This is a genomic window from Streptomyces sp. NPDC048191, from assembly GCF_040652655.1.
Taxonomy (GTDB): Bacteria; Actinomycetota; Actinomycetes; order Streptomycetales; family Streptomycetaceae; genus Streptomyces.
In genome coordinates this window covers 281,979-394,901 of the sequence record NZ_JBEZMO010000003.1, presented here as the reverse complement: position 1 = coordinate 394,901, position 112,923 = coordinate 281,979, and the positions used below count along the sequence as shown (strand labels likewise).

The 112,923-nt window shown below is 72.7% G+C and carries 102 protein-coding genes and 1 pseudogene (2 of these 103 running past the window's edge); 64 read left to right on the top strand and 39 right to left on the bottom strand.

The features are described 5' to 3' along the window. Positions 1–448, top strand: the 3' portion of a protein-coding gene (gene thpR / locus AB0D93_RS07595; protein WP_362114545.1) for an RNA 2',3'-cyclic phosphodiesterase. It extends 125 nt beyond the left edge of the window; only the last 448 of its 573 coding nucleotides appear in the window; its start codon lies off the left edge, out of view; the stop codon is at positions 446–448. Positions 449–630: 182 nt separating this feature from the next. On the opposite strand, the gene AB0D93_RS07590 is transcribed toward thpR, so the two are convergent. The 3 genes from AB0D93_RS07590 to AB0D93_RS07580 form a co-directional block, all read right to left on the bottom strand. Then, the gene (locus tag AB0D93_RS07590) at positions 631–1,620 is read right to left on the bottom strand and encodes an aldo/keto reductase (RefSeq protein WP_362114542.1); all 990 of its coding nucleotides are present in this window, start codon (positions 1,618–1,620) and stop codon (positions 631–633) included. 61 nt (positions 1,621–1,681) lie between these two features. Continuing rightward, on the bottom strand, positions 1,682–2,275 hold the full coding sequence (locus tag AB0D93_RS07585; protein ID WP_362114539.1) for a Uma2 family endonuclease: 594 nt from the start codon (positions 2,273–2,275) through the stop codon (positions 1,682–1,684). 88 nt (positions 2,276–2,363) lie between these two features. After that, positions 2,364–3,047, bottom strand: coding sequence for a GDSL-type esterase/lipase family protein (locus tag AB0D93_RS07580; RefSeq protein ID WP_362114536.1), 684 nt, complete (start codon positions 3,045–3,047; stop codon positions 2,364–2,366). 98 nt (positions 3,048–3,145) lie between these two features. On the opposite strand from AB0D93_RS07580, the gene AB0D93_RS07575 reads away from it, so the two are divergent. Further along, entirely contained in the window at positions 3,146–4,111 is a 966-nt protein-coding gene (locus AB0D93_RS07575) for a WD40 repeat domain-containing protein (RefSeq protein ID WP_362114533.1), read from the top strand. Between the two features lie 69 nt (positions 4,112–4,180). Here the strand turns inward: AB0D93_RS07575 and AB0D93_RS07570 are convergent, their stop codons facing one another. Together AB0D93_RS07570 and serC are read right to left on the bottom strand one after the other, a co-directional pair. Beyond that, positions 4,181–4,900 (bottom strand): hypothetical protein, encoded by a 720-nt coding sequence (locus AB0D93_RS07570; protein WP_362114530.1) that lies wholly within the window; start codon positions 4,898–4,900, stop codon positions 4,181–4,183. Positions 4,901–5,012: 112 nt separating this feature from the next. Beyond that, positions 5,013–6,131 carry a phosphoserine transaminase gene (serC, locus tag AB0D93_RS07565; RefSeq protein WP_362114527.1) on the bottom strand — a complete coding sequence of 373 codons (1,119 nt, stop codon included), beginning with the start codon at positions 6,129–6,131 and terminating at the stop codon, positions 5,013–5,015. 157 nt (positions 6,132–6,288) lie between these two features. Between serC and AB0D93_RS07560 the strand changes: the two genes are divergently transcribed. The 14 genes from AB0D93_RS07560 to AB0D93_RS07495 all read left to right on the top strand — a co-directional run bounded on the left by AB0D93_RS07560 (position 6,289) and on the right by AB0D93_RS07495 (position 26,276). Then, positions 6,289–9,174 (top strand): FAD-binding and (Fe-S)-binding domain-containing protein, encoded by a 2,886-nt coding sequence (locus tag AB0D93_RS07560; protein WP_362114524.1) that lies wholly within the window; start codon positions 6,289–6,291, stop codon positions 9,172–9,174. 184 nt (positions 9,175–9,358) lie between these two features. Next, positions 9,359–9,490, top strand: a complete 132-nt coding sequence (locus AB0D93_RS07555) for a hypothetical protein (RefSeq protein ID WP_362114521.1) — start codon at positions 9,359–9,361, stop codon at positions 9,488–9,490. Between the two features lie 86 nt (positions 9,491–9,576). Beyond that, complete coding sequence (locus AB0D93_RS07550) at positions 9,577–11,565, top strand: ABC transporter ATP-binding protein (RefSeq protein WP_362114518.1); 1,989 nt, start codon at positions 9,577–9,579, stop codon at positions 11,563–11,565. A gap of 123 nt (positions 11,566–11,688) precedes the next feature. After that, positions 11,689–12,621 (top strand): EamA family transporter, encoded by a 933-nt coding sequence (locus AB0D93_RS07545; protein WP_362114515.1) that lies wholly within the window; start codon positions 11,689–11,691, stop codon positions 12,619–12,621. 87 nt (positions 12,622–12,708) lie between these two features. Beyond that, positions 12,709–14,427, top strand: coding sequence for an NAD-dependent malic enzyme (locus AB0D93_RS07540; RefSeq protein WP_362114512.1), 1,719 nt, complete (start codon positions 12,709–12,711; stop codon positions 14,425–14,427). A gap of 91 nt (positions 14,428–14,518) precedes the next feature. Then, a complete protein-coding gene (locus tag AB0D93_RS07535; protein ID WP_362114509.1) occupies positions 14,519–15,313 on the top strand; it encodes a TIGR03084 family metal-binding protein in 795 nt (264 codons plus the stop codon). Further along, a complete protein-coding gene (locus AB0D93_RS07530) occupies positions 15,310–16,986 on the top strand; it encodes an acyclic terpene utilization AtuA family protein (protein WP_362114506.1) in 1,677 nt (558 codons plus the stop codon). Before AB0D93_RS07535 ends, AB0D93_RS07530 begins: the two co-directional genes overlap by 4 nt. Continuing rightward, positions 16,983–18,581, top strand: a complete 1,599-nt coding sequence (locus tag AB0D93_RS07525; protein WP_362114503.1) for a carboxyl transferase domain-containing protein — start codon at positions 16,983–16,985, stop codon at positions 18,579–18,581. The genes AB0D93_RS07530 and AB0D93_RS07525 overlap by 4 nt, the downstream gene beginning before the upstream one ends. Positions 18,582–18,607: 26 nt before the next feature. Beyond that, positions 18,608–20,461 carry a biotin carboxylase N-terminal domain-containing protein gene (locus tag AB0D93_RS07520; RefSeq protein ID WP_362114500.1) on the top strand — a complete coding sequence of 618 codons (1,854 nt, stop codon included), beginning with the start codon at positions 18,608–18,610 and terminating at the stop codon, positions 20,459–20,461. A gap of 7 nt (positions 20,462–20,468) precedes the next feature. Continuing rightward, entirely contained in the window at positions 20,469–21,629 is a 1,161-nt protein-coding gene (locus AB0D93_RS07515) for an acyl-CoA dehydrogenase (RefSeq protein WP_362114497.1), read from the top strand. A 20-nt stretch (positions 21,630–21,649) separates the two neighbouring features. After that, entirely contained in the window at positions 21,650–23,221 is a 1,572-nt protein-coding gene (locus AB0D93_RS07510) for a 4-coumarate--CoA ligase family protein (protein ID WP_362114494.1), read from the top strand. Beyond that, entirely contained in the window at positions 23,218–23,952 is a 735-nt protein-coding gene (locus AB0D93_RS07505; RefSeq protein WP_362114491.1) for an enoyl-CoA hydratase family protein, read from the top strand. Before AB0D93_RS07510 ends, AB0D93_RS07505 begins: the two co-directional genes overlap by 4 nt. Further along, positions 23,940–24,545: a TetR/AcrR family transcriptional regulator gene (locus tag AB0D93_RS07500; protein ID WP_362114488.1), complete on the top strand. Its 606-nt coding sequence runs from the start codon at positions 23,940–23,942 to the stop codon at positions 24,543–24,545. Before AB0D93_RS07505 ends, AB0D93_RS07500 begins: the two co-directional genes overlap by 13 nt. A 696-nt stretch (positions 24,546–25,241) precedes the next feature. Further along, complete coding sequence (locus tag AB0D93_RS07495) at positions 25,242–26,276, top strand: 2-oxoglutarate and iron-dependent oxygenase domain-containing protein (RefSeq protein ID WP_362114485.1); 1,035 nt, start codon at positions 25,242–25,244, stop codon at positions 26,274–26,276. A gap of 100 nt (positions 26,277–26,376) precedes the next feature. On the opposite strand, the gene AB0D93_RS07490 is transcribed toward AB0D93_RS07495, so the two are convergent. Further along, positions 26,377–27,477, bottom strand: coding sequence for a citrate synthase 2 (locus tag AB0D93_RS07490; protein WP_362114482.1), 1,101 nt, complete (start codon positions 27,475–27,477; stop codon positions 26,377–26,379). A 178-nt stretch (positions 27,478–27,655) separates the two neighbouring features. Here AB0D93_RS07490 and pdxH point away from each other — a divergent pair, with 178 nt between their 5' ends. Both pdxH and AB0D93_RS07480 read left to right on the top strand, forming a co-directional pair. After that, positions 27,656–28,342: a pyridoxamine 5'-phosphate oxidase gene (pdxH, locus tag AB0D93_RS07485; protein WP_362114479.1), complete on the top strand. Its 687-nt coding sequence runs from the start codon at positions 27,656–27,658 to the stop codon at positions 28,340–28,342. A gap of 380 nt (positions 28,343–28,722) precedes the next feature. Then, a complete protein-coding gene (locus AB0D93_RS07480) occupies positions 28,723–29,478 on the top strand; it encodes an SIS domain-containing protein (RefSeq protein WP_362114476.1) in 756 nt (251 codons plus the stop codon). Positions 29,479–29,501: 23 nt separating this feature from the next. Here AB0D93_RS07480 and AB0D93_RS07475 read toward each other — a convergent pair whose 3' ends face one another. Then, positions 29,502–30,899: a PAS domain-containing protein gene (locus tag AB0D93_RS07475; RefSeq protein WP_362114473.1), complete on the bottom strand. Its 1,398-nt coding sequence runs from the start codon at positions 30,897–30,899 to the stop codon at positions 29,502–29,504. A gap of 297 nt (positions 30,900–31,196) precedes the next feature. Here AB0D93_RS07475 and AB0D93_RS07470 point away from each other — a divergent pair, with 297 nt between their 5' ends. Further along, complete coding sequence (locus AB0D93_RS07470) at positions 31,197–31,889, top strand: metal-dependent transcriptional regulator (RefSeq protein WP_362114470.1); 693 nt, start codon at positions 31,197–31,199, stop codon at positions 31,887–31,889. Positions 31,890–32,212: 323 nt separating this feature from the next. Continuing rightward, a complete protein-coding gene (locus tag AB0D93_RS07465) occupies positions 32,213–33,100 on the top strand; it encodes an alpha/beta hydrolase (protein WP_362114467.1) in 888 nt (295 codons plus the stop codon). 31 nt (positions 33,101–33,131) lie between these two features. Here the strand turns inward: AB0D93_RS07465 and AB0D93_RS07460 are convergent, their stop codons facing one another. The 3 genes from AB0D93_RS07460 to AB0D93_RS07450 form a co-directional block, all read right to left on the bottom strand. Beyond that, complete coding sequence (locus AB0D93_RS07460; protein ID WP_362114464.1) at positions 33,132–34,718, bottom strand: transporter; 1,587 nt, start codon at positions 34,716–34,718, stop codon at positions 33,132–33,134. Beyond that, entirely contained in the window at positions 34,715–35,491 is a 777-nt protein-coding gene (locus AB0D93_RS07455; protein WP_362114461.1) for an ABC transporter ATP-binding protein, read from the bottom strand. The genes AB0D93_RS07460 and AB0D93_RS07455 overlap by 4 nt, the downstream gene beginning before the upstream one ends. A gap of 62 nt (positions 35,492–35,553) precedes the next feature. Further along, positions 35,554–36,219 carry a bifunctional DNA primase/polymerase gene (locus AB0D93_RS07450; protein WP_362114458.1) on the bottom strand — a complete coding sequence of 222 codons (666 nt, stop codon included), beginning with the start codon at positions 36,217–36,219 and terminating at the stop codon, positions 35,554–35,556. A gap of 266 nt (positions 36,220–36,485) precedes the next feature. Here AB0D93_RS07450 and AB0D93_RS07445 point away from each other — a divergent pair, with 266 nt between their 5' ends. Together AB0D93_RS07445 and AB0D93_RS07440 are read left to right on the top strand one after the other, a co-directional pair. After that, the gene (locus AB0D93_RS07445) at positions 36,486–37,871 is read left to right on the top strand and encodes a transcriptional regulator (protein WP_362114455.1); all 1,386 of its coding nucleotides are present in this window, start codon (positions 36,486–36,488) and stop codon (positions 37,869–37,871) included. A gap of 146 nt (positions 37,872–38,017) precedes the next feature. After that, positions 38,018–39,589, top strand: a complete 1,572-nt coding sequence (locus AB0D93_RS07440; RefSeq protein ID WP_362114452.1) for a hypothetical protein — start codon at positions 38,018–38,020, stop codon at positions 39,587–39,589. Positions 39,590–39,607: 18 nt separating this feature from the next. Here AB0D93_RS07440 and AB0D93_RS07435 read toward each other — a convergent pair whose 3' ends face one another. Further along, positions 39,608–40,930 carry an ABC transporter substrate-binding protein gene (locus AB0D93_RS07435; RefSeq protein ID WP_362115101.1) on the bottom strand — a complete coding sequence of 441 codons (1,323 nt, stop codon included), beginning with the start codon at positions 40,928–40,930 and terminating at the stop codon, positions 39,608–39,610. A 117-nt stretch (positions 40,931–41,047) separates the two neighbouring features. Here AB0D93_RS07435 and AB0D93_RS07430 point away from each other — a divergent pair, with 117 nt between their 5' ends. Both AB0D93_RS07430 and purU read left to right on the top strand, forming a co-directional pair. Further along, positions 41,048–41,548 carry a hypothetical protein gene (locus AB0D93_RS07430; protein WP_362114449.1) on the top strand — a complete coding sequence of 167 codons (501 nt, stop codon included), beginning with the start codon at positions 41,048–41,050 and terminating at the stop codon, positions 41,546–41,548. A 58-nt stretch (positions 41,549–41,606) separates the two neighbouring features. Then, on the top strand, positions 41,607–42,488 hold the full coding sequence (purU, locus tag AB0D93_RS07425) for a formyltetrahydrofolate deformylase (RefSeq protein ID WP_362114446.1): 882 nt from the start codon (positions 41,607–41,609) through the stop codon (positions 42,486–42,488). 150 nt (positions 42,489–42,638) lie between these two features. Here the strand turns inward: purU and AB0D93_RS07420 are convergent, their stop codons facing one another. Together AB0D93_RS07420 and AB0D93_RS07415 are read right to left on the bottom strand one after the other, a co-directional pair. Continuing rightward, complete coding sequence (locus AB0D93_RS07420; protein ID WP_362114443.1) at positions 42,639–44,009, bottom strand: zf-HC2 domain-containing protein; 1,371 nt, start codon at positions 44,007–44,009, stop codon at positions 42,639–42,641. Further along, entirely contained in the window at positions 44,006–44,575 is a 570-nt protein-coding gene (locus tag AB0D93_RS07415) for a sigma-70 family RNA polymerase sigma factor (protein ID WP_362114440.1), read from the bottom strand. The genes AB0D93_RS07420 and AB0D93_RS07415 overlap by 4 nt, the downstream gene beginning before the upstream one ends. Positions 44,576–44,911: 336 nt before the next feature. On the opposite strand from AB0D93_RS07415, the gene AB0D93_RS07410 reads away from it, so the two are divergent. From AB0D93_RS07410 to AB0D93_RS07400, 3 genes are all read left to right on the top strand, one after another. Next, positions 44,912–45,292, top strand: a complete 381-nt coding sequence (locus tag AB0D93_RS07410; RefSeq protein ID WP_362114437.1) for an STAS domain-containing protein — start codon at positions 44,912–44,914, stop codon at positions 45,290–45,292. Positions 45,293–45,459: 167 nt separating this feature from the next. Then, complete coding sequence (locus AB0D93_RS07405; protein ID WP_362114434.1) at positions 45,460–45,972, top strand: EF-hand domain-containing protein; 513 nt, start codon at positions 45,460–45,462, stop codon at positions 45,970–45,972. A 33-nt stretch (positions 45,973–46,005) separates the two neighbouring features. Further along, a complete protein-coding gene (locus tag AB0D93_RS07400; protein WP_362114431.1) occupies positions 46,006–46,482 on the top strand; it encodes a hypothetical protein in 477 nt (158 codons plus the stop codon). Between the two features lie 14 nt (positions 46,483–46,496). Here AB0D93_RS07400 and AB0D93_RS07395 read toward each other — a convergent pair whose 3' ends face one another. After that, a complete protein-coding gene (locus AB0D93_RS07395; protein WP_362114428.1) occupies positions 46,497–48,002 on the bottom strand; it encodes an AMP-binding protein in 1,506 nt (501 codons plus the stop codon). A gap of 119 nt (positions 48,003–48,121) precedes the next feature. On the opposite strand from AB0D93_RS07395, the gene AB0D93_RS07390 reads away from it, so the two are divergent. The 4 genes from AB0D93_RS07390 (at position 48,122) to AB0D93_RS07375 (ending at position 52,425) form a co-directional block, all read left to right on the top strand. Next, positions 48,122–49,315, top strand: a complete 1,194-nt coding sequence (locus AB0D93_RS07390; protein ID WP_362114425.1) for an amidohydrolase family protein — start codon at positions 48,122–48,124, stop codon at positions 49,313–49,315. Beyond that, positions 49,315–50,448 carry an acyl-CoA dehydrogenase gene (locus AB0D93_RS07385; protein ID WP_362114422.1) on the top strand — a complete coding sequence of 378 codons (1,134 nt, stop codon included), beginning with the start codon at positions 49,315–49,317 and terminating at the stop codon, positions 50,446–50,448. Before AB0D93_RS07390 ends, AB0D93_RS07385 begins: the two co-directional genes overlap by 1 nt. A 65-nt stretch (positions 50,449–50,513) precedes the next feature. Then, a complete protein-coding gene (locus AB0D93_RS07380; protein ID WP_362114419.1) occupies positions 50,514–51,380 on the top strand; it encodes an acyl-CoA dehydrogenase family protein in 867 nt (288 codons plus the stop codon). A 553-nt stretch (positions 51,381–51,933) separates the two neighbouring features. Further along, on the top strand, positions 51,934–52,425 hold the full coding sequence (locus AB0D93_RS07375; protein WP_362115098.1) for an ATP-binding protein: 492 nt from the start codon (positions 51,934–51,936) through the stop codon (positions 52,423–52,425). A gap of 253 nt (positions 52,426–52,678) precedes the next feature. On the opposite strand, the gene AB0D93_RS07370 is transcribed toward AB0D93_RS07375, so the two are convergent. After that, entirely contained in the window at positions 52,679–53,605 is a 927-nt protein-coding gene (locus tag AB0D93_RS07370; protein ID WP_362114416.1) for a cyclase family protein, read from the bottom strand. Positions 53,606–53,691: 86 nt separating this feature from the next. Here AB0D93_RS07370 and AB0D93_RS07365 point away from each other — a divergent pair, with 86 nt between their 5' ends. The 3 genes from AB0D93_RS07365 to AB0D93_RS07355 all read left to right on the top strand — a co-directional run bounded on the left by AB0D93_RS07365 (position 53,692) and on the right by AB0D93_RS07355 (position 56,882). Continuing rightward, entirely contained in the window at positions 53,692–54,603 is a 912-nt protein-coding gene (locus AB0D93_RS07365; RefSeq protein ID WP_362114413.1) for an SDR family NAD(P)-dependent oxidoreductase, read from the top strand. A gap of 81 nt (positions 54,604–54,684) precedes the next feature. Beyond that, the gene (locus AB0D93_RS07360; protein WP_362114410.1) at positions 54,685–55,833 is read left to right on the top strand and encodes an acyl-CoA dehydrogenase family protein; all 1,149 of its coding nucleotides are present in this window, start codon (positions 54,685–54,687) and stop codon (positions 55,831–55,833) included. Beyond that, a complete protein-coding gene (locus AB0D93_RS07355) occupies positions 55,833–56,882 on the top strand; it encodes a Zn-dependent alcohol dehydrogenase (RefSeq protein WP_362114407.1) in 1,050 nt (349 codons plus the stop codon). Before AB0D93_RS07360 ends, AB0D93_RS07355 begins: the two co-directional genes overlap by 1 nt. Here the strand turns inward: AB0D93_RS07355 and AB0D93_RS07350 are convergent. After that, the gene (locus AB0D93_RS07350; protein WP_362114404.1) at positions 56,872–57,867 is read right to left on the bottom strand and encodes a helix-turn-helix domain-containing protein; all 996 of its coding nucleotides are present in this window, start codon (positions 57,865–57,867) and stop codon (positions 56,872–56,874) included. The two genes, AB0D93_RS07355 and AB0D93_RS07350, sit on opposite strands and share 11 nt — an antisense overlap. 70 nt (positions 57,868–57,937) lie before the next feature. Between AB0D93_RS07350 and AB0D93_RS07345 the strand changes: the two genes are divergently transcribed. Beyond that, on the top strand, positions 57,938–59,245 hold the full coding sequence (locus AB0D93_RS07345) for an MFS transporter (RefSeq protein WP_362114401.1): 1,308 nt from the start codon (positions 57,938–57,940) through the stop codon (positions 59,243–59,245). A gap of 84 nt (positions 59,246–59,329) precedes the next feature. Next, positions 59,330–59,554 (top strand): hypothetical protein, encoded by a 225-nt coding sequence (locus AB0D93_RS07340; RefSeq protein ID WP_362114398.1) that lies wholly within the window; start codon positions 59,330–59,332, stop codon positions 59,552–59,554. Positions 59,555–59,572: 18 nt separating this feature from the next. On the opposite strand, the gene AB0D93_RS07335 is transcribed toward AB0D93_RS07340, so the two are convergent. After that, positions 59,573–60,169 (bottom strand): flavin reductase family protein, encoded by a 597-nt coding sequence (locus AB0D93_RS07335; RefSeq protein ID WP_362114395.1) that lies wholly within the window; start codon positions 60,167–60,169, stop codon positions 59,573–59,575. Positions 60,170–60,336: 167 nt separating this feature from the next. Here AB0D93_RS07335 and AB0D93_RS07330 point away from each other — a divergent pair, with 167 nt between their 5' ends. Beyond that, positions 60,337–61,188, top strand: coding sequence for a hypothetical protein (locus AB0D93_RS07330; protein WP_362114392.1), 852 nt, complete (start codon positions 60,337–60,339; stop codon positions 61,186–61,188). Between the two features lie 3 nt (positions 61,189–61,191). Here the strand turns inward: AB0D93_RS07330 and AB0D93_RS07325 are convergent, their stop codons facing one another. The 3 genes from AB0D93_RS07325 to AB0D93_RS07315 all read right to left on the bottom strand — a co-directional run bounded on the left by AB0D93_RS07325 (position 61,192) and on the right by AB0D93_RS07315 (position 65,473). Beyond that, a complete protein-coding gene (locus AB0D93_RS07325) occupies positions 61,192–61,974 on the bottom strand; it encodes an enoyl-CoA hydratase-related protein (RefSeq protein ID WP_362114389.1) in 783 nt (260 codons plus the stop codon). Next, positions 61,971–64,190, bottom strand: a complete 2,220-nt coding sequence (locus AB0D93_RS07320; protein WP_362114386.1) for an acetate--CoA ligase family protein — start codon at positions 64,188–64,190, stop codon at positions 61,971–61,973. The genes AB0D93_RS07325 and AB0D93_RS07320 overlap by 4 nt, the downstream gene beginning before the upstream one ends. A gap of 95 nt (positions 64,191–64,285) precedes the next feature. Continuing rightward, positions 64,286–65,473, bottom strand: a complete 1,188-nt coding sequence (locus tag AB0D93_RS07315; protein WP_362114383.1) for an NAD(P)/FAD-dependent oxidoreductase — start codon at positions 65,471–65,473, stop codon at positions 64,286–64,288. 200 nt (positions 65,474–65,673) lie between these two features. Between AB0D93_RS07315 and AB0D93_RS07310 the strand changes: the two genes are divergently transcribed. The 4 genes from AB0D93_RS07310 (at position 65,674) to AB0D93_RS07295 (ending at position 68,409) form a co-directional block, all read left to right on the top strand. After that, positions 65,674–66,123, top strand: coding sequence for a DoxX family protein (locus tag AB0D93_RS07310; RefSeq protein ID WP_362114380.1), 450 nt, complete (start codon positions 65,674–65,676; stop codon positions 66,121–66,123). After that, positions 66,123–66,542: a Zn-ribbon domain-containing OB-fold protein gene (locus AB0D93_RS07305; RefSeq protein ID WP_362115095.1), complete on the top strand. Its 420-nt coding sequence runs from the start codon at positions 66,123–66,125 to the stop codon at positions 66,540–66,542. The genes AB0D93_RS07310 and AB0D93_RS07305 overlap by 1 nt, the downstream gene beginning before the upstream one ends. Positions 66,543–66,635: 93 nt before the next feature. Continuing rightward, positions 66,636–67,502 carry a GNAT family N-acetyltransferase gene (locus tag AB0D93_RS07300; protein ID WP_362114377.1) on the top strand — a complete coding sequence of 289 codons (867 nt, stop codon included), beginning with the start codon at positions 66,636–66,638 and terminating at the stop codon, positions 67,500–67,502. A 61-nt stretch (positions 67,503–67,563) separates the two neighbouring features. Then, the gene (locus AB0D93_RS07295; RefSeq protein WP_362114374.1) at positions 67,564–68,409 is read left to right on the top strand and encodes an NAD(P)H-binding protein; all 846 of its coding nucleotides are present in this window, start codon (positions 67,564–67,566) and stop codon (positions 68,407–68,409) included. Positions 68,410–68,437: 28 nt separating this feature from the next. Here AB0D93_RS07295 and AB0D93_RS07290 read toward each other — a convergent pair whose 3' ends face one another. The 3 genes from AB0D93_RS07290 to AB0D93_RS07280 form a co-directional block, all read right to left on the bottom strand. Continuing rightward, the gene (locus AB0D93_RS07290) at positions 68,438–69,103 is read right to left on the bottom strand and encodes a pyridoxal 5'-phosphate synthase (protein WP_362114371.1); all 666 of its coding nucleotides are present in this window, start codon (positions 69,101–69,103) and stop codon (positions 68,438–68,440) included. Positions 69,104–69,113: 10 nt separating this feature from the next. Then, a complete protein-coding gene (locus AB0D93_RS07285) occupies positions 69,114–69,539 on the bottom strand; it encodes a pyridoxamine 5'-phosphate oxidase family protein (protein ID WP_362114368.1) in 426 nt (141 codons plus the stop codon). An 83-nt stretch (positions 69,540–69,622) separates the two neighbouring features. After that, complete coding sequence (locus tag AB0D93_RS07280) at positions 69,623–70,795, bottom strand: acetyl-CoA acetyltransferase (protein ID WP_362114365.1); 1,173 nt, start codon at positions 70,793–70,795, stop codon at positions 69,623–69,625. Between the two features lie 84 nt (positions 70,796–70,879). On the opposite strand from AB0D93_RS07280, the gene AB0D93_RS07275 reads away from it, so the two are divergent. Both AB0D93_RS07275 and AB0D93_RS07270 read left to right on the top strand, forming a co-directional pair. Continuing rightward, complete coding sequence (locus AB0D93_RS07275) at positions 70,880–72,094, top strand: acyl-CoA dehydrogenase family protein (RefSeq protein ID WP_362114362.1); 1,215 nt, start codon at positions 70,880–70,882, stop codon at positions 72,092–72,094. Further along, positions 72,094–72,585, top strand: coding sequence for a nitroreductase family deazaflavin-dependent oxidoreductase (locus AB0D93_RS07270; RefSeq protein ID WP_362114359.1), 492 nt, complete (start codon positions 72,094–72,096; stop codon positions 72,583–72,585). Before AB0D93_RS07275 ends, AB0D93_RS07270 begins: the two co-directional genes overlap by 1 nt. Here the strand turns inward: AB0D93_RS07270 and AB0D93_RS07265 are convergent. After that, positions 72,582–73,199 (bottom strand): LysE family translocator, encoded by a 618-nt coding sequence (locus AB0D93_RS07265; protein ID WP_362114356.1) that lies wholly within the window; start codon positions 73,197–73,199, stop codon positions 72,582–72,584. The two genes, AB0D93_RS07270 and AB0D93_RS07265, sit on opposite strands and share 4 nt — an antisense overlap. An 82-nt stretch (positions 73,200–73,281) precedes the next feature. Here AB0D93_RS07265 and AB0D93_RS07260 point away from each other — a divergent pair, with 82 nt between their 5' ends. Further along, positions 73,282–73,734 (top strand): Lrp/AsnC family transcriptional regulator, encoded by a 453-nt coding sequence (locus tag AB0D93_RS07260; RefSeq protein ID WP_362114353.1) that lies wholly within the window; start codon positions 73,282–73,284, stop codon positions 73,732–73,734. Between the two features lie 87 nt (positions 73,735–73,821). Here the strand turns inward: AB0D93_RS07260 and AB0D93_RS07255 are convergent, their stop codons facing one another. Continuing rightward, positions 73,822–74,457 carry a TetR family transcriptional regulator gene (locus AB0D93_RS07255; protein WP_362115092.1) on the bottom strand — a complete coding sequence of 212 codons (636 nt, stop codon included), beginning with the start codon at positions 74,455–74,457 and terminating at the stop codon, positions 73,822–73,824. Positions 74,458–74,702: 245 nt separating this feature from the next. On the opposite strand from AB0D93_RS07255, the gene AB0D93_RS07250 reads away from it, so the two are divergent. Both AB0D93_RS07250 and AB0D93_RS07245 read left to right on the top strand, forming a co-directional pair. After that, positions 74,703–75,377 carry a VOC family protein gene (locus AB0D93_RS07250; RefSeq protein WP_362115089.1) on the top strand — a complete coding sequence of 225 codons (675 nt, stop codon included), beginning with the start codon at positions 74,703–74,705 and terminating at the stop codon, positions 75,375–75,377. A 178-nt stretch (positions 75,378–75,555) separates the two neighbouring features. Then, a complete protein-coding gene (locus tag AB0D93_RS07245) occupies positions 75,556–77,889 on the top strand; it encodes a PQQ-binding-like beta-propeller repeat protein (RefSeq protein WP_362114350.1) in 2,334 nt (777 codons plus the stop codon). 216 nt (positions 77,890–78,105) lie between these two features. Here AB0D93_RS07245 and AB0D93_RS07240 read toward each other — a convergent pair whose 3' ends face one another. Genes AB0D93_RS07240 through AB0D93_RS07230 form a run of 3 tightly spaced genes read right to left on the bottom strand, consistent with a single transcriptional unit; the run spans position 78,106 to position 80,470 of the window. Beyond that, positions 78,106–78,882, bottom strand: coding sequence for an enoyl-CoA hydratase/isomerase family protein (locus tag AB0D93_RS07240; RefSeq protein WP_362114347.1), 777 nt, complete (start codon positions 78,880–78,882; stop codon positions 78,106–78,108). After that, positions 78,879–79,289, bottom strand: coding sequence for an OB-fold domain-containing protein (locus AB0D93_RS07235; RefSeq protein ID WP_362114344.1), 411 nt, complete (start codon positions 79,287–79,289; stop codon positions 78,879–78,881). Before AB0D93_RS07235 ends, AB0D93_RS07240 begins: the two co-directional genes overlap by 4 nt. Before the next feature lie 26 nt (positions 79,290–79,315). Further along, on the bottom strand, positions 79,316–80,470 hold the full coding sequence (locus tag AB0D93_RS07230) for a lipid-transfer protein (protein WP_362114341.1): 1,155 nt from the start codon (positions 80,468–80,470) through the stop codon (positions 79,316–79,318). An 85-nt stretch (positions 80,471–80,555) separates the two neighbouring features. Between AB0D93_RS07230 and AB0D93_RS07225 the strand changes: the two genes are divergently transcribed. Next, positions 80,556–82,157, top strand: a complete 1,602-nt coding sequence (locus tag AB0D93_RS07225; protein ID WP_362114338.1) for a FadD3 family acyl-CoA ligase — start codon at positions 80,556–80,558, stop codon at positions 82,155–82,157. A gap of 1,195 nt (positions 82,158–83,352) precedes the next feature. Here AB0D93_RS07225 and AB0D93_RS07220 read toward each other — a convergent pair. The 3 genes from AB0D93_RS07220 to AB0D93_RS07210 all read right to left on the bottom strand — a co-directional run bounded on the left by AB0D93_RS07220 (position 83,353) and on the right by AB0D93_RS07210 (position 87,821). Beyond that, positions 83,353–84,294 carry a hypothetical protein gene (locus AB0D93_RS07220; protein ID WP_362114335.1) on the bottom strand — a complete coding sequence of 314 codons (942 nt, stop codon included), beginning with the start codon at positions 84,292–84,294 and terminating at the stop codon, positions 83,353–83,355. A 181-nt stretch (positions 84,295–84,475) separates the two neighbouring features. After that, positions 84,476–84,643, bottom strand: coding sequence for a hypothetical protein (locus AB0D93_RS07215; protein ID WP_362114332.1), 168 nt, complete (start codon positions 84,641–84,643; stop codon positions 84,476–84,478). Between the two features lie 205 nt (positions 84,644–84,848). Then, entirely contained in the window at positions 84,849–87,821 is a 2,973-nt protein-coding gene (locus AB0D93_RS07210; protein ID WP_362114328.1) for a BTAD domain-containing putative transcriptional regulator, read from the bottom strand. 181 nt (positions 87,822–88,002) lie between these two features. On the opposite strand from AB0D93_RS07210, the gene AB0D93_RS07205 reads away from it, so the two are divergent. From AB0D93_RS07205 to AB0D93_RS07180, 6 genes are all read left to right on the top strand, one after another. Continuing rightward, positions 88,003–89,235, top strand: coding sequence for an amidohydrolase family protein (locus AB0D93_RS07205; RefSeq protein ID WP_362114325.1), 1,233 nt, complete (start codon positions 88,003–88,005; stop codon positions 89,233–89,235). A 5-nt stretch (positions 89,236–89,240) separates the two neighbouring features. After that, a complete protein-coding gene (locus tag AB0D93_RS07200; RefSeq protein WP_362115086.1) occupies positions 89,241–90,158 on the top strand; it encodes an LLM class F420-dependent oxidoreductase in 918 nt (305 codons plus the stop codon). A 15-nt stretch (positions 90,159–90,173) separates the two neighbouring features. Next, positions 90,174–90,944 (top strand): SDR family oxidoreductase, encoded by a 771-nt coding sequence (locus AB0D93_RS07195; protein ID WP_362114322.1) that lies wholly within the window; start codon positions 90,174–90,176, stop codon positions 90,942–90,944. A gap of 97 nt (positions 90,945–91,041) precedes the next feature. Continuing rightward, positions 91,042–92,160 carry an LLM class flavin-dependent oxidoreductase gene (locus tag AB0D93_RS07190; RefSeq protein WP_362114319.1) on the top strand — a complete coding sequence of 373 codons (1,119 nt, stop codon included), beginning with the start codon at positions 91,042–91,044 and terminating at the stop codon, positions 92,158–92,160. A gap of 13 nt (positions 92,161–92,173) precedes the next feature. Beyond that, on the top strand, positions 92,174–93,904 hold the full coding sequence (locus tag AB0D93_RS07185; protein WP_362114316.1) for a D-aminoacylase: 1,731 nt from the start codon (positions 92,174–92,176) through the stop codon (positions 93,902–93,904). Next, positions 93,901–95,361, top strand: a complete 1,461-nt coding sequence (locus tag AB0D93_RS07180; protein ID WP_362114313.1) for an aldehyde dehydrogenase family protein — start codon at positions 93,901–93,903, stop codon at positions 95,359–95,361. The genes AB0D93_RS07185 and AB0D93_RS07180 overlap by 4 nt, the downstream gene beginning before the upstream one ends. A 3-nt stretch (positions 95,362–95,364) precedes the next feature. On the opposite strand, the gene AB0D93_RS07175 is transcribed toward AB0D93_RS07180, so the two are convergent. Then, a complete protein-coding gene (locus tag AB0D93_RS07175) occupies positions 95,365–96,255 on the bottom strand; it encodes a hypothetical protein (protein WP_362114310.1) in 891 nt (296 codons plus the stop codon). A 57-nt stretch (positions 96,256–96,312) separates the two neighbouring features. Beyond that, positions 96,313–96,708 carry a nitroreductase family deazaflavin-dependent oxidoreductase gene (locus tag AB0D93_RS07170; RefSeq protein ID WP_362114307.1) on the bottom strand — a complete coding sequence of 132 codons (396 nt, stop codon included), beginning with the start codon at positions 96,706–96,708 and terminating at the stop codon, positions 96,313–96,315. A 146-nt stretch (positions 96,709–96,854) separates the two neighbouring features. Between AB0D93_RS07170 and AB0D93_RS07165 the strand changes: the two genes are divergently transcribed. Genes AB0D93_RS07165 through AB0D93_RS07150 form a run of 4 tightly spaced genes read left to right on the top strand, consistent with a single transcriptional unit; the run spans position 96,855 to position 99,762 of the window. Then, positions 96,855–97,265, top strand: a complete 411-nt coding sequence (locus tag AB0D93_RS07165) for a hypothetical protein (protein ID WP_362114304.1) — start codon at positions 96,855–96,857, stop codon at positions 97,263–97,265. A gap of 10 nt (positions 97,266–97,275) precedes the next feature. Beyond that, entirely contained in the window at positions 97,276–98,841 is a 1,566-nt protein-coding gene (locus AB0D93_RS07160) for a peptidoglycan-binding protein (protein ID WP_362114301.1), read from the top strand. After that, positions 98,795–99,319 carry a protease inhibitor I42 family protein gene (locus AB0D93_RS07155; protein ID WP_362114298.1) on the top strand — a complete coding sequence of 175 codons (525 nt, stop codon included), beginning with the start codon at positions 98,795–98,797 and terminating at the stop codon, positions 99,317–99,319. Before AB0D93_RS07160 ends, AB0D93_RS07155 begins: the two co-directional genes overlap by 47 nt. 26 nt (positions 99,320–99,345) lie before the next feature. Next, the gene (locus AB0D93_RS07150; RefSeq protein WP_362114295.1) at positions 99,346–99,762 is read left to right on the top strand and encodes a hypothetical protein; all 417 of its coding nucleotides are present in this window, start codon (positions 99,346–99,348) and stop codon (positions 99,760–99,762) included. Positions 99,763–99,768: 6 nt separating this feature from the next. Here AB0D93_RS07150 and AB0D93_RS07145 read toward each other — a convergent pair whose 3' ends face one another. Further along, positions 99,769–101,082: a carotenoid oxygenase family protein gene (locus AB0D93_RS07145; RefSeq protein ID WP_362114292.1), complete on the bottom strand. Its 1,314-nt coding sequence runs from the start codon at positions 101,080–101,082 to the stop codon at positions 99,769–99,771. After that, the gene (locus tag AB0D93_RS07140; protein ID WP_362114289.1) at positions 101,079–101,648 is read right to left on the bottom strand and encodes a hypothetical protein; all 570 of its coding nucleotides are present in this window, start codon (positions 101,646–101,648) and stop codon (positions 101,079–101,081) included. The genes AB0D93_RS07145 and AB0D93_RS07140 overlap by 4 nt, the downstream gene beginning before the upstream one ends. Before the next feature lie 118 nt (positions 101,649–101,766). On the opposite strand from AB0D93_RS07140, the gene AB0D93_RS07135 reads away from it, so the two are divergent. Continuing rightward, positions 101,767–102,279: a PadR family transcriptional regulator gene (locus tag AB0D93_RS07135; protein WP_362114286.1), complete on the top strand. Its 513-nt coding sequence runs from the start codon at positions 101,767–101,769 to the stop codon at positions 102,277–102,279. Here the strand turns inward: AB0D93_RS07135 and AB0D93_RS07130 are convergent. Then, positions 102,272–103,789: a CehA/McbA family metallohydrolase gene (locus AB0D93_RS07130; RefSeq protein ID WP_362114283.1), complete on the bottom strand. Its 1,518-nt coding sequence runs from the start codon at positions 103,787–103,789 to the stop codon at positions 102,272–102,274. The two genes, AB0D93_RS07135 and AB0D93_RS07130, sit on opposite strands and share 8 nt — an antisense overlap. 160 nt (positions 103,790–103,949) lie before the next feature. Here AB0D93_RS07130 and AB0D93_RS07125 point away from each other — a divergent pair, with 160 nt between their 5' ends. The 3 genes from AB0D93_RS07125 (at position 103,950) to AB0D93_RS07115 (ending at position 108,070) form a co-directional block, all read left to right on the top strand. After that, complete coding sequence (locus tag AB0D93_RS07125; protein WP_362114280.1) at positions 103,950–104,795, top strand: LLM class F420-dependent oxidoreductase; 846 nt, start codon at positions 103,950–103,952, stop codon at positions 104,793–104,795. Between the two features lie 64 nt (positions 104,796–104,859). After that, a complete protein-coding gene (locus AB0D93_RS07120; RefSeq protein ID WP_362114277.1) occupies positions 104,860–107,445 on the top strand; it encodes a bifunctional FO biosynthesis protein CofGH in 2,586 nt (861 codons plus the stop codon). Positions 107,446–107,506: 61 nt separating this feature from the next. After that, positions 107,507–108,070 (top strand): hypothetical protein, encoded by a 564-nt coding sequence (locus tag AB0D93_RS07115; RefSeq protein ID WP_362114274.1) that lies wholly within the window; start codon positions 107,507–107,509, stop codon positions 108,068–108,070. Here the strand turns inward: AB0D93_RS07115 and AB0D93_RS07110 are convergent. Next, on the bottom strand, positions 108,067–108,573 hold the full coding sequence (locus AB0D93_RS07110) for a DUF2165 domain-containing protein (RefSeq protein ID WP_362114271.1): 507 nt from the start codon (positions 108,571–108,573) through the stop codon (positions 108,067–108,069). The two genes, AB0D93_RS07115 and AB0D93_RS07110, sit on opposite strands and share 4 nt — an antisense overlap. A gap of 87 nt (positions 108,574–108,660) precedes the next feature. Between AB0D93_RS07110 and AB0D93_RS07105 the strand changes: the two are divergent. Next, positions 108,661–108,912 (top strand): annotated as a pseudogene (locus tag AB0D93_RS07105) (ATP-binding protein); the annotation flags it as partial. Between the two features lie 266 nt (positions 108,913–109,178). On the opposite strand, the gene AB0D93_RS07100 reads toward AB0D93_RS07105, so the two are convergent. After that, complete coding sequence (locus AB0D93_RS07100; RefSeq protein ID WP_362114268.1) at positions 109,179–110,201, bottom strand: alpha/beta hydrolase; 1,023 nt, start codon at positions 110,199–110,201, stop codon at positions 109,179–109,181. A 112-nt stretch (positions 110,202–110,313) separates the two neighbouring features. On the opposite strand from AB0D93_RS07100, the gene AB0D93_RS07095 reads away from it, so the two are divergent. Both AB0D93_RS07095 and AB0D93_RS07090 read left to right on the top strand, forming a co-directional pair. Continuing rightward, positions 110,314–111,045 carry a TetR/AcrR family transcriptional regulator gene (locus AB0D93_RS07095; RefSeq protein WP_362114265.1) on the top strand — a complete coding sequence of 244 codons (732 nt, stop codon included), beginning with the start codon at positions 110,314–110,316 and terminating at the stop codon, positions 111,043–111,045. Positions 111,046–111,141: 96 nt separating this feature from the next. Continuing rightward, the gene (locus AB0D93_RS07090) at positions 111,142–112,257 is read left to right on the top strand and encodes an ADP-ribosylglycohydrolase family protein (RefSeq protein ID WP_362114262.1); all 1,116 of its coding nucleotides are present in this window, start codon (positions 111,142–111,144) and stop codon (positions 112,255–112,257) included. A 30-nt stretch (positions 112,258–112,287) separates the two neighbouring features. On the opposite strand, the gene AB0D93_RS07085 is transcribed toward AB0D93_RS07090, so the two are convergent. Beyond that, on the bottom strand, positions 112,288–112,923 hold the final stretch of the coding sequence (locus AB0D93_RS07085; protein ID WP_362114259.1) for a sodium:solute symporter family protein. It continues 924 nt past the right edge of the window; the window shows 636 of its 1,560 coding nt (coding positions 925–1,560); its start codon lies beyond the right edge, outside the window; the stop codon is at positions 112,288–112,290.

Below are 112,923 nucleotides of genomic sequence, written 5' to 3'. Positions count from 1 at the left end.
CTTCACCCTCGCGTTCTACGGCGAGGTCGCCGACGACCTCGTACCCGGGCTGTCGGACCGCCTGGCCCGCGCGGCCCGGCGCACCGCCCCCTTCGACCTGGCCCTGTCCGGCGGCGGGCAGTTCGGGCACGGAAGGGCCCTGTGGACGGGTGCCCACGGTGAGGTGGAGGCGCTGCGGCTGCTGGCCGACCGGGCGGAGTCGGCGGCGCGGAAGGCGGGCGTGTCCATGGGGGAGCACCGGCGCTACAAGGCCCACCTGACGGTGGCGCGCAGCCGGGACTCGGTGGACGTACGGCCGTATGTCGAGCTGCTCCACGGGTTCGCCGGCAGCACCTGGACGGTGGACGAGCTGGTGCTGGTGCGGAGCAATCTGCCGCGGTCCGGGGTGCCGGGGGAGCAGCCGCGGTACGAGGCGGTCGCCCGCTGGGAGCTCGCCGGGGTTGGTTAGGCTCGGTCGCGTGGACCCGAAAACCCGGAACCGGATCATGGCCGGTGTGCTTGTTCTGATGTTCGTTGTGGTCGCCGCGGCTGCGGCGGTCAGGTAGCCCCTGGATTCGGGGGACCGCGGCCGGTTCGCCGGCTGCGACGCCGTCGTGCCCGGCCGCGCCCCTGGTACGGCTGCCCCCGGTCCTACCAGGCGAAGGCTTCCGGCGACGGGCCCGGGCCCGGGAAGATATCGTCCAGTCCGGCCAGCAGCTCCTCGCTCAGCTCCAGCTCGACGGACCTGATCGCCGACTCCAGCTGCTCGGCCGTCCGCGGGCCGACGATGGGTCCGGTCACGCCCGGGCGGCTGAGCAGCCAGGCCAGGGCCACCTCGCCGGGCTCCAGGCCGTGCTTGTCGAGCAGGTCCTCGTACGCCTGGACCTGGGCGCGGGCCGTGGCGTCCTTGAGGGTGTCGGCGGCCCGGCCGGTGGCACGGCGGCCGCCCTGGACCTCCTTCTTGATGATCCCGCCGAGCAGGCCGCCGTGCAGCGGCGACCAGGGGATGACCCCGAGGCCGTAGTCCTGCGCGGCCGGGATGACCTCCATCTCGGCGCGCCGCTCGGCGAGGTTGTACAGGCACTGCTCGCTGACCAGCCCGAGGGTGCCGCGGCGGGCGGCGGTCTCGTTGGCCTGGGCGATCTTGTAGCCCGGGAAGTTGCTGGAGCCCGCGTAGAGGATCTTCCCCTGCTGGACCAGGGTGTCGATCGCCTGCCAGATCTCCTCGAACGGGGTGTTCCGGTCGATGTGGTGGAACTGGTAGAGGTCGATGTGGTCGGTCCGCAGCCGCTTCAGGCTGGCGTCCACGGCCCGGCGGATGTTCAGCGCGGAGAGCTTGTCGTGGTTGGGCCAGGCCTGGCCGTCGGCGCCCATGTTGCCGTAGACCTTGGTGGCGAGGACGACCTTGTCCCGGCGATCGCCGCCCTGGGCGAACCAGTTGCCGATGATGCTCTCGGTCCGCCCCTTGTTCTCACCCCACCCGTACACGTTGGCGGTGTCGAAGAAGTTGATGCCGGCGTCCAGCGCCGCGTCCATGATGGCGTGGCTGTCGGATTCGTCGGTCTGGGGCCCGAAGTTCATCGTCCCGAGGACGAGCCGACTGACCTTGAGTCCCGTGCGTCCAAGCTGCGTGTACTCCATGGTCCTCCAGCCAACGGCTTGGAGTGCGCTCGAAGCAAGGGCTTTCGGGGCGAACGGGGGGTCAGTCGCGGGGGAATTCGTCGGTTTTGAGGGTTAGGTCGACGACGGTGCCGGTCAGGTCGATGTCGGTACCGAAGTCGACCGGGGTCCTGGTCTCGTAGTCCCCGTCCTTGGGGTCGGTGTAGACGTAGCAGCGACCCTGGTACGGGTCAGCGACGATGTAGAGCGGAACCTCGGCAACCGCGTACGCGGTCTTCTTGGGCCCGTAGTCGTTCTGGGCCGTTCCCTCGGAGATGACCTCGGCGACGAACACGACGTCCTGGTAACGCCAGTGGCCCGTGTCGTCCGTCTTCGCCGAGTCCTTGAGCAAGGCGATGTCCGGGCAGAAGCCGTTCTCGTGGCCCGGGAAGTCGATCCGGACGTCCGAGAACACCTTGATCTTCCTCCCGAACCTGTCCTCGAGAGCCCAAAGGAACTCGCGGATGAGCAGCCAATGACTGTCCCGCTGCGGCGTCATATGGACGTTGCCCCCGACGATCTCGACCCTGTATCCCTCGGGGACGGGCATACGCTCAAGCCGCTCGAACCACTCGTCCAGACTCCTGGTGTTGGCGTCGGCGTCGGCCATTTCGATCCTGTCTTCAAGGACGGTCATCGTGGCGCTCCTCCCCGGCTGCCCCACGCACGAGTGCAGCCGCGCGGTTCAACGATACGCACGGTGACGAGGAGACGCCGGAAATAGGTCAACCTGTTCCGGCCGCGTACGCCTGTCCGACCCCCCACGCCTCCCACATCGCCCCCGCGAACGCCCCCGCGATCCGGTGCTCTCCACTGGCGTTGGGATGCGTGCCGTCGTAGGTGTCGGTGTGGATGTCGTACGACTCCGGCGGCGAGGCCAGCAGGATCGGCGACCGGGGTTCGTCCAGGTCGGCCGCGCACTTCGCCAGCAGGACGTTGAAGAGGTCCACCTGCTCGGCGAACGGGGCGTCGCGCTCGGCGCGGATGTTCGGGATCACCGGCAGCAGGACCATGCGGACGCGCGGGTCGGCCTCCCGGGCCGCCGCGACGAAGGCGCGCACGTTGTCCGCCGTCTGTTCGGCGTTGGTGTAGAAGCCCAGGTCGATCAGGCCGAGGGAGACCAGGAGCACGTCCGCCCGGTGCTCCCGTACCGCGTCGCCGATCAGGGGGGCCATGTGCAGCCAGCCCTCGCCCCAGCCGGCCAGGTGGTGGCGCGGGAAGCGGGGGTCGGCGTACGCGTACGACGTCGGGGCGTCGGCGGACTTGTCGTACAGCTCCTCACGAGGGCCGACGAAGGTGAACGGGCCGTCGTGCGTGTCGCACAGATGCCGCCACAGCCGGTAACGCCATGTGTGTTCGCCCGCGCTTCCGATCGTCATGGAGTCGCCTACGGGCATGAACCTGAGCATCCGCTCATGATGGACGATCACGGGTTGCGGTGGGATGTGAGGCCCACCACGTCCGGGCGGGGCCGGGGAACTCCCGGAGACAGTGGCAGGCTTGGGCCATGCGTCGATCGTTCGCCGTCCTCGCCGGGGCCCTGCTCGTGGGCGCGCTCGCCGTGCCCGCGTCGGCCGCCGAGGGTGACCAGGGCTTCACCTTCAAGGACCCGCGGATCGCCGAGTCCAGCGGGCTCGCGGCCTCCCGCCTCCATCCCGGCATCTACTGGACGCACAACGACAGCGGTGACGGGCCGTACATCTACGCCGTGGACGGCCGGACCGGGAAGACCGTCGCCCGGATCACCCTGCGCGGCATCGGCTCCCCGCGGGACGTCGAGGCCATCTCCATCGGGCCGCACAACGAGATCTACCTGGGCGACATCGGCGACAACCTCGGCGGCAAGTGGCCGTACGTGTGGATCTACCGGCTGCCCGAGCCGAAGGAGCTGCGGGACCGGACGGTCACCGCCACGCAGTACGTCGTGAAGTACGCGAACGGGCCGCGGGACGCCGAGTCGCTGATCGTCCACCCCAGGACGGGGCGGGTCTACATCATCGACAAGAAGGAGGACGGGGGGCACCTGTACGAGGGCCCGGCCACCCTGTCCACATCCGGCGCGAACGTCTTCGAGCCGGTCGCCCCCGTCGACCTGTGGGCCACGGACGCGGCCTTCTCGCCCGACGGGCGGCAGCTCGCCGTGCGCGGCTACTTCGGCGGGATCTACTACGACTGGAACGGCGGCCGCATCAAGCGCGAGGGCCGGCTCGACGTGCCCCTGCAGGGGCAGGGCGAGGGTGTCACCTACTCCGCCGACGGGACCAGGCTGCTGTACAGCAGCGAGGGGGCGGACAGCGAGGTCGTGGCGAAGGACGCGCCGGGGCGGCCGGCGTCCAAGTCGCCCTCGGCGGGCGGTGCTTCGGGCACGGCCGGGGGCGGGAGCGGCGACAGCGGCCTGAAGGTCGGCGCGGCCGTCGTCGCCGTCGGGCTGGTCGCGCTGTTCGGATTGCGGCTGGTGCGGCGGCGGGGCTGAGGCACCGGCTGCGACGCGGAGGCCCGCGGAGCGGTTCGGCGTGTGGCCCGCGACTTCGGGCCCACCGCGTCACTTCACACAGCCGGGCGCCGGGAAGTCCGTCGTGCCCGCGGGGTGGCCACCGCCCTCCATGGTGGTGAGGAGCTCGGGGTTGGGCCCGTAGGGGTTCACGATGCGGGCGACGAAGCCGGCGCTCTCCGGCAGCGCGGGGTGCGCCCGGTCGACGACACCGGCGACGCGCGTGCCGTCCCCCGCGTTCTTGAAGAACGCCTCGGGGCCACGGGGACCGTTGCTCAGCACGGCGACGGTGCCCGCGCCGATGGACGACTCCTGGACGAGCGTGCAGCCCCGCGCGTCGGGGGTGCCGGCCCTGGGGAGCGGGAAGGTGTGCGTGCCGCCCTCGGCGGAGGTCACCCGGAGCACCGGAGCGGAGCCGCCGGCACCCACCAGGCTCAGCGAGAGGCCACGTTCCCGGGCCGTGCCGTGGGCCTGGTCGAGCCTGGTCAGGACGCGGTACATGTAGGCGTCGCCCTGCCGCCAGTGCGCCGGCACGGCGCGGATCCATGCCTCGGGGCCGCCGGCGCGGGGGTCGTCGCGCAGGACGGCGACCATGTCCTGGCCGATGGCGACGGCCTCGCCCGCGTAGCGTGCGGACGGGCCCGCGGCGGCACCGGCGGTGGGGGTGGCCGAGGCGGTCGCCGGCGGCAGGAGGGCGGTGGCGCCCAGGGTGCCCAGGAGTGCCGAGGCGGTCAGCAGAGAGCGGCGGTGACGTACGAAGTCGGCTGACATACCAGAAGTATCTGGAAAACCGGCGGAAAGCGGAACTTGATCTCCGGGGACGAAGGGCGCCCGGCGGAAGGTGATCCGCCGGGCGCCCTTCGTCCCCGTGGGCGAGAAGCGGCTACAGCTTCTCGATCACGTAGTCGACGCAGTGCGTCAGCGCCTCGACGTCCGCCGGGTCGATCGCCGGGAACATCGCGATGCGCAGCTGGTTGCGGCCGAGCTTGCGGTACGGCTCGGTGTCCACGACGCCGTTGGCGCGCAGCACCTTGGCGACCGCGGCCGCGTCGATCTCGTCGGAGAAGTCGATCGTGCCGATGACCTGCGAGCGCTTGGCCGGGTCGGCGACGAACGGGGTGGCGTACTTGGACTCCTCCGCCCAGGAGTACAGCCGGGTCGAGGAGTCCTTGGTGCGGGCCGTGGACCAGGCCAGACCGCCCTGGCCGTTGAGCCACTCCAGCTGCTGGTTCAGCAGGAACAGGGTGGCGAGGGCCGGGGTGTTGTACGTCTGGTTCTTGCGGGAGTTGTCGATCGCCGTGGGCAGCGAGAAGAACTCCGGAACGTGGCGGCCGGAGGCGTGGACGCGCTCGGCGCGTTCGATCGCGGCCGGGGAGAAGACGCCGATCCACAGGCCGCCGTCGGAGGCGAAGGACTTCTGCGGGGCGAAGTAGTAGATGTCGGTCTCGGCGATGTCGACCGGGAGGCCGCCCGCGCCGGAGGTGGCGTCCACGAGGACCAGGGAACCGGGGTCCGCGCCTTCGACACGCTTGATGGGCATCGCGACGCCCGTCGAGGTCTCGTTGTGGGTGAAGGCGTACACGTCGACGCCGGCCTCGGCCCGCGCCTCGGGGTGGGTGCCGGGGTCGGCGGAGACGACGGTGGGCTCGGCCAGCCAGGGGGCGAGCTTGGCGGCCTTGGCGAACTTGGAGGAGAACTCGCCGAAGCTGAGGTGCTGGGACTTGTTCTCGATCACTCCGTGGGTGGCGATGTCCCAGAAGGCGGTCGAGCCGCCGTTGCCGAGGATCACCTCGTAGCCCTCGGGCAGGGAGAACAGTTCGGAGATGCCCTCGCGGACCTTGCCGACCAGGTTCTTGACGGGCGCCTGGCGGTGGGAGGTGCCCATCAGGGACGTACCGGTGGCGGCGAGGGCGTCCAACGCCTCGGTGCGCACCTTGGAGGGGCCCGCGCCGAATCGTCCGTCGGCGGGCTTGATGTCAGCGGGAATCTGGATGTCGGCCACGAGTCGGAGGGTATCCGGTGGGCGAAACCGGACGTAACCGTGTCCGTCCGATGAGACAAGCTCATCGAGGGGGTGGACTTGTGAATTGGTACGACGATATGCGCGGTGCTGTGGAAAACTTCCGGTGACTGTGCGTGAGCGGATGCATCCTGGACGCATGACAGATCTTGCCGGTGAACTGCGCGGGGTCGTCCGGGGCGAGGTGGGTTTCGACGTCACCTCCCGGGCGCTGGTCACCATGGACGCGTCCAACTACCGGCGCGTCCCGGCGGGCGTCGTCGCCCCCAGAGACGCCGACGACGTGGCCGCCGTGCTGGAGGTCTGCCGGGCCCGCGGGGTGCCGGTGGTGGCGCGCGGCGGGGGCACGTCGATCGCCGGGCAAGCGACCGGCGCGGGCGTGGTGCTGGACTTCACCCGGCACATGAACGGCCTGCTGGAGCTGGATCCCGCCACCCGTACGGCCGTCGTCCAGCCGGGTCTCGTCCTGGACCGGCTGCAGGAGGCCGCCGCGCCGCACGGCCTGCGCTTCGGCCCGGACCCCTCCACGCACAGCCGGTGCACGCTCGGCGGGATGATCGGCAACAACTCCTGCGGCTCGCACTCGGTGGCCTGGGGGACGACCGCGGACAGCGTGCGCGAGCTGTCCGTCGTCACCGCGCGCGGGAGCCGGCTGCGGCTCGGCCGCGACTGGGCGGGGGCCCCGGACGGGCTGCGCGAGCTGGTGCAGGGGGAGCTGGCGCGGCTGCGCACCGGCTTCCCGGACCTGCCCCGCCGCATCTCCGGGTACGCGCTGGACGCGCTGCTGCCCGAGAAGGGCGCCGACGTCGCCCGCTCCTTCTGCGGTTCCGAGGGCACGCTGGGCGTGCTGACCGAGGCGGTCGTCCAGCTGGTGGAGGCCCCCCGCGCGCGTGCCCTGGCGGTGCTGGCGTACGGCGACGAGAGCGCGGCGGCCGAGTCCGCCGCGGGCCTGTTGCGGTACGGCCCGCTGACGGTGGAGGGCATGGCGGCCGACCTGGTGCGCTCGCCGGCCGGGCTGCCCGAGGGGGGTGCCTGGCTGTTCGTGGAGACCGGCGGGGAGTCGGCGGGCGAGGCACGCGCGCGTGCGCAGGCGGTCGTCCGCGCGGCCGGCGTCGCCGGATCCCTGGTGGTGACGGACCCGGCGGCCCAGCGGGCCCTGTGGCGCATCCGCGAGGACGCGAGCGGTACGGCCACCCGTATGCCCGACGGCAGTGAGGCCTGGCCCGGCTGGGAGGACTGCGCGGTGCCGCCCGCCCGGCTCGGCGCCTATCTGCGCGACTTCCGGGCGCTGCTGTCGGCGCACGGCCTGCGCGGCACGCCCTACGGCCACTTCGGCGACGGCTGCATCCACGTCCGTATCGACTTCGACCTGCTCACCGAGGCGGGCGTCGGCCGCTTCCGCCGCTTCTCCGAGGAACTGGCCGACCTGGTGGTGGCCCACGGCGGCTCGCTGTCCGGGGAGCACGGCGACGGACAGGCCCGCGCGGAGCTGCTGCCGCGCATGTACGGCGCGGAGACGGTCCGGCTCTTCGAGCGGGCCAAGGCGGTCTGGGACCCGGACGACCTGCTGAACCCGGGGATGCTGGTCCGCCCGGCGCGGCTGGACGAGAACCTCCGCTTCTCGGTGCTGCCCCGCGGCCCGGTCGACGTGGCCTTCGGCTACCCGGCCGACGACGGCGACTTCCGCGCGGCCGTCCGCCGCTGCGTGGGCGTCGCCAAGTGCCGTACGGCCACGGCGGCCGGCCCCGCCGTGATGTGCCCCTCCTTCCGGGCGACCGGCGAGGAGGAGCACTCCACACGCGGCCGGGCCCGCCTGCTGCACGAGATGCTGGCCGGCGAACTGGTCACCGACGGCTGGCGGTCCACGGAGGTCCGCGACGCCCTGGACCTGTGCCTGTCCTGCAAGGGCTGCCGCTCCGACTGCCCCGTCGGCGTCGACATGGCCACGTACAAGGCGGAGTTCCTGCACCACCACTACGCCGGCCGCCGCCGCCCCGCCGCCCACCTCAGCATGGGCCGGCTGCCGCAGTGGCTGCGCCGGGTCGAGCTCACCCGCACGGCCCCGCTGCTCAACGCCCTTGCCCGAGTGGGGCCGTTGGCCCGGATCGGCAAACGCCTGGGCGGGATCGCGGCGGAGCGGGACATCCCCCGGCTGGCGACGCGGACCTTCACCCGCTGGTGGCGCGGCAGGAAGCCCGTCCACGGCACCGGCCAGACGGTCGTGCTGTGGCCGGACACCTTCACCGAGCATCTGTCCCCGTCCGTCGGCCGGGCCGCCGTCCGGGTGCTGGAGGCCGCCGGGCTGCGGGTGGTCCTGCCGCCGACGCTGCGGGTGCGCGGAGGAGGGATCGGCGACGGCCGGACCAGGTCGGCCGCCGCGCTGCTCACCGCCCGCCGCGCCCGGGTCTGCTGCGGACTGACCTATGTCTCCACCGGCCAACTCGACCGCGCCCGAAGGGTCCTGCGCCGCACGCTGGACCTGATGGAGCCGGTGCTGGGGGCCGGGCTCCCGGTCGTCGTCCTGGAACCGAGCTGCGCCGCGGCCCTGCGCTCCGACCTCCCCGAGCTGCTGCACGACGACCCGCGCGCGGCCCGGCTCTCCTCGGCCGTCCTCACCTTCGCCGAGGTCCTGGAGCGGCACGCCCCGCACTGGACCCCGCCCGCCGTGGACCGCCCGGTCGCCGGACAGACCCACTGCCACCAGCACGCGGTGCTCGGCGACACCGCCGACCGCCGGCTCCGTGAGGCCGCGGGCCTCACCGGCGAGCTGAGCGGGGGCTGCTGCGGACTCGCGGGCAACTTCGGCTTCGAGAAAGGCCACTTCGAGGTGTCGGAGGCCTGCGCGCAGGAGGAGCTCCTCCCCTCGGTCCGTGAGGCCCCGGCGGAGACGGTGATCCTGGCGGACGGCTTCTCCTGCCGCACCCAGCTGCACCAGCTGGCCGGGGTGCGGGGGCGGCATCTGGCTCAGGTGCTGGCGCAGGCGCTGGAGGAGGCGGAGGGGGTCCCTCCGGCACCCGGCTCATAAGGCCACTCTCAGGTTCGCAAGAGAACTCTCAGTTTCGCGCGGGTCTCTCAGGAAGTGCCAAGGTATTCACAGCGCCCCTTTGCCAACTTTGCCGTTCGGGCTCCTGAGTGGCGTGTAGGTTCTTCGATGTCGGGTTCCGGACGCGGAATTCAACACCACACGTAAAGCGACATTAGGAGTCGGAATGAGCTTCAAGAAGCTTGCCCCGCTGCCCCCCAAGCCCAAGGCGAAGCACCTCCCCCCGCCGCCGAAGCCGAAGCCGAAGAAGCACGCGCCGAAGCCGCTGCCCAAGCCGTTCCCGGGCCGGGATCAGTGATCCGACGCTGAATCGAAAGGGGTCGATGGTGCACCGTCGGCCCCTTTTCTTTTCGTTCGCGACGGTGATTTCGGAAGGGGAATTCAATGGTTCACGAGAGTGCCGAGGCGGACGAGTTCGAGTATGAAACACCCACCATTCCCGCCCGGCTGGCATTCCGCCGTTTCTGGCCGCTGACCCATGGGCTCAGAAAGTGGCTGCTCGTCGTCTGGCTGTGCACGGTGCTCGCCGCGCTAGCCGAGACCGAGGCGATCCTCCTGTTCGGCGACCTCACCGACCACGCCCTGCAGAAGGGCTCGTTGGCCGCGTTCTGGAGCCCGGCGGGCACCTGGCTGGCGATCGCCGTGGCCGGTGCCCTCGTCGCGTACGCCGGCAACTCCCTTGCCACCTGGGTGACCGAGCGGTTCGTGATGCGGTTGCGGGAGCACGTCTTCGACCATGTCCAGCGGTTGCCGCCGCACTTCTTCCAGCGCCACCGCCAGGGCGACCTGCTCTCCCGGCTGACCGGTGACGTCGAGGCGATCGAGACGATGGTCGTCTCCGGTCTGGTCGGCGCCGCCTCGGCCGCCTTCTCCGCCCTCTTCTACGCGGCCGCCGCGTTCTGGCTGCGCTGGGACCTGGCCGCCGCCACCTTCGTGCTGGCGCCCCTGTTCTGGCTGGCCGCCCGCCGCTTCTCGGGCTCCATCAAGGACGTCTCCCGGGAGGGCCGGGTCGCCGACGGCGCGATCACCTCCGTGGTGGAGGAGTCCCTCGGCAACATCGTGCTCACCCAGGCGTACGACCGCCGGGACGCCGAGCGCCGCCGGCTGCGCGAGGAGGCGAACGCCTGGTTCCGCGCCTCGGTCCGCTCCACCCGCCTGAACGAGGCCTACGAGCAGCTCGTCCAGGTCATCGAGACGGTGTGCGTGCTCGCCGTGATCGGCATCGGCGCCTGGGAGATCTCCACCGGCCGGATGACCCTCGGCCGGCTCCTCGCCTTCGCGGCCTTCCTCGGCTACCTGTATCCGCCGGTGCGCGGCCTCGCCCAGCTCGGCCTCACCGCCACCGCCGCCACGGCCGGCGCCGAGCGGCTCATCGAGGTCCTGGACGTCCGCCCGTCGGTGACCGACCCACGGCGCCCCTCGGACACCGGCCGCCCGGACGGCACGATCGAGGTCCGGGGCGTCTCCTTCCACTACCCCGGCGTCGAGAAGGCCGCCCTGGAAGAGCTCTCCTTCACCGTCAGCCCCGGCGAACTCGTGATCGTCACCGGCCCGAGCGGTGCGGGCAAGTCCACGGTGGCCAAGCTGCTGCTGCGCTTCTACGACCCGGACGCCGGCGACGTCCTCCTGGACGGCACGCCGCTCCGGGACTTCCCGCTGGCCCGCCTGCGTGAGTACGTCACACTGCTTCCCCAGGAGACCCTGGTGCTGCACGACACGGTGCGCGCCAACATCGCCTGCGGCCGGCCCGGTGCCAGTGACCAGGCGATCGAGGAGGCGGCGAAGGCGGCCGACGCGCACGACTTCGTCGTCCGGCTGCCCGACGGCTACGACACCCGGGTCGACCCCCACTCGGCCCGTCTGTCCGGCGGCCAGCTCCAGCGTCTGGCCATCGCCCGCGCCCTCCTGCGCGACGCGCCCGTCCTGGTCCTGGACGAGCCGACGACGGGTCTGGACGCGATGGCCGCGCGCCGCGTGGTCAAGCCGCTGCGCCGCCTGATGACCGGCCGTACGACCATCATGATCACCCACGATCTCAACCTCGCCCCCGACGCCGACCGCATCCTCGTGGTCGACCGGGGCCGGATCGTGGAGACCGGCCGCCATGACGAGCTCCTCGCCCGCGGCGGGGCGTACTCCCGGCTGCACCGCTCGCAGAACAACGCGGTGATGGACACCGGCGAGCTGCGCATGCCGCTGTGGCAGGAGCCGCAGCCGCCGGCTCCCGCCCACCAGTACGGCCAGGGGCAGGAGGCGTACGCGCCCTCGGGCACCTGGGCCCGGTCCGGCCACGAGGCGTACGGGAACGTGCCCCCGTACCTGCCGGACGGCCGTCCCCTGTTCCGCGAGGAGGGCGCCTGGCCGGGAGTCTGACGGGCGCCGCGGTCCCAGAATCCGGGACAGTGCCGTAAGGGGTTCACGCTCCTGTCCAAGTCCATTACCCTGGACCTGGTAGTACATCGCGATGGACGAACCCGATCGAGCACAGGACCGCCCGTGACCGCCACCTCCAGCACCGCCACGCAGACCCCGGTCACGCCCGCCGGAGGGCGCCGCCGCCTCGGCTCGCTCGGCCCCGTCGGTCTGGTCCTGACCGGCTGTGTCTCGGTCCAGTTCGGCGGCGCGCTCGCGGTGACCCTGATGCCCCGGGCCGGCGCGCTGGGCGTCGTCACCCTCCGCCTGCTCGCGGCGGCCGTCGTCCTCCTCCTGGTCTGCCGCCCCCGGCTGCGCGGCCACTCGCGCGCCGACTGGGGCACGGTGATCGCCTTCGGCATCACCATGGGCGCGATGAACGGCCTCTTCTACGAGGCGGTGGCCCGCATCCCGCTCGGCCCGGCGGTCACCCTGGAAGTCCTCGGCCCGCTGGCCCTCTCCGTGCTGGCCTCCCGGCGCGCCATCAACGCGCTGTGGGCGGGCCTCGCCCTGCTCGGTGTCTTCCTGCTCGGCGGCGGAGGCTTCGGCAATCTCGACCCCATAGGCGTCGGATTCGCCCTGGGGGCCGGCGCCATGTGGGCGCTCTACATACTCTTCAGCGCCCGTACGGGACGCCGCTTCCCCCAGGCGGACGGCCTGGCCCTGGCCATGGCGATCGCGGCCCTCCTCTTCCTCCCCCTCGGCATGGCCTCGGCGGGCACCCGCCTGCTGAACCCCACCACCGTCGCCCTCGGCTCGGCGGTGGCCCTGCTCTCCTCGGTGCTGCCCTACACGCTCGAACTCCTGGCCCTGCGCCGCCTGCCCGCCTCCACCTTCGCGATCCTGATGAGCCTGGAACCGGCCATCGCGGCGACGGCCGGCTTCCTGATCCTCGGCCAGTCCCTGTCGCCGGCCGAGGCAGGGGCCATAGCCCTGGTCATCGCGGCGAGCATCGGCGCGGTCCGCACCCAGGTGGGCCGGGGCAGGGCCCGGGTGGAGGCGACGCCGGAGGCCTGACGGGCACTACGGCCGGCCCGGCATCGCATTCACCGGGAGTAGTGGCCGATATGCGGAGCCGGTTCGGTTATGGGGATGATTGTTCCCGTGACCGGCACCAGCGAACCCAGCCCCCGCCCGCTGAAGATCACCGCCCGTGGCCGAGCCGTCCTCGCCGACCCCCGGCTCAATCGCGGGACGGCGTTCACCGAGGCCGAGCGCCGGGCCCTGGACCTCGTCGGGCTGGTTCCGCCGCGCGTCCTCACCCAGGACGAACAGGTCGAGCGCGCCTACGCCCAGTACCGGGCACAGCCCGGTGACCTGGCGAAGAACGTCAATCTGACCGCCCTGCACGACCGCAACGAGACGCTGTTCTACCGGCTCGTCGGCGACCACCTCGAAGAGATGCTGCCCGTCGTCTACACCCCCACCGTGGGCACGGCCATCCGCCGCTACAGCAACGAGTACCGCCGCCCGCGCGGCATCTACCTCTCCGTGGACGCCCCCGACGACATCGAGCGCTCCCTGCGCGCGAGCGGCCGCGGCGCCGACGACGTCGACCTGATCGTGGCCACCGACGGCGAGGGCATCCTCGGCATCGGCGACTGGGGCGTCGGCGGCATCGACATCGCCGTCGGCAAGCTCGCCGTCTACACGGCCGCAGCCGGCATCGACCCGCGCCGCACCCTGCCGGTCATGCTCGACGTCGGCACCAACCGCGAGGAACTCCTCGACAACCCCCTCTACCTGGGCAACCGCCACCCGCGCGCCGACCGGGAGACGTACGACGCCTTCATCGATGCCTACGTCGGCACCGCGAGCAGACTCTTCCCCAACGCGCTGCTGCACTGGGAGGACTTCGGTCCCGCCAACGCCCGTCGCATCCTCGACCGCTACCGCGACCAGGTGTGCACCTTCAACGACGACATCCAGGGCACGGGCGCCGTCAATCTCGCCGCGGTCTTGTCCGGCGTGCGCGCCGCCGGGGTGCCCCTGCCCGAGCACCGGATCGTGGTCTTCGGCGCCGGTACGGCCGGTGCCGGCGTCGCCGACCAGCTCCGGGACGCCCTGGTCGCCGAAGGCCTCACCGCCGAACAGGCCACCGCCCGCTTCTGGTGCGTCGACCGGTACGGGCTCCTCACCGCCGACCAGGGCGACAAGCTGCGCGACTTCCAGCGGCCCTACGCCCGTCGCGCGGACGAGGTCGCCGACTGGCGGCGCGACGAGAGCCTGCCCGGCATCCCGCTCGCCGAAGTCGTCCGCCGTGTCCGCCCGACCATCCTCATCGGCACCTCCGGACAGGCCGGTGCCTTCACCGAGCGGATCGTCCGGGACATGGCCGGGCACACCGGGCGCCCCATCATCCTGCCCATGTCCAACCCCACCGACCTCGCCGAAGCGACCCCCGCCGACCTTCTCGACTGGACGGACGGGAAGGCGCTGGTGGCCACGGGCAGCCCGTTCCCGCCGGTCGAGCGGGACGGGACGACGTACGAGATCGGCCAGGCCAACAACGCCCTGGTCTTCCCCGGCCTGGGGTTGGGCGCGATCGTCGCCCGCGCCTCCCGCGTCACCGACCGCATGCTCCGCGCCGCGGCGGACGCGGTCGCCCACCGGACCGGCGGCGGGGGCCCCGCCGCGGCGCGGCCGAACGCGCCGGTCCTCCCGCCCATCCGCGACCTGCGCGGCACGTCGGAGGCGGTCGCCGTGGCCGTGGTCCGTGCGGCGGTGGAGGAGGGAGTGGCCCGGGCCGTCCCGGACGACGTCGAGGCGGCGGTGCGGGCGGCGCGCTGGGAGCCGGTGTATCCGCCGGTCGAGGCCGTGTGAGACGGGCTCGGCGGCACGTCCGGCAACCCGTGGCCGTAAATTAATGCAAGCACGCTTGATTGTTTTCGCCGCCGCTGCCATGCTCCCCCTCATGGCCGACCCGACGCCCGTGATCGACGACCTGCGTGCCGAGAGCGAGGAACTCGACCTGCTCGTGGCCGAGTTGAGCCCCGAGCAGTGGGCCCTGCCCACCCCCGCCCCCGGCTGGACCCTCGCCCACCAGATCGCCCACCTCGCCTGGACCGACCGCTCGGCCCTGCTCGCCGTCACCGACGCGGACGCCTTCCACGCCCTGGTCGAGAAGGCGCTCGCCGCCCCCGGCTCCTTCGTGGACGAGGGTGCGGAGGAGGGCGCCCGGCTCGCGCCCGCCGAGCTGCTGCGAACCTGGCGGACCGGGCGCGAGGCCCTCGACCGGGCGCTGCGCGCCGCCCCGCCCGGCGCCCGGTTCCCCTGGTACGGCCCGCCCATGTCGGCCGCCTCCATGGCAACGGCCCGCCTCATGGAAACCTGGGCCCACGGCCTGGACATCGCCGACGCTCTGGGTGTGGTCCGCACCCCTACCGGCCGGCTCCGGCATGTGGCCCGGCTCGGGGTCCGCACCCGCGACTTCGCCCACACCGTCCACGGGATCACCCCGCCCGACCAGGAATTCCGCGTAGAACTGACCACTCCCGCCGGGGAGTTGTGGACGTACGGCCCCGAGGACGCACCGCAGCGCGTCACCGGACCCGCCCTCGACTTCTGTCTGCTCGTCACCCAGCGCGCCCACCGCGCCGACCTCGCCCTGACCGCCACCGGCCCGGACGCCGACCGCTGGCTGGACATCGCGCAGGCCTTCGCGGGCCCGCCCGGCACCGGCCGCGGGCCGAAGGGGGCCGAGCGGTGAACCCCCTGCGTGTCGGCAACTTCTCCGGCTTCTACGGCGACCGGTCCGACGCCCTGCGCGAGATGCTCACCGGCGGCGAGGTCGACGTCCTCACCGGCGACTACCTCGCCGAACTCACCATGCTGATCCTCGCCCGCGACCGGCTGAAGGACCCCTGTGCCGGTTACGCCCGCACCTTCCTGCGCCAGCTGGAGGACTGCCTGGGTCTCGCCCACGAGCGCGGGGTGAAGATCGTCACCAACGCCGGCGGTCTGCATCCCGCGGGACTGGCCGGTGCGGTACGGGAGCTGGCCGGGCGGCTCGGCATCGGCGTACGGGTCGCCCACGTCGAGGGCGACGAGCTCACCGCCGCACACCCCGGCGCCCTCGCCGCCCACGCCTACCTCGGCGGCTTCGGCATCGCCGAGTGCCTGCGGGCCGGTGCGGACGTCGTCGTCACCGGGCGGGTGACCGACGCCGCCCTGGTCACCGGGCCCGCGGCCGCCCACTTCGGGTGGGGTCCCACGGACCACGACCGGCTCGCGGGGGCCGTCGTCGCCGGACATGTGCTGGAGTGCGGGACCCAGGCCACCGGCGGGAACTACGCCTTCTTCCAGGAGGCCGACGTCCGCCGGCCCGGCTTCCCGCTCGCCGAGATCCACGCCGACGGCAGCAGCGTCATCACCAAACACCCCGGCACCGGTGGCCTGGTCGACGTCGGCACGGTCACCGCGCAGCTGCTGTACGAGACCGGCGGCGGCCGGTACGCCGGGCCCGATGTCACCGCCCGGCTGGACACCGTACGGCTGAGCCAGGACGGGCCGGACCGGGTGCGGATCGAGGGGGTGCGGGGCGAGGCTCCGCCGCCGGCCCTGAAGGTCGGCGTCAACCGGCTCGGCGGCTTCCGCAACGAGGTCGTCTTCGTCCTCACCGGGCTCGACATCGAGGCCAAGGCCCACCTGGTGCGGGGGCAGCTCACCGAGGCGCTCGCCAAGGCACCGCCCGCGCAGGTGCGTTGGGAGCTCGTGCGCACCGACCGGGCGGACGCCGGCACCGAGGAGACCGCGAGCGCCCTGCTGCGGCTCGTCGTGCGGGACCCGGACGAACGGGTCGTCGGGCGGGCGCTGAGCGGTGCCGCCGTGGAGCTGGCGCTGGCCAGCTACCCGGGCTTCCATGTGCTGTCCCCACCCGGAAAGGGCGCCCCTTATGGGGTCTTCGAGGATGTGTACGTCCCCCATGGCGCCGTAGACCACAGGGCCGTCCTCCACGACGGCCGCCGTGTCCCTGTGCCGCCGCCCCAGGACACCCGGCCCCTGGACGCCGTGCCGGAGCCCGCCCTTCCCGCCCCCCTCCCGCCCGGTCCGACCCGGCGAGCCCCGCTCGGCCTGGTCGCCGGGGCCCGGAGCGGGGACAAGGGCGGGAGTGCCAACGTCGGTGTCTGGGCCCGTACCGACGAGGCCTGGCGATGGCTCGCGCACGAGCTGACCGCCGAAAGGTTCCGGCAGCTGATCCCCGAGAGCCGGGACCTGCCCGTCACCCGGCATCCGCTGCCGAACCTCCGCGCGGTCAACTTCGTCGTCGAGGGCATCCTCGGCGCGGGCGTCGCCGCGCAGGCCCGCTTCGACCCGCAGGCCAAGGCCCTCGGCGAATGGCTGCGCTCCCGCCACCTGGACATCCCGGAGGCCCTGCTGTGACCACCCTGACCTCGGCCCTGGATCCGGGCAGCCCCGAGCACCGGGCGAACCGCGAGGCCATGCTCACCAAGCTCGCCGAACTCGACGCCGAGCACGCCAAGGCGCTCGCGGGCGGCGGCGAGAAGTACGTCCGACGGCACCGTGAGCGCGGCAAGTTGCTCGCGCGGGAACGCATCGAGCTGCTCCTCGACCCGGACACGCCCTTCCTGGAGCTGTCCCCGCTCGCCGCCTGGGGCAGCGACCACACGGTCGGTGCCTCGCTCGTCACCGGCATCGGCGTGGTCGAGGGCGTGGAGTGCCTGATCACCGCCAACGACCCGACCGTGCGCGGCGGCGCCAGCAACCCGTGGTCGCTGAAGAAGGCCCTGCGTGCCAACGACATCGCCCTCGCCAACCGGCTGCCCTGCATCTCCCTGGTGGAGTCGGGCGGTGCCGACCTGCCCTCCCAGAAGGAGATCTTCATCCCGGGCGGCGCCATCTTCCGCGACCTCACGCGCCTGTCGGCAGCCGGGATCCCCACCGTCGCCGTCGTCTTCGGCAACTCCACCGCCGGCGGCGCCTACATCCCCGGCATGTCCGACCACGTGATCATGGTCAAGGAGCGGGCGAAGGTCTTCCTCGGCGGACCGCCGCTGGTGAAGATGGCGACCGGCGAGGAGAGCGACGACGAGTCCCTGGGCGGCGCCGAGATGCACGCGCGCGTGTCGGGCCTCGCCGACTACTTCGCCGTCGACGAGCCGGATGCCCTGCGCCAGGCACGACGGGTGGTCGCCCGGCTCAACCACCGCAAGGCGTACCCGGACCCCGGCCCCGCCGAGCCGCCCGCGTACGACCCGGAGGAGCTGCTGGGCGTCGTCCCCGGCGACCTGAAGACCCCCTTCGACCCGCGCGAGGTCATCGCCCGGATCGTCGACGGCTCCGACTTCGACGAGTTCAAGCCGCTGTACGGGACCAGTCTGGTGACCGGCTGGGCCGCCCTGCACGGCTATCCGGTGGGGGTGCTGGCCAACGCCCAGGGCGTCCTGTTCAGCGCCGAGTCGCAGAAGGCCGCCCAGTTCATCCAGCTCGCCAACCAGCGCGACATCCCGCTGCTCTTCCTGCACAACACCACCGGCTACATGGTCGGCAAGGAGTACGAGCAGGGCGGGATCATCAAGCACGGCTCGATGATGATCAACGCGGTCAGCAACAGCAGGGTCCCGCACCTGTCCGTGCTCATGGGGGCGTCGTACGGCGCCGGGCACTACGGGATGTGCGGGCGGGCGTACGACCCCCGCTTCCTGTTCGCCTGGCCCAGCGCCAAGTCGGCCGTCATGGGCCCGCAGCAGCTCGCGGGCGTGCTGTCGATCGTCGCCCGGCAGTCGGCGGCGGCGAAGGGCCGGCCCTACGACGAGGACGCGGACGCCGCCCTGCGCGCCATGGTGGAGCAGCAGATCGAGTCCGAGTCACTGCCGATGTTCCTGTCGGGGCGGCTGTACGACGACGGCGTCATCGACCCGCGCGACACCCGCACCGTCCTCGGCCTGTGCCTGTCCGCGATCCACAGCGCCCCCTACGAGGGCGCGCGCGGCGGCTTCGGCGTCTTCCGGATGTGACGGTCATGACGGATATGAGGGGTTCCGTGATTTCGACTCTGCTCGTCGCCAACCGCGGCGAGATCGCCTGCCGGATCTTCCGCACCTGCCGTGAGCTGGGAATCCGGACGGTCGCCGTACACTCCGACGCCGACGAGAACGCGCTCCACGCGCGCGTGGCCGACACGGCGGTACGACTGCCGGGCGCGGCGCCCGCCGAGACGTATCTGCGCGGCGACCTGATCGTGAAGGCGGCCCTCGCGGCCGGCGCGGACGCCGTGCACCCGGGCTACGGCTTCCTGTCCGAGAACCCCGGCTTCGCCCGCGCCGTCCTCGACGCCGGCCTGACCTGGATCGGGCCGTCGCCCGAGGCCATCGAGGCGATGGCGTCCAAGACCCGCGCGAAGGAGCTGATGGGGATCGCGCCCCTCGGCGAGGCCGACGTCACCGAGGCCGACCTGCCGGTCCTGGTGAAGGCGGCCGCCGGCGGCGGCGGGCGCGGGATGCGGATCGTGCGCCGCCTGGAGGAGCTGAGCGCCGCACTGGAGGGCGCGCGCGCCGAGGCCGCGAGCGCCTTCGGCGACGGCGAGGTCTTCGTGGAGCCGTACCTGGAGCACGGCCGCCATGTCGAGGTGCAGATCCTCGCCGACGCCCACGGCACCGTCTGGCCGCTCGGCACCCGCGACTGCTCCCTGCAGCGCCGCCACCAGAAGGTCGTCGAGGAGGCCCCGGCGCCCGGACTCCCCGAGGGACTCACGCAGGACCTGTACGTGCTGGCCGTACAGGCCGCGTGCGCCGTCGCCTACGTGGGCGCCGGCACCGTGGAGTTCCTGGTCGCCGACGGCCGCGCCCACTTCCTGGAGATGAACACCCGCCTCCAGGTCGAACACCCCGTCACGGAGGCGGTGTTCGGCATCGACCTGGTCGCGGAACAGATCCGCGTTGCGGAGGGCGGGGCCCTCGAGAAGGACCCGCCACGCGCGCGTGGCCACGCCGTCGAGGCCCGGCTGTACGCCGAGGACCCCGCCCAGGACTGGGCGCCGCAGACCGGCACCCTGCACCACCTCGCCGTACCGGGCGGAGTCCGCCTGGACACCGGATACACCGACGGCGACACCATCGGCGTCCACTACGACCCGATGCTCGCCAAGGCCGTCGCCCACGCCCCCACCCGCGCGGAGGCGATCCGCCGGCTCGCGGGCGCGCTGGAGGGCGCGGCGATCCACGGCCCCGCGACCAACCGGGACCTCCTCGTGCGCTCCCTGCGCCACGCCGAGTTCGCCGACGGCCGCATGGACACCGGCTTCTACGACCGCCACCTGCCCGCCCTGACGGCCCCGGCCCCCGACCCGTACGCCCCGCTGGCCGCCGCCCTCGCCGACGCCCACGGCCGCTCCCGGTTCGGCGGCTGGCGCAACGTTCCCTCCCAGCCGCAGGTGAAGCGGTACGCGGTGGCGGGGGAGGAGCACGAGGTCCGCTACCGGCAGACGAGGCAGGGCCTCGCGGCCGAGGGGGTGCGGGTCGTGCACGCCGACGCGCGCCTGGTCGTTCTCGAAGTGGACGGCGTGGAGCGGAAGTACCCCGTCGCCCGCTACGGCGACGAGGTGTACGTGGGGGCCACCCGTCTCACCGCCCTGCCCCGCTTCCCCGATCCCACCGCCCAGCTCGCACCGGGTTCCCTGCTCGCGCCGATGCCGGGCACGGTCGTACGGATCGCCGAGGGGCTGACGGCCGGGGCAACGGTTCGGGCGGGCCAAGGCCTCATCTGGGTGGAGGCGATGAAGATGCAGCACCAGATCTCGTCGCCGGTCACCGGAACGCTGACCGCGCTGCATGCCGGCCCCGGCCAGCAGGTGGAACCAGGAACGTTGCTCGCCGTAGTGCAGGAAACCTCTTCTTAGGAGCCTCATGTCTCCCGTCATCGAAACCGAAGAGCACAAGGCCCTCCGCGCGGCGGTGGCCGCCCTCGGGAAACGCTACGGCCGCGACTACCTCGTGCAAGCCGTCGCCGCAGGCAAACCCCCCGCCGAACTCTGGTCCGAGGCGGGCAAGCTCGGCTACCTCGGAGTCAACCTGCCGGAGGCGTACGGCGGCGGTGGCGGCGGCATCACCGAACTCTCCATCGTCCTCGAGGAACTGGGTGCCGCCGGCTCCCCCCTCCTCATGCTCGTCGTCTCCCCGGCCATCTGCGGCACAGTGATCTCCCGCTTCGGCACCGAGGCCCAGAAGCGGACGTGGCTCCCGGGAATCGCCGACGGCACCCGTCTCATGGCCTTCGGCATCACCGAACCCGACGCCGGCTCCAACTCCCACCGCATCACCACCACGGCCCGCAAGGACGGCGCCGACTGGCTGCTCACCGGCCGCAAGGTCTTCATCTCCGGTGTCGACATGGCCGACGCCGTCCTGATCGTCGGCCGCACCGAGGACGCCCGCACCGGACGCCTCAAGCCCTGCCTGTTCATCGTCCCGACGGACGCCGAGGGCTTCCAGAAGCGGCCCATCGACATGGAACTGGGCGCCGCCGAGAAGCAGTTCGAGCTGGTCCTGGACGACGTACGGCTGCCCGCCGACGCGCTCGTCGGCGACGAGGACGCCGGTCTGCTGCAGCTGTTCGCCGGGCTCAACCCCGAGCGGATCATGACCGCCGCGTTCGCCATCGGGATGGGCCGCTACGCCCTCGCCAAGGCCATCGAGTACGCCCGCGACCGCACCGTGTGGAAGGCCCCCATCGGCGCGCACCAGGCCATCGCCCACCCCCTGGCGCAGGCGCACATCGACCTGGAACTGGCCCGCCTGATGATGCAGAAGGCGGCCCACCTCTACGACTCCGGTGACGACATCGGCGCGGGCGAGGCCGCCAACATGGCCAAGTACGCCGCCGGGGAGGCCTGCGTGAAGGCCGTCGACCAGGCCGTGCACACCCTCGGCGGCAACGGGCTCACGCGCGAGTTCGGACTCGCCTCGCTGATAACGGCCGCGCGCGTGGCTCGTATTGCTCCGGTGAGCCGGGAGATGATTCTCAACTACGTCTCCCATCAGACCCTGGGCCTGCCCAAGTCGTACTAGGCGACCGCACTGGAGGAACCGTGTTCCGCAGCGAGTACGCAGACGTTCCGCCCGTAGAACTCCCCATCCACGAGGCCGTCCTGGGTCACGCCGCCGACTTCGGCGAGCGTCCCGCCCTCATCGACGGTACGGACGGCACCACCCTCACGTACGAGCAGGTGAACCGGTTCCACCGGCGCGTCGCGGCCGGCCTCGCCGACGCGGGCGTCCGCAAGGGCGACGTCCTCGCCCTGCACAGCCCCAACACCATCGCGTTCCCGACCGCCTTCTACGCCGCCACGCGCGCGGGTGCCTCCGTCACCACGGTGCACCCGCTCGCCACCCCCGAGGAGTTCGCCAAACAGCTCGGCGACAGCGGGGCGCGCTGGATCGTGACCGTGTCGCCCCTGCTGGAGGGGGCCCGCCGTGCCGCCGAACTCGCGGGCAGCATAAGGGAGATATTCGTCTGCGACAGCGCGCCCGGGCACCACTCGCTCGTCGACATGCTCGCCACCACCGCCCCCGAACCGCGGCTCGCCTTCGACCCGGCCGAGGACGTCGCCGCGCTGCCGTACTCCTCCGGCACGACCGGCGTCCCCAAGGGCGTGATGCTCACCCACCGGCAGATCGCCACCAACCTCGCCCAGCTGGAGCCCGCCGTCACCATGGCACCCGGCGAGCGCATCCTCGCCGTCCTGCCGTTCTTCCACATCTACGGGCTCACCGCCCTGATGAACGCACCCCTGCGCAAGGGCGCGACGGTCGTCGTCCTGCCCCGCTTCGACCTGGAGTCGTTCCTCGCGGCCGTCGAGAAGCACCGCATCACCGGCCTGTACGTCGCCCCGCCGATCGTCCTCGCGCTCGCCAAGCACCCGGCGGTCACCCGCTACGACCTCTCCTCGCTCAGGTACGTCATCAGCGCCGCCGCCCCGCTGGACGCCCACCTCGCCCGTGCCTGCGCCGCACGGCTCGGCCTCCCCCCGATCGGCCAGGCCTACGGCATGACGGAACTGTCCCCGGGCACCCACGTCGTGCCCCTCGACCGGCTGCACGACGCCCCCGCCGGCACGGTCGGCAGGCTCATCGCCGGCACCGAGATGCGGATCGTGTCCCTGGACGACCCCGGCAAGGACCACGGCACCGGCGAGTCGGGCGAGATCCTGATCCGCGGCCCCCAGGTGATGAAGGGCTATCTCGGCCGCCCCGACGCCACCACCGCCATGATCGACGCCGACGGCTGGCTGCACACCGGGGACGTCGGGCACGTCGACGAGGACGGCTGGCTGTTCGTCGTGGACCGGGTGAAGGAGCTCATCAAGTACAAGGGCTTCCAGGTGGCCCCCGCCGAACTGGAGGCCCTGCTGCTCACCCACCCCGGCATCGCCGACGCCGCCGTCGTCGGCGCCTACAACGACGACGGCAACGAGGTCCCGCACGCCTTCGTCGTCCGCCGGGCCGACACCGCCGCCGGGCTCACGCGGAACGAGATCATGCTGTACGTCGCCGAGCGGGTCGCGCCGTACAAACGCGTCCGCGAGGTCACCTTCGTCGACACCGTCCCGCGCGCCGCCTCCGGCAAGATCCTGCGCCGGGAACTCCGGGAGCTGCTGTGACACTGATCAGCCGCACGCGCGCGCGTGCCGTGGAAACCCTCAGCCTCGACTCCACCGACACCCGCAACGCCCTCTCGGCGGCCCTCGTGTCCGACCTGGCGAGCGCCCTCACCGACTGCGGCAAGGACCCGGACGTGCGCGCCGTCGTCCTCACCCACACCGGCACCACCTTCAGCGCCGGCGCCGACCTGCGCGACCCGCCGCAGCCGGACGCCCTGGTCGGCCTGCTCCGGCAGATCGTCGAGCTGCCCAAACCGGTCGTCGCCCGGATCACCGGGCACGTTCGCGCGGGCGGCCTGGGCCTGCTCGCCGCCTGTGACATCGCCGCCGCGTCGACCGCGGCCACCTTCGCCTTCACCGAGGTCCGCATCGGCGTCGCACCCGCCGTGATCTCCCTGCCGGTGATCCCGCGCACCGACTCCCGCGCCCTGGCCCGCTACTACCTCACCGGCGAACGCTTCGATGCGGCGCAGGCCGTACGCCTCGGCCTGCTCACGACCACGGCCGACGACGTGGACGAGGCCCTGGCCCCCGTCCTCGACGGTCTGCGCCGCTCCTGCCCGCAGGCCCTGGCCGAGACGAAACGGCTGCTCACGGTTAGGGTGCTGGAGACATTCGACCGGGATGCGGCGGACCTGACCGCCCTCTCGGCCCGGCTGTTCGCCTCCGACCAGGCACGGGAGGGGATGACAGCCTTCCTGGAAAGACGGGACGCGGCATGGGTGGTGTGAGTACGGCGGAACGGGACCGCCTCCCCAAGCAGGACCGCAGCCGGGCCACCCGGCAGCGGCTCCTGGAGGCCGCCGTGGCCTGCCTGGCCGAACACGGCTGGGCGGGCTCCACCGTCGCCGTCGTCGCCGAGCGCGCCGGCGTCTCCCGCGGCGCCGCCCAGCACCACTTCCCGACCCGGGAGGACCTGTTCACGGCCGCCGTCGAGTACGTGGCCGAAGAGCGCTCCACCGCGCTCAGGGACCTCTTCCCGGACCGCACCGCCGACCGCCGTGCCGTCGTCGCCGCCCTCGTCGACCTCTACACCGGCCCCCTCTTCCGCGCCGCCCTGCACCTGTGGGTCGCCGCCTCCAACGAGGACCAGCTGCGCACGCGCGTGACCGAGCTGGAGGCCCGCGTCGGCCGCGAGACCCACCGCATCGCCGTCGAACTCCTCGGCGCCGACGAGTCCCGCCCCGGCGTCCGCGAGACCGTCCAGGGCTTCCTCGACCTGGCCCGCGGCCTCGGCCTCGCCAACCTCCTCACCGACGACACCGCCCGCCGCCGGCGGGTCGTCGACCAGTGGGCCGACCTGCTGGAACAGGCCCTGCGCTGAGCCGTTGTCAGGGGGGTCGGCTACGGTTCCGGGCAGGAGGGACACCTTCCGGACGATCGTCGACCTCGACGCCACCGCCGCCGAGGCGCCGGCGCTCGCCCGGCGCGTGCTCGACCGCCTCGTGACCGAGGGCGTCGTGCTGCCCGAGCGCACCAGCCGCTCCTTCGGGGAGCACCTGCCCGGCCCGCACCGGGACCGGGCGGTCGGCCCGGAGGACGGCCGCTGGAAACCGAGCGGCACGAGACCGGCGAGGCCGACGACGACTGCCCCGCCTGCGCCGCCCCCGTCCCCCTGCCGGACCGGACCTGGGCCTGGGACTACTTCGCCTTCGGCCACCTCGGCTTCGAGTTCCGGAACTGGCCCGGGTTCACCGGGGACTTCCGCACGCTGACGGCCGACGCGCTGGACGGCCACCGTACGGTCTGCGTCTGGGGCAGGTTCTGACAGGCACTGCCCGCTCCTCCCGGCCGTGAACCGGGCCACATCCGTATTCCGCGCCGCGCAGTAGGCTGGGCCCATGCTTCCGATGCTCGTTCGCCGTCGCCACGTGGACTACGTGCGCGTCACGAGCATGGGCTGTCGGCCTTCGGCCTGATTCAGCCCCTTTTATCTCCCTCTTCTTACGGCATCCTGGGCGGCGCCGCCTCCATCCCCGGCGGGCCTGCCCGTGGCCCACACACCCCTGTGGACGCACCCATGACGACGCACATCGCGACGACCCCGTCGTACGACCAGCTCCCCATCATCGACCTGTCGGCCGCCGACCGTGGCCCCCAGGCCCGCGCCCTGCTCCACGCCCAACTGCACAGCGCCGCCCACGACGTCGGCTTCTTCCAGCTCGTCGGGCACGGCGTGACCCGGGCCGAGACCGACGCGCTGCTCACCGCCATGCGGGCCTTCTTCGCGCTCCCCGAAGCCGACCGGCTCGCCCTCGACAACGTGAACTCGCCGCACTTCAGGGGCTACACGCGCACCGGCGACGAGCGCACCGCCGGCGCCCGGGACTGGCGCGACCAGCTCGACATCGGCGCCGAACGCCCGGCCCGCGCCCCCGCCCCGGGCGAGCCCGCGTACTGGTGGCTCCAGGGCCCCAACCAGTGGCCCGCCGCCCTCCCCGAGCTCCGCACCGCCGCGCTGACCTGGATCGACAGGCTCAGCACGGTCGCCGAGCGCCTCCTGCACGAGCTCCTGGCGGCGATCGGCGCCCCGGCCGGCTTCTACGACCCGATCTTCGGCGACCGTGCCCACCCGCACCTCAAGCTCGTCCGCTACCCCGGCAGCGCGGGCGACGGCACCGACCAGGGCGTGGGCGCGCACAAGGACTACGGCTTCCTGACCCTGCTCCTGCAGGACACGGTCGGCGGCCTCCAGGTCCACCGCGAGGACGGCCTCTTCCACGACGTCCCGCCCCTGCCGGGGGCCTTCGTCGTCAACCTCGGCGAACTCCTGGAGGTCGCCACCAACGGCTACCTCCTGGCCACCAACCACCGCGTGGTGAGCCCCCCGGGAGCGACGGAACGCTTCTCCGTGCCGTTCTTCTACAACCCCCGCCTGGACGCGAGGATCGAGCCGTTGCCCTTCCCGCACGCGTCCGAGGCGCCGGGCATCACGACCGACCCCTCGAACCCCCTGTTCGCGGAGTACGGCTACAACGAACTCAAGGGCAAGCTGAGGGCCCACCCCCTGGTGGCGGAGCGACACCACAGCAGCCTGTTGATGCCGGCGGCGTGAATTCCTCGGGGGCGCGGGGCCGTACCGGCGTGCGGCTCCGCCGCGCGGGCGCCGCCGGCCACAAGGGCCCGCAGTCGCCCGCGCTCCCGAGCCGTCCCCCTCAGTGGGCGATCTCCCCGTACCCCTCGATGTCCTCCGGCCTCCGCGGCCCGGGCCCCACATACCGGGCCGAAGGCCGCACCAGCCGCCCCGTCCGCTTCTGCTCCAGAACGTGCGCCGACCACCCGGCGGTCCGAGCACACGTGAACATCGACGTGAACATGTGCGCCGGCACCTCGGCGAAGTCGAGCACGATGGCGGCCCAGAACTCCACGTTGGTGGCGAGCACCCGATCCGGCCGACGGTTGTGCAGCTCCTCCAGCGCGGCCTTCTCCAACGCCTCGGCCACCTCGAACCGCGGAGCGCCGAGCTCGCGCGCCGTACGCCGCAGCACCCGCGCCCGCGGATCCTCGGCCCGGTACACCCGGTGCCCGAAGCCCATCAGCCGCTCACCCCGGTCCAGGGCCTGGCGGACGTACGCCTCCGCGTCCCCCGTCCGCTCGATCTCCTCGATCATCCCGAGCACCCGCGACGGCGCACCCCCGTGCAGCGGCCCGGACATGGCGCCCACCGCACCGGACAGCGCGGCGGCGACGTCCGCGCCCGTGGACGCGATGACCCGCGCCGTGAAGGTGGACGCGTTCATGCCGTGCTCGGCGGCGGACGTCCAGTAGGCGTCCACGGCCGCGACGTGCCGGGGGTCGGGCTCGCCCCGCCAGCGGATCATGAACCGCTCCACGACCGACTTGGCCTTGTCGATCTCCCGCTGCGGCACCATCGGCAGCCCCTGGCCCCGCGCGGACTGGGCGACGTACGACAGCGCCATGACGGCGGCCCGCGCGAGATCGTCCCGCGCCTGCCCCTCGTCGATGTCGAGCAGCGGCTTCAGCCCCCACACCGGGGCCAGCATGGCGAGCGCCGACTGCACGTCCACGCGGATGTCACCGGAGTGCACCGGGATCGGGAACGGCTCGGCGGGCGGCAGACCGGGGTTGAAGGCGCCGTCGACCAGCAGCCCCCACACGTTCCCGAACGAGACGTGTCCGACCAGGTCCTCGATGTCGACGCCCCGGTAGCGCAGGGCGCCGCCCTCCTTGTCCGGCTCGGCGATCTCCGTCTCGAACGCGACGACTCCCTCGAGTCCGGGTACGAAATCGGACATCAGGCGGCTCCTCGTGATGTGGTCGGCGGCGGTCACCCCGGTGATGCCCCGATCGGCCGGTGGTCATCCGGTGGTCAGTGAAACCGTGGGGGAAGCAGCACGATAACCCCCGGTGCCATCCTTGGGGAGTCCGTACGACACCGAGTGCCAGCGGCGTTCGATACGGCAGGATGACCGCGTGACCGACCGCGAACCCCTCCTGGACCCCGCCCTCGACCCGGCCGCCATGCGCAAGCAGTACCGGGCGGCGGGCCTCGCCGAACAGGACCTCGCCGCACACCCCATGGACCAGTTCGCCCGCTGGTTCGAGGACGCCGCCCGGGCGGTCCTGCACGGTACGGTCTACGAACCCAACGCGATGGTCGTCTCCACGGCGGACGCGGCGGGCCGGCCCAGCTCGCGCACGGTCCTGATGAAGCAGTTCGACACCGAGGGCTTCGTCTTCTACACCAACTACGACTCCCGCAAGGCCCGCGACCTCGCGGAGAACCCGCACATCTGCCTGCTCTTCCCCTGGCACCCGCTCGCCCGCCAGGTCATCGTCACCGGCACCGCCCGGCGCACCGGCCGCGACGAGACGGCCGCCTACTTCCGCACCCGCCCGCACGGCTCCCAGCTGGGCGCCTGGGCCAGCGCCCAGTCCTCGGTGATCGACTCCCGCACCGAACTGGACACCGCCTACGCCGAGCTGGAGGCGCGCTACCCCGAGGGCGAGCAGGTCCCGGTCCCACCGCACTGGGGCGGCTTCCGCGTCACCCCGGAGACCGTCGAGTTCTGGCAGGGCCGCGAGAACCGCCTCCACGACCGCCTGCGCTACGTGGGCCGGCCGGACGGAGGCTGGAAGACCGAGCGTCTCAGCCCCTGACCAGGCTCCCCGCGAACGCAGACGACCCGCGGGCTGGGTTCCTCCGAGGAGGAGCCGGCCGGACGTACCGGCAGCCCGCGGGTCGGGTGACTGCTTGGGAATGGGGCCGGCTGCACGCCTCTGTCACGTGCTGGTCCGGCACCGCACTGGATGTGGTGGCGGACCGCTAGCCCGCAGCCACCTCACGCGTCCGGTTCTCATACATCTGCCGAACCACCTCCCTTCTCGTGTACTCCACACCCTAAGAAGGCGAGGGAAGGTACTCAACTGTTTTTCGCCGGATGCCGCTGGATGTGTCCGGTGACCCGTGCCCGTATTGACACCGCACTGGTCCAGACCGCACGGTGATCCGCGACACAGACGCTGCGAAGGGGCACCGCATGAGCGACGGCACGCCTGCCGACCTGTTCTTCGACGCCGCCATCACCCTGTTGCAACGGGTCCGCGACGAGGAGGCCGGGGCGATCACCGCGGCCGGCACCCTGCTCGCCGACACCGTCGCCGCCGGTGGCCGACTGTTCGCCTTCGGCGCCGGGCACTCCTCGCTGGCCGCCCAGGACGTCGTCTACCGCGCGGGCGGCCTCGCCCTGATGAACCTGCTCGCCGTCCCCGGTGTCGTCGGCGTCGACGTCACCCCGGCCACCCTCGGCTCCGCCCTCGAACGCGTCGACGGGCTCGCGAGCGCCGTCCTCGACACCTCACCGGTCCGCTCCGGCGACGCCCTCGTGATCATCTCCCTCTCCGGGCGCAACGCCCTGCCCGTGGAGATGGCCCTGAACGCCCGCGCCCTCGGCGTGAAGGTCATCGGTGTCACCTCGGTCGCGTACGCCGCGCAGACCACGTCCCGGCACGCCTCCGGCACCTTCCTGAAGGACCACTGCGACATCGTCCTGGACTCGAAGATCGCCGTCGGCGACGCCGAACTCACCCTCGACACCATCCCGGCGCCCTTCGCGCCCGCCTCCACGGTCGTGACCTCCGCCCTGATGCAGGCCGTGATGGCGACCACCGCCGCCGCGCTCGCCGACCGGGGCATCGAACCCCCGCTGCTGCGCTCCGGCAATGTGGACGGCGGGCACGAGTGGAACGGCCGGGTGATGCGGGAGTACGGCGACCGGATCTTCTACCGGCACTGAGCCCGCAGGCGGGCCACCGCCGCCTACTCCTCCCGCACCGCTTCCGCCAGGTCCAGCGCCGCCGCGATGCGGACCGCCACGTCCTCCGCGTAGGCCGTGTCGGACCGCTCGAAGCGGCTGCGGCCGGAGCCGCGCAGGAAGGTGACCACGCCCAGGGTCCGTCCCCGGCTGCGCAGCACCGCGCACAGGGCGTGCACCGCGTCCCCGGGCCACTGCCGGGCGAGCGCCCACTCCCGCGCCCGTTCCGCCGGGACCGACCCGGCGTCCGTGCGCACCGCGCCGGCCCGCTCCACGCACTGCAGCGCCGGATGGCCGGGCTCGTAGCGCACGGGCAGCCCGGCCGCGCCGGTGAGCAGACTCGGCCCCGGCGCTCCGGTGGGTGTCGCGGCGAGCCGTACCAGCCGCACGGCCGTCTCCTCGCCGTCCGGTCCCTCCGCGCGCGGGGAAGGCGCCACACGGTCGATCAGCGCGTGGTCGGCGAAGCCGGCGAGGGCGAAGTCCAGGTGGACGGTGGCCGCCTCGGCCGGGTTCTCGCACTCGGCGGCGGCCCGCGCGGCGCGGTGCAACTGGTTGGTCCGGAACCGCAGCAGGGCCGCTTCCTGCTCGCTCTGCCGGCTCTCGGTGACGTCCTGGAACAGCCAGCCGACGCCGAGCGGCACCGGTTCCTCCGCGAGCGGTGAGGCCAGCCGCACGAACCCGCTCCGCCAGCAGCGCCGCTTCTCGCCCTGCGAGGAGCGCAGGGTCACCCACATCTCGGCGGGTGCGGGCGGCGCGCCCTCGGCCAGTACGTGGGTGAGCGCGGCCTCCAGCTCCTCCACGCCCTGCGCGAGCAGCTCGCCGAGCGGCCTGCCCAGCGCGGACGTCCGCCCGATCCCGAGGGCACGGGCCGCGTGCGCATTGACGACGGCGGGCCGCAGGTCGGCGTCGATGAGGACGACTCCCCAGGCAGCGTCCTCGAACAGCGCCTCGCTCAGCGCGATCGACCGCTCCAGGTCGATCTGCGCGTGCACCTCGCTGAACGCGCAGTACACCCCGGCCGGCTTGCCGTCGGGCCCGCGCACGGCGGCGGACTGCGTGCGCACGAGCACGCGCCCGCCGTCCTTCGTGACCAGCGCGAACTCGTGCACCTGCCGTCCTGGTGCGTGCATCGCCGACATCAGCCGGGCGTGCACCTCCTCCGCGTCGGCGCTGCGCACCGCCCATCCGGCGAAGCCGTGCCGCCCGACCGCCTCGGCGGCCGTCCAGCCGAGGATGCGTTCGGCCTCGCGGTTCCAGTGCGTGACGACCCCGTCGGCGTCGAAGGCGCACAGGGCCGCGTCCATGCCGTCGAGCAGCGCGGCGAGCAGATCGGATCCGCCGGGCTCACCGGGCTCGTCCGGCCCCAGCTCGTCGGTGGTCCCACTCCGCCGGGAAGCACTCACCTGGACCCCCTGGAGGCTGCGTCGGCGCGCATCGGGCGCGCGGTTCGCTCACTGGCCCTTCATTCAACTGGAACGTGACTCAGCCCACAGCCTGTTCCCGCAAGATTGGTCCCACGAGATTGGGCGCGTCACCGGCCCGGTGCCGACGGTGCCGCAGCGCCCGGTCCGGCACCGGTTCGTGTCCCCACGGGGCCCCCGTTTCCCCGGCGGCCCCCGCTTGTCAGTGGGATCCGGCAGAATTGGTGCCAGGGCCAGCGCACGCGCCGGGCTGCCGGCAGAGGTAATCGAGGGGCACGTATGTCCGGACTGATCGACACCACGGAGATGTATCTCCGCACCATCCTCGAACTCGAAGAGGAAGGCGTCGTCCCCATGCGCGCCCGCATCGCGGAGCGGCTGGACCAGAGTGGGCCGACGGTGAGCCAGACGGTGGCGCGCATGGAGCGCGACGGCCTGGTGTCCGTGGCCAGCGACCGCCACCTGGAGCTGACGGACGAGGGACGCAGGCTGGCCACGCGCGTGATGCGCAAGCACCGGCTGGCCGAGTGTCTGCTCGTCGACGTGATCGGCCTGGAGTGGGAGCAGGTGCACGCGGAGGCCTGCCGCTGGGAGCACGTGATGAGCGAGGCCGTGGAGCGCCGCGTGCTGGAGCTGCTGCGGCACCCCACCGAGTCGCCGTACGGCAACCCCATCCCGGGCCTGGAGGAGCTGGGCGAGAAGGACGGCGCGAATCCGTTCCTGGACGAGGGCATGGTCTCGCTGGCCGACCTGGACCCGGGCACGGACGGCAAGACGGTCGTCGTCCGCCGCATCGGCGAGCCGATCCAGACCGACGCCCAGCTGATGTACACGCTGCGGCGCGCGGGTGTGCAGCCCGGCTCCGTGGTGAGCGTGACGGAGTCGGCCGGCGGTGTCCTGGTGGGCAGCGGCGGCGAGGCGGCCGAGCTGGAGGCGGACGTCGCCTCGCACGTGTTCGTCGCCAAGCGCTGAAGCAGGAGGAAGCCCCGGCGCCGTGTGGCGCCGGGGCCTGTCCTCCCCTGTGCTGACCCGGAGCCCCGAGCTCTCAGGGTCATCCCCTCGGACCGTCTTTCCCCGAGCGGTCCGCCTCCCGCCAGAAAGATCCCCTTGGCGGCGACGATCATGCCTTGCAGGGTGTCACTCGAATGAGGGGTGTTGTCCGCAGAGACGGATTTTTCGAATAGGTATTCGATAGTCTGCGGCGGCAGAACGAGCACGACAGCGACAGCAGCGAGTACGAGCGAGTACGGCAGTACACCGGTACGAGTCAAGCGGAGCTGGGGGGTGCCAGGCCCATGGCGCGGCGCATCGACGTGACGGGGGCGGGTGGCGTGCGCCTGGCCGCCTGGGAGTTCGCCGACCCGCCCAAGACGGGACTCGGCCCGCCGGACGAACGGGCGGACAGCACGCCCGGAGCTCCCGGCGTGCTGTTACTCCACGGCCTGATGGGCCGCGCCTCCCACTGGGCCTCGACCGCCCGCTGGCTGGCCGCACGGCACCGCGCGGTCGCCCTCGACCAGCGCGGTCACGGCCAGAGCGAGAAGCCCCCGCAGGCCGCCTACACCCGCGAGGCCTATGTCGAGGACGCCGAGGCCGCCGTGGAACAGCTCGGTATCGGCCCCGCGCTCCTCATCGGCCATGCCATGGGCGCGCTGACCGCCTGGCAGCTCGCCGCCAAGCGTCCCGATCTGGTGCGGGGCCTGGTCATCTGCGACATGCGGGCCTCCGCGCTGGGCGCCGCCTCGCAGCGGGAGTGGGCCGAGTGGTTCGGCGCCTGGCCCGTCCCCTTCGCCACGCTGGCCGACGTACGCAAGTGGTTCGGTGAGCTCGACCCCTGGGTGGAGCGGCCGAATCCGGCGCGCGGGGAGTTCTACGCCGAGGTGATGCACGAGTCGGCCGACGGCTGGCGCCCCGTGTTCGAGCCGGAGCAGATGCTCAGCTCCCGTGAGACGTGGGTGTACGACGCGCACTGGGAGGAGCTGGCCCAGGTGCGGTGCCCGGCGCTGGTGGTGCGCGGGGTGGACGGGGAGCTGGGCCGGGCGGAGGCGCAGGAGATGGTGAGGGTGCTGCCCGCGGGGGACTACGCGGAGGTCGCCGACGCCGGGCACCTTGCGCATTACGACATGCCGGGGGCCTGGCGGTCGGCCGTGGAGCCGTTCCTGGACCGGGTGCTCGGGGAGTGAGGGCGCCTGATCGTCTGCCGGGCAGCTTCCCTCACCCCTTGCTGACGGCCGTGAGGATCTCCGGCAGCCGTGCCGCCGTCCTCGGAGCGGCCAGGCGCAGACCCATGAGGGTCACCCCCGCGCCGTACACCGCGCCCACCGGCAGGAGCAGCCAACGCCAGTCCGCCCCGTCCGCGCTCACGTGGAGCCAGATGGTGAGGGCGATGACGGGGGAGCAGAGCAGGGCCGCCGACACCATGCCGCCGAAGATCGAGATCCAGGCGAGGCCCGCCTGTCCCGGGGCGACGTTCTTGTGGCCCTCCTGGGGGATGGAGTAGGGGAAGCGGGCCGAGGTCCAGGCGCCGGTGGCGAGCATCGCCCCGAGCAGCGCGAAGGACAGCCCCAGCACCTCCGGCAGCCGTGACCACGAACCCAGCAGGGCCGTGGTCGTGACGGTGACGAGCGCCGCGTACGGCAGGGTGATCAGCAGCAGGGCCAGGGCGCGGCCGCGCAGTTCGGCGTAGGCGTCCCGGGGTGAGGAGACGGTCATGGCCACCATCCAGAACGCGGAGGTGTCCTGCCCGAACTGGTTGTACATCTGGATGCCGAGCATCCCGGCGGCGAAGCACGCGAAGTAGACCGACCCGGTGCCCTGCGCCGCGTTGAACACCGGCACGATCAGCCCGATCGCCAGCGAGGTCACCCAGGCGGCCTTGGTCTTCGGATCCCGCCAGATGTACCGCAGGCTGCGCTCCATGACCGGACCCGTACGGCCCCGCGGCAGCAGCCGTCCGAGTCCGGCGGCCGAGCGGCCGCGGTCCCCGGCGTCGGCGGGCTGCAGCGTGGACTGGTCGGGCGCGGTCATCAGGCGGGTCAGACTGCGCGCCCACACGACGATCAGCGCCGTCAACCCGGCTGTCGTGACCGCGAGTTGGGCGCCCGCGAGGCCGTACGACCCCTCGCTCGCCGCGTGCACCGCCGCCACCGAGGACGCCGGCGGCACCCAGGACAGCACGTCCGCGACCGGCTGCAGCTGCCCGAGCCCGGCCGAACCCAGCTGTCGCGCGCCGAAGTTGACCAGCTGCGCCCCGACCGCGATCACCAGCCCGCTCAGCACGGCCAGATCGCGGCCCTTCCTGCTGGTCAGCAGCCGTACGTTGGCGGTGGCGACGGCCCGCGCCAGGGCCACGCAGACCAGCAGGGCGAGGACGACGGCGAGCACCGCCACGACGTAGCCCGCACCTCCGTGTGCGACGGACAGCGCGCAGCCCACCAGCACCAGCAGCGTGAACAACGGGCCGACGCCGACCAGGGAGGCCGCGAGCAGTGCCCGGACCAGCGGCCGGGGGCGCAGCGGGAGCATCACCAGCCGGGTCGGGTCCAGCGTCTCGTCGCCGGCCGGGAAGAACAGCGGCAGCACCGCCCAGCCCAGGGCCAGCACGGCGGTTCCCGGTACGGCGACCGTGTCGGCGCGCGCGTGCCCGCGCAGCAGAAGCAGACCGAGCAGCTGGGACAGCGCGATCAGGAGCGCGACGACGGCCGAGGCGACGAACGCGGCCCGCCGGCCCCCGGACTGCCGCAGCCCGTTCCGCAGCAGCGACAGCTTCAGCCGTACGACGGTGGAGGTGAGGCTCGTCATCGGGCCGCACCGCCGCCCAGCCAGTCCAGGTCGGCCCCGGTGTTCCGGCCGCTCGCCCCGACCAGCTCCAGGAACGCCCCCTGCAGCGTGGGGTGCGGCCCGCGCACCTCGGCCAGCGGCCCGGTGGCACGGATCCGCCCGGCCGCCATCACCGCCACCCAGTCGCACAGCGACTCGACCAGCTCCATGACGTGGGAGGAGAAGACGACGGTGGCGCCGGAGGCCGTGTACCGCTCCAGCACGCCCCGGATGGTCTGCGCGGACACCGGGTCGACGCCCTCGAACGGCTCGTCCAGGAAGAGCACCTCGGGATTGTGCAGGAGCGCGGCGGCGAGCCCGATCTTCTTGCGCATGCCGGTCGAGTAGTCGACGACGAGTTTGTGCTGGGCCCCGGCCAGGTCGAGGACGTCCAGCAGCTGCGTGGCCCGCTTGTCGACCTCGGCCCCCGGCAGCCCGCGCAGCCGCCCCGAGTACCCGAGCAGCTCGCGCCCCGACAGCCGTTCGAACAGGCGTAGCCCCTCGGGCAGCACCCCGATCCGCGCCTTGACGGCCACGGGATCGCGCCACACGTCGTGACCGACGACCTCCACGGTCCCGCCGTCCGGCCGCAGCAACCCGGTGACCATGGAGAGGGTGGTGGTCTTACCGGCTCCGTTCGGCCCGACCAGCCCGATGAACTTCCCGGCGGGCAGGTCGAGATCGATCCCGCCGACAGCCACCTGCTGCCCGAACTGCTTCCAGAGCCCACGCACGCGTACCGCAGCTTCCGTCATGCATGAAGGTTACGGCGGCGGTGGCGTCCCGCAGGGGTACGGCGGAACCGGGCGAGCAACCGCTACCGGTCCCGCCCACAGGCGTACGCGAGCGGCGAGAGCAACTCCTCCGCATCCGGCAACCACCGGTTCGCCGGGGTGGGCCGGCACGCCCACTGGACAGCACCACGAGATCCGAAACGCGTGGGAGGAGCGGCCACGTACGTCCCCTCGCCCAGCGCCACGAGGTCCAGCGACGAAGGCGACCACCCCAGCTTCCGCACCAGGTCCGGCACCTTCGCCGCGCCACCCGGCAGCACGAAGAACTGCATCCGCCGGTCGGGAGCGAGCGTGACCGGCCCCAGGGTCAGCTCCATCCGCTCCATCCGGGCGAGAGCCAGGAACCCGGCGCTCTCCGGGACGGACAACGCGTCGAACGTCCGCCCCGTCGGCAGCAGGATCGACGCCGTCGGCCGCTTCTGCCACATCCGGCGTGCCACGGTCGCGCTGCCGGTCGCCTGCGTCGCCCAGTCGGGGCGCGCGGGGTGCGCACCCGGCGCAGGGCAGGAGGCGTCACCGCACGAGCAGCGCTGCATTCCGTCGACCGCTTCCAGCCAGGTGCCCGGGAACACGTCCCAGTGCCGTTCCTCGGCGTAGCGTACGGCGGTCTCCAGCAGCGATTCCCCGCGTTGCTGCGGAATCTGACCGGCCATCTGAGTTTTTTCGGCGCCCGCGATCGTCTCTTCCACGCCCCTCTCAACTCCCGCACCCACCTGGAGTTACGGCTGTAGCGCGCGCGGGGGTGGGGCATCGATTCCGCAGGCGGGGCGCATGGGTGCACAGGCAGGGGCGCGCGGGAGGAAGCGGGGCGTGAGGTGGGTAGCCAGGGGTGGGGTTGGCATGCGCCTTTACCCCGGCAAACTGCACATGTCGCGCATTGACGGTATGTCAGCTGGGCAGTGATCTTCCTGACCTGGTCGTCTGTTCCAGGGGATCGCAACGCAGGGGGTAGCACATGGCCGCAAGGCCTCTCGTGGCGAGGCAGCCGAACGAACGGCTGCAGGCACTCATCCAGGAAGCGGGGTGCTCGAACGCCGGGCTGGCCCGGCGGGTCAACATGTGCGGCGCCGAGCACGGGCTCGACCTGCGCTACGACAAGACGTCCGTGGCCCGCTGGCTGCGCGGACAGCAACCACGGGGCCGCGCCCCGGCGATCATCGCGGAGGCGCTCGGACGCAAGCTCGGCCGTACGGTCACGATCGACGAGATCGGCATGGCCAACGGCAAGAACCTCGCCTCGGGAGTGGGTCTCCAGTTCTCGCCGACGGTACTGGGGGCCATCGAGCAGGTCTGCGAGCTGTGGCGCAGCGACGTGGGCCGGCGGGACTTCCTGTCGGGCTCCTCCGTCGCCGCCTCCGCGCTGGTCGAGCCCAGCCGCGACTGGCTGATCTCGGCGCCGGACGCCCAGGTGGCCCGGCAGGCCGGCCCACGCGTGGGGCAGGCCGACGTGGCGGCCGTACGGTCCATGACGCAAGCGCTGACCGAGCTGGACCACCAGTACGGCAGCGGGCATGTGCGCCCGGTGGTCGTGCACTACCTCAACAGCGTGGTCTCCGGGCTCCTCGCGGGCTCGTACCGGGAGACGGTCGGGCGCGAACTGTTCGCCTCCGTCGCGCGGTTGACCGAACTCGCCGGGTACATGGCCGTGGACACCGGGCAACCGGGGCTGGCCCAGCGGTACTACATCCAGTCGCTGCGGCTCGCGCAGGCCGCCGGGGACCGCGGGTACGGCGGTTACGTCCTGGCCGCGTCCATGAGTCACCTCGCCGCACAGCTCGGAAACCCGCGCGAGATCGCCCAGTTGGCGCGGGCGGCGCAGGAGGGGGCGCGCGGGCAGGTGACCCCCCGCGTGGAGGCGATGTTCCACGCCGCCGAGGCGCGCGGGCACGCCCTGCTCGGCGACGTACGCGCGGCTCAGGCGTCCACCGGGCGGGCGGTGACGGCGATGGAGCAGGCGGACGACTCCCGCGGCGACGACCCGGTGTGGATCCGGCACTTCGACGAGGCGTATCTGGCCGACGAGTTGGCACACTGCGCCCGTGACCTCGGACAACCCGAGCAGTCCGCCCGGTACGCCGAGCAGTCGCTGGCCGGGCACCCCGAGACGCGGGCCCGCCGGCGCGCCATCGGTTATGTGCTGCTCGCCACGGCCCAGGTGCAGCAGCGGGAGGTCGAACAGGCCTGCAGCACCGGCCTGAAGGCGGTGGAGCTGCTGGAGACGCTCCGCTCCAACCGGGGCGCCGAGTACCTGGAGGACCTGCAGCAGCGCCTCGAACCGTTCCGGGAGGAGGCGGTGGTACGGGAGTTCGGGGCACGCCTCGATCTCCAGCAGGCCGCGTGAGGATGCCATACAACAGCGTGTCGCGGGACGGTTTTGTTACTGCTGTCACAGGGAAGAAGATCGCGTCCTGAGCTGCGTGGCACCCGGCTCGGGGGACCCGGTAGCGTGAGCCCGATTCACAAGGTCCCCCATTAGTAGGAGTCCCGGTGACGCAGAGTGGACAGGGCGAGGAGCCCTCGGCGCGGCCCGCGCGCGAAGGCATCGTGCTGCCCTCCGACGGAGGCGAGCCCGTGCTGCCGGGCATGACCGGCGCGCCCGCCCCCGCCGCCCCGGCCGGCGGGCAGGCCTGGGGCGGCTCGTGGGGGCCCGAGCAGCCGCCGGCCCAGCCGGACCAGGGCTGGCCCCCGGCCGCCGCACAGCAGTGGCACAGCCCGGGCGCCCCGGACCAGCCGTCCCCCGCCGCGAACCCCGGCCCGCTGCCGCCGGAGGGGGCCCCGGCACCGGCGTACGGCCGGCCGCCCTCCTACGGCGGACCCGGCGCGCAGGGCGACGGCTACGGCGCGGGCCCGCAGCCCGGCTACGGCGCGGCACCCGAGCCGTACCACCAGCAGCAGTACCCGCAGCCGCCGGCTGCCGGTGCCCCGCTGCCCGCCGCGGCCGGCCATCCCGCCCCGTACATACCGCCGGCCCCGGCCGACGAGGGCGCGACGCAGTACATCCCGCCGGTGCACACGGCCCCCGCCGACGGCGCCACCCAGTACATCCCGCCGGTCCCGGCCGCCCCCGCCGACGAGGGCGCGACGCAGTACATCCCGCCGGTGGCTCCCGGCGCGCTGCCGCCCGAGTCCAGCGGCGAGGAGACCCGCTACCTCGGCCAGGCTCCCCGGCAGCAGGCGGCGCCCGTGCCGTCCGACGCCGAGGCGACGCAGTACATCCCGCCGTACGCCGCGCAGGCGCAGGGCGGGGACCGGCAGCCGCCGGCCGAGTTCGACAACCTTTTCCGCGGCGGCCCGGCGGGCGGTGACGGCCCGGCCGGCGCCACCCAGCAGCTGCCGCGGATGCAGCAGCCGGACGCCTACCCCGGCCCGGCGCAGCCGTCCTACGGGGCGCCGCAGCCGCGGTACGCCCCCGAGCAGGACGACGACCGGCCCCGCACCCGCTCCCGGGTGCCGCTGATCGCCGCCATCGGTGTCGGCATCGTCGTCATCGGTGTGGGCGCCGGCGCGCTCCTCAGCGGTGGGGGAGGCACGGACAAGGGCGCCGACGGCAAGACGGTCGCGGCCACGTCCGCCGCCCCGGGCTCCTCCGCGCCGGCCGCCGACCCGGCCCGGCAGCAGGCGGTGGAGCTGGACAGGCTGCTCGCCGACAGCGGCAGCAGCCGTGCCTCGGTGATCAACGCGGTGGCCGACGTCAAGCGGTGCGACAACCTCGACGGGGCCGCCTCCGACCTGCGCGCCGCGGCCAAGCAGCGCGGCGACCTGGTCACCCGGCTCGGCCAGCTGTCCGTCGACAAGCTGGCGAACAGCGGCGACCTCACCGCCGCGCTGACCCAGGCCTGGCAGGCGTCCGCCGCGGCGGACAACCACTACGCGGCCTGGGCCGGCCAGGCCAAGAACCGCAAGGTCTGCCGCAAGGGCCACGCCCGCACCACGGGCGAGACCGCGGCCGGCAACCGGGCGAGCGGCACCGCCAGCGCGCAGAAGGCGAAGGCGGCCGCGCTGTGGAACGCGATCGCGCGGAAGTACGGCCTGACCCAGCGCCAGCCCACCCAGCTGTGAGGGACGCGCCGGCGGGCGTCACTGCACGTCGGCGTTCTCCAGCGTCCGCGTCATGTCGGCGGTCCCGTCGAGGCCGCCGATGCCCTTGCGGGCCGCGACCAGTCTGCCGTCCTGCACCACCTGGAGGGTGACGTCGGCGTTGACCATCCGCGGGAAGCCGACCGAGGCGAGCTTGCCCGAGTAGGTCCAGTGCAGGGTCGGGGTGAGGCCGCCGGTGGAGACCCGCAGGCCGCCGTCGAGGGTGCGGCGCACGGTGTCGGCGGTCACCTCGCCGCCGCCGATCCTCTCCAGGACGGCCTTCAGCACGGTGTAGGCGATCCAGGTGGTCTGCACTCCGGCGTCCGCGGGGTCGATGCGGTTGTCGCCGAACGCCTCCTCGTTGATCACCTTCTTCATCGGGTCCCAGCGCCCGTCGGAGGCCGGCGGGTACCAGCCGGTGATGTACGCGCCCTCGTAGGGGCCGGACGCCCCGCCCGTGGCGTTGATCACGGTCTGGTCGACGCTGCCGAGCACGGTCCCGAGCCGTACCGCGGGGAAGTTCGCCCGGGCCCGCCGGAAGGAGTCCATGAAGGTGTCCGTGCGGTCCCCGAGCGCGGGCACCACGCAGCCCTTCTTCAGGGCGTTCCCGGTGGCGTAGCGCAGCGCCTTGTCCGCCTGGTCGCCGTACTCGGTGGAGTCCTCCTCCGCGAGCTGGTCGCCCGCCTTCTCGTGCCCGCCCGTCTGCAGACCGGAGTCGAGCAGGACGGGCAGCTCGTCGCCGGCGATGGTGTCGGGGCGGACCAGGGCGATGTTGCCGCAGGTGGTGAGCGCCTTGCCGAGGCCGGCCAGCAGGGCGGGCTGGCCGCCGTTGACCGGGTACGACATCTGGCCGGTGAACTCGTCGTTGGTGACGCCGTAGCCGCCTATGTAGGGGATGCCGGCGCCTTCCAGCGGAGCGGAGTAGGAGTCGGTGAACTGGCTGTAGGAGCCGACGACCGCGACCACGTTCTCGTCGGCCGCGTACCGGGCGCACTTGGCGGCGCCCACGCTGTCGTTGTGGTCGTTGCAGGTCAGGACCTGGAGCCTGCGTCCGTTGATGCCGCCGTGCGCGTTGACCCACTTGGCATAGGCGAGGGCCATGGCGGGCATGCCGGGCTTGTTGGTGGCGTCGGTGTCCTGCGGGGCCCAGGTCATGACCTTGATCGGGCCATCCCCGGAGCCCCCCGTGGCACCGGGGATGGCCCCGCATCCGGCGGTGAGCGACGCACAGAGGGCCACGGCGCCCGCGGCCAGGGCGGTGGCTCTGCCGGGGCGTAGGGAAGAGTGGAGGAAGGTACTAACGCTGCGTCGCCTGCCGGTCATGTACAAGCACGATTCCCTCACACGACTAACCGTCGAGTGACCCTGGGTCAACGAAGGGTGACGCGGAGGTGAATTACAGGGGCCGGTGAGGCTGGTGTGACGGGGAACGTACGATCGATGACCGTGCAAGGTTCGGAGAACTCTTCCCGTCGCGGCCGTCGCTCCTCCACCATGGGCGGCATGCCTCTAAGCGACATGCCGTGGTGGCGCTGGCGCAGCAATGTGCGCTCGGCGCTGCACATGCTCTCCGACCCGGTGTTCCAGCGGGACGTCTGGCTGGCCGGCGTGGAAGGGTACGGCGACGTCACCGACGCCGTCTACCGGCTGGTGGAGGACACCTGGCTGGACAACTGGTCCGCGGAGAAGTACGTCGGCACGATCTTCCGGGACTCCCAGGAGGCGGCGCTGGTCGACACCGCCGTACTGCGGGTGCTGCGGATCATGCACCAGGTCGGCCCGGACGCGCCGGTCGCCGCGTATCTCGACCACCAGGGGTGGCCGGACGCGGTGCGGGCGGCGCGGGACGCGCACGTACGCCTCGCGGTGAGCGACGGTGACGAGCCCGACACACCCCCGCGGAGCCTGGAAGTGCTGCGGATCATGACGAGGACCGCGTAGCCGTCCGCCCTGCGGGACGTCCGCCCACCGCGGGTGGCGGTGTGGGAACCTGTAGTGCATGAACGAGCAGTCCGCGCCCGCCGCCGCATCGTCCGACCAGTACGTCCTCACGCTCTCCTGCCCCGACAAGCAGGGCATCGTGCACGCCGTGTCGAGCTATCTCTTCATGACCGGCTGCAACATCGAGGACAGTCAGCAGTTCGGCGACCACGACACGGGTCTGTTCTTCATGCGCGTCCACTTCTCGGCGGAGGCGCCGGTGACGGTGGAGAAACTGCGGGCGAGCTTCGCGGCGATCGGTGACACCTTCCACATGGACTGGCAGATCAACCGGGCCGAGGAGAGGATGCGGATCCTGCTGATGGTCAGCAAGTTCGGGCACTGCCTGAACGACCTGCTGTTCCGGGCCCGGATCGACGCACTGCCGGTGGAGATCGTCGGTGTGGTCTCGAACCACACCGAGTTCGAGGAGCTCGTGGGCTCCTACAACGTTCCCTTCCACCACATCCCGGTGACGAAGGACACCAAGGCGGACGCCGAGGCCAAGCTGCTGGAGATCGTGCGCGAGAAGGGCGTCGAGCTGGTCGTCCTCGCCCGCTACATGCAGGTCCTCTCGGACGACCTGTGCAAGCAGCTCAGCGGCCGGATCATCAACATCCACCACTCCTTCCTGCCGAGCTTCAAGGGCGCGAAGCCGTATCACCAGGCGCACGCGAGGGGCGTCAAGCTCATCGGGGCGACCGCGCACTACGTGACCGCCGATCTGGACGAGGGGCCGATCATCGAGCAGGAGGTCGAGCGGGTCGGGCATGACGTCACCCCGGACCAGCTGGTCGCGATCGGACGTGACGTGGAGTGCCAGGCGCTGGCGCGGGCGGTGAAGTGGCACGCGGAGCGGAGGATCCTCCTCAACGGCCGCCGCACGGTGGTTTTCGCCTAGTCGGCCTGGCCGCCTGGCTGGCCTGGTCGGCCTGTCCGCCTGGCAGCTCGGGGTGTTCGGCCGTCGGGCGGCTGCGGCCGCGGCTGCGTCGTGGCTTGTCGCGCAGTTCCCCGCACCCTCGCAGCCGCCCGACGAAGCCGCGACCCACCCCTACATCCGGCTCAACCCCGCCGTGGCGAGCAGCACATGGCGGATCGCCTCCCGGTCGCCGACCTGTCCCACCGCCACCTCCTCCGGCGGCAGCCGGCCCGCGGCCAGGCGGCAGAACTCCACGCCGTCCAGCGCCACATGGGCCACCTCGAGATCCGCGGAGCCCACCGCCGCCGGCGAGTCCAGCGGGATCAGCCACTCGCCGCCCGCCGCGCCCTCGATCTCCAGCCGCAGGCTGCGGCCGGGCTCGCCGGCCAGGCCGAGGTGGCGGCCGTGCGGCGGTGACGTCAGCCCGGTCCGCCGGCGCCTGGCCAGCGCGGCGGGAAGCATGCGGGCCGCGAGGTCGATCATCTTGTTCAGGTGGCGCGGCGCGGGCGGCGGGTACGGATAGTCCACCGCGTCCGCGATGTCCTCGGCGTGCACCCAGCATTCGAAGGCGCGGTCCAGCATCGCGTCGTGCAGGGGCAGTTCGAAGTCGTCGTACGACACCCCGAGTCCGCCCGCGTGACCGCCGGTGAAGGACACCGTCCGCACCAGGCTGTGGCTCTGCTCCCGCCAGGGCCCCCGCACCGAGCGGGTCGGCGGGAAGTGGGAGGTCTGCCAGAACGCCTCGGTGCGCCCGGCCGGGCCCACCGCGTGCTGCTCCGCCACCCCGGCGATCTCGGTCAGCGGGTCGTCCAGGCCGAGCGCGACCGCGACCAGCCCGTCCACGGACAGCAGGTGGGCGATCACCCCGGCCACGGTCGTACGACGGCTGCGCGGCGCGTCGGCCTCGAACCACCGCAGCCGCACCGGCGCATGCCACTCCGAGTCCCCGAAGTCCTGCAGCAGGGCGTCCAGGCGCGCGGTCTCGGCGTCGTACGCCGCCGCCCACCCGGGCACCGGGATGTGGGGAGGCCGGCGCTCCAGGCAGCTCTCCAGGACGCGGGTGCGCAGCCCCGGGTCCAGGTCCAGGGTCTCCGGCTGGTGCAGCAGTCCGACCGCCTCGCGCAGCCGGCGGGCCTCGTCGGCGCAGCTTCCGCACGAGCCCAGGTGGTCCTCGACGGCCGCCGTCTCCGCCGCCGAGCAGGCGGCCAGCGCCCAGGCGCCGAGGAGCGATTTCAGGACGTCGTGCGGCAGGTCGAGCGGGGCCGGCGTGAGGTCTCCCAGCTCGGCGAGGCCGGGCAGCGCAAGCCCGCCGTCCTCGACGGAGGCGCGGGGTGTGGGTATGCGCGGCGGCCGGTCCGACCCGGGCCCGTCGGCCCCGGCGGGTCCCCGCCCCGAGCCGCCGCCGACGCCCCCGTGGCCCTCGCGGCCCCCGTCCGCCCGGTCCACGCGGCCCTCTTCTCCCTCGTGCTCGTCGGGTGCCCCCGGCCCTTCCGCTCCGCTCACACCGCACCTCCGTGTCCCGGCGGTGTCGCGGCGTCGTGGGCGGTGGAGAGCAGTTGCAGGCCGAGGCGCAGCCGGCGGCGGGCCTCTTCCTCGGTGACGCCGAGGTCGACGGCGGTCTGCCGGTAGTCGCGGCGCTGGAAGTAGGCCAGGTCGAGGGCGGCGCGCAGCGGGGCGGGCATGGAGTGGACGATGTAGTCGGCGCGGGCGGCGACCGAGGCGCGGCGCACCTTGCGCTCCAGTTCCGCCACGGAGCCGCCGCCCCGCGGCAGCGCGGCGGTCTCGCTGGCACGCAGCCGGTCCACGGCGAGCCGGTGGGTCACCCCGGCGACCCAGGTGCGCAGGGGGCCCTTCTTCGGGTCGTAGGTCTCGGGGTGTTCCCAGAGGTGGGCGAAGACCTCGCGGGTGAGGGTGTCGGCGGCCTTCTCGTCGCCGAGGACGCGGTGGGCGAGGCCGTGCACCAGCGAGGCGAAGCGGTCGTACAGCTCGCCCAGGGCCGCCGCCTCTCCGCGGGCGAGCCGCTGCTGCATCTTGCGGTCCCAGCGGGGCGGTGCGTCCTTCCTGGCCATGCGGTCCCCTCCCCTCACCCGTGTCCGGCCCGTCCAGCCTGTCTGTACCGTCTTCCCGAATGTAGTCGGCACCTCTGACGGCGCACGCCCCTTTGTGTCAATGTGCGCCCCTGGAAGCGCCGCAGGTGATAGTGCCCTCTTCACATAACCTTCACACAGGTCGCGTACGTCTCTGATCGAACAGGATCGATAGTGACCGAAACAACCCCCTTGTCGATCACGTCTAGTTTGTTGCCCGACGTTTCAGGGAACGGCCGGTGGGCAGCCGCGCGGAAGCAAACGTAGGAACTGCTTCCGTTTCCGGGCGGTTCCGGGAGTTCCGGCGAACGGAGGGGCATGGCCGTGGCATTCGATGTGACCGGCGTCAAGCGGGGCGATTGGGCCGTGCTCCGGGTGTCCGGGGAACTCGACCTGATGACGTCGCCGATATTGCGCCACCATGTGCACGACGTCGTCGCCGAGGGGCACCACAGTCTCGTCGTGGACCTCTCCGACGTGTTCTTCTGCGACTCCAGCGGGGTCGGCGTCCTCGTCGCCGCCCGCCGGCTGATCCGCTCCTGCCAGGGCCGGCTCCGGCTCATCCTGCCCGACCGGGGAGCCGACGACGGCTCGCACGTCAACCGGGTCCTCGGCGCGCTCGGCGTACGCCGTCTCTTCGACGTGCGCCCCGACGTCGAGACCGCGACGACCGACGAGGCGGACCCCCTCTCGGCCTGACCGCTCCGCCCGCGCCTTCGCGACATGGCCACATTGTTGTCGCAGAATTCCCCCGGTCTTGGCACAAACGCCGGATTTCCGTCATCCGGCGGCCCCTCGCGTCATACGCTCCCTGCCAGGTCAGTCACGCTCCCGTACGACGCACAGGTAAGGCGGCACGAACAGACATGGTCAGCACCGAGTACGAGCGCAGGATCGCGGCCCGGTTCGCGGACTTCGACCAGGACGGCAACGGCTGGATCGACCGCGAGGACTTCAGTGCGGCGGCCAAGGCCCTCCTCGCCGAGTTCACCGTGACCGCCCGCTCCGACAAGGGGCAGGCGCTGTACGCCGGCGCGGAGGCGTTCTGGCAGGGCATGGCCGGGATCGCCGACCGGGACGGCGACCAGCGCATCACCCGCGAGGAGTTCGTCACCGGCGCGGTCAAGCGCCTGCGCGACAACCCCGAGCGCTTCGCCGAGATCGCCCGCCCCTTCCTGCACGCGGCCCTCGCGGTGGCGGACCCGGACGCCGACGGCCGCATCACGGTCGCCGACACCGCACGCGTCCTGCGCGTCCTGCACGTCCCGGCCGGCGTCGCCGACGCCACGGCCGCGGCCCTCGACACCGACGCCGACGGCGTCATCACCGAATCGGACGTCATCCCGGCCTTCGCCCGGTACTTCACGGTCACCGAGTAACGCGCCCACCGCCCGGCCGTTACCGTCACGGTCATGATCAGTCAGATAGTGACGCTGGTCGGCGTCCTCGTCGGCGCCCTGACCTCGTATCTGTCCGTCACCCTGGCAGAGCGCGCCAAGCACAGGCGCACCCTGGCAACTCGCTGGGACCAGCGGAAACTCGACACGTACATCGAGTACGCCGTGTGCGTGAAGGAGGTGGCCGACGCCGCGAAACGCGCCTGGCAGTCGGAGGAAGGCTCGGAGCTCCACAGGGAGTTCGTGGCCGCGATGGAAGAGGGCGAGCGCAGGCGCTCGGCTCTCTTCGAATCGCTGCTGCTGCTGGCGGATCCGCGAGCCGTCGAGGCGGCCCATGACGTCAACGTGGCCCTGTGGGAGATCCTGGGCAAGGCACGCGCGCACGCACCTTCCGTCACGACTCCCCGGCTCTCCGACCTGCTGAACCGGTACCACGAGCGCGCCCGAGAAGACCTGGGCATCGGCAAGGACGCCTGGCAGACGGTCGTCTGAAACCGTGCACGGCGTCACGGACGGCCGGCGAACCGCTCCCGCAGCTTGTACTTCAGCACCTTGCGCAGCGTGTCGTTGCGGGGCAGCGCCTCCACCACCTCCAGCCGCTCCGGCAGCTTGTGGACGGACAGGCCCGCCGAGCGCAGGTACGTGAGGACTTCCGGCAGGGTCAACCGCGCCGCCCCCGGGGGCGGTTCGACGACCGCGCAGACCAGCTCCCCCCGTTCGGCGTCCGGCAGGCCGATCACCGCCACGTCCGCCACCGACGGGTGCGCGGCGAGCAGGTCCTCGATCTCCTTCGCCGAGATGTTCTCGCCCTTGCGGATGATCACGTCCTTCAGACGGCCCGTGAGGACCAGGTGGCCGGAGTCCGTGACGCGGCCCAGGTCGCCGGTGCGCAGGAAGCCGTCGGGGTCGAAGGCGGCGGCCGTCTGGGCCGGGTCCAGATAGCCCTGGCACACGGCCTCGCCGCGCAGCCGTATCTCCCCGTCCACGATCCGGATCTCCATGCCGGCCGGCGGGCGGCCCTCGGTCGTGGCCAGGTTCTCCGGGGTGTCCCGCGGATCGCCCATGGTGATCATCGGGACCTCGGTCATGCCGTAGCCGTGGGTGAGCTGGACGCCCATCTCGCGGACCACCGAGTGGTAGACCTCGGGGGGCTTGGGCGCGCCACCGCCCGCGAGCAGGCGCAGGGACGGGATCACCCTGCCGCCCGGCGTCCTGCGCTGCTCGGCCAGGAAGAGGGAGTAGAAGGCCGTGGAACCGCCGGCCACCGTCACCCGGTGCCGCCGGTACTCCGCCAGCGCCTCCGGCAGCGCGAAGTGCTCGAACATCACCGCCGGGAAGCCGTACAGCAGGAGCATCACCATGTAGTCGGGGCCGCCTATGTGGGCGTACGGGAAGGCGATCGAGCCGACGTCGTGCGGGGTCAGGCGCAGGGCGTGGGCGAGGCAGGCGCCGCCGGCGATCAGGGAGCGGTCGGTGTGCAGTACGCCCTTGGGGTCGGAGGTGGTGCCCGAGGTCCAGTAGATCCAGCGGACCGAGGTGCCCTCGGCGGGCGGGGCGGGGAGCGTCGACGGGTCGCCCTCGGGGAGGGCGTCGTACGCCTCGAAGACGCCCTTCGCGCCGAGCCGCCGCGCCATCTCCGTGTGGTCGTGGCCCCGCCACACGCCCGGTACGGCGAAGAACTCCGCCTTCGACTCGCGCAGGGCGAAGCCGACCTCACGGTCCCGGTAGAAGGGGATGACCGGGGACTGTACGGCGCCGAGGCGGGCCAGCGCGAAGGACAGCAGGGCGGTCTCGATCCGGGTGGGCAGCTGCCAGGCGACCACGGTGCCGGGACGCACGCCCAGGTCGTACAGGCCGGCCGCCACCCGCTCGGCACGTGCGTGCAGTTCGCCGAAGGTGAGCGTGCGGTCCCCCTGGAGCAGGACCGGGCGGCCGGGGGTGAGGGCCGCGCGGCGGGCGACCAGGTCCCACAGCGTGCGGGCGGTGCCGAGGGAGTGCGGGGTCTCGTTCACGGGTGCCCCCTGACCGGCTTGGCTGACGAACCGTCAGGTGCCATGCTATCTGACGGACCATCAGATGAGCACCGTCCGGACGAGCACTGTCCCGGTGGAGGGGAACGCGGAGGGGAACCATGACCGAACTGCCCCGCATCATCAGCGTCGACGACCATGTGATCGAGCCCGCCCACCTCTTCGAGACCTGGCTGCCCGCCAGGTACCGGGACCGGGGGCCCAAGCCGCTGACCGCCGGGATCGGGGAACTCGCCTACGTCGGCGGCAAGTACCAGATCACCATGGACCCGGCGGGCCAGCCCACCGACTGGTGGATCTACGAGGACCTGAAGTTCCCGTACAAGCGCAACATCGCCGCCGTCGGCTTCGACCGCGACGAGATGACGCTGGAGGGGATCACCAGGGAGCAGATGCGCCCGGGGTGCTGGGACCCCGCCGAGCGCCTGAAGGACATGGACCTCAACCACGTCGAGGCGAGCCTCTGCTTCCCGACCTTCCCCCGCTTCTGCGGGCAGACCTTCGCCGAGGCACACGACAAGGAGGTCGCCCTCGCCTGCGTGCGCGCCTACAACGACTGGATGGTGGAGGAGTGGTGCGGCGACAGCGGCGGCCGGCTCATCCCGCTGTGCCTGATCCCGCTGTGGGACGTGGAGCTGGCCGTCGCTGAGATCCGCCGCAACGCCGCGCGCGGGGTGCGGGCGGTGACGTTCTCCGAGATCCCCACCCACCTGGGCCTGCCGTCCATCCACTCCGGCTACTGGGACCCGTTCTTCGCCGTCTGCCAGGAGACGGGCACGGTCGTCAACATGCACATCGGCAGCAGCTCGCAGATGCCGGCCGCCTCCCCGGACGCCCCGCCCGCCGTCCAGGCCTCGCTCAGCTTCAACAACGCGATGGCCTCGATGATGGACTACCTCTTCAGCGGCGTCCTGGTGAAGTTCCCGCGGCTGACCCTCGCCTACTCCGAAGGCCAGATGGGCTGGGTGCCGTACGCCCTGGAACGCGCCGACGACGTCTGGGAGGAGCACCGTGCCTGGGGCGGGGTGCGGGACCTGGTCCCCGACCCGCCGTCCACGTACTACTACCGGCAGATCTTCTGCTGCTTCTTCCGGGACAAGCACGGCGTCGCCTCGATCGACGTCGTCGGCCGCGACAACGCCACCTTCGAGACCGACTACCCGCACGTGGACTCGACCTTCCCGCACACCAAGGAGGTCGCCCTCGACCATGTGAAGGGCCTGGACGACGAGACCGTCCACAAGCTGATGCGGGGCAACGCCATCCGCATGCTCGGCCTGGACCTGGACCGCTAGTGGACCTGTCGTACACGCCGCAGGAGGAGGAGTTCCGGGCCCGGCTGCGGGAGTGGCTCGCCAAGGTGCTGCCCACGCTGCCGCCGAAGCCGTCCCCCGGCGACTGGCCCGCGCGCAGGGCGTACGACCTCGGCTGGCAGCGGACGCTGTACGACGCCGGGTACGCCGACGTCCACTGGGACGCCTCGCCGACGACCCGGCTGATCTTCCTGGAGGAGACCGAGCGCGCGGGGGCGCCCTATGTGGGGGCGAACTTCGTGGGTCTGCTGCATGCCGGCCCGACCGTCGCGGCCGAGGGCACCGCGGAACAGCGGGCGCGCTGGCTGCCGCCTATCCTGCGCGGGGAGGAGGTGTGGTGCCAGGGGTTCAGCGAGCCGGGCGCGGGATCGGATCTGGCGGCGCTGCGCACGCGCGCGTGGCGCGACGGCGACGACTACGTGGTGAGCGGGTCCAAGATCTGGACCTCGCACGCGGAGGTCGCCGACTGGTGCGAACTGCTGGTCCGCACCGACCCGCACGCGCCGAGGCACCGGGGCATCACCTGGCTCGCGATGCCCATGGACGCCGACGGCATCACGGTCCGGCCGCTGCGCACGCTCGCCGGGTCGGCGGAGTTCGCCGAGGTGTTCCTCGACGAGGTGCGGGTGCCCGTCGCGGGACGGGTCGGGGCGGAGAACGACGGCTGGCGCGTGACCATGGTGACCCTGTCCTTCGAACGCGGCACGGCGTTCGTCGGCGAGGTCGTCGCCTGCCGCCGGGTGCTGGCCGAACTGGCCCGCACGGCACGGGAGAACGGCCGCTGGGACGATCCGGTCCTACGGCGCCGGCTGGGCCGCCTGGAGGCGGAGTTCCGGGCGCTGTGGCGGCTGACCCAGTGGAACGTGAGCGAGGCGGAGGCGAGCGGCGGGGTGCCGGGCACCGGCGGCTCGGTCTTCAAGCTCCGCTACTCGCACGCCCGTCAGGAGCTGTACGACGCCGCGGCCGACGTGCTCGGCCCGTCCGCCCTCGACCTGGACCGCCCCTGGGTCCTGGACCGCCTGTCCTCCCTGTCGTACACGATCGCCGCCGGCACCTCCCAGATCCAGCGGAACATCGTGTCCGAACGAATCCTGGGCCTGCCGAAGGGGGGATGAGCGCGTGGTGCGCGGGTGTGGTGGGGCGAGGGTGTGCTGCCGGTGCGGCCGAGGAGGGGCTGAGCGTGCGGTTTCAACTGAGTGACGACCAGCGGGCGTTGAAGGGCGGCGTCCGGGAGCTGCTGGAGCGGCGGTTCGGGCGGGAGGCGTTGCGGGCGGCCGTCGACGCGCCGGGGCGGCTGGACCGGGCGCTGTGGCGGGCGCTCGGGGAGGCCGGGTTCTTCGCCCTGCGGCTGCCGGAGGCGGACGGCGGTGTCGGACTCGGACTGCCGGAGGCGGTGCTGGCCTTCGAGGAGGCCGGGCGGGCCCTGCTGCCCGGCCCGCTCGTCGCCACCCACCTGGCGGCCGGGGCCGTGCCGGGGGCGGCCACCGGCGAGACGGTGGTGACGGCCGTGGACGGAGAGCTGGTGGAGTGGCTGGACGCGGCGGACGTGGTGCGCGGCGGTACTTCGGGAGCCGCACCCCTGCGCTCGCTGGACCCGCTCACCCCCCTGCACCGCGTGCCCGGCCCCGCCCCCACGGACCCCGTGGCCAGTCTCCTCACCGCCGCCGAACAGCTCGGCACCGCCGTGCGCGTGCAGGAGCTAGCCGTGCAACACGCCCGGACCCGTGAGCAGTTCGGGCGGCCCATCGGGGCCTTCCAGGCCGTCAAGCACCTGTGCGCGGACCTGCTGGTGCGGGCCGAGACCGCGCGCGTCGCCGTCTACGCGGCAGCCCTCACCGGTGACCCGGCCGACATCGCCGCCGCCCGGCTGCTCGCCGACGAGGCCGCCGTACGCGGGGCCCGTGACTGTCTCCAGGTGCACGGCGGCATGGGCTTCACCTGGGAGTCGGACGTGCACCTGCATCTGAAGCGGGCCTGGGTGCGGGCCCGTCGTGGCGGCGGGAACACGGAGAGTGAGGAGCTGCTCGCCGCGGGACTGGCGGTCTGAGGGGCCATCGGCGCCCTGGACTGCGTCGGCGGAAAAGCATTGGCCCACGATGTTGCGGATCGTGGCACGACGCTGTCACGGAGCGTCGATACCCGGTTGTGTCCTTCGTGGGACTCGTCACGGCCCGGAGTCGGGTGTCTCCTCCGGTACCTTGTGTGGGATGCGAGTGGCTGCGAGCACGGGCCGGGCCGGCGAAGCCCCTGGGGTGGTGCCGGGTCGCGCGGTGCGCAGCGCTGCTCGCAGGGCGGTAAAGGCTTTGGCCGTTGCCTGTTCGACTCCCCGGCATGAGCGTCGCACAGTATGCCTCACCGGTACTCCTTCGCGCTGGAATATGCCCGAAGCGCTTGTTGGGGTGACTGTACGTCAACCATGCTGTCTCCAAAGGGAATCACGTTCCGTGACCCTTGCTCTGGCCGTTGTTCTGGCCATGCAGAAAATGGCTACGATCGTGGCCCTCGTGAACGTCGGCGCGGCCTTGACCGCCGTGGCGGCCGGGTGGCGTGGGGTCATGTGTCCGCCGGTTCGGATGGTGTGAGCGGTGCAGGTGCTTCAAGTGCAGCTGGAGATCCGGCCCGATCCCACGGAGGTGGGGCGGGCGAGGCGGTGGGCCCGCTCGCGGCTCGCCGGACTCGGGATAGCGGCCGACGAGCCGCTCGCCGAGACCCTGATCCTGCTCGTCTCCGAGCTGGTGACCAACGCGGTGGTGCACACCGGCCACGCGGCCGTGCTGCGGCTGTCCCTGCCGGGTGCGGCCACCGGCGCGGCCGAGGCGGCCGGGACGCCCGCGGCGGCCACGGTGCGCGTCGAGGTGGCCGACAGCAGCTCCCGCGCCCCCGTGCCGCGTTGCGCCGGCGGTGACGCCACCGGCGGCCGCGGCCTAGCACTCGTGGACTGCCTGGCCGATCGCTGGGGCTGGAGCCCGGAAGGCGCCGGCAAGAGCATCTGGTGCGAACTGGACCGCTGTTCGCAGCCCGGGGAGAGCGCGGCGGTGGCGTACGGGTGCGGTCTGTCCGCGTACGAGGGTCTCGCCTTCGAGGTCGTGTAGCACCCGGCGCGGTGGTGCGCCGGGAGTGCATCCGTGCGCGGGTGCCGCGAACAGGGCGTACGTAACAAATCCCCGTACCGGCGTTGACGACCCGTGACCTCCTGAACACGCTTGTGGGCGACGATTCGCCGCGAGGGGACGGCGAGGGCCCGGGTGACGGCGGCCCTCGCCGAGTGTGGGTCGCACCGGTGGGCGGCGCGTGCGCGTGACGCTGGGGGGAGGCGCGCCGCCGGCCGGTCCAGTACGGGCGTTCTCAGAGGACGGCCACGGGGGCCACGGGTGTCCCCGTCGCGCCGACGAACGGCTCGGGCATCGCCGAGAGCAGGAACGCGTACCGCCCCTCTTCTCCACAGGCTGTGGACAACTCTTCGAGATTCCAGTTCTGGCCCTGCAGCATCCCCATCTCCACCAGATCGAGGGCGTGCACGGGCAGCCAGAGATTCTCCAACTCGGGCGGAAATATCTCAAAGGTGAGCGTGTCGTTCGCGACCGCCGCCACGTCGCGCGCGTGGAACCACTCCGGCGTGCGCAGGGACAGCCCCGGCGAGGGATAGCCGTACGCGTGCTTGTCCCCGGCCAGATACACCTGCACCTGCCCGGTCCGCACCAGCACGACGTCGCCGGCCCGGACCCGGACCCCGCCGAACTCCTCGGCCCGCTCCAGGTCCTCCGGCGTCACCGCGTGGCCACCCTCCAGCCGGTCCACGCCGCGCGCGCGTGCCACGTCCAGCAGCACCCCGCGCGAGACGACGTGCCGCGCCTTGTCGATCCCGCCGAACTCGGCACCGCCGTGCGCGGTGACCGTGTGCGCCGGGCGTCCGTTGTAGAGCTTCCCGGAGTGCGAGACATGGGTGAGCGCGTCCCAGTGCGTGCCCGCCTGCAGGCCCATGGTCACCGCGTCGTCGCTGCACGCCACCGTGCCCGGCCCGAACAGCTCCTGGTTGATCTGCACCATCGCGTGCAGCGGGTTGACCCGTCCGGGGATCATCCCGGTCTGCACCCCGTCCTGCCGGAGGGGGAGGGCGAGCGGGACGCGGCGGCCGGTACGGACCTCGGCGGCGGCCTCGCGCACGACGGCGTCCGTGATCAGGTTCAGGGTGCCGGTCTCGTCGTCCGCGCCCCAACGCCCCCAGTTGTTCACGCGTTTGGCGATCTCGTGGAACTCCTCCGGCAGTGTCATCCGGTGCCTCCCCGGGGCTTGTGTCCGCGCGTCCGGCGCGCCATAGAATCTAACGGACCGTCAGAAACCGCGGGAAGGGGCCGGACGTGGGGAACTTCTTGGCAGGCAAGGCCGTCGCCGTCACGGGCGCCGGACGCGGTATCGGCCGGGCGGTCGCGCGGGCGGCCGCCGCCGAGGGCGCGAAGGTCGTCGTCAACGACTACGGCGTCGCCGTGGACGGCGCCTCGCCCACGAGCGAGGTCGCCGAGGCGGTGGTCAAGGAGATCGAGGCGGCGGGCGGGGAGGCGGTCGCGGTCGCGGACGACATCTCGACGATGGCGGGCGGGCAGCGGGTCGTCGACGCGGCGCTGTCGGCGTACGGCCGGCTCGACGGAGTCGTGTGCGTGGCCGGGATCCTGCGCGAACGCATGCTGTTCAACATGACCGAGGAGGAGTGGGACCCGGTGATCGCCACCCACCTCAAGGGCACCTTCACCGTCTTCCGGGCGGCGTCCGCGGTGATGCGGCGGCAGCGCGCCGGCACCCTGATCGGCTTCACCAGCGGCAACCACCAGGGATCGGTGTCCCAGGCCAACTACAGCGCGGCGAAGGGCGGGATCATCTCGCTCGTCCGCAGCGCGGCGCTCGGGCTGCACAAGTACGGGGTGACCGCCAACGCGGTGGCGCCGGTGGCTCGTACGCGCATGTCGGCGAACGTTCCCATGGAGCTGGCCGAGATGGGCGAGCCGGAGGACGTGGCCGCGCTGGTGGTGTACCTGCTGTCCGACGCGGCTGCCGCCCAGGGCGTCACCGGGCAGGTGTACACCGTCGCCGGGCCGAAGATCGCGGTCTGGGCACAGCCGCGGGAACTCCGTTCGGTCCACGGGGAGGGGGCCTGGACGCCGGAGCGGATCGCCGCGCTGCTGCCGGGGTCGGTGGGGGTGGATCCGATGCCGATGCTGTCCCGGCTCCCGGCGATGGAAGAGGCGGCGCGGAGTGGGTCGCGGCCGAACACCTGAGAGCTCGGGGTGCGTTGTGGTCTTGCGACCGGATGCAGCCCCGCGCCCCCTTCGGGGCGCGTCGACCTGAGGCGGTCTTCAATGGATTTCGGGTTCAGTCACGAGGACGAAGAGTTCCGCACCGAGGCCCGCGCCTGGCTGGCCGCCCACGCCGACCCGGCGACGGACAGGCGCACGTGGGAACGCACCCTCGGCGCGGCCGGCTGGATCGGGCTCGGCTGGGCCGAGTCCCGGTACGGCAACCGGGCCGCCACCCTCACCCAGCAGGTCGTCTGGGCCGAGGAGTACGCCCGCTCGAAGGCACCGCCGCGCTCCGGGCACATCGGGGAGAACCTGCTCGCCCCCACCCTCGTCGTCCACGGCAGCGAGGAGCAGAAGTCCCGTTTCCTGCCCCCCGTCGCGGCCGGCGAGGAGCTGTGGTGCCAGGGCTACAGCGAGCCCGGCGCCGGGTCGGACCTGGCGGGCGTGCGGACGGCGGCCGTGCGGGACCGGGACGGCTACCGGATCAGCGGGCAGAAGACCTGGACCTCTCTCGCGCACGAGGCCGACTGGTGCTTCGTACTGGCCCGCACCGACCCGGACTCCCGGCGTCACCACGGGCTGAGCCTCCTGCTCGTCCCCATGGACCAGCCCGGCCGCATCGAGGTACGCCCCATCCGGCAGATGACCGGCACCAGCGAATTCAACGAGGTCTTCTTCGACGGCGCGCACGCGCGCGTGGAGCACGTCGTCGGAGGTGAAGGGCAGGGGTGGCCGGTGGCGATGAGCCTGCTCGGGTTCGAACGCGGCGTGTCGACGCTGGCCCAGCAGATCGGGTTCGCCGAGGAGCTGGCCGGCGTCGTGCGGGCCGCCGCGGAGACGGGCGCCGTACGGGACCCCGTCGTACGCGAGCGGCTCGTACGGCAGTGGGCCGAGCTGCGGACCATGCGCCGGCACGCCCTGCGCACCCTCGGCGGCTCCGGGGGCCCCGGCGCGCCCAGCGTGGCCAAGCTGCTGTGGGCCGGCTGGCACCAGCGACTCGGCGAGCTGGCGATGCAGGTCAGGGGTGCGGCGGCCACCGTCGGCCCCACGGACTGGTCTCCCGCGGCACCGTACGGGCTCGACGCGGACCAGCACCTGTTCCTCTTCTCCCGGGCCGACACCATCTACGGCGGCTCGGACCAGGTCCAGCGCACGATCATCGCCGAGCGCGTGCTCGGCCTGCCCAGAGAGCCCAAGGGGGCCGTGTGATGCGTGGTGTGGTGTTCGACGGCGAGCGGGTCGAGGTCGTGGACGATCTGGTGGTGCGCGACCCGGGGCCCGGTGAGGTGCTGGTCGCGATCGCGGCGGCGGGGCTGTGCCACAGCGACCTGTCCGTCGTGGACGGCACCATCCCCTTCCCGGTGCCGGTGGTGCTGGGGCACGAGGGAGCCGGGGTGGTGGAGGCGGTCGGCGCGGGCGTCACCCATGTCGCCCCCGGCGACCACGTGGCGCTGTCCACGCTCGCCAACTGCGGCACCTGCGCGGAGTGCGACCGGGGCCGGCCGACCATGTGCCGGCAGGCCATCGGGCGCCCGGGGAGGCCGTTCACCCGGGGCACGGGGCCGGTCCACCAGTTCGCCTCCAACTCGGCCTTCGCGGAACGCACGGTCGTGAAGGCCGTGCAGGCGGTGCCGGTCCCCAAGGACATCCCGCTGGAGTCCGCCGCGTTGATCGGGTGCGGGGTGCTCACGGGTGTGGGGGCCGTGCTGAACCGGGCCCGGGTGGACCGCGGGGACAGCGTCGTCGTCATCGGGACCGGCGGGATCGGGCTGAACGTGCTGCAGGGCGCGCGGCTCGCGGGCGCGCTCAGGATCGTCGCCGTGGACGCCAACCCGGCCAAGGAGGAGGTGGCCCGGCAGTTCGGTGCCACCGACTTCCTGACCTCGGCCAAGGGGGTGAAGGACATCCTGCCCACGGGCGCCGACCACGCCTTCGAGTGCGTCGGCCGGGTGGAGCTGATCCGGCAGGCGATCGACCTCCTCGACCGGCGCGGCCAGGCCGTCCTCCTCGGCGTCCCCCCGGCCACGGCCGAGGCGTCCTTCCTGGTCTCCTCCCTCTACCTGGACAAGTCCGTCCTGGGCTGCCGCTACGGCTCCTCGCGCCCCCAGCGGGACATCGCCCTGTACGCCGAGCTGTACCGCCAGGGCCGCCTGCTGCTGGACGAGTTGGTGACGGCCGTCCATCCGGTGGAGGACTTCGACAAGGCCCGCGCGGACGCGGAGGCGGGACGGGTGGCGCGGGCGGTGCTCACGTTCTGACGCCGGCCCGGAACGTCCTTCGATAGGCGGTCGGCGTCACCCCGAGCGCCTGCTGGAGATGCTGGCGCATCGACTGGGCCGTGCCGAAGCCGGCCTCGCGGGCCACCTGGTCGATGGTCAGGTCGGTGGTCTCCAGCAGATGGCGGGCCCGTTCGACGCGCTGCTGGGTGAGCCACTGGCCGGGGCTGACGCCGACCTCCTCGCGGAACCTCCGGGTGAAGGTGCGCACCGACATGGCCTCCTGCTCGGCCATGTCGCGCAGCTGGATCGGCTCGTGGAGCCGGCCCAGGGCCCAGGCGCGGGCGCCGGTCGTCGTGGCCAGCTGCGGGTCCGGGACCGGGCGCTGGATGTACTGCGCCTGGCCGCCGGCGCGGTGCGGCGGTACGACCGTGCGCCGGGCGACGTCGTTGGCGACGGCCGTACCGAAGTCACGGCGCACCATGTGCAGGCACAGGTCGATCCCGGCGGCCACCCCGGCCGAGGTCAGCACGTCGCCGTCGTCGATGAACAGCACGTCCGCGTCCACCTCGACCTGCGGGAACAGCCGCTGGAAACGCTCGGCGTCGGCCCAGTGCGTGGTCGCCGGGCGGCCGTCGAGATATCCGGCGGCGGCGAGGACGTAGCCGCCGGTGCAGATGGAGGCGAGCCGGGTGCCGGGGCGGATGAGGGCGAGGGCGGCGGCCAGTTCACCGGTGAGCCGGCCCTCCTCGAAGACCGGGCCGAGTTCGTACGACGCCGGGACGATCACCGTGTCGGCCCCGGCCAGCGCCTCCGGGCCGTTGGGTACGTGCACGGCGAAGTCGGCGTCCGTCTCGACCGGGCCCGGCGGCCGCACGGAGCAGGTCACGACCTCGTAGAGGTTCCGGCCCCGCTCGTCCTTCGGGCGGCCGAAGATGCGGTGCGGGATGCCGAGCTCGAAGGGGAGCAGGCCGTCGAGGGCGAGGACGACGACCCGGTGCGGACGGAACTCCTCGGAACCACTCATGGCCCGATCCTAGCGAATGCTGTCCCCCGGGCCACTCGATGCGTGGGAAAGAAAATCGGACCCTGATGACGTGACTCAGACAAGCTCAGCCGCAGTCCCCGTCCAGGCCCCGCCCGCCCGGCGCCGCCGTGTGCACCGGGCGTGGTTCGTCGCCGCCGTCACCTTCGTCACGATCATCGGCGCGGCCGCCTTCCGCTCCCTGCCCGGCCTGCTCATCGACCCGCTGCACCAGGAGTTCGGCTGGTCACGCGGCACGATCGGCGCGGCCGTCTCCCTCAACCTCGCGCTCTACGGCCTCACCGCCCCCTTCGCCGCCGCGCTGATGGACCGGTTCGGCATCCGCCGGGTGGTCGCCGTCGCGCTGACCGTGATCGCGCTCGGCTCCGGTCTGACCGTGTGGATGACGGCGGCCTGGCAGCTGTGGCTGTGCTGGGGCCTGCTGGTCGGCCTCGGCAGCGGCTCGATGGCCCTGGCCTTCGCGGCGACGGTCACCAACCGCTGGTTCACCGAGCGGCGCGGGCTGGTCAGCGGCATCCTCACCGCCGCGTCCGCCTCCGGCCAGCTGATCTTCCTGCCGGTGCTGTCCTGGCTGACCGAACACCACGGCTGGCGCCCGGCGGCCGTGACGGTCGCCCTGGCCGCGCTCGCCGTGGTCCCCTTCGTGTGGATCCTGCTGCGCGACCATCCGGCCGACGTCGGCCAGAAGCCCTACGGTGCGGCCGAGTTCGTACCCAAGCCGGCCCCGGTGACCGGCGCGGCCCGCCGCACCCTCACGGTGCTGTCCACCTCCGTCCGCACGGGCACCTTCTGGCTGCTCGCCGGCACCTTCGCGATCTGCGGCGCCTCCACCAACGGCCTGATCCAGACCCACTTCGTGCCCGCCGAGCACGACCACGGCATGCCCGTCACGACGGCGGCCTCACTGCTCGCGGTCATCGGTGTGTTCGACGTGGTCGGCACGATCGCCTCCGGCTGGTTCACCGACCGCTTCGAACCGCGCCGTCTGCTCGCGGTGTACTACGCCCTGCGCGGCATCTCGCTGGTCTTCCTGCCCATGCTCCTCGGCCCCGCGGTCCACCCCCCGATGCTCTTCTTCATCGTCTTCTACGGCCTGGACTGGGTGGCCACCGTCCCGCCCACCCTCGCCCTGTGCCGGGAGCAGTTCGGCGAGGACAGCGCCATCGTCTTCGGCTGGGTGCTCGCCTCCCACCAGGTCGGCGCGGCCCTCGTCGCCTACCTCGGCGGCCTCGCCCGGGACGTGTTCGGCTCCTACGACCTCGTCTGGTACGCCTCCGGCACGCTGTGCGCGGCGGCGGCCCTGATGTCCCTGGTGATCCGCCGGGCCGCTCCGGCCGTCCCGGTGGCCGCCGTCGCCTGAAGGGGCGGGGCCCCCTCCCCGTGACGGGGTCCGTGCGCGATGCGATGATGCGGCGCCGGAGGCCGGGCTGGGGAAGGAATGGCGTTGATCTTCATCGGGGTGCTCGCGCTGCTCGCGGGCGGCGCCTTCGTGGCGGTGGCATGCGGCTTTCGCGGTGTCGACGTGTGGGTGTGGGACTGGGCGCCGCTGGTGACCAAGCAGCGGACCCCCTACGGAACACCGTGGAGGAGTCTTACGAGCATGCGGATCCAGCTCGGGCTCGTGGGAGTGATGTTCCTGGGCTTCGGTCTGCACGCACTGGCTGGCTGACGGGCCGCAGGAGTGTCCTCAGGGGCCGATCCGCGTGAACCGCCCCCGGTGGAAGAGCAGCGGCTCGCCCGGGTCCTCCCCGGTGCCGAGCGCGTTCACCCGGCCCACGACGATCAGGTGGTCGCCCCCGGTGTGCACGGCGTGGACGGTGCAGTCGATCCAGGCGGCGGCGCCGGCCAGCCGCGGCGAGCCGGTCACCGGCGCCGGGTCGTGGTCCACCCCCGCGAACTTGTCCGCGCCGCTCACCGCGAAGGCCCGGCACAGCTCACCCTGGCCGGCGCCGAGCACGTTGACGCAGAAGACGCCGGCGCGGGCGATGCGCGGCCAGGTGCTGGACGTACGGCCCACCATGAAGCAGACCAGGGGCGGTTCGAGGGAGAGGGAGGCGAAGGACTGGCAGGCGAAACCGGCGGGACCGTGCCCGGGACCGGCGGCCGGGGCCGTGATCACGGTGACACCGCTCGCGAAGTTCCCCAGCACGCGCCGGAACTCGCCCGGATCCACCGGGGCCCGCTCGTCCTCCCGCACACACCGCAACTCCGGCCGCGGCAACGGCTCCACGGACCTCGGCCCCAGATACCGGACGGCGGCCGCCGCCGCCCCTGCGTGTCCCATCACGCCCTCCATTGAAGCTGACGGAGTGTCAGATGGGAAGACCGGTGGAGAACCCCTGCGCACCCGCTTCGTAGGCTGCGGCCATGGGGTGGGAAAAGAAACCGGAAAGACCTGGTGAGGCGGGGGTGCTCCGGTCCCTTCGACGGGATCTGGCCGCCGCGGTACCCGTGAACGCGGCGCAGCTGCCGGCGGCCGGACTGCTGTGGTGGATCTGGAGCACCAGCCAGGACCAGTACGGCACCGGCTACGTCGGAGCCTTCGGGATCTTCTGTCTGCTGGTCTTCGCACCGCTGCTGCTGCCGTTCCTGGGGCTGCTGCTCTCGGCCGTGCTGACGCTGCCCGCGATCCTGCCGGCCCGGCCGCTGCTGCGGTGGTCCGGCGGCCCGGAGTGGGCCTGCCGCACCCTCGCGGCAGTGGCCACCGCCGTCGGCTGGGCCGCGGTGACGACGGCACTCCTGCACTGGCCGTTCGTCACCACGGCCTCGGTCCTCACCGCCCTGGGCCTGCTGCCCGCGCTCGGCATCGCCCGCGTCCGCGCGCGGTCCTGGTCGGCGTGGGGCGTGTGGTGGCGCTCGGCGCTCGCCTGCGCCGGACTCTTCGCCCTGGCCCTGGGCGGCGGCCTCGCGGCCTCCGCGACCGGCCTGATCCCCCAGTACCGACCGCCGGAACTGGCGCCCGCCCAGCTCGCCGGAGTCTGGCGCGGCGACGACGGTGCCGAACTGCGCCTGCACCCGGGCGGCCGGGCCGAGGCCCGGCGGCTCCCCACCGAACCCCCCGACAACGACTGGACGGCCCCGGACCACAAGGACTACGTGATCTGCGCGGGCTCCGGCACCTGGAAGGCCGACGACGACCCGTACGGCACGGACCGCGCCGGCATCCTCCTGCGCCTGGACACCGACTGCGGGCTGGACACCCACTGGTCGGTCAGCGGCACCGACGACGCACCCCGGCTGTTCGTGCTCCTGGGCGACCCCGACGACGGCACCCTGCGCACACTGGACCGCGCCGGGGACTGACCCCTACCGCCCCCGGAACCCCGCCTCCCTGCGCTCCACGAAGGCCCGCAGACCCTCTTGGGCGTCCTCGGTCCGCATGTTGATCTCCTGCGCCCAGGCCTCCGCGGCGAAGGCGGTCGCGCGGTCCGTGTCCAGGGAGGTGTTCACCAGGTGCTTGGTCAGCGCCAGGGACCGGGTGGGGCCGCAGGCCAGGCGGGTCGCCCACGCGCGGGCCGTCTTCTCCAGATCGGCGTCGGGCACGACCCGGTTGACCAGGCCCAGACGTGCGGCGTCCGCCGCCGGGAGCGCGTCGCCGAAGAACATCAGCTCCTTCGCCCGCTGGGGGCCCAGCAGGCGGGGCAGGAGGTACGCCCCGGCGGCGTCCGGCACCAGTCCCCGCCGCACGAAGACCTCGATGAACCGGGCCGACTCGGCGGCCAGGACCAGGTCGCAGGCGAACGCCAGGTGTGCGCCGAGACCGGCCGCCGTGCCGTTCACGGCGGCGATCACCGGTTTCTCGCAGTCCAGGACGGCCGCGATCAGGCGTTGGGCGCCCTGGCGCAGCGTCCGGGCCACGTCCCCGGTGACCCGGTCGCCGCCCGCTCCGCCGCGCAGGTCGGCGCCCGCGCAAAAGCCCCGGCCGGTGCCGGTCAGGACCACCGCCCGGACGTCCGGGTCGGCCGATGCCCGGCCGAGCAGGTCGATCAGCCGGTCCCGTAGATCCGGCGTGAGGGCGTTGAGGGACTCGGGACGGTTCAGGGTGAGGTGGGTGACCTTGCCGTTCCTGTCGGCCTGCAGCTCGCTCATCGGCACACCACCAGCGCGTCCAGCGCGACCGCGCCCTGCCCCCGCGGCAGCACCAGCAACGGGTTGATGTCCAGCTCCGCCACGTGCTCGCCGAGTTCCAGGGCCATGCGCTGGACCCGCAGGACCACCTCCACCAGCGCGTCCCGGTCGGCCGGCGGACGGCCCCGGACGCCGTCCAGCAGGGCCCGCCCGCGGAGTTCGGCGAGCATGGCCCGGGCCTGGTCCTCGCCGAACGGGGGGACGCGTACGGCGGAGTCCCGCAGGACCTCGACCAGGACCCCGCCGAGCCCCACCGTCACGGTCGGGCCGAACAGCGCGTCGTGCGTGACCCCGACGACCATCTCCACGCCCTGCTCGACCATCTGGCACACCAGGATGCCGTCCAGCGAGACGCCCTCGTAGCGGGCGATGTCCATCAGCTCGCGGTAGGCGTCGCGGACCTGGCTCGCGGACGTCAGCCCGATCTTCACCAGGCCCAGTTCGCTCTTGTGGGCGATCTGCGCGCCGGAGGCCTTCATGACGACCGGGTAGCCGACCTGGGCCGCCGCCCGTACGGCCGCCGCCGCGCTGGTCACCAGCTGCTCGCGCGGCACCCGGATGCCGTAGGCGCGCAGCAGCTGCTTGGCCCCGTGCTCGCTGAGCTGCCGGCCGGGGCGCATCAGGGCCTCGGCCTTGCGGAAGGAGGGGGAGGGGCCGCGCGGGGCCTCGTCGAACGGCGAGCGGTAGTCGCTCACGAAGCGGTGGTGGTCCAGCCAGGCGCGGACGGCGGTGAGGCAGTTGCCGACCGTGCGGAAGGTGGCCACGCGGGAGGAGGCGAGCAGCACCTCGCGGTACGCCGCCTCCGTGCCGACCGGCGAGCCCCACACCACGCACACCAGCTTGTCCGTCTCCTCGGCCGCCTCGACCAGGTCCGCGACCAGCTTGTCGCTCAGCGGCGGGAAGGGGCCGGTGACCGGGCAGATCAGCACCCCGATCGACGGATCGGCGAGGATCGCGTCGATGATCTTCCGGCCGCGATGGTCGCCCACGGGGTGCCCGCCGTTGTCCACCGGGTTGGCCACGCTCAGGTACTCCGGTATCCACTGGTGCAGCTCGGTCTGCTTGGCCGCGGACAGGCGGGGCAGGCGCAGTCCGGCCGCGGTGGCGAGGTCGGCCGCGTGCGCGCCGGTGCCGCCGGAGATCGAGTACACCGCGACACCGTCCGCCAGCGGGGTCCGCGCCCGCGCCAACAGGGCGGCGGTGTCCTGCAGTTCGTCGAGCCCGTCGACGCGTACGACCCCGAACTGGCGCATCGCCGCGTCCACCACGTCGTCGGCGCCGGTGAGCTTGCCGGTGTGCGAGGCGGCCGTACGGGCGCCGGTCTCGGTGCGGCCCACCTTCACCGCGACCACCGGCACCCCGCGGCGGGCGGCGCGGTCGGCGGCCAGCAGGAAGGCGCGGCCGTCCTTGAGGCCCTCCACGTAACAGGCGATGGCGCCGACCTCGGGCTGCTCGGCGAACCAGGAGAGGAAGTCGGCGGTCTCCAGGTCGGCCTCGTTGCCGGTGGGCGCCCAGTGGGAGAGCCGGATGCCCAGCTCCTGGAGGGCGAAGACGGGCCGGCCCTGGTGCCCGGACTGGGTGATCAGAGCGATCGCCGGGCCCGTCAGGTCCTCCCGGAAGCGCTCGAAGGCGTTGAGGTTGGTGTTCGGGCCGAGGAGCCGGATCCCCGAGCGGCGTACGGCCTGCGCCAGCCGCTCCTGTGCCTCGGCGCCCTCCGCCCCGGTCTCGGCGAACCCGGAGGCGAAGGCGACCGCGAACCTCACCTTGGCGTCGGCCAGTTCCTCGATCACCGGCAGGGGATCGGCGACCAGCAGCACCGCGAGGTCGACCTGGCCGGGCAGGTCGGCAACGGAGGCGGCGCAGGGGATGCCGAAGACGGACGGGCGGGTCGGATGCACCGGGTGCACCCGCGCGCCGACCCGCTCGGCCCAGCCCAGCAGCTGCCGGGTGATCCCGGTGTTCGGCCGTCCCTCCGCGTCCGAGGCGCCGATCACGGCGACGGACTCGGGCCGGAAGAACCGGGTCAGGTCCGGTACGTCCGCGTACAGCGGCCGCCCGCTGACGTCGAGGTCGTCGACCCGGTCGTGGACGACGGGTCCGGGCCGCTGCTCGCCGCAGGCGATGACCCGGGCCCGGCGGGAGTCGGTGGTGAGGGTGCCGTGGGTTGATCCAAGCATCGGTCCGCCCGCTCCTGTGAGACAGCACAAGTAAACTGACGCTCTGTCAGATTACTGAACTGACGCAATGTCAGGAACGGGTCGGGCCCGCAAAGTTACCGGCGGGTGCCGAGGTGCCGGGCCGCCGCCTTCGCGATCTTCCCGGCGTCCAGCGCCAGCTCCCGGAACATCCCGCTGATCGGGTTCGTGAACCCGGTGAAGTACAGGCCGGGTGCCCCGGCGGGCGTACGGCCGCCGTGCGCCAGCGGCCCGCCACGCCCGTCCAGCACCCCGAGATGCCCGACCAGGCCGTCCAGCGCCCGCGTGTACCCGGTCGCCGCGATCACCGCGTCCGGCTCGATGCGGCTGCCGTCGGCGAGGGCCACCTTGCCGTCCTCGAAGGACTCGACGGCGGCCACGACCTCCACCTTCCCCCCGCGCACGGCGTCGATCAGGCCGACGTCCTGCACCGGGATGGCACCCTCCCGGACCCTGCTGTACAGCCCGGTGTCCGGACGGGGCAGGCCGTGGGCGGACAGGTCCGGAACGGCGGCCTTCGCCTGGAGCCGGCACAGCTGGTCCACCAGGCGCACCGGCAGTCGCCGTACCAGCACGCCCGAGTACTGCGCGGGCCAGCCGAGCGTCGAACGGCGCACGATGTGCGGGACGGTGCGTACCGCCAGCCGCACCCGCGTGGCCCCGCCCTCCACCAGGTCCACGGCGATCTCGGCACCGGTGTTGCCGGCGCCGACGACCAGGACGTCCCGGCCGGCGTACGGCGCGGCGTCGCGGTAGGCGCCGGCGTGCAGCAGCTCCCCGGTGTACCCCTCGCGGCCCGGCCAGTCGGGGAGGTGCGGGGTGTGGTTGTGGCCGGTGGCGACGACCACCGCGCTGCCGGTCAGTTCGCGCCCGCCGGAGGCGTGCAGCAGCCAGTCGCCGTGCTCGCCGGCCGGCTCGACGCGGAAGACCTCCACGCCGGTGACGATCTCCAGCTCGTGGTGCTCGGCGTACTTCTCCAGATAGCGCACCACGTTGTCCCGGGAGACCCAACGCCCGAACTTCCGGGGGATCTTCAGGCCGGGCAGGGCGGACAGCCGCCGGGTGGTGTGCAGGCGGAGGCGGTCGTAGTGGCCGCGCCAGGAGGCGCCCACGTGGTCGGCCTTCTCCAGCACCACGGCCCGTATGCCCCGTGCCCGCAGCGCGTACGCGGCCGCCAGGCCGCCCGGACCGGCGCCGATGACATAGACCGGGCGGTCGGCGGGGGTGGAGGGGAGCTGCGTGGAAGCGGAACGGGAGTCGGCCATGCTCGGAGCGTAGCCACGCACCCGATTGATGGGTCTCGGTCAAGACCGGAATTGGTTGCGGATTGATCACGTGTGTGGAGAAGTGCTCGCGACAAGTGGCGTAGCCCACACGGATGAGGGGGAAGTGCGCGGTGCCCGTGCGCAGGGGACCGCTGCCGGGCATCTCGGCAAGGAGGCTCATCTGACGTACCGTCAGATCCATGGACTCGATATGGCTGGACGGCGCGGAATGGCTGGCGGTGCTGCGGATCGGCCTCGGTCTGTGGTGGCTGGAGAGCTGGCGGCACAAGGACAAGAAGGCCTGGTTCGAACGCGGCAGCGGCATCGCCTGGGCGGCGGACGTGGCGGCGAAACACCGCTGGGCGCCGGTGCGGACGGGGTTCGCCACGATCGTCACACCGCGCCCCCGCCTCATGGCGTACGTCGTCGCCTACGCCGAACTCGCCCTCGGCCTCGGCCTGGTCCTCGGCCTTCTGACCCCCGTGGCCCTGGTCGGCGGCCTGCTGCTGAACGCGATCTACTTCGTCCTGATGATCCACGACTGGGCGGAGCAGGGCCAGAACTCGATGATGGCGCTGATCTCGCTCGTCGGTTTCTTCGGCATGTCCTGGCAGACGTGGTCACTGGACGCGTGGCTGGGGTGGTTCTGATGGGCGCGGTGCGCTACGACCTTCCCGAGCCCGACGCCTTCACGCGCCCCTACTGGGAGGCGGCCGCGGCCGGCCGGCTGCTGATCCGCCGCTGCGGGGCGTGCGGCCGGGCCCACCACTACCCCCGCGAGTTCTGCCCGCACTGCTGGAGCGAGGAGGTGACCTGGGAGGAGGCGAGCGGCCGGGCCACGCTCTACACCTGGTCCACGGTCCACCGCAACGACCTGCCCCCCTTCGGCGAGCGCACGCCGTACGTGGCCGCGGTGGTCGACCTGGCCGAGGGGCCGCGGATGATGACGCAGGTGGTGCGGTGCGCGGCGCCCGAACTGCGGCCCGGACTGCGGCTGCGGGTGACGTTCGTGGAGGGCAGACCGGTGTTCCGCCCGGAGGGCCGGGCGGTGTCCCGGCCGGGCGGCTGAGCTGCGTGGGTGCTCCGGGGGCGCGCCCGGAGGGCCGGGCCCCGGTGGGAAAACCGGTGTTCCGGGCGGAGCGCTGCCCCGATCATGGGTCGTATGCGTCCTGAGAACTGGCAACTCACCGAGGACCTGGACGAGTTCCTCTCCCGCGCGGGCGACTTCCTGCACTCCCGGCCGGCCCTGCACACGGTGCCCTTGACGGTGGCGGACGTGCTGCGCCGGCGCGGACCGCACGTCTACGGTTCCGGGACCCCGCTCTTCGGCGTCCTGGACGACGGCACGGTCCGCGCGGCCCTGGTGCACACGCCGCCGTTCCCCCTCCACGTCACCCGGCTCACCGCACCGGAGGCCGACGCCCTGGCCGCCCGGCTCACCGCCCTCGAGCGCCCCGTGCCCGGGGTCTCCGGCCCGCGGGAGACAGCGGAGACGTTCGCGGCGGCCTGGCAGCGGCGCACCGGTACGACCGCCGCGATCTTCGTACGCCAAAGGCTGTACCGGCTCGGCGAGTTGACCGTGCCGGAGCCGAGGCCCCGGGGGCGGGCGAGAATCGCCGGGCCCGGCGACCGCGAGCTGCTGAGCCGCTGGAAGGCCGAGTTCCGCGCGGACACCGGCCACGGCTTCGGCACGGACCCCGACGCGTGGGCCGACGCGCGGATCGCCGAGGGCGGCGCGACCCTCTGGGAGGCGGCCGACGGCACCCCGGTCTCCCTGGCCGGAGCCACCCCGCAGACCGCCGGCCAGATCCGCATCGCCCCGGTCTACACCCCGGCCGCCCTGCGCGGACGCGGATACGCGGGTGCCGTCACGGCGGAGGTGAGCCGGACCGCGCGGGAGAACGGGGTCGCGGAGATCCTGCTCTTCACCGACCTCGCCAACCCGACGAGCAACGGGCTGTACCAGCGCATCGGATACCGGCCGGTGGCGGACTTCGCGGTGTGGCGGTTCGGCGGGGACGCGCGGTGAGGCGGGTGCGGAGGGCCACGGAAGGCCGAGGCGGGCGGACGACCGACGGGAGGACGCGACGATGATTCTGGTGACCGGCGCGAGCGGGAGTGTCGGCAGTGCTCTCCTGGAGTGCCTGCGGGCCGCCGGGACGGCCACGAGGGCGGCCTACCGCGATCCGCGCGCCACGGCCCGGGCCATCGAGGCGGGCGGGCACGCGGTCACGCTCGATCTGGCCGTGCCGGACACGCTCGGACCCGCACTCGACGGCATCGAGACCGTGTTCCTGCTCGGCGCCACCGGCCCCGCCCAGACCACGCACGAACTCAACATGGTGGAAGCCGCCCGCGCGGCCGGTGCCCGTGTGGTCAAGCTCTCCGTGTGGCGGGCCGACGAGGAACTCACCCCGATCGCCCGGCTGCACCGGCCCGTCGAACGGGCACTGATCGCGTCCGGCCTGTCCTGGACCATCCTGCGGCCGAACTTCTTCCTGCAGAACTTCCTGCGCCAGCCGTCCATCCGCGAGGCCGGGGAGTTCAGCCTGCCCCTGATCGACGCACCCATCAGCTTCGTCGACACCGGCGACATCGCCCGTGCCGCCGCCCGGGTGCTCACCACCGACGGCCACGACGGCCGCGTCTACGACCTCACCGGGCCGAAGGCACTGACGTACGCGGAGGCCGCCGAGGAGTTCTCCGACGTGCTGGGCAGGCCGGTGCGGTACACCGGGCTGCCCGACGACCGGGCGCGCGCGGTGCTGCTCGGCCGCGGGATGCCCACGTTCCACGTCGACGCCCTGATCGACGTGGCCCGCGCCTACCGCGACGGCGGCGCCGAGTTCGTCGGTCCGGCCGTCGCCGACCTCACCGGCCGGCCGGCGCTCGGATTCGCCGACTTCGTACGCCGCAACCGCCACCACTTCGAGTGACCGGGACCCGCCCGGCGGGAGTGCCGGCTCACGGCCACAGCAGCCCCCTGCTCCAGCCGAACTCCGTGCTCCGGTACTCCAGGCGTACGTGCCGTCGGTCCGGGTCGCCCTGGAAGAACTCCACCGTCTCCGGGCGCAGGTGGTAGAGCGTCCAGGTGGGGGACGGCTCGGCCGGGTTCTCGCGGGCACGCTCCCAGGCGGCCTCCGACACGCGCCGCAGCTCCTCCAGCGAGGGCAGGTCCTCGCTCTGGCGGCCGGTGAGGGCCGCGGCGAGCGCGCCCGTCGAGCGGGCGTGCAGGTCGGCCTGGCTGTCCTGGGACGGGGCCGCCGTCACCGGGCCGCGCATCCGCACCTGGCGGCCCAGCACCGGCCAGTAGAAGGCCAGGGCCGCGTACGGGTGGGCGGCGAGGGCCCGGCCCTTGCGGCTCGTGGCGTGGGTCGCGAACGACCAGCCCTCCGCGTCGGCCCCGTGCAGCATCACGATCCGCACGTCGGGCCTGCCCTCCTCGTCCGTCGTCGCGAGCGACATGGTGTGCGGCTCCGGCTGCCCGGCGGCCACCGCCTCCGCGAGCCAGTGGGTGAACAGCAGCAGGGGCGTCGGCGGGGCGGTGTCCGGGTCGAAGGCGGGCAGGGTCGTCGTCCCCGCGTCCCACACCCGCAGCGACCTCAGCAGCTCCGGCAGATCAGTTCCCATGCCCCCATGCTCACACCTGGCCGAGATCCGACGACACCCACCGCTCCGGACGCATGTGGATCACCACCTGCTCCCCGTGGTTCTTCCAGGCGAAGTCCACGTACCCGTCCACCTTCTCGGCCGGAAGGTAGCGCGCCGAGATCTCCCGCAGCGCCTCGATCGTCGCCGGAGCCGTCCGCACCACCGGGCCCTCCACCGACACGTACCTGACCGTCGGCTCCAGCCGGTCGATCATCAGCGTGAACCGGCCCGCCTTGCTGATCAGGTCGTTCTTCCGGGACTCCCGTCCCGTCATGATCCACACGTCCCCGCCGGGCTGGTACGAGTACCAGATCGGCACGGCCAGCGGCGCCCGTCCCGTACCCGCGTCCACCGCCAGCGCGGCGACGTACGGCTCGGCCAGGAACGCCTCTCGCTCTTCTCGGGTCAGCGCCATCTCGGTCTCCTCCAGCGGCTCGTCCGTGGCCGGCGACAACACCGGCCGACACGAGCCGTCTTCCCGCCCCCGCCCCCGGCCGATCAGTTCCGGCCGAGCACCACCGTGCCGGACGAACAGAACCACCCTCCGGTCCCGGACACCACACCCAGACGCGGCAGCGCCCCGTCACGTCGGCGCACCTGCCGTTCCCCGGCCTCCCCGCGCAGCTGCCGCACCGCCTCCACCAGCAGGAACAGCCCGCGCATGCCGGGGTGTTGGGCCGACAGCCCGCCCCCGTCCGTGTTGACCGGCAGCTCCCCGCCCCGCACCAGCAGCCGACCCTTCTCCACGAACGCCCCGCCCTCGCCCTTCGCGCAGAAGCCCAGGTCCTCCAGCGTCACCAGGGTCATGTAGGTGAAGGCGTCGTAGAGCTCCGCGAAGTCCATCTCCGAGGGGCCCACCCCGGCCCGCCCGAAGGCCAGCCGGCCGCTCACCGCCGCCGGGGACACCGTGAAGTCCGTCCACTCGGACATCGCCGCGTGCGAGACGTGCTCCCCGGTGCCGAGGACCCAGACGGGGGCGGTACGGCAGTCCCGTACGTACTCCTCGGCCGCCAGCAGGACCGCCGCGCCGCCGTCGGAGCGGATGCAGCAGTGCAGCTTGGTGAAGGGGTCCGCGATCATCGGGCCGGACAGCACGTCGTCGACCGTGACCGGGGTGCGGAACATCGCCTCCGGGTTCAGCGCCGCGTTGGCCCTGGCCTGGACCGCGACCTCGGCCAACTGCTCGACGGCCGTACCGTGTTCGATCATGTGGCGGCGGGCGGCCATCGCGTACTTGGCGATCAGCGTGTGGCCGTAGGGGACCTCGAACTGGAGGGGGCCGCGGGCGCCGTAGGACAGGTCGCCCGTCCTGCGGCCCGCCTTGATGTCGGCGCGGGCCGTCGAGCCGTAGACCAGGAGGACGGCGTTCGCGTGGCCCGCCGCGATCGCGTCCGCCGCGTGCGCCGCCATCACCTCCCAGGTCGAGCCGCCGACCGAGGTGGAGTCCACCCAGGTGGGGCGCAGGCCCAGGTACTCGGCCACCTCCACCGGGGCCAGCGTGCCGAGGCCCGCCGAGGCCAGGCCGTCGACCCGGGCGCGGTCGAGCCCCGCGTCGGCGAGGGCGCGCCGGGCCGCCTGCGCGTGCAGGGTGTACGGGGTGGCGTCGTCCACCCGCCCGCAGTCGGAGAGGGCCACGCCGACCACGGCGACGTTCCGGCTCCCGGGAGTCATGAGCGGCCTCCTGCCCCTGTGCATATCGCTTCGGCCCTCCTAATATGACGGACCGTCAGATCCGGAGGGAAGAGGGGGAGGGCCATGGACGCCGGCTTCACCGCGGAGCAGGACGAGATCCGCCGCACCCTGCGCGAGCTGTTGCACAAACGCTGCACCCCCGAGCAGTTGCGCGCCGCCCTCGACACCCCCGGCGGGTACGACCCCGGCCTGTGGGCCGCCCTCGCCGATCAGCTCGGCCTGCCCGGACTGGCCCTCCCGGAGGCGTACGGCGGCGTCGGCTGCTCGGTGACCGAACTCGCCCTGGCGGCCGAGGAGACGGGCCGGGCCCTGGCACCCTCTCCCTTCCTCGCCACCGCCGTCCTCGCCGCGCCGCTGGTCCTCGCCCTCGGCACCGACGGCCAGCGCGCGGACCTGCTGCCCCGCATCGCGTCCGGTTCCCTGACCGCCGCTCTCGCCGTACCCGGTACCGCGCTCGCCACCGCCCTCGCCCTGACCTGTGACAACGCCGGCTTCTCCGCCGGCGGTGGCCGGGCCGGCGGTGTCCAGGCCCGGTGCGCCGACGGCGACTGGCGGCTGTACGGGCAGGCCGACCAGGTGCTCGACGGGCACAGCGCGGGACTGCTGATCGTCGCCGCGCACACCGGGGGCTTCGCGCGGTCGCGGACCCTGCTGTTCCTGGTGGCCGGGGACGCGCCCGGGGTCGTACGCGCCCGGCGGACCGCACTCGACGCCACGCGGCCGCAGGGGCGGGTGCAACTGCGCGACGTGCACGCCGAGTTGCTCGGGGAGGAGGGCGCGGAGGTATTGCCCGTCCTCGCCGCCCTCGGGGGCCGGGTCGCCGCCGTGCTCGCCTGTGAGGCCGTCGGGGCGGCGGAGCGGGTGCTGGAGCGGACCGTGGAGTACGTCGGGCAGCGGGAGCAGTTCGGGCGGCCCGTGGGCTCGTTCCAGGCGGTGAAGCACCGGCTGGCCGACGTGTACGTGGGCGTGCAGGCGGCTCGGTCCGCCGCGTACTACGGCGCCTGGGCGGCCGCCTCGCCGCCGGCGGCCGGCGGGCCGTGCTCCGGCGGCGAGCCGGCCGGGGCGCTCGCGCTCGCTCAGGCGTTGGAGGCGTTGCGGGTGGCCGCTGCCGAGGGGATCCAGTTGCACGGGGGGATCGGGTTCACCTGGGAGCACGACGCGCATCTGTACTTCAAGCGGGCCGCCGGGGAGGAGCTGCTGTTCGGGCCGGTGCACCGGCTGCGGGACCGGGCCGCCGAGGCCGCGGGCCTCTTCGCGGGCGGGGAGGTGGCCGTCTGATGGCCGGACTCGGTGTGCGGATCGTGCAGCGGGTGTCCTCCACCCGGGCCTTCGCCAAGGTCGCCCCGCAGGTGGTCCCGGCGCTCGACCGGGCCGTGCACCGGCTCACCCGGGGCCGGTTCCTGCTCAGCGCCCAGATGCTGCCCGGCGTGATCCTCACCTCCACCGGCGCCCGCAGCGGGCGGCTCCGCAGGAGCCCGCTGGCCTGCATGCCACAGCAGGACGGCAGGGGCTGGCTGCTCGTCGGCTCCAACTTCGGCCGGCCGGGCCATCCGGCCTGGACCCACAACCTCCTCGCCCATCCGGATGCCTCGATCAGCTGGAAGGGCAGGGACATCCCGGTCACCGCCCGGCTGCTCACGGGGGAGGAGCGGGCGGAGGCCTGGGCCGCGCTGCTGGAGTTCTGGCCTCCGTACGCCACCTACCAGTCGCGGGTGACGCGGCAGATCCGGCTGTTCCGGCTCACGGAAACACCTTTCAGGCGCGTCTAGACCGTCGCGAGCCGCTCCACGAGGAGAAACGCCCCGATGCCCAGCATCGCCGCCCCCGACGTCCGCGTCACCGCCCGGGCCGCGGCCGGCCGCGCGGAGAGCAGCGCACGCGACAGCGTGCCGACCGCGAGGTACACGGCCGCACAGCAGGCCATGTGGAGCAGGCCGAGACCGGCCGTCTGGACCGGGACGGGCAGGTGGGCGCCGTGCAGGGTGAGGAACTGCGGCAGGACGGAGAGGTAGAGCAGCAGGCCCTTGGGGTTCAGCCCGCTGATCGTGGCGCCGCGCAGGAAGAGCCGTCGGTCGTCGCCGGTCTCGTCCGCCGCGCCCGGCACCGCCGGCCGGCGCAGCACGCTCCACCCGAGCCACAGCAGATAGCCCGCTCCCGCCACCGTCAGGGCCGTCAGCAGCTTCGGCGAGCCCGCCACCAGGATCGCGAGACCCGCCGTCGCCAGGGCCGTGTGCAGGGCGTAGCCGCAGACCAGGCCCGTGACGGCGCGTGTCACCGAGCTGCCGCGCAGGGCGGTCGCGATGACGTACGCCCAGTCGGCGCCCGGTACGCACACCAGCAGCAGGTCCACGGCGAGGAAGGAGAAGAGCAGTCCCGAGTCCATGCCGGGGACATTAGGCGCGACTGGCCCGAAAGTGTTCCCGAAGTTTGCCCGTCTCCCCGGTGTCTGGGGGAAGATCTGCCTCATGGACGACATGGACCGGAAAATCCTTGCCGAGCTGCAGCAGGACGGGCGGCTGACCGTGACCGAGCTGGCCGCGCGGGTGCGCCTCAGCGTCTCGCCGTGTCACCGGCGGCTGCGCGAGCTGGAGCGCTCCGGAGCCATCCAGGGCTACCGGGCGCAGGTGGACCCGGCCGCGCTCGGCCTGAACTTCGAGGCGCTGGTCTTCGTGTCCATGCGGCAGGAGGACCGGGACACGGTCGCCGAGTTCGAGCGGGCGCTCGGCGAGCTGGAGCACGTGCTCGACGCCCAGCGGCTGTTCGGCGAGCCCGATTATCTGCTCCGGGTCGCCACCGCCGACCTCGCCGCCTTCCAGCGGCTGTACGACGAGCGGCTCGCGACCCTGCCGGGCGTGCAGCGGCTGACCTCGACCCTGGTGATGAAGCACGTCGTACGGGACCGGCCACTGCCCGCGTAGCACGGCAGGCGGCAGCTCACCTCGGTGAACTGCCGCCTGCCAGACAGGACTTGGTATCGAGAAAAAGGTGCGGGACCCGGCCGTGTGTTACTTGCTCGGCTTCTTCCCCGTCACGCCCAGGTGCACCAACAGGGCCAGGTTCGGCTTCAGTTCGGCCTGCTTCACACCCCAGGTCTGGAAGCCCTTCTGGTGCGCCGCCACCGCCGCGAGCATCGCGACCAGGGAGCCGGCCACCGCGGCCGGGTTCACCTCCTTGTCGACCCTGCCCTTGGACTGCAGTTCGGTGATGGCGTCGGCAAGAGAGTTGTTCACCGAATTGAGGATCTTCATGCGGATCTTGTAGAACCGTTTGTCCCCCTCCGCCGCGCCGAGGTCGACGACCCGGAGGATCGCGTCGTTCCTGCGCCAGAACTCCAGGAATCCGTCCACGAGTTCCTGCGCGGTCTGCCATCCCGACTTCCCGGCCCAGGACCGCCCTTCGAGCAGTTCGGTCAAACCGGCGCCCTCGGTCGCCATTTGCTCGGCGATCTCGAGGACGGCGCCTTCGACGTCCGGGAAGTACTGATAGAAGGTCGCGGGCGAAGTACCCGCCTTCCGGGCGACATCGATGACCTTGACGTCCCGGTAGGGGGAGGAGCTGAGCATCTCGCTGAGGCAGTCGAGCAGCTTCTGCCGGGTCGCCTGCCCACGCCGGCCGGCCACGCGGCCGTCGACGGTACGCACTTGTCCTGTCATGCCGTCAGCTTACCGAGGGGTGATCGGAGCGCGATTCGGCCGACTGCAAATGGGGTGCACGGGTGCTCTGAGGGTGGTGTGCCTGGTCTGCGGGGTGCGCGCGGCCCGGTTACTTTGACGACATGGCCGAAAACAGGGCATCCGCGCATGAAGAGGCGGAAGAGGCAGAAGAGGTAGTAGAGGGGGAAGTGGTAGAGGCGCACGAGACGTACGGGGAGGGCGTGCCCTGCTGGGTGGACGCCCGGCTCGCGGACGTCGAGGCGGGCAAGCGGTTCTACGGTGAGCTCTTCGGGTGGACCTTCGAGGACGCGTACGGCTCCTCGGTGTGGGCCCTGCTGGAGGGGGAGCTGGTCGCCTCGATGGCCCCCAAGACCGACGGCCGTATGCCCACCGTGTGGACGGTGTCGTTCGCCACCCCGGACGCCACGGCCCTCGGTCGGCGGATCACCGCTGCCGGAGGGCAGGTGGTCATGGCCCCGTTCCCGGTGGGCGACCTCGGGGTCGCGGCTCTCGCCGCCGACTCCGAGGGGGCGGTGTTCGGACTGTGGCAGGCGGGCCGTCACCACGGCTTCGGGCGCCGGCACGTGCCCGGCACGTTCGTCTGGGCCCAGCTCTACACCCGGGACACCGCCGCCGCGAACGCGTTCTACGGCGGCCTCTTCCACGACGCCCTCTTCGGTGAGGGTGCCCGGCCCGACTTCGGCCGGGCCGAGGTCACCGAGGTCTTCCCGGCCGAGATGCCCCCGCACTTCCTCACCCACTTCCGGGTCACGGACCTCCACGACGCCCTCGGGGCCGTACAACGGCTCGGCGGCCGGGTGCAGGCGCCACCCTTTGAGACGTCGTACGGACGAGTGGCCGTCGTCACCGACAATCAAGGGGCGTCGTTCGCACTGCTGCAGCGCTGATCCGTCCGCTTTGGGTGGATTTGGTACGAGACACCCAGATTGTCACCGGGTTCGCAACGAGCCGCCCGGCCAGGAAGAATCAGGGTGCGTGCCGCCACGGCGGTGCGGTGGTGAGACGCTGCACTTCGGTCGCGTACATATGTGGGTGGCGCGGCTCGTACGGGGAGGTGGCAGGCAAGTGGTGGATCAGCTGACGCAGCACGATCCGCGGCGGATCGGGCCGTTCGAGGTGCTGGGCCGGCTGGGTGCCGGCGGCATGGGGCTGGTCTATCTCGCGCGCTCGGCGTCCGGCCGGCGCGTGGCGATCAAGACGGTGCGCACCGAGCTGGCCGAGGACCAGCTGTTCCGGGTCCGCTTCACCCGCGAGGTGGAGGCGGCCCGCGCGGTCTCCGGCTTCTACACGGCGGCCGTCGTCGACGCCGACCCGCGCGCCGCCGTGCCGTGGCTCGCCACCGCGTACGTCCCCGCGCCCTCCCTCGAGGAGATAGTGAACGACTGCGGGCCGCTCCCGGCCCAGGCCGTGCGCTGGCTCGCCGCGGGCGTGGCGGAGGCCCTCCAGTCCATCCACGGCGCGGGGCTGGTCCACCGCGACCTCAAGCCGTCCAACGTGCTCGTCGTCGAGGACGGCCCCCGGGTGATCGACTTCGGCATCGCCTCCGGTGTCTCCAACACCCGGCTGACCATGACGAACGTCGCCGTCGGCACCCCCGCCTACATGTCACCGGAGCAGGCCAAGGACTCGCGCAGTGTCACCGGCGCCAGCGACGTCTTCTCCCTCGGCTCCATGCTCGTCTTCGCCGCCACCGGCCACCCGCCCTTCCACGGCGCCAACCCGGTCGAGACCGTCTTCATGCTGCTGCGTGAGGGCCCCGACCTCACCGGCCTCCCGGACGAGCTGCGCCCGCTGATCGAGCTCTGCATGCAGATGGAGGCCTCCGCCCGGCCCAGCCCGGCCGACCTCCAGGCCCAGCTGGCCCCCCACCTCTTCGGCTCCGGCACCGACGACAGCGGCACCGCCTCGGCCTGGCTGCCCGAGAAGGCGGTCGCCCTCATCGAGACCCGCCGCGGCGGCCGACCCGCCGCCAAGCCCTCGCCGGCCCCGACCGGCGGCCCCCGCAGCGGCGGCCGCGCGGCCGTACCCCCGCCGCCCCCGTACGACCCGCCGGTCCCCACCGGCGCCCCCGACACCGGCCCCGTCCGGCTGGCCGGCGCCCAGGTGCCCATCGGCCCCGGCCCGCGCGTCGCCGACGCCCGCGCCGCCGCCGTCAAGGCACCCCCGCCGGAGGCCGGCCTGGTCGCCAGCTGGTCCCGCCCGCGCCCCGGCGTCGCCGGCGCCGACCCCGCCGTACCGCCGGTCCCGGCCCAGCCGCCGGAGACGGCGGGCGGCTGGCGGCCCTGGCGGTTCCGCATGTCCAACGAGGTCTGGGGCACCCCCGCCGTCGACGGCGACCTGGTCTACGTCACCTCCTTCGAGGTGCACGCCCTGGACGTGGCCACCGGCCGGCGCCGCTTCAAGACACGCGACGTCGCCTGGTCCATGGCGGTCGCGGACGGCCGCATCCTGGCGTCCGACGGCCCGACCCTGTTCGCGCTGGACGCCCGCGAGGGCACCGACCTGTGGCGGCTGTCCACGGACGCCTGGGTGTACTCGCTCAACGCCGACCGCGGCACGGTCGTCACCGGCACCCGCGGTGGCGGCGTCCAGGCCTGGGAGGCCGCGAACGGGCAGAAGCTGTGGGAGATCGCCGGCTGCCAGACCGACTTCGAGTCCCCCGAGGCCGGCCCGCTCGTCCACGACGGCACGGTCTACGTCTGGCAGGACGCCCGGCTGCGCGCCCTGGAGGCGCGCACCGGCGAGGAACGCTGGTCGTACCCGGTCGGCGACGCGGCCTCCTGCGGCGGCGTGCCCGTCCGCCTCGCCCCGGCCCCCGACGGCTACGTCTACGTCTCCGCCGGCACCCGCGTCCTCGCCGTCGAGGCCGCGAGCGGCCTGGTCCGCTGGCACTTCGAGGCCCCCGCGGTCTTCCTCAGCCCGCCGACCTTCGCCGCCGGCCCCGCGGTGACGGGCGGCGGCGTCTACCTGGCCGACTACCTGGGCACCGTCTACGCCCTCGACGCCACCGACGGCCGCGACCGCTGGCGCATCGCCACCGAGGCCCGCTCCTCCGTCGAACCGGTCCTGGTGGCCGCCGGCCACGTCCACGTCGGCAGCGGCAAGGGCCTGTACACCCTGGACGCGGTCACCGGCACGCCCAAGTGGCGCTTCCAGGCGGGCGGCGACGTGGTGGGCGCCCCGGCCGTGGCGGAGGGCCGCATCCACTTCGGCTCCACCGACCATCTCCTCTACACCCTGAAGTCCGACGACGGCCGCCTGCGCTGGAAGCTGGCGACCGGCGGCGAGATCACCGGCTCCCCGGTGGTCAAGGACGGCGTGGTGTACGCGTGCAGCAAGGACCGGTGCGTGTACGCACTGGACGCGGAGAAGGGGACGGGCACGGCCCGAACGTCGTAAGGGAGTGCGACGGCCGTCGTACCGGTGTGTCACGGAAGGGCTCCAGACGGCGGCCGTCCCAGGGCTGACGCTACCCCGGGCGGACGGCGACCGCCACGCGGTGCCGCCCGGTCGACAGTTGCCACGACAGCAGCGGCGGGGGCGGTCGAGGTCACGAACCTCTTGATCGACCGCCGCCGGGCGGACCCCCGGGCCGACCCGGGGTGACCGTCTCCGTCACCGCACCCGGAACCCGCCGTGCCGACGCCCCGCGAACAGCTCCGCCTGCCGCCCGGCCGGCAGATTGCCGAGTGCGATGAGGGCCGGGGCCTGCGCGAACGCCTGGGCCAGGCCCGCCTCCCTGGCCGCCCACAGCGCCCGTACGGTGCCCTGCACGCCCTGCGGCGGATACCCGGCGACGACGGCGGCACAGCGCACGGCGGCCGCCAACGCGCCGCCCTCCTCGGCGACTTCGGAGACCAGCCCGACCTCGTGGGCCCGGCGCGCGGAGATCCGCTCGGCATTCGCCATCAGCATCATCCGCGCCACTTCCCCGTACGGCATCCGGGCCGCCATCAGCATGGACTCGTAGGCGCTGACCATGCCGTACGCGGTGTGCGGATCGAAGAACTCGGCCGTCGGATCGGCGACGACGAACTCGCTCTCGCCGAGCAGATAGAAGGCACCCCCGCAGGCCAGCCCGTGCACGGCGGCCACGACGGGCTTCCACAGACCGTTCGCCTTGGGCCCCACCGTCAGCAGCGGATCGTCCTGCATGTACGGCGACGAGGGCTGCGGCACGACGACGTCCCGGTCGATCCCGGTACAGAACGCCCGCTCCCCGCTCCCGGTGAGCACGACGGCCCGCACCGAGTCGTCGAACCGCAACCCCTGCCATACGGCCGCCAGTTCACGAGCCATGTCCAAGTCGATGGCGTTGAGCCGGTGCGGCCGGTCCAGCGTGACGACCGCGACCCCGCTGTCCTTGTCGGCCTCGACCCGCACGGCGCTCACGCGAGCACCCACTGCGGCAGCCCGCCCTCACCGAAGACGACGTGCACCCGGGCTCCGACCCTGAGGCGCCGCGGATCGAGGGAGCCGAGGGGCGCGCCGGCGTGGTGCACCACATTGCCGACCAGCCGGATCCGCGGGCAGTCCTCCAGCTCCACCACGACCACGTTGTACGGCGCCTGCTCCGCGTACTCGGGCAGCAGCGGCGGATGCGGCACGACGTACGACCACACCCGCCCGCGCCCGGACACCGGGCGCCACTCCACCGCGAAGGACCGGCAGTGCGGGCAACAGGGCCGGGGCGGGAACCGCGGCTCACCGCAGTCCCCGCAGGCCTGGACGCGCAGTTCACCCCGGGCCGCGTACTCCCAGAAGGGCGCGCCGTCGTTGTCGGTGACGGGGCTCAGCATGATCGGCTCCTCGGCTCCTCGGCTTCTCAGTTCCGCAGCAGCAGGGCGGAGGTGGGCACGCCCTCGCCGGCCGTGACCAGACAGGTGGCGGCGCCGGGCACCTGGGCCGTGCTGGTCCCGCGCAGTTGCTTCACGCCCTCGTTGACGAGGTTGAAGCCGTGCACATAGGCCTCGCTGAGCCCGCCGCCACCGGTGTTCAGGGGCAGCCGCCCCCCGATCTCCAGGGCGCCCTGCTCGGTGAAGGCACCCCCTTCGCCCCTTCCGCAGAAGCCGTACCCCTCCAGCGAGAGCGGGACGAGGGCGGTGAACGCGTCGTAGATCTGGGCCACGTCCACGTCGTCCGGGGTGAAGTCGGCGTGCTTCCACAGGTGCCGGGCGGCGGTCCAGGCGGGACCGGTGAGGGGGTCGTCGTTCCAGTAGTTGACCATGCCGTGGTGCTGTGCGGGCAGCCCCTGCGCGGCGGAGTGGACGTACACGGGCCGCTTGGCGCAGTCCCGGGCCCGCTCCGCGGACACGACGACACAGGCGAGAGCGCCGTCCGTCTCCAGGCAGTTGTCGAACAGGCACAGTGGCTCGCTGATCCAGCGCGAGGTCATGTACATCTCGCGGGTCAGCGGCCGCTCGTACATCACGGCGGCCGGGTTCTGGTTGGCGCGGTTGCGGCAGGCGAGGGCGACGTTGAAGAGGTGGTCGCGGGTGGCGCCGTACTCGTGCATGTACCGCCGCGTCAGCATGGCTATCTCGTCGGCCGGCCGGAGCAGGCCGAAGGGCCGGGTCCACTGGGCGGGGGTGGGGAGCTGGACGCTGGTGTTGGTCCAGGGCCGGGGCCCGGAGCCACGCTTGCGCGACCGCCAGGCCACGCCGACGGTGGCCTGCCCGCAGGCGATGGCGGCGGCGAGGTGCGCGACGGTGGCGCAGGACCCGCCGCCCCCGTACCCCACCTTGCTGAAGAACGTCAGGTCGCCGAACCCCACGGCCTTCGCCAGCTCGACTTCATCGGTCTCCTCCATGGTGTAGGAGGCGAGGCCGTCGACCTCCCCGGGCGCGACCCCGGCGTCCTCCAGCGCGGCGAGCACGGCCCGGCAGGCGAGCGTCTTCTCGTCCTCCGCGAGGTGCTTGGCGAAGGCGGTCTGCCCGATCCCGACGATGGCGGTGGCGTCCTTCAGCCCAGTACCCGTCATGGCGTCCCCCTCTCCTGACAGACCGTCAGGTTACCGCTAATCTGACGGACAGTCAGCTGTGCGTGTGCGTTCGGGGAGGGCTGCGGTGGGCGAGTGGAACACCATCCCGGAGCTGGTGCGGTGGTCGGCCGGGCGGTACGGGGACACCGAGGCCGTGGTCGAGGGCCGTACCAGGATCACGTACGCCGAACTGGGCGCGAGGGTGGAGCGCGCGGCGGCGGCCTGCCTGGCGAGCGGGGTGCGCACCGGCGACCGGGTCGCGGTCTGGGCCCCCAACTCCCTGGACTGGATCACGGCCGCCCTGGGCGCGGTGACGGCCGGTGCGGTGCTGGTCCCGCTCAACACCCGCTTCAAGGGCGCGGAAGCGGCGGACGTACTGCGCCGCAGCGGGGCCCGGCTGCTGTTCGTGACGGGCACCTTCCTGGGCGCGTCGTACGTGGCGAGCCTGCGCCGGGCGGCGGGGGAGGGCGTACCGGACGCCGGCCGGGGACCGCTGCCGGGCCTGCCGGAACTGGAGGAGGTGGTGGTCCTGTCGGAGGACGCGCCACCGGACTTCCGGACGTGGAAGGACTTCCTGGCGGGCGGGGAGGGCGTCCCGGCGCCCGAAGTACACGCCCGTGCAAGTCAGTTGGACGGCTCCGCGCTGTCGGACATCATCTACACGTCGGGTACGACGGGCCGCCCGAAGGGCGCGGTGATCACGCACGCTCAGACCCTCCGGGCCTACGGGATCTGGGCGGACCTGGCGGGGCTGCGGGTCGGCGACCGCTACCTGATCATCAACCCCTTCTTCCACACCTTCGGCTACAAGGCCGGGGTGCTCGCCTGCCTGATGCGCGGGGCGACGATGATCCCGCAGCCGGTGTTCAACGTGGAGACGGCGCTGGCGAACATAGCGGCGGAGCGAGTGTCGGTCCTCCCCGGCCCACCCACCCTCCACCAGTCATTGCTGGACCACCCCGCCAGGGACGCCCACGACCTGTCGGCGCTGCGGCTGGTGGTGACGGGAGCGGCGGTGGTACCGCTGCGGCTGGTGGAACGCCTGCGGGGCGAACTCGGCGTCGACACGGTCCTCACGGCGTACGGCCTCTCGGAGGCGAGCGGCATCGTCACGATGTGCCGGCGCGGCGACGCCCCGTCGGTCATCGCCTCCACCTCCGGCCGGGCGATCCCGGGGACGGAGGTGAGGGTCGCGGACGCCTCGGGTGCCCCCGTGCCGTGCGGTGAGGCGGGCGAGGTCCTGGTCCGCGGCTTCAACGTCATGCGGGGCTACTACGGGGACACGGCGGCGACTGCCGAGGCGATCTCCCCGGACGGCTGGCTGCGCACGGGCGACGTGGGTGTCCTGGACGAGGCGGGCAACCTGCGCATCACGGACCGCATCAAGGACATGTTCATCGTCGGTGGCTTCAACGCGTACCCGGCGGAGATAGAGCAGGTGCTCGGCCTCCATCCCGACGTACGCGAGGCGGCCGTCATCGGCATCCCGGACCCCCGCCTCGGCGAGGTCGCCAAGGCCTTCGTGGTCCGTCGCCCGGGCTCATCCCTGACCTCGGACGACCTGATCGCCTGGGCCCGCCGAGAGATGGCGAACTACAAGGTCCCGAGAGCGGTGCAGTTCGTGCCCGACCTCCCGAGGAACGCGAGCGGGAAGGTGCTGAAGGGCGTGTTGCGGGGGAGGGCGTGACGGCGTGACGGCGTGACGGCGTGACCGCGTGACGGCGTGAGGGCGTGACGGCGTGACGGCGTGAGGGCAAGGCGGCTGGACGGAGTTGCCCAGTTGCCGTGGGCCGCCCGCTTCTCGGCGATTGTCGTGCCTCCGCGAGGTGAGTCAAGGGCGCTCCGTTCCGCTGCGCTTCACTCCCGCGTCGGCTCCGCCGATGGCCCTCCGGGCCACCCTTGACACACCTCGCTCCAGCACGAGGGAGAAGCGAGCGGGCGCCCCGGGGAAAGTGGCCGCCTCGCCGGTACCGGGCCCTTGGGTCGCCTGCGTCCGCGTCGTCGGTTGCGGGGCGCGGGGGCCGGGTGGGGGCCGCCGGGCCGGTTCGGCGGCGGTCGGCCGGCGGGTTGGGCGCGGTCGCGCATCGCCTGCACGCCGGGTCGCTTTGGCGGCGAAGGGCGGTGGCGGGGTGCGCGCCGGCGGGGCGGCGGGGCGGCGGAGCGGCGGCACGCCGGGTGGGCCGGGCGGGCCCCCGGTCCCATCCGTCCCACCGAGCCCACCAGCGACGTGCTGGGAGGCGATTGGACGAAGTGGGCCAGCTGGGTCCCGACTGGGAACGGAGATTGGTGGGGCCGTGAGCATGAAGGTGGCCCAACTCTCCCAATCCCCCAACTTTCCATCCCCAAAAGGGGGCGCCGATTACTGCAACTCCCCCTCGTCAACTTCCCAGTGAGCCCCCGGAGCACCGACCCCGCGCTCTCCCCCGGGCGAAAGTCGCCATGGTGGCCGGCGTGCCCCCGCACAGCTGTCGCGCATGTGCCCCCCGGGCGAAAGTCGCTGTCGTGGCCCGGCGTGCCCTCGCCGTCCTCCCGCGCATGTGCCCCGGGCGTAAGTCGCTGTCGTGGCCCGGCGTGCCCCCGCCGTCCTCCCGCGTATGTGCTCCCCGGGCGAAAGTCGCCATGGTGGCCCGGCGTGCCCCCGCGCAGCTGTCGCGCCCCTTCGCGCCGGTCACGATGCAGCCGACGGTAGCGGCCAACGCCGGTCGGGACCCCGCCTTTCCGGGCCGTTCGCTCGCTTCTTCCTCGTGCTGGAGTGAGCCGAGTCAAGGGTGGCCCGGAGGGCCATCGGCGGAGCCGACGCGGAACGCAGCGCAGCGGAGTGGAGCGCCCTTTACTCGGCTCACGGAAGCACGACACTGACAAGAAGCGGGCGGCCCCAACGGTCACCTCGCCGCACCGGCCAAGTAGGCCAGGGCGCCCCTGATCTCCTCGACCATGTACGCAGGCCGGTGAAAAACGTCCTCGGCGCTGAAGCGGAGGAGGCTGCGGATCTCCGGGCACCGCAGGAGCTGGTTGAAGCGGGCGATGTCGTGTCGGTGGGCCTCACGGGAGCCGTGGTAGGCGTAACCCTCGATCTCCACGGCCAGCCCCGCCGCCCTGAACAGGAAGTCGACGATGCGGCGGCGGCCGTCCGGTGTACGCAGTTCGACCTGGCACTCGGGGTGGAGACCGGCGTCGTACATGCGGAGCCGGGCCACGGTCTCGGCTGGAGAACCGGCGCGCTCATCGCACAGGTGCAGCCAGCGCCGGGCCCGGACCGAGCCCTGGGCCTGCCCCGCCGACTGCAGTGCGCCGGTGATCTCGTCCAGCCGAGTGAGGGGTGCGCGGCGGACGTATCCGACCCTGCGGTAGGTCAGCGCCGAGTCCACGGCGACGACCGCCTCGTCCCTTGGACCACGCCGGAGCAGATCCGTGAGCGTACGGGTGGGGGTGGTGAGCCGGAGCCCTTGCCGCTCCACCACGTCTCGCGTGCCGAGCGACATCCGGTGCACGCGTACGCCGCTGCTCACGCGGCGGAGGGTGAGCTGTGGGTCGATGAACTCCAGCGGTGCCCTGCGGCGATCGCCTGGCAACTCGATACGCCAGAGCGCGGCTGCTGAACCGTGGCTGACGATCAGCCGGGGCTCGCGCAAAAGCACGGCCCGGAGCTGAGTGAGCAGGTCGGGGTCCCGCCCCGGCTCCGCCCAGGCGCCGTGCCGGAGCTGGGTCCAGCCCTCCGCCCGCAGCGCACGCGTGAGACTGCGCCGGGGCCAGCCGGCCTCGACGGCACGTGAGGTGAGGAGGACGCCCCGGTCCGCCAGCGTCCTCAGGTCCCTTCGCTTCACCAGGGCAAGATGGCAGAAGCAGTAACTTCTCCGCTTGCCCTGTGGACAACCGTGCGGGCTCAACCCTTCAGAGAACCGGGTGCGAGCTGGACGCTGTGGAGCGGGCCCGTCCGTAGACACACGTCGGCCGCGACGGCTCCCCCTCGGTGCCGTCGCGGCCGGTCCCCCGTCGGTCCTCGGATCAGGCGGGCTCGGACGTGATGTGGATGTTGTCCGGAGTGACGGTGCCCTCGTCCTTGGCGTCGGTGATGTGGATGTTGTCCGGCGTCACCGTGCCGTTGTCCTTGGCGTCGGTGATGTGGATGTTGTCCGGCTCTACGACCGACTGGTCCTTCTTGGCGTCGCTCATGGTGCTTCCCTCCCAGGGCGCTGAACTCGGTTGCGCGGTTCGTCCGGCCGTTCCCCCGATGGACGGCCGGACGAACAACAGGTCGCCCCACACTAGATCGTTGACGGGGCGTCCTCACCGGCGGTCCGTCTGCCCCCCGACGCGACGGACCGACAACAAGAGAGTGACGCGTGGCGATAAACGAACGATGAACGTCCCGGAGGACTCACACGGCGGCTGGTGACAGCAGCGTGCGGACCGCTTCGGCCTCGGGTGTGCCGAGCGCCTCGTAGATGGAGAGAGCCTCCTGCCAGCACACCTGGGCCCGCCCGGACTGCCCGATACCGTGCAGGGCCCGGCCCAGAACGGTGAGCACGTTCCCCCGGCGCCACTCGCCACCGATCCCGCGGAGTACGGTCAGCGCGGCTTCCGCGTTGGCCGAGGCCTGGGCGTGCCGCTGGGTCTCGAGGTCGAGTTCGGCGAGCCGGAACAGCGTCATCCCCTCCCACAGCCGCTGGCGGCTCTCACGAAAGACCTGGAGCGCCTCCTGGAACCGCTCCGCCGCCTCGACGTGCAAGCCGTTCTGCGTGAGAGCCATACCGAGGGCGTATCGCCCGTTGGCGCTCTTCACGGCATGGCCCAGGGTCTCGTACATGTCGACGCCCTGCTGGGCCAGTTCCACGGCACTCCTCGGGCGCCCGGTCACCACGTGGATACGGGAGAGGTTGCACAGGACGCTGGCTTCGCCCGCCCCGTCCCCGCAGTCCCGGAAGTCGGTCAGCGCCTGCTTGAAGTGTTTCTCGGCGTCGGCGTAGCGCCGCTGGTAGAAGGCCATGGCACCCCGGCAGTTCTCCGCCCAGCAACGTGCCAGGGGGTGATCGAGCGCCTCTCCCAGCTCCAGGGCCTCGCGGGCGGCGTCGTCCGCCTCCGCGAAACGCCCCGAGAGCTGATGGGCGTTGGCCAGGACCACCGCGGCCCGTACCTCAGCGCGCCGGTCCCCGCAGGCGCGTGCCGCGTCGAGCAGGGCGAGGGCGGCGGCGTCGTACTCACGTGAGTTGGCGCCGGACTCGGTCAGGTCGACGGCGGCCCACAGGAGGTCGATGGCGCGCAGCAGGGTGGCCGGGCCGACGAGTTGGCGTACGCAGGCGAGCAGGGACACGGCCTCCGCGTAGAGCCAGTCCTGGGCCCGATGCCGGTCCTCGAACCTCAGCCCCGGATACGCGGCCGGCTGCAGGTGGTCCACGACCCGGTCCCCCGGCCGCTCCATCGCATAGACCTGTGCCGCCGTGGCCAGATAGAAGTCCAGCAGCCGGGACATCGCGGCCTCCCGCTCGCCCGGTGGCTGTTCGTCCCTCTCCGCGCAGGCACGCGCGTAGAGCCGGACCAGGTCGTGGAAGCGGTAGCGTCCCGGGGCCGCCGACTCCAGCAAGGACGTGTCCACCAGGGACTCCAGCAGGTCCTCGGTCTCCTCCGTCGGGAGGTCCAGGACCGCGGCCGCGGCCGCCAGCGAGATGTCCGGGCCGTCGGCCAGGCCCAGCAGGCGGAAGGCCCGGGCCTGGGCCGGTTCCAGCTGGCCGTAGCCGAGTTCGAAGGTGGCCTTGACCGCCAGGTCGCCGGCCTGCAACTCGTCGAGTCGGCGCCGCTCGTCCGCCAGCTTCGCCGCCAGGACCGAGACCGTCCAGGTCCGGCGTGCCGCGAGCCGGGACGCCGCGATGCGGATGGCCAGCGGGAGGAAGCCGCAGGCCGCGACCACGTCCAGGGCGGCCTCCCGCTCCGCCGCGACCCGTTCCTCGCCGACGATCTTCGTGAAGAGGGCGAGGGCCTCCTCGGGGGACATCACGTCCAGGTCCACCAGGTGGGCCCCGGCGAGGTCGACCATGCGGACGCGGGAGGTGACCAGGGCCGCGCAGCCCTCCGTGCCGGGCAGCAGCGGCCGTACCTGGGCCGCGTCCTTCGCGTTGTCCAGCAGGACCAGGACGCGGCGGCCGTCCAGCACGGACCGGTAGAGGGCCGCGCGCTCCTCCAGGGTGTCCGGGATCGCCGAGTCGGCCGTTCCCAGCGCGCGCAGAAACGAACCCAGCACGGTTTCCGGTTCCGCCGCGCGCGGGCCCGCGCCCTGGAGGTCCACGTACAGCTGGCCGTCCGGGAAGGCCGCCCGTGCCCGGTGGGCGACGTGCACCGCGAGGGTCGTCTTGCCCACGCCGCCGATGCCGGCCAGGGCCGACACCGCCATCACCCGGCCGCCGGCATCGGGAGCCTCCGACGCCGACGCCAGCACCTCACTCAGTTCGGACACGAACCCGGCGCGGCCCGTGAAGTCCGGGACCGTCGCCGGCAACTGGGCCGGGCGGACCGCCACCACCGTGGGCTCCGCCGCCGGAGCGGACGGCTCCGCCAGCGCCGGGTCCGCCTGCAGGATCCGCTGCTGGAGCTCACGGAGGCCCGGCCGGGGGTCCACGCCGAGTTCCTCGGCGAGCAGGCGGCGGGTGTCGGCGTAGACCGCCAGGGCCTCCGCCTGGCGGCCGCTGCGGTACAGCGCCAGCATCAGCAGCTCGCGCAGGCGTTCCCGGAGGGGGTGTGCCGCCGTGAGGGCCGTGAGTTCCGACACCGCCTCCGCGTGGCAGCCCTGCTCCAGGTCCATGTCCAGGCGGGATTCGAGGAGGCCCAGGCGCCATTCCTCCAGGCGGACCCGCTGGGTCTCGGCGTAGGGGCCGGGCACACCGGCCAGGGCCTCGCCGTCCCACCGGGAGAGGGCCCGGTTCAGCAGGTCCCGGGCCCGGGACAGGTCGCCGCCCGCCCGCGCCTTCTCCGCCTCCGCCGCCAGTTCCTGCGCGTCCGCCAGGTCCAGGGCGCCCTCGCCCGGCGATCGCACCGCGTAGCCGCCGGACTCGCTGACCAGGACTCCGGGGTCCAGGATCTTGCGCAGCCGGGAGGCGTACGTACGCACCGCCGCCAGTGCCTGCGACGGGGGTTCGGCGCCCCAGAGGGCGTCGATGAGCTCCGCCGCCGTGGCCGTACGGCCCTCGCGCAGCAGCAGGGCGGCCAGCAGGGCGCGCTGCTGCGGGGAGCCCGTGTTGAGCTGCTCCGCGCCGCGCCAGGCCCGCACCGGACCGAGCACGCCGAAGCGCAGCGCCTCCTGCTCCGTGACGGTCACGGAGCCGGGACGCCGCTGCTCAGGCACTCGCGGCCCATGGTCCATGCGTTCGTCCCCCTCGGAATCACGAACAACCCCGTCAGTTTGCCTTGTTCGGGTCGGTTCCGTCAGCCGCGGGAGACACCGATCACAGGGTGGCGCGGCGCAGCACACAAACCTCTCACACCCTCTTCGCAAGCACCCGGCCGGAACGCAGTAGCTGACGGACCGTCAGATCGGCGCTACCGTGAGGGACATGGAGACCACAGAGTTCCCGCTGATCATCTCCGTCGACGACCACACTGTGGAGCCCGCCACCGTCTGGCAGGACCGGCTGCCGAGGAAGTACCTGGACGTCGGACCCCGGATCGTGCGCGCCCCCGTGAAGGAGATGACCTTCCTGGGCGGGCGTTTCCGGCCCGTCATGGGCGAGCCGGGCGGTACGGACGGGCCCCTCGGCGACTGGTGGGTGTACGAGGGCCTGCGGCGGCCCCTCACCCGTCTCGACACCGCCGTCGGCTGCGACCGGGACGAGGTCAGGCTGGAGGTGATCACCTACGAGCAGATGCGGCCCGGGTCGTACGACGTGACCGCCCGGCTCGCCGACATGGACGTCAACCACGTCCAGTCCGCCGTCTGCTTCCCGACCTTCCCCCGCTTCTGCGGGCAGACCTTCTCCGAGGCCGCCGACAAGGATCTGGCCCTGCTGTGCGTGCGGGCCTACAACGACTGGATGGTGGAGGAGTGGTGCGGCCCCGCGGCGCGCGGCCGGCTGGTACCGCTCACCCTCATACCCCTGTGGGACGCCGAACTGGCCGCGGCGGAGGTGCGGCGGAACGCCGCGCGGGGCGTGCGGGCCGTCGCCTTCTCCGAGATACCCCCGCACCTCGGGCTGCCGTCCGTCCACTCCGACGACTGGGACCCGTTCCTCGCGGCTTGCGACGAGACCGGCACGGTCGTCGCCATGCACATCGGCTCCAGCAGCCGGATGCCCTCCACCTCAGCCGACGCCCCGCCCGCCGTCGGCTCCACCATCACCTTCGCCAACTGCTGCTTCTCGATGGTCGACTGGCTGATGAGCGGCAAGTTCGAGCGCTTCCCGAACCTCCGGGTCATGTACGCCGAGGGCCAGATCGGGTGGATCCCCTACATCCTCGAGCGCGCCGACGTGGTCTGGGAGGAGAACCGGGGCTGGGGCGGGGTCGCCGACAAGGTCACCCGGCCGCCCTCCGAGACCTTCGCCGGGCACGTCTACGGCTGCTTCTTCGACGACGCCTTCGGGCTCAGGAACCTCGACTCGATCGGCGTCGGCAACGTCCTGTACGAGACGGACTACCCGCACTCCGACTCCACCTGGCCCAAGTCCCGCGAGGTCGGCGAGGCGCAGATGGGGCACCTGCCGGCCGACGTGGTCGAGCGGATCGTGCGCGGCAACGCCATCGACCTGCTGGGGCTCACCCCCGAGGGGCTCTGGCGGTGAGTGCCCTGGCGTACGGCATCCAGCTTCCCGTCCAGGCCCAGAGCGCCCTGTTCGCGGAGGGCTGGGAGGCCGGGGCCGGCCCCGAGGACCTGGTGGCCGTCGCACGGGCGGTGGACCGTGCCGGGTTCGACTACCTCGCCGCCTGCGACCACGTGGCCATCCCGCGCCGCCTCGCCACGGCGATGGGCACGGTCTGGTACGACCCGGTCGCCACCCTCGCCCACCTCGCCGCCGTGACCGAGCGCGTGCGCCTGCTCAGTCACGTGGCGGTGGTGGGGCTGCGCCACCCGCTCCTGACCGCCAAGCAGTACGCCACCCTCGACCACCTCTGCGGCGGCCGGCTGGTCCTCGGGGTCGGCGCCGGGCACGTGCGGGAGGAGTTCGAGGTGCTCGGGGCCGACTTCGAGCGGCGCGGAGCCGTGCTGGACGAGGTGATCGACGCGTTGCGTGCCGCCCTGGGGGCGGAGGAGTTCCCCGAGCACCACGGGAAGGTCTACGACTTCGCCGGGCTCGGCCAGCGGCCCCGGCCGGCCCAGCCGCGGGTCCCCCTCTGGGTCGGCGGCTCCTCGCCCGCCGCGGTACGCCGGGCCGCGCTGAAGGGGGACGGCTGGCTGCCGCAGGGGGATCCGCGGGAGCGGCTGCCCGCGCAGATCGCCCGGATCCGCGCCCTGCGCGCGGACGGGGGCGCCGAGGGGTCCTTCACCGTCGGCGCGATCGCCGAGCCGCTGTACGTGGGCCGGGCCGGTTGGGACGTCGGGCGCCGGACCCTCACCGGGACGCCCGAGCGGATCGCCGAGTCGCTGCGGGCCTACCGGGCGATGGGCGTGGACCAGATCCAGGTGCGGTTCCGCAGCCGGAGCCGGGCCGAACTCATCGAGCAGATCGAGCTGTTCGGGGCGGAGGTCGCACCCCGGCTGGACTGAGGAGGCAGGACTGCCATGGGCAAGCTAGACGGGCGGGTCGTCATCATCACCGGGGCGGCGCGCGGGCAGGGTGAGCAGGAGGCGCGGCTCTTCAGGGCGGAGGGCGCGCGGGTGACCGTCGCCGATGTGCTGGACGACCAGGGCGAGGCCCTGGCCAAGGAGATAGGCGCGTTGTACGTGCATCTCGACGTCGGCACCGAGGAGGGCTGGCGGGAGGCCGTGGCGGCCACCAGGGCGGCGTACGGGCACATCGACGGGCTGGTGAACAACGCGGGGATCCTGCGCTTCAACGCGCTCGTGGACACCCCGCTGGACGAGTTCATGCAGGTCGTGCAGGTCAACCAGGTCGGCTGCTTCCTGGGGATGAAGACGGTGGCCCCGGAGCTGGCCGACGGGGGCACGATCGTGAACACCGCCTCCTACACGGCCATGACCGGCATGGCGGCCGTGGGGACGTACGCCGCGACCAAGCACGCCGTGCTGGGGCTGACCCGGGTGGCCGCGCTGGAGCTGGCGAGCCGGGGCATCCGGGTCAACGCGATCTGCCCGGGCGCCATCGACACGGCGATGTCCAATCCGGCGCGGCTCGACCCGGACGCCGACCCGGAGGAGATGAGCCGGGCCCTGGGCGAGCTGTACCGGGGGCTCGTGCCGCTCGGGCGGATCGGGCAGCCGGAGGAGGTGGCGCGGCTGGCGCTGTTCCTGACCTCGCCGGACTCCTCGTACATCACCGGGCAGCCGTTCGTGATCGACGGCGGGTGGCTGGCGGGCGTCTCCGTCATCTGACGGACCATCAGCTATTGACCCGCCCCGCGGGTGATGCCACAGTCAACGAAACTGACGGAACGTCAAAAATTTTCGGAACCGGGGACGGTGAACCGCCTTGGAATTCGGGCTCTTTGTACAGGGATACGTGGGCAAGCGTGCCGAGACCGACCCGCTGGCCGAGCACAAGGCGCTGATGGAGGAGACCGAGTACGTCATCCAGGCGGACCGGTCCGGCTTCAAGTACGCCTGGGCCTCCGAGCACCACTTCCTGGAGGAGTACTCCCACCTCTCGGCCAACGACGTCTTCCTCGGCTACCTGGCCCACGCCACCGAACGCATCCACCTCGGCTCCGGGATCTTCAACCCGCTCGCCCAGGTCAACCACCCGGTGAAGGTCGCCGAGAAGGTCGCCATGCTGGACCACCTCACCGAGGGCCGCTTCGAGTTCGGCAGCGGGCGCGGCGCCGGCAGCCACGAGATCCTCGGCTTCCTGCCCGGCATCACCGACATGAACTACACCAAGGAGATCTGGGAGGAGACGATCGCCGAGTTCCCGAAGATGTGGCTCCAGGACGAGTACTCCGGCTTCCAGGGCAAGCACTGGCAGCTGCCGCCGCGCAAGGTCCTGCCGAAGCCCTACGGGACGTCGCACCCGGCGATGTGGTACGCGGCCGGATCCCCGCCGTCGTACGCCATGGCCGCCAAGAAGGGGCTCGGGGTCCTCGGCTTCAGCATCCAGAAGGTCTCCGACATGGAGTGGGTGCTGGAGCAGTACAAGACGGCGGTCGTGAACGCGGAGCCGGTCGGGGACTTCGTCAACGACAACGTGATGGTGACGACCACCGCGATCTGCGCGCCGACGCACGCCGAGGCGATCGAGATCGCCGTCAACGGGGGACTGCACTACCTGCCCTCGCTGGTCTTCCGCTACCACGACACGTTCCCCCGGCCGGAGGGCTTCCCGGTGTGGCCGGAGACGCTGCCCCGGTACACGCCGGAGTTCGTGGAGCTGCTCGTCGAGGAGGAGCTGCTGATCTGCGGGGACCCGGACGAGGTGCTGCGCCAGTGCAAGCGGTGGGAGCAGGCCGGGGCGGACCAGCTGAGCTTCGGGCTGCCGGTGGGGGTGCCGAAGGAGGAGACGCTGCAGACGATCCGGCTGATCGGCGAGCACGTCATACCCAAGATCGACACGGATCCCGTGCACCGGACCACGCGGTTCCGTCAGGCCGTCTGAGGGGGTTCCAGGCATGTTGGACCACCTGATCAAGGGCGCCACCGTCGTGGACGGCACGGGGGCGCCCGCCCGCACCGCCGACGTCGGCATCAGGGACGGCCGTGTCGCCGCCGTCGGGCGGATCAGCGAGGAGGCCCGTACGGCCGAGGACGCGCGCGGCCTCGTCCTGACCCCCGGTTTCGTCGACCCCCACACCCACTACGACGCCCAGCTCTTCTGGGACCCGTACGCCACCCCCTCCCTCAACCACGGGGTGACCACCGTCGCCGCCGGGAACTGCGGGTTCACCCTCGCGCCCCTCAATCCCGCCCGCCCCGGGGACGCCGACTACACGCGGCGCATGATGTCCAAGGTGGAGGGGATGTCCCTGGTGGCGCTGGAGGAGGGGGCGCCCTGGAGCTGGCATTCCTTCGGGGAGTACCTGGACGCGCTCGACGGCCGGATCGCCGTCAACGCCGGGTTCATGGTGGGGCACTGCGCGGTGCGGCGGCACGTCATGGGACCGGAGGCCGTCGGCGGGCAGCCCACCGGGGAGCAACTGGGCGCCATGCTGCGGCTGGTGCACGAGGCCATGGACGCCGGCGCCTGGGGGCTGTCCACCACGCAGTCCCGTACGCACTCCGACGGCGACGGGCAGCCGGTCGCCTCCCGGCACGCGCGGCCGCCGGAGCTGCTGGCGCTGTCGAAGGCCGTCGGTGAGCACGAGGGCACGCAGATCGAGGCGATCGTCGCCGGGTGCCTGGACCAGTTCAGCGACGACGAGATCGAGCTGCTCGCCGAGATGAGCGCGGCGGCCGGGCGGCCGCTCAACTGGAACGTGCTCACCATCGACGCGGCCGTACCGGAGCGGGTGCCCCGGCAGCTCGCCGCGAGTGAGCGGGCCCGGAAGGCCGGCGGCCGGGTGGTGGCGCTCACCATGCCGATCCTCACCCCGATGAACATGTCCCTCGGGACCTTCTGCGCCCTCAACCTCATCCCCGGATGGGGGCCGGTCCTCGGGCTGCCCGTGCCGGAGCGGATCGCGAAGCTCCGGGACCCGGCCGTCCGGGCGGAGATGCTGCGCCGGGCCCGGTCCAGGGAGGCGGGCGTCTTCCGGCGGCTGGCGGACTTCGGGCGGTACGTCGTCGGCGACACCTACAGCGAGGCCAACCGGGGCCTGACCGGCCGGGTGGTGCGGGACATCGCCGGGGAACGCGGTCTGGACCCCTTCGCCTGTCTGGTGGAGATCTGCGCGAACGACGAGCTGCGTACGGTCCTGTGGCCGATGCCCAGCGACAACGACCCCGCCTCCTGGGCCCTGCGCGCCGAGACCTGGCAGCACGAGGACGTCCTGCTCGGCGGCTCGGACGCGGGCGCGCACCTGGACCGGATGTGCGGGGCGCCGTACACCACCCGGTTCCTCGGGGACTGTCTGCGCGGCCGCAGGCTGGTGGGGCTGGAGCGGGCGGTACGGATGCTGACCGACGATCCGGCGCGGCTGTTCGGGCTGCGGGAACGGGGACAGGTGCGGGAGGGCTGGCATGCGGACCTGGTGCTGTTCGACCCGGAGCGCATCGACGCCGGTCAGGCCCGGCTGGTGCACGACCTGCCGGGTGACGGTCCCCGCCTGGACTCCAGGGCGATCGGGATACGGGCCGTGTGGGTCAACGGGGTCGAGGCGATCCGGGACGACGTGGTGACCGGGGCCGTACCGGGCAAGGTGCTGCGGTCGGGCATCGACACGCGGACGGTGGGCACACGGTGAGCCCGGTGAGCGAGGGACAGCCGCTGTTCGTCGGCGGGCAGTGGGTGGAGCCGGACGCCGGGCACCACCCGGTGACCGACCCGGCCACCGAGGAGACCGTCGGCTGGGCGCCGGAGGCCTCGCCGGAACAGGTGCGGGCGGCCTGCGCGGCGGCCCGCGAGGCGTTCGGGGCCTGGTCGCGCACCCGGCCGGAGGACCGGGCCGCGGTGCTGGGCCGGGCGGCGGAGATCATCCGCGGCCGGCTGGAGCCGTACTCCGAGCTGGCCCGCGCCGAGACCGGCGCGACCACGGCGACGGCCCGCGCGCTGCAGGTCGGGGTGGCCGCCGCCCGGTTCCGCCGGTACGCGACCGTCGAACCCGCCGAGTGGGCCGTGGCACCGCAGATCAACGAGGCCGGGCCGATGGGGAGGGCCGGCGTGATGGGCGCCCTGGCGATACGGCAGCCCGTCGGGGTCGTCACCTGCGTCACCTCCTACAACAACCCGTGGGCCAACCCGGCCGGCAAGGTCGCGCCCGCCCTGGCCATGGGCAACACGGTGGTCGTCAAGCCGGCCCCGCAGGACCCGCTGTCCGTGTACCGGATGGCCGAGGCGCTGCAGGAGGCCGGGGCGCCGCCGGGGGTGGTGAACGTCGTCTCCGGGCGGGACGTGGCCGTCGGCGAGGCGGCGGTGGCGGACGACGACGTCGACATGGTCAGCTTCACCGGCTCCACGGCCGTCGGCCGGCGCATCGCCGAGGTGTGCGGGCGGGACATGAAACGCCAGCTGATGGAGCTGGGCGGGAAGGGCGCGGCCCTCGTGTTCGACGACGCCGACCTCGGCTCGGCCGTCGCCGGCATCGGCACCACCTTCTCCTTCTACAGCGGGCAGATCTGCACGGCACCGACGCGGGTGCTGGCCCAGCGCGGGGTGTACGAGCGGCTGGTCGAGCAGCTGGCGCGCCACGCGGGGCGGTTGACGGTCGGGGACCCGCGGGAGCCGGACACGGTCGTCGGACCGCTCATCTCGGCCGAGCACCGCGCGCGTGTGGAGTCGTACGTCGAACTGGGGCGCAAGGAGGGCGCGTCCGTGGTCACCGGCGGTGAACGGCCGCCGCTGGAGCGGGGTTTCTACGTCGCGCCCACGCTCCTCGCCGACTGCACCAACGACATGCGCGTGGCCCGGGAGGAGATCTTCGGTCCGGTGGTCGTGGTGATCCCCTTCGACGAGGAGGACGAGGCAGTGGCCCTCGCCAACGACTCGGAGTACGGGCTCATCGACTACGTCTGGTCCGGTGACGTGGCCAGGGCCTTCCGGGTGGCCCGGCAACTGCGCGCGGGGGGCGTGGGGGTGAACACCGTCGGCCGCAACATGGAGGCCCCGTTCGGGGGCTTCAAGAAGAGCGGGGTGGGCCGCGACGTGGGCTCCTACGCCCTGCACGCCTACAGCGAGGTGCAGTCGATCGTGTGGCCGGGGTGAGGCTCACTGCGTGAAGAACGACGCCGGATGCCGGGGGTCGGAGGAGCAGGTGAAGAGGCCTGCGTGGCTGTAGCGGCCGACGACCATGCCCACCGGCTCGCGCAGCGGGTCGCCCGTCGTCGCGCCCGGCCCGGCGTCGCGTTCCTCCAGGGGCCGGAAGCGGTGCGGTGCGCCGTCGGGGCCGAAGGCGCCGAGCCCGTACTCGGACGAGTCGAACTGGAGGAACAGCTCGAGCGGTGCCCCGCAGTCACCGCAGTCCAGGGGGTCCGGCCGGTCCGTCGTGCACCAGCGCAGGAAGCCGCCCAGCTTGTAGCCGGGGATCGTGGTGAGGTCGTCGGCCAGGTCCCGTTCCTCCAGCCAGGCCGCGAAGCGTGCGCCGAGGCCGGCCGGGAGGTCCTCGTCGCCGGGGTAGTCCGTCACCCGCTCCGGGTGCAGGACGCAGGCGCGCGGGACCATGTCCAGCTCGTCGTCCCACTCCTCGGTGGGGTCCGGCTGCCCGGTCAGCGGGTCGGTGACCTCGGCGGACCGGCGCCAGAACAGCCGGCAGGCCTGGCCCCAGCCCTCCGGATGCGGCTGGTCGTGCCAGTCGGGGCACCACAGGAGCTGGACCAGGTCGGTGCCGTCCGGGAAGCGGATCTCGGGGAAGTCAGCCGCCGTCAGCTGGGCCACCGCGACCATCCGGGTCGTGTACGGCCCGCCGCCCACGGCCCGGTGGTCGGCGCACTCCGGCCACGGTTCGGCGGCCGGCCAGCACAGGGGGCCGCCGATGTGGCTGTCCCGCGGGCCGGGCGTGCCGCGGCGCGGGTGCAGCCGGACGGCCGGGCGGGCGTGGGGCAGCAACGCGGGGAAGTCCCGGGCGGGTTGGACGAGGGAGGGGGCGGTGGTGAGTCTCACGCCCCGCAGTGTTCCCGCGCGCACCCCGCCGGGTCCACCCCGGCCGCCCGGCCCCGCTCAGTCCTGAAGGTCGACCCGCACCGTCAGCAGGTCCGTGCCGAACGCCCGTACCGCCGCGCTGTTGAAGCGGGGCAGGGAGCGCAGGCGGGCCACCGGGTCGTCGTCGGGGAGGAGGTGCGCGGTGCCGTGGTGCCAGTGGCCGGCGATGCGGACGCGGACCCTCGGATCGGCCTGGATGTTGCGCACGTACTGCGACCTGAGGCCGAACTCGGAGACCAGCCAGAAGGAGTCGCCGTCCCGGCGCCCGCCGACCGGCGTCCGCCGGGGCAGGCCGGAACTGCGGCCCGTCGTCTCCAGGAGGGTCTGGAACGGCAGCCGCCGGTTGAGCGGGTTGGCGATGTGCCGTTGGAACGCGGTCACCACGCGGTGTTTGCGGTGTGCGGGGGCTGTCATGCCGGTCGCTCTCCTGGTCTGACGGCACGGCGTCGCCGCGCGGATGGTGTGCCGGCCTGGTGCGGGGCGTGTGAGCCCCGGACTTTACAACTTCCGTCGCGTGTTAGCCTCCCCCGCGGTCGTGGTCACTTCAACGGGGGAGCCTGATGGGCGCGTCTTCGGACGGCTACACGGTCAGGTCCGGGATGTCCGGACAGGCGAAGGAACTGGACGCCGCGGGCGACGACGCGGGCAAGATCCGCGAGGCGATCCAGCCCGGCATGTGCTACATGGACGACGCGCTCGGCGGCCCGGACGCCGCCGCGGCGTTCAACGCGTACGCCGCCTGGGAGGCGGAGGTCAAGGCCCTGGAGTCGGCGCTGCACGAACTGGCCGACAAGGTACGGCTGTCGAAGGGGGCGTACCACGGCAGCGACAGCCTCGTCGGCACGAGCGCCCACAGCGTGGCCGTCGGGGAGAGCGCCCTCACCAGCACCATGCCCGCCCAGGCCGGTGACGGCTACGTCTCCACCCTGCCCGCCCACGGCACCCGCCCGTCGGCGCTGGCCGGTTACTGAGGGGCGGGCGATGACGGAGACCACCGGCGACCGCCGCACGCGGCTGGGCGAGCTGGGCAAGACCATTGCCTCCGCCGACAGCAAGAACGACCTGATCGACGCCATCAACGACGCGCTCGCCGTCTCCGCCCCGGTCGGCGACACGGCGACGCTGGAGTTCCTGGGCAAGCTGTACCAGAAGCAGGACCTCGAGGACCTCTACAAGCGCATCGACGGAGTGTCCAAGAAGGGCCTGCCGGACGTCTGGGCGGGGAACACGAGTGTCCTCGCCTCGGACGCGGTGGCCGCCGCCGGACAGGCCGCCGGGGCGGTCGGCCGGGCCTTGTACGGCGGCGGAGCGGCGCTGCTCACGTTCGCCGACGCTCTCAAGGACGCCCAGAGCCAGGACGGCGACGGGCGGCAGACGCTGCACGAGGCGCTCCGGATGCTCGGTGGCAAGGACGGCTGGTTCGACGACCTCTACGAGGACGACGACGAGGAGGCCGTCCGGCTGAACGCCCGTTCCCTCGCCTCCCTGGGCGCCGAGGACATGCACAAGGCCGCGATCGCCGCCGACGACGCCGCCCACGCCGCCGCCAGGGACCTGAACAAGTGGGTCTCCGAGGCGCGCATGCGCAAGCTGGGCACGGCCAACCTGACCGCCGTCGACAAGCTGATGCTGGCCGAGACCAGCTCCGTCGACGGCGACCCGGTGCTGAACGAGATCCTCACCGCGCACGACCTGGAGCGCGCCGGCCGGCGCATGGACCAGCTGAGCGCCGCCGACCGGGCCGCCCTGGACCGGATGCTGGCCGGGTCGGACAGCCCGCAGGAGCGGGCCTATCTGATGAAGGCCCTGGCCGCCGGGCACAGCGTGGCGGAGATCGAGCAGTTCCAGGGCAAGATCCAGGGCCACGACCCGGAGTGGCTGCGCAGGCATCTCACGCCCGTCGTCACCGAGGTGGACAGCATGGACGACGAGGGCCTGGCCTCCGACGGCTCCAACAACAACAAGGACTACGTGACCTTCGACGGGCAGCGGTGGATCCAGGGCGGCGACGGCTCGGAGGGCACCTGCGTGGCCTCGTCCACCGTCACCGCCCGCGCCATGGTCGACCCCCTCTACGCCCTCGGCATCACCGGCGGCCCCAGCGGACAGGAGGACGACCCCGAGGCCTTCAGGCGGCGCCTGGTGGCCGAGCAGCACCGGCTGCACACGGAGGGGCACGGCAGTGACCACTGGGAGGGCATGGGCCCCGACGGGCAGGAGCACATCGACGACTCCACCATCGGCGCCGCCACCGGTGACGACTACCAGCGCCACGACCTGGCGGGCGCCGCCGACCGCAAGGCGGTGCTGTCCGATGTCGAGAAGGCGGTCGCGGACGGCCGCCCGGTCCCCGTCGACGTCAAGGGCAAGGACGGCGCCCACGCGATGACCATCATCGCGCAGGAGGGCGACAAGCTGCAGATCTACAACCCCTGGGGCACGACGACCTGGGTCAGCGAGAACGACTTCATCAACGGACACATGAGCAAGGCAGCGGACAGTGGACTCAACGACGCGTACAGCGTGTACCTCCCGACGGCGAAGTAGGCGGAGCCCCGGGCGCCGGGGCGGGGCGGCGGGCGGCGTCGTCGCGGCGGTCGCGCTGCTCACGCTCGTCGCGGGCTGCGGGTCGGGCACCGACGAGCCCGTCCCCGTCGCGCACCCCACCGGCGAGTCCCGCATCACCGCGAAGGCCGGGGAGCGCTTCACGCTCACCGTCCACGAGAACGCCTCCACCCGTGAGCACTGGTACCTGTCCGACCCCAGGCCCGACGCCGCGGTGGTCCGCGAGCGCGGGCAGCGCGGCACCCCGGACTCCGGCGACAAGCACGTGGTCGGCGGCGGCAGCAGCCTCACCTTCACCTTCGAGGCCACCGGCAAGGGCAGCACCCGGATCGTCCTGACCCACTGCACGTTCGCCACCACCTGCGACGAGGACGGCGGCGGCACCCCGGCCCCGGCGTCGAGCGCACCGTACCGGCAGTCCGCGCCGAAGCGCGTCACCTACACCGTCACCGTCCGCTGAGCCGGCCGACCACACTCCCACGGACCATGAACCCCGTATCGAACCCCGCCCCGTACCCTCCCGACCGCACCGACGACGAGCTGGCCCGGCTCGACATCGCCCTCCTGCTGCGCTACGGCCTCACAGCACCGCCCGGCCCCCGGCGCACCGCCCTGTTCGGCGACGGCGTCGCGGGCGCGGCCGTGCTGCTCGACCGCCTCGGCACCCAGCCGCGCTCGGTGGCCTTCCTCGCCGACACCGTCCGGGCCGGCGGCCTCGCCCACGCCGCCGGGCTCACCGAGGCGCTGCCGCGCCCGGAGGCGACGGCCGTCGTGCGCGACTGGCTGGCCGCCGGCACCGGGCTCGCGGCCGGTGTCGCCGCCGACGACACCGCCGCCCACTGGCTGCATGCCGTCGCGACGGTCATCGAGGTGCGGCAGCTGGCGAGGGCCGCACGGAGCTGACCCGCCTTAGCCGTCGCTGTCCGCCAGCCAGTTGCCGTGGAAGCCGAACGGCACCCGGGCGGGCAGGTGGACCGTGGCGACCGCTGGTGCGCCGAGGTCGTCGGCGTCCAGGACGACCAGGTCGCTGCGGCCGGCGGCGGCGTCGTACACGTAGGTGACGAGCCAGCCGGGGCCGCCGGGTGTGCCGTCGGCGGGGGCGAAGGCGGCCTCGCCGGGGGTGCGGCCGGGACCGAAGTCGTGCGCGGTGGCGGCCCCGGTGGCCAGGTCGTAGCGGACCAGCGAGGTGCCGCTCGTCAGGTGACCGTGTCCGGCGGCGAGGCCGGTCAGCCGGTCGTCGACGCGCGGGAACTCGCCCGCCCGGTCGTCGCACTGCTCCTCGCGGACCGTGCCGGCGGCCGGGTCGACGGTCCACTTCCACAGCACCGCCTGCTGCGCCCGGACCCCGCCGTCCGCGTCGCGCCGCCACAGCTCCGGGTAACGCATCACATGCAGGACGATCGTGCCGTCCGGGGCGTCGTACGCGTTCAGGGTGTGGAAGACGTAGCAGGGGTCGACGGCGCACCAGCGGACCTCGCCGTGCGGGTCGTCGCGGCGCAGCACGCCGAGCCGGGCGCCGTACCCGTCGTCCCAGCTGTACGGCATCGTGCCGCCGGCCAGGGCGAGTTCGACGTCGAAGACGACCGGCAGGTCCATGAAGACGACGTGCCCGGCGGTGAGCGCGAAGTCGTGCAGCATGGTCGGGCCGGGCACCTCGACAGGCCTGCTGAGCACCAGCTCGCCGGTGGCGTCGGCCCGGTGGTAGGTGAGGTGGGTGGGCTCCAGCATGCCGTAGCCGAAGAAGTGCAGTTCGCCGGTGGCGGGACAGGTCTTCGGGTGCGCCGTCATCGCGGTGCTCAGGCGGCCGCCGAAGTCGTACGGGCCCTTGGTGTCCAGGTCGCAGGTCAGCTCGTAGGGCAGGGCGGTCTCGACCAGGGCCAGGGTGCGGCCCGCGTGCCGGACGACGTGGGTGTTGGCCGGTCCTGCGGTGAGGTCGCGGCGGCCCCGGCCGTCGTACAGCCGGGCCCTGTCGGTGAGTTGACTGGTGCGGACCCAGCGGTTGCGGTAGGAGACGGCCCGCCCGGCCTCCAGGCGCACCCCGTGGACCATGCCGTCGCCGAAGAACCAGTGCCCGGAGGCGGCGTCGGCCGGGTTCGGTCCGTTGCGCAGGTACCAGCCGTTCAGCTCGGGCGGGATCGTGCCGGTCACCGGCAGGTCGTGCGCGGTGAGTTCCTCGGTGACCGGGGCGTAGTTGCCGGACAGGTGCTTGGCGGCGGCGCTCACCGGGCCACCTGCCCGGCGGCCTGTGCCTTCGCCTGGACGTGGGAGACGTAGCGGACGGTGAAGACCATCGGGACGACGAAGCCGGCGATCTGGACGGCGGTCGCGGGCGTGGAGTGCCCGTGCCCGGAGCGGGCCAGCACGGCGAGGACGACGGCGGTCACGGCGAAGGCGGCGGTCCACACGGACGTGATGACGACGTTGACCCGGATGAAGGGCTTCAGGTCCCAGAACTCGCGCGGGGTGGTGCGCTTGGCGATGCCCAGGGTGAAGGGCCGCCCCACGGCGAGCGAGAGGCCGGCGATGACGGCGAGGGTGCCGGAGGAGAGGGCGGCGGAGTAGTCGTGCACGCCCGAGTGGGGGTCGGCGAAGGCGATGCCGGCGAGGACCGCGAAGAAGACCGCCGAGCCGGCCTCGATGACGAGGGCGTCGAAGCCGGCGCCGTCCCGCCTCTGCTGGGCGATGACCGCCACGGACACCACCAGGGCGGCCAGGGCGCCCCACTGCCAGTCACCCGAGGGGATGACGGCGAAGACGATCCACGGCAAGAACGTGCGCAGGTACGACATGGGTTCCCCCGGTCCGGTGTGGGTTCCGGGCCCCGGCGCTTCCGGGTTCCGGTCTCGACATGTCAAAACTAGAAGGTCAACGCTCGACATGTCAACAGTGGAATGTAGGGTGGGGGTCATGAGCCTCAGACACGCACTGCTCGGCCTGCTCTCGGACCGCCGCGCCAGCGGCTACGACCTGCTGAAGACGTTCGAGACCTCGCTGGCCAACGTCTGGCCGGCGACGCAGAGCCAGATCTACACCGAGCTGACCAGGCTGGCGGGTTCCGGGCTGATCACGGTGGCCGCCGAGGGCCCGCGCGGCCGCAAGGAGTACGAGATCACCGACGAGGGCATGGCGGAGCTGCGCCACTGGCTGACCGAGGTCGCGCCCCAGCCCGTCATGCGCAGCGACGTCCTGCTGCGGGTGTTCTTCCTCGGCGTGCTCACTCCCGAGCAGGCGCGCGCTTATCTGACCGGCCTGATGGAGATGTCCCGTTCGGGATACGAGCAGCTGAGGCAGCTCGCCGACTCCATCGACTGGGACGAGGGCAACCTCTCGGTCCACGGCCGCATCGCGCTGGAGTACGGACTGCGCTTCAACGCGATGCGGCGCGAGTGGGCCGAGTGGGCGGCGGAGCAGCTCAGGTAGCCCCGAGGAAGACGGGGTTGGTGAAGGCGGCCAGGGCGCCCGGCACCGGCCCCGCCGCCGTCTCGTGCCGCAGCTCGGCGCGGACGTAGGCGGCGTAGGCGGGCGTCGTGCGCCACTCGGCCGTGCCCGTGCCCGACACCGGCAGGGGGTCGCCGGTGAACAGCACGCCCTGGTCGGTGACGAACCGCACCGAGCAGCGCGGGGCGCCCGAGACCTCCAGCCGGACGGTCACCGGGGTGTCGACGGCCACCTCCAGTCGCTCGCCGATGCCCGCCCGCTGTCCGCGCCCGCCCGTCACCGAGAAGGCGAGGGTCACGTTCTTCGACTCGGCCACGTAACTGCGCCCCGCTCGGATGCCCTCCTGGATCGCCTCCCGGGTCAGGTCGTCGGCGAGGACGACCGTCTGGGGCATGCCGACGGTGTCCGGGTCGCGGTGGGCGTCGCTGTTGCCCATCGCCGGGAGCCAGGACCGCCCCTGCCGTACGGAGGCGACGAGCTGGTTGTCCCAGTCGGCCAGGGTCACCTCGTCGTCCGGGGTGTAGGGGCCGTTCCACACCTCCACGGCGTCCGCCTCGGCGAAGCCGAACTTCCAGCCGCAGCCGACACAGGTGGCGTGCGGGTGGGCGGGGACGACCAGGCCGCCGGCGCGGCGGACGTCCCGCGCGAAGCGGGCCCAGCGGTTGTCCCGGGCCCGGTAGCGCCAGTCGACGAACGTGCCGGGGTCGGTGCCGAGCGCCACCACGTGGCCGTTGCGGGTGGTGATCTCCTCGCCGAGCATGATCAGCAGGTCGTCGCCCGCCTGGTCCGCCCAGTGGGGGTGGGCGGAGTGGGTGTTGTGGTCCGAGGAGTTGATGAAGTCCAGGCCGGCCGCCCGCGCGAGGGCCGCGATCTCGGCCGGGGTGCGGCGGCCGTCGGAGTACCAGGAGTGCAGGTGGCAGTCGCCCCGGTACCAGGCCCGGCCCCGCCCCTTGGCCCGGGCGGGCGGATACACCGGCCGCGGGGTCTCGCCCGCCTCCCCGTAGGTCAGCGTGATCGTCAGCTCGTACGTCAGGCCCTGCGGCGCCACCGTGTACGGGCCCAGCGCGACATGCCAGGTGCCCTCCCGCACCGGGCCGGGGACGTAGCCCGGCGTCGCGTCGTCCGCGCGGACGAAGAACTCCGTGCGGGCGCCGCCCGACCAGCCGCGGAAGCCCCGGCCGCCCGGCTCGGTGCCGCGCTCGTCGAAGAGGCCGATGTCGAGTGCGTTGCCCGGGGTGCCGGCCGGGACCGGGGGCTTGTCGTAGGTGTAGGAGACCTTGATCTCCCGTACGCCGGCGGGGACTTCGACCGGCACGTACACGTAGTCGGGGGAGCCGGGCGGCAGGGTGCCGCGTGCCGTCCGGGTCTCCTGCTGCTGACCGTCCGCCGCTGCGAAGCTCACGCGTCCCAACGTAAGGGCAGCGGCGGCGCCCGTCACGAACAGCGCGCGTCTGCCGATGCCCGCTGACTGATCCTGTGTGTCTTCACCCATGCTGGTCACTGTGCCGTCCGGGTATGAACTCCCGTGGAAGGCAAGGTGGTTGGCGCCCGACCGTATGTCATGCTCGCGGCGTCGGGACCTCTCGGCCGGGGCGGCGCCGCGCGGACCGGTCGGCATGGACGTGGGGACTCCGGCCGGGTACAGATGGGCCATGCGTATCGCCGTCACCATCTTCCTCACCGATGAGACCATCGCGCCGGTACGACTCGCCCGTGAACTCGAACAACGCGGCTACACCGGCCTCTACCTCCCCGAACACACCCACATTCCGGTGGAGCGGGCGACGCCGTACCCGGTCGGCGGCGACCTCCCCCGCGAGTACGGCCGCACCCTGGACCCCTTCGTCGCCCTGGGCCAGGCGGCCGCGGTGACCGAGCGGCTGACGCTCGGCACCGGCATCACCCTGGTCGCCCAGCACGACCCCATCGCCCTGGCCAAGCAGATCGCCACCCTGGACCACCTCTCCGGCGGCCGCTTCACCCTCGGCCTCGGCTACGGCTGGAACGTCGAGGAGGCCGCCGACCACGGGGTGGACTGGCGCACCCGCCGGGAGCTGGTCCGGGACCGGGTACGGCTGATGCAGGCCCTGTGGTCCGAGGAACCGACGGCCCACGACGGGGAGTTCGGGAGCGTACGGGCCAGCCACGCCCACCCCAAGCCGGTGCGGAAGCCGCGCGGCCGGGTGGTCGGCCCGCGCACCCTCGTCGGCGGCGCGGCGGGGCCGAAGCTGTTCGCGCACATCGCCGAGTACGCCGACGGCTGGCTGCCGATCGGCGGCCGGGGCCTCACCGAGTCCCTGCCGGTGCTGCGCACGGTCTGGGAAGACGCGGGCCGCGACCCGGCCGCGCTCCAGGTCGTCCCGTACGCGGTCCTGCCGAGCCCGGGCAAGCTCGCCCACTACGCCGAACTGGGCATCGAGGAGGTCGTACTGCAGCTGCCGCCGGAGGGTGAGGCGGGGGTGCTGCGGGTGCTGGACGCGTACGGAAGCCTTCTGTAGTGCCGTCTTCCGGCCGGGCGGGCGGAGCCCCCTGCTCTGATCACCCCGAACGTATGGTTGAGGGATGACGACTTCGGCGACCTCCGGAACCGGCCCGACCGAGAACTCCATGCGTCGCGCCCTCAAACGCGCCCGGGACGGCGTCGCCCTCGACGTGTCCGAGGCGGCGGTACTGCTCCAGGCCCGCGGCGAGGCCCTGACCGACCTCGCCGCGTCCGCCGCCCGGGTGCGCGACGCGGGCCTGGAACAGGCGGGCCGGTCCGGGGTCATCACGTACTCGAAGAGCGTCTTCATCCCCCTCACCCGGCTGTGCCGGGACAAGTGCCACTACTGCACCTTCGTGACCGTGCCGGGAAAACTGCGCAGGGCCGGGCACGGGATGTTCATGTCCCCGGACGAGGTGCTGGACATCGCCCGCAAGGGCGCCGCCCTCGGCTGCAAGGAAGCCCTGATCACCCTCGGTGACAAGCCCGAGGACCGCTGGCCGGAAGCGCGCGAGTGGCTGGACGCGCACGGGTACGACGACACCATCGCCTATGTCCGCGCCGTCTCCGTCCGGATCCTGGAGGAGACGGGCCTGCTGCCCCACCTCAACCCCGGTGTGATGTCCTGGACGGACTTCCAGCGCCTGAAGCCGGTCGCCCCCTCCATGGGCATGATGCTGGAGACGACCGCGACCCGCCTCTGGTCCGAGCCCGGCGGCCCCCACCACGGCTCCCCGGACAAGGAACCGGCCGTACGGCTGCGGGTGCTGGAGGACGCCGGCCGCTCCTCGGTCCCCTTCACCTCGGGCCTGCTCATCGGCATCGGCGAGACGTACCAGGAGCGGGCCGAGTCCCTCTTCGCGCTCCGCAAGGTCTCCCGGGCCTACCACGGCATCCAGGAGCTGATCATCCAGAACTTCCGCGCCAAGCCGGACACGGCGATGCGCGGCATGCCGGACGCCGAACTGGACGACCTGGTCGCCACGGTCGCCGTGGCCCGGCACATCATGGGCCCCTCCGCCTGCCTGCAGGCCCCGCCGAACCTCGTCGACTCCGAGTACGAGCGGCTGATCGGCGCCGGCATCGACGACTGGGGCGGGGTGTCGCCCCTGACCATCGACCACGTCAACCCCGAACGCCCCTGGCCGCAGATCGAGGAACTGGCCGCGAAGTCCGCCGCCGCCGGCTTCGAACTGCGTGAACGCCTCTGCGTCTACCCGGAGTTCGTGCGCCGGGGCGAACCCTGGCTGGACCCGCGGCTGCGCCCGCACGTCAGCGCGCTCGCCGACCCGGAGACCGGTCTGGCCCTGCCGGACGCCCCGGTCGAGGGCCGCCCCTGGCAGGAGCCGGAGGAGGCCTTCGTCCCGACCGGCCGCACGGAACTGCACCGCACGATCGACACCGAGGGCCGCACCGGCGACCGGCGCGACGACTTCGACGAGGTGTACGGCGACTGGGAGGCGCTGCGCGAGGCCGCCGCGCCCGGTATGGCCCCGGAGCGCATCGACACCGACGTCCGGCAGGCGCTGCGCACCGCGGCCGACGACCCCGCACGCCTGACCGACGCCGAGGCCCTGGCCCTGCTGCACGCGGACGGCCCGGCGCTGGACGCGCTGACGCGTGTCGCGGACGAGGTGCGCAGGTCGGCGGTGGGTGACGACGTGACGTACATCGTCACCCGCAACATCAACTTCACCAACGTCTGCTACACCGGTTGCCGGTTCTGCGCCTTCGCCCAGCGCCGCACGGACGCCGACGCGTACACCCTCTCCCTGGAGCAGGTCGCCGACCGGGCGCAGCAGGCCTGGGACGTGGGCGCGGTCGAGGTGTGCATGCAGGGCGGCATCCACCCCGACCTGCCCGGCACGGCGTACTTCGACATCGCGAAGGCGGTGAAGTCCCGCGTCCCCGGTATGCACGTGCACGCCTTCTCGCCGATGGAGGTCGTCAACGGCGCGACCCGCACCGGGCTGTCGGTCCGCGAGTGGCTGACGGCCGCCAAGGAGGCGGGTCTGGACACCATCCCGGGGACGGCGGCCGAGATCCTGGACGACGAGGTCCGCTGGGTGCTGACCAAGGGCAAGCTGCCGGCGGCCACCTGGATCGAGGTGATCACGACCGCCCATGAGCTGGGCATCCGCTCCTCCTCCACGATGATGTACGGCCATGTCGACCAGCCCCGCCACTGGCTGGGCCACCTGCGCACGCTGGCCCGGATCCAGCGGGAGACGGGCGGTTTCACGGAGTTCGTCACCCTCCCCTTCATCCACACGAACGCCCCGGTCTACCTGGCGGGCATCGCCCGCCCCGGCCCGACCACGCGGGACAACAGGGCGGTGACGGCGATGGCCCGCCTCCTCCTCCACCCCTGGATCCCGAACATCCAGACAAGCTGGGTCAAACTGGGCGCGGAAGGTGCGGCGGAAATGCTGCGCTCCGGGGCGAACGACCTCGGCGGGACCCTCATGGAGGAGACGATCTCCCGCATGGCGGGCTCGTCGTACGGCTCGTACAAGTCGGTCCGCGACCTGGTGGCCGTGGCCGGGGCCGCCGGCCGCCCGGCGAGGCCCCGTACCACGCTGTACGGCGAGGTCCCGGCCGAGCGGCAGCGGGCGGCCGAGGCGTCCGACGGGCACCTGCCGGAACTGCTGCCGGTCCTGGACTGAGTACGATGATCCGACCCCGTACCTGAGACGGGGCGCCCCGTAGCGGAGGAGATGCGTACCCGTGGCTGCCCGACTGCCCTCGTGGGCCTGGGTCACCGGCCTGACGGCGGGGGCCACCGCCGCCGTCGTCGCCCTCGCCGTCCAGGCGGACCACGGGCCGCATCCCACGGCCGCCGTGGCAAGGCCCGGCGCGTCGGCCTCCGCGGGCGCCCACGCGTCCACCGCGCCGAAGCACTCGGCCCCGCCGGCCCTGCCGGCCGCGTCGGGGCAGGGCCGCCGGATCGTCTACTCGGTCGGCGAGAAGCGGGTGTGGACGGTGGACGCGACCGGGAAGGCGACCGGTTCGTTCACCGTGTGGCCGGGCACCGTGAACCCGGAGCCCGGCCGCTACTCGATCACCGACCGCAAGCAGTCCCTCAAGGGCTCGGACGGCGTCGAGATCGAGCACATCATGTACTTCGACAGGGTGTCGGGCGTGTTCATAGCCTTCTCCAACGCCCTGGACGGTTCCTCGCCGCCGCCCGCGAACGGCCAGAAACTGGGCGGCATCCGCCTCCACAAGGAGGACGGAGCCGCGCTGTGGTCCTTCGGCGTCAAGGGGACGACCGTGGCGGTCGTCGGTTAACCGTCGCCCGTCCGGGCGGGCAGCTGGTTGACGATCAGCGCGACCCCGCTCAGCGTGAAGATCCGGGTGGCGGCGTCCAGCCCGTTCCACGTCTTGGACTGCCACATCGAGAACCACTCACCGCCGATCGCGATGAACCCGGCGCCGAAGAGCAGCAGCAGCATCAGCAGTCCGTAGGTGGACACGCGCCGGGCGAGGACGTCGTCCTTCCGCCGCGCCCACAGGTACGTGCCCCAGATCAGCACCAGGGCGGCCACCGTCTCCCAGACGATGATCAGGACGTAGGCGGTGTCCTGCAGCGCGGTGCTGGTGACGGCGCGCCACATCAGGTCGTCGTCCTTGAAGGTCGTGTCCATCGCCAGGACGTGCCGGACGAACTGCTGGTTCGTCCCGAAGTCGGTGATGTTCCCGAAGGCGACGAGGGCGATGTAGAGGGCGAGTATGCCGGTGAGCGCACCGGCGGCCAGTCTGAGGCCCGAGTTACGCGTGGGGGTGGTGGTCATGGCTGGATTCTCCCCTGCCCGAGCCGCAGTTATCGCATGGTCATTGCGCCAGAATGAGCGGCCGGTTCGTGGGGGAGGGGCGTGGGCATGGCGCGGGCACGGCCGTCGATGCAGGAGCTGATCGGACGGCGCAGAGGGGCGGGTTTCGTCGGCCGCGGCGGTGAACGGGCCGCGTTCCGGGCCGACTTGGACGTATCCCCCGAGGACGAACGCCACCGCTTCCGCATCCACGTGCACGGCGACGCGGGCGTCGGAAAGACCTTCCTGGTCCGGGAGTTGGAGCAGATCGCGCGGGAGCGCGGGGCGCTGACGGCGTACGTGGACGAGGGCGCCGGGAGCATGCCGGAGGCGATGGCGGCGATCGCGCACCAGCTCGGTCAGCAGGGCCACCGGTGCAGGGAACTGGAGCGACTGCCGGCCGCCCACCGGAAGCGGCGGCACGAGGCGGAGGCCCGTCGCCCCCGCCCTGGACCCGGAGACGGCGCCGCGCCGCCAGGACCCACGGTCACACTGCGGTGCGGCCGACCTGGCCGAGGCGGACGAGACCCACGCCGCCCGGCTGTCCGCCCCGACACCCCCACCCCCGCGCCCCCACCCGTCCTCGGTCAACTGACCGGCTCGCCGACCAGGACCGGCCGCACCTTCGTCAGCAGCAGTTCCAGGAACCGGTCGGGGTGGCGGAAGGACGCGAAGTGGCTCGCCCCGTCGATCAGGGCGAAGTCCTTCGTGGGGGCCGTGACCGACTCGTAGAAGCGGCGGGCCGGCTCCGGTGGGGTGAGGACGTCGCTGTCGCCCTGGAAGACGAAGAAGGGGAGGCGGAAGGCGGTGCCCTCGGCGTACTCGTCGATCGTCATGGCCTGGGGGCCGAGCTGCTCGGAGAAGGTCTGGGCCTTCAGGTAGGTGCGCAGGTCGCGCAGGGTGTGCAGGGGGGAGAACCAGAGGGAGCGGATCACGACCGTCTTCATCGTGTCGTAGGTGAGGGCGTCGGTGGTGACCACCGTCTTCGCGTGCTCCGCCCACTCGTGGGACGACCAGGCGGTGCGGTCCGGGCCGATGGCCGCCATCTGAGCCAGCTGCTTCTTCTTGCCCGCCTTCTCCAGCCGCGCCAGCAGGGCCTCGTAGGCGGAGGTGTCCCGGCCGCCGCCGACGATGTTCTGGTCCGTGCCGACGTACGCCGAGTACAGCTCGGGGTGGTTGCGGGCCAGGCGGAGGCCGATCACCGTGCCGAAGCTGTTGGCCAGCAGCAGGACCTTGTTCACGTTCAGGCGGGTGCGGACGTGGGCCGTGACCTCCAGGGCGTCCTCGTACAGGCGGTCCAGGGTCAGCTCGCCCTGCCCCTCCGGGCCGCTCGCCGCGAAGGTCCGGCCGGAGCCGCGCATGTCCCAGCGGACGATCGTGAAGTGCCGCTCCCAGGCGCGGGTGCGCGGGGTGAAGATCAGGTTGGAGGAACCGGGGCCGCCGTGGATCTCCAGGATCACGGGGTTGGTCCGGTCGTCGCCGCGGACCGAGATCCACTGGTCGATGCCGCCGATGCGGACGTACGAGGACTCGTCGATGCCGTTCGGGGTGGTGATCGCGAGCTTCCTGGCGAGGGCGCGGCGCTTGAGGGCGCGGTAGGTCAGCAGCATGGTGTTCCCCCTAAACTGTTTATGCCGTCATCTGTTCTGATGCGTTTACGGTATATACAGTTGTCTGGCGGAGTCAACAGGCTTGGCGGTACGGACGATCGGGAGGCAGGCCATGGGCGGACGGAAGCCGGAACAGGACCGTGATCCACGGGCGACCCTCGCGCTGCTGTGGGGCGAACAGGAGCAGCCCACACGCGGGCCCAAACCGACGCTGTCCCCGCAGCGCATCGCCGCGGCCGCCGTCGAACTGGCCGATGCCCAGGGGCTGGACGCGGTGTCCATGAGCAAGGTGGCCGCCGAGTTCGGTGTCTCGGCGATGGCGCTCTACCGCTATGTGCCGGGCAAGGCGGAACTGGTCGAGCTGATGATCGAGTCGATGCTCGTCGAGGTTCCCGACCTTTCTGCCGCAAAGGGCGACTGGCGAGCCGGTGTACGGCTGTGGGCCCGCCGGTGTCTGGAGCTGTACCGGGCCCACCCCTGGGTGCTCGCCGCCACCGCGATGCGCCGCCAGGTCATGGGTCCCCACCAGCTCGGCTGGCTGGACGCGGCGTACGCGGCCCTGGAGCCGACCGGTCTGCCGGCGGCCCAGCGGCACCAGGTCTTCGTGCTCGTCGTCGGCCTGGTGCGCAGCCTCGCCCAGGAGACGGCCGACTTCGACGCCGACCAGGACCGGGAGTGGAACCGTCTCACCGGTGAGGTGCTCGACCGCCACGCGGACCGGTTCCCGGCCCTGACCCGGGCCATCGCCGACGGCGCCTTCGACCCGACCGGCACCGACCCGCTCGACTTCGGGCTCGACCGGATTCTCGACGGGGTCGAAGCGCTCATAGCTGGGCGGGAATGACCCCTCGGGGGCGGTTTGCCCCCGTGAACGGACCGTTCGCCGTCGATTACAGTGCTGAGCGTCGTACGAACGGACGGTGCCGTGGGGAGGTCTGGGATGAGTGCGACAGCCGGCGCCGTCTGGGGCCGAGCCGAACAGCAGGACTTCCGCAGCAGGGTGCGCGGCACCCTGCTCGGGACCGCCGTGGGCGACGCGCTCGGCGGGCCCGCCGATCCGCTGTCCCTGGAGGAGATCCGGGCCGCCTACGGTCCCGAGGGACTGCTCGACCTGGCCTTCGGGCACGGGCGACGCGGTTCGGTCACCCATCACACCCAGCTCACCCTGTTCACGGTGGACGGGCTGATACGCGCCCAGGTGCGCCGGGACACCGGCGCCTGGCATCCGCCGACCGATCTGCACCGGGCCTATCTGCGCTGGGCCGCCACCCAGCGGGACTGGGGCCCCGACGAGCGCCGCAAGGACGACGGCTGGCTGGCCCGGGAGGAGTGGCTGTACGCGCGCCGGGACCCGACCCGCGGCCTGCTCGTCGGGTTCGGCGACGAGACCATGGGCACGCTGGAGTCACCGAAGAACCCCGGCGAGCTGGGCCCGGAGGCCGTGGCCCGCTCGGCGCCCTTCGGGCTGCTGGTCGGCTGGGAGCCCCAGCTCGTCGCCCAGCTGGCGGTGGAGTGCGCGGCACAGAGCCACGGGCATCCCATCGCCTACCTGTCGGCGGGCGCGTACGCCGTGATCGTGCACGCGCTGGCCCGGGGCGAGAGCCTGGACGGCGCCGTGCAGCGGGCCCTCGCCCTGCTCGCCGCCCGGCCCGGCCACCAGCCCGTGTCGGACGCCCTGCAGCATGCGCTCGGGGCGGTACGGCAGGGGATCCCGAGCCCGACGCGGGTGGAGGAACTGGCCGGCGACGGCACGGCGGACGGGCTGCTGGCGGCGTCGGTGTACTGCGCGCTGGTGGGGGAGGACGTACGGCACGGGCTGTGTCTCGCGGTCAACCAGAGCGGCCCCTCGGCCGCGGCGGGGGCCCTCACCGGCGGTCTCCTCGGCGCCCTGCACGGCGAAACGGCCCTCCCGCCGGGCTGGCTGGCCGAGCTGGAGGGCCGTCCGACTGTGCTGGAACTCGCGGACGACTTCGCCATGGAGATGACCCAGGGCCCGGCACTGCATGGCCCGGCCGGGTCGTCCCCCGGGTGGCTGGCACGGTATCCGAGGGCCTGAACCCGGATACCGGCCCGGCGCGGTCGCCGGTTACGGCGCCCCCACCGCGTCGTCCCCCGCACCCGCCGGCACCGGTACCGCCGTCACCGCGTCCCCGTCCGAGTTGACCTTCTCGATGATCGCCAGCCGCTCGGGGGTGTCCTCCGGCTTCGCGTACCCGATGACGACGTACAGGACCAGGGACACCGCCAGCGGCACGGACACCTGGTACTGGAGCGGGACTCCGCCGGAGACGTGCCAGCTGATGGGGTAGTTCACCAGCCAGAACGCCAGCAGACCGGCCGCCCAGCTGGTCAGCGCCGCCGTGGGACCGGAGCGGCGGAACGGGCGGAGCAGGCCCAGCATCATCGGGATCGCGATCGGGCCCATCAGACCGGCCACCCACTTGATGACCACCGTGATGATGTCCTTGAAGGCGGGCGAGTTGACCTGCGTGGCCACCGCCATGGACAGGGCGAGGAAGACGACCGTCGTGACGCGGGCGGCGATCAGCCCCGACCGCTGTCCCCACGCCCGCGCACGAGCGGACAGCACCGGCGCCACGTCCCGCGTGAACACGGCCGCGATGGCGTTCGCGTCGGAGGAGCACATCGCCATCGTGTGGGAGAAGAAGCCGACCACGACGAGGCCCAACAGGCCGTGCGGCAGCAGCTGTTCGGTCATCAG

What these genes read in the sequence shown, in the direction of transcription:
- AB0D93_RS07550 (WP_362114518.1), top strand. Translation starts at nt 9,577, where the DNA reads ATGGTTCACGAGAGTGCCGAGGCGGACGAGTTCGAGTATGAAACACCC.
- AB0D93_RS07315 (WP_362114383.1), bottom strand. Translation starts at nt 65,473, where the DNA reads ATGGCCGACTCCCGTTCCGCTTCCACGCAGCTCCCCTCCACCCCCGCC.
- AB0D93_RS07570 (WP_362114530.1), bottom strand. Translation starts at nt 4,900, where the DNA reads ATGTCAGCCGACTTCGTACGTCACCGCCGCTCTCTGCTGACCGCCTCG.
- AB0D93_RS07575 (WP_362114533.1), top strand. Translation starts at nt 3,146, where the DNA reads ATGCGTCGATCGTTCGCCGTCCTCGCCGGGGCCCTGCTCGTGGGCGCG.
- AB0D93_RS07305 (WP_362115095.1), top strand. Translation starts at nt 66,123, where the DNA reads ATGGGCGCGGTGCGCTACGACCTTCCCGAGCCCGACGCCTTCACGCGC.
- AB0D93_RS07295 (WP_362114374.1), top strand. Translation starts at nt 67,564, where the DNA reads ATGATTCTGGTGACCGGCGCGAGCGGGAGTGTCGGCAGTGCTCTCCTG.
- AB0D93_RS07100 (WP_362114268.1), bottom strand. Translation starts at nt 110,201, where the DNA reads ATGCTGCTGACCTACCGCGCCCTCAAGCGCCGCGCCCTCGCCAGGAAG.
- AB0D93_RS07405 (WP_362114434.1), top strand. Translation starts at nt 45,460, where the DNA reads ATGGTCAGCACCGAGTACGAGCGCAGGATCGCGGCCCGGTTCGCGGAC.
- AB0D93_RS07095 (WP_362114265.1), top strand. Translation starts at nt 110,314, where the DNA reads ATGGGCGGACGGAAGCCGGAACAGGACCGTGATCCACGGGCGACCCTC.
- AB0D93_RS07185 (WP_362114316.1), top strand. Translation starts at nt 92,174, where the DNA reads ATGTTGGACCACCTGATCAAGGGCGCCACCGTCGTGGACGGCACGGGG.
- AB0D93_RS07400 (WP_362114431.1), top strand. Translation starts at nt 46,006, where the DNA reads ATGATCAGTCAGATAGTGACGCTGGTCGGCGTCCTCGTCGGCGCCCTG.
- AB0D93_RS07230 (WP_362114341.1), bottom strand. Translation starts at nt 80,470, where the DNA reads ATGACGGGTACTGGGCTGAAGGACGCCACCGCCATCGTCGGGATCGGG.
- AB0D93_RS07410 (WP_362114437.1), top strand. Translation starts at nt 44,912, where the DNA reads ATGGCCGTGGCATTCGATGTGACCGGCGTCAAGCGGGGCGATTGGGCC.
- AB0D93_RS07090 (WP_362114262.1), top strand. Translation starts at nt 111,142, where the DNA reads ATGAGTGCGACAGCCGGCGCCGTCTGGGGCCGAGCCGAACAGCAGGAC.
- AB0D93_RS07580 (WP_362114536.1), bottom strand. Translation starts at nt 3,047, where the DNA reads ATGCTCAGGTTCATGCCCGTAGGCGACTCCATGACGATCGGAAGCGCG.
- AB0D93_RS07430 (WP_362114449.1), top strand. Translation starts at nt 41,048, where the DNA reads ATGACCGTGCAAGGTTCGGAGAACTCTTCCCGTCGCGGCCGTCGCTCC.
- AB0D93_RS07300 (WP_362114377.1), top strand. Translation starts at nt 66,636, where the DNA reads ATGCGTCCTGAGAACTGGCAACTCACCGAGGACCTGGACGAGTTCCTC.
- AB0D93_RS07445 (WP_362114455.1), top strand. Translation starts at nt 36,486, where the DNA reads ATGGCCGCAAGGCCTCTCGTGGCGAGGCAGCCGAACGAACGGCTGCAG.
- AB0D93_RS07320 (WP_362114386.1), bottom strand. Translation starts at nt 64,190, where the DNA reads ATGCTTGGATCAACCCACGGCACCCTCACCACCGACTCCCGCCGGGCC.
- AB0D93_RS07150 (WP_362114295.1), top strand. Translation starts at nt 99,346, where the DNA reads ATGAACCCCGTATCGAACCCCGCCCCGTACCCTCCCGACCGCACCGAC.
- AB0D93_RS07160 (WP_362114301.1), top strand. Translation starts at nt 97,276, where the DNA reads ATGACGGAGACCACCGGCGACCGCCGCACGCGGCTGGGCGAGCTGGGC.
- AB0D93_RS07490 (WP_362114482.1), bottom strand. Translation starts at nt 27,477, where the DNA reads ATGTCCGATTTCGTACCCGGACTCGAGGGAGTCGTCGCGTTCGAGACG.
- AB0D93_RS07535 (WP_362114509.1), top strand. Translation starts at nt 14,519, where the DNA reads ATGGCCGACCCGACGCCCGTGATCGACGACCTGCGTGCCGAGAGCGAG.
- AB0D93_RS07560 (WP_362114524.1), top strand. Translation starts at nt 6,289, where the DNA reads ATGACAGATCTTGCCGGTGAACTGCGCGGGGTCGTCCGGGGCGAGGTG.
- AB0D93_RS07325 (WP_362114389.1), bottom strand. Translation starts at nt 61,974, where the DNA reads ATGAGCGAGCTGCAGGCCGACAGGAACGGCAAGGTCACCCACCTCACC.
- AB0D93_RS07130 (WP_362114283.1), bottom strand. Translation starts at nt 103,789, where the DNA reads ATGGGTGAAGACACACAGGATCAGTCAGCGGGCATCGGCAGACGCGCG.
- AB0D93_RS07590 (WP_362114542.1), bottom strand. Translation starts at nt 1,620, where the DNA reads ATGGAGTACACGCAGCTTGGACGCACGGGACTCAAGGTCAGTCGGCTC.
- AB0D93_RS07465 (WP_362114467.1), top strand. Translation starts at nt 32,213, where the DNA reads ATGGCGCGGCGCATCGACGTGACGGGGGCGGGTGGCGTGCGCCTGGCC.
- AB0D93_RS07585 (WP_362114539.1), bottom strand. Translation starts at nt 2,275, where the DNA reads ATGACCGTCCTTGAAGACAGGATCGAAATGGCCGACGCCGACGCCAAC.
- AB0D93_RS07270 (WP_362114359.1), top strand. Translation starts at nt 72,094, where the DNA reads ATGGCCGGACTCGGTGTGCGGATCGTGCAGCGGGTGTCCTCCACCCGG.
- AB0D93_RS07135 (WP_362114286.1), top strand. Translation starts at nt 101,767, where the DNA reads ATGAGCCTCAGACACGCACTGCTCGGCCTGCTCTCGGACCGCCGCGCC.
- AB0D93_RS07470 (WP_362114470.1), top strand. Translation starts at nt 31,197, where the DNA reads ATGTCCGGACTGATCGACACCACGGAGATGTATCTCCGCACCATCCTC.
- AB0D93_RS07140 (WP_362114289.1), bottom strand. Translation starts at nt 101,648, where the DNA reads ATGTCGTACCTGCGCACGTTCTTGCCGTGGATCGTCTTCGCCGTCATC.
- AB0D93_RS07260 (WP_362114353.1), top strand. Translation starts at nt 73,282, where the DNA reads ATGGACGACATGGACCGGAAAATCCTTGCCGAGCTGCAGCAGGACGGG.
- AB0D93_RS07355 (WP_362114407.1), top strand. Translation starts at nt 55,833, where the DNA reads ATGCGTGGTGTGGTGTTCGACGGCGAGCGGGTCGAGGTCGTGGACGAT.
- AB0D93_RS07555 (WP_362114521.1), top strand. Translation starts at nt 9,359, where the DNA reads ATGAGCTTCAAGAAGCTTGCCCCGCTGCCCCCCAAGCCCAAGGCGAAG.
- AB0D93_RS07195 (WP_362114322.1), top strand. Translation starts at nt 90,174, where the DNA reads ATGGGCAAGCTAGACGGGCGGGTCGTCATCATCACCGGGGCGGCGCGC.
- AB0D93_RS07415 (WP_362114440.1), bottom strand. Translation starts at nt 44,575, where the DNA reads ATGGCCAGGAAGGACGCACCGCCCCGCTGGGACCGCAAGATGCAGCAG.
- AB0D93_RS07165 (WP_362114304.1), top strand. Translation starts at nt 96,855, where the DNA reads ATGGGCGCGTCTTCGGACGGCTACACGGTCAGGTCCGGGATGTCCGGA.
- AB0D93_RS07310 (WP_362114380.1), top strand. Translation starts at nt 65,674, where the DNA reads ATGGACTCGATATGGCTGGACGGCGCGGAATGGCTGGCGGTGCTGCGG.
- AB0D93_RS07360 (WP_362114410.1), top strand. Translation starts at nt 54,685, where the DNA reads ATGGATTTCGGGTTCAGTCACGAGGACGAAGAGTTCCGCACCGAGGCC.
- AB0D93_RS07480 (WP_362114476.1), top strand. Translation starts at nt 28,723, where the DNA reads ATGAGCGACGGCACGCCTGCCGACCTGTTCTTCGACGCCGCCATCACC.
- AB0D93_RS07280 (WP_362114365.1), bottom strand. Translation starts at nt 70,795, where the DNA reads ATGACTCCCGGGAGCCGGAACGTCGCCGTGGTCGGCGTGGCCCTCTCC.
- AB0D93_RS07335 (WP_362114395.1), bottom strand. Translation starts at nt 60,169, where the DNA reads ATGGGACACGCAGGGGCGGCGGCGGCCGCCGTCCGGTATCTGGGGCCG.
- AB0D93_RS07110 (WP_362114271.1), bottom strand. Translation starts at nt 108,573, where the DNA reads ATGACCACCACCCCCACGCGTAACTCGGGCCTCAGACTGGCCGCCGGT.
- AB0D93_RS07275 (WP_362114362.1), top strand. Translation starts at nt 70,880, where the DNA reads ATGGACGCCGGCTTCACCGCGGAGCAGGACGAGATCCGCCGCACCCTG.
- AB0D93_RS07210 (WP_362114328.1), bottom strand. Translation starts at nt 87,821, where the DNA reads ATGGACCATGGGCCGCGAGTGCCTGAGCAGCGGCGTCCCGGCTCCGTG.
- AB0D93_RS07170 (WP_362114307.1), bottom strand. Translation starts at nt 96,708, where the DNA reads ATGACAGCCCCCGCACACCGCAAACACCGCGTGGTGACCGCGTTCCAA.
- AB0D93_RS07390 (WP_362114425.1), top strand. Translation starts at nt 48,122, where the DNA reads ATGACCGAACTGCCCCGCATCATCAGCGTCGACGACCATGTGATCGAG.
- AB0D93_RS07515 (WP_362114497.1), top strand. Translation starts at nt 20,469, where the DNA reads ATGTCTCCCGTCATCGAAACCGAAGAGCACAAGGCCCTCCGCGCGGCG.
- AB0D93_RS07370 (WP_362114416.1), bottom strand. Translation starts at nt 53,605, where the DNA reads ATGACACTGCCGGAGGAGTTCCACGAGATCGCCAAACGCGTGAACAAC.
- AB0D93_RS07215 (WP_362114332.1), bottom strand. Translation starts at nt 84,643, where the DNA reads ATGAGCGACGCCAAGAAGGACCAGTCGGTCGTAGAGCCGGACAACATC.
- AB0D93_RS07460 (WP_362114464.1), bottom strand. Translation starts at nt 34,718, where the DNA reads ATGACGAGCCTCACCTCCACCGTCGTACGGCTGAAGCTGTCGCTGCTG.
- AB0D93_RS07125 (WP_362114280.1), top strand. Translation starts at nt 103,950, where the DNA reads ATGCGTATCGCCGTCACCATCTTCCTCACCGATGAGACCATCGCGCCG.
- AB0D93_RS07120 (WP_362114277.1), top strand. Translation starts at nt 104,860, where the DNA reads ATGACGACTTCGGCGACCTCCGGAACCGGCCCGACCGAGAACTCCATG.
- AB0D93_RS07435 (WP_362115101.1), bottom strand. Translation starts at nt 40,930, where the DNA reads ATGACCGGCAGGCGACGCAGCGTTAGTACCTTCCTCCACTCTTCCCTA.
- AB0D93_RS07455 (WP_362114461.1), bottom strand. Translation starts at nt 35,491, where the DNA reads ATGACGGAAGCTGCGGTACGCGTGCGTGGGCTCTGGAAGCAGTTCGGG.
- AB0D93_RS07285 (WP_362114368.1), bottom strand. Translation starts at nt 69,539, where the DNA reads ATGGCGCTGACCCGAGAAGAGCGAGAGGCGTTCCTGGCCGAGCCGTAC.
- AB0D93_RS07500 (WP_362114488.1), top strand. Translation starts at nt 23,940, where the DNA reads ATGGGTGGTGTGAGTACGGCGGAACGGGACCGCCTCCCCAAGCAGGAC.
- AB0D93_RS07265 (WP_362114356.1), bottom strand. Translation starts at nt 73,199, where the DNA reads ATGGACTCGGGACTGCTCTTCTCCTTCCTCGCCGTGGACCTGCTGCTG.
- AB0D93_RS07235 (WP_362114344.1), bottom strand. Translation starts at nt 79,289, where the DNA reads ATGCTGAGCCCCGTCACCGACAACGACGGCGCGCCCTTCTGGGAGTAC.
- purU (WP_362114446.1), top strand. Translation starts at nt 41,607, where the DNA reads ATGAACGAGCAGTCCGCGCCCGCCGCCGCATCGTCCGACCAGTACGTC.
- AB0D93_RS07290 (WP_362114371.1), bottom strand. Translation starts at nt 69,103, where the DNA reads ATGGGAACTGATCTGCCGGAGCTGCTGAGGTCGCTGCGGGTGTGGGAC.
- AB0D93_RS07495 (WP_362114485.1), top strand. Translation starts at nt 25,242, where the DNA reads ATGACGACGCACATCGCGACGACCCCGTCGTACGACCAGCTCCCCATC.
- AB0D93_RS07350 (WP_362114404.1), bottom strand. Translation starts at nt 57,867, where the DNA reads ATGAGTGGTTCCGAGGAGTTCCGTCCGCACCGGGTCGTCGTCCTCGCC.